Here is a 115,343-nt window from a genome sequence, read left to right on the forward strand (position 1 = left end):
CTGGATGCGTCCGGTCAGGCCCAGCCAGTCGTCCTGGCTTGGCACCAGGCTGAAGCCGGTGAAAGGGTCGAACAGCGCTTGTACGCGTTGCTGGATAAAGGCGTCGGGATGCTCGATCAATTGCTGGCGATCGTCCGCCGAGAGCATCGACAAACGGCCCTGCAACAGTTGCGTGCGCAGCGCCGGCAAATCGGCTTGCAGGTTCCACTGGACCTTCTCGAACAAACCACTGGCCTGCCATTGATCGCCGAGTTTTTGCGCCATGGCGATGGCCTGCTCACGATGTTCATGGCCGACCAGTACCAGCATTTCGCGATTCAGTGGTTCCTGCATGCGTTGTTCGGCGCGCAGTTCCAGAGCGTCGGGCGCAGTGCCCGGCACCAGTTCCATCAGGTTGGCCGACAACGGTGCACCGTTGCGCCATTGCCAACCGGCGAGCGCAACCACGGCCAGCAGCAGGATCACGAACAGCCACGGCAGCCTGCGTTCACTGGGCAAAGTCATGTTGCTCCGCGTCGCTCAAGGGTTGGGCACTGGTGCTGTCCTGCATGCGCAACAGGGTGCTGTCGCCCTGGGTTTCAAGCAATTCGATGCTGTGCACCAGTTCACCGCCGGCAATGTTGATCTGGTTGAACACCTGCTTGAGCAGCATCGAACGCGGTAGCAGGGTCAGTTTCCAGTTCTGCGCGTCGCCGCTCAAGGACAGTTCGAAATCCCGTTGCAGGCCGCTGCTGTCGCCTTGCAGCACAGCGAGGAACAAACGGTTCTGCTCGGCGCCCGCGCTTTTGCCAGGCAGCATCTGCCAGCTGTTGCCGTCGCGTCGGGCAATACCTTGGGTGGTGATGCGGTAATCCTGTTGTAACGGGGTTTTCAGTAGCCACAGCAGACCGTATTTTTTCGCCAGGACAAACGTGCCTTTGCTGGTCAGTGGCTGGGGCAGGGCACGCAGGTGCTTTTCCTGGATGAAGTTGCCGTGGATGACGTCGGGCTTGGCCAGTTGATCGCTGAGCTGTTGCAGATCGAATGCCTGAGCCAACCCCGGAATGCCCAACACCACGCACAACACTGCAGGAGCGAGCCTGCTCGCGAAAAAACCGAGAACGCCGCAGGGTTTGGCCCCGGCGTCATCGTTAACGACCATCGCTGGCAAGCCAGCTCCCACAGGGGACCGGGGGTGGCGGAACATCATGGCAAGGCCCTTTCGACGGCGTCGGTGAAGACTTTGGGGGAAGCCAACAACATCTCGCGGTTGCTCATGTCGACCGCGACTTGCACGGAAACCGCGCGGGTCAGGCGTTCGCCGGTTTGCGCATCGCTGATCAGGTAGTTGATCTTCAGACGGTTTTCCCATTCCACCAGATTGGCTCGCACGTTGAGCTTCTGGCCGAACACCGCACCGCGCACGTAGCGCAATTGCAGGTCGATCACCGGCCACGCGTAACCCGAGTCGGACATCGCGGTGTAGTTGTGGCCGATCTTGTCCAGCAACGCGCAACGGGCGATTTCCAGGTATTTGACGTAATGACCGTGCCAGACGACGTTCATGCTGTCGACGTCAAAGAACGGTACGAGGATTTCCGTATCGGTGTGCAGCACTCCCTTGCTACGCATGCAGCCTCCAGTGTTGTTCGGCGATCCGTTTCAGGCACAGGCGCAGTTCGCCTTCCAGCGCACGATCTTCGATGACCGGCGGGAAGTCTTTGCCCAACGCTTCGTGCATGGCCGCGAGCGCTGGCGGCAACGGTCGCGCGTCCTCGGCCTGACCACGCAGCCAGACGCCTTGGTTGGCGGCGAGCAATGTGGCGGCGGCGACCTGTTCGGTCAATTCCAGTACACGGATCGCATCGCGGGCGGCGATGGTGCCCATGCTCACCTTGTCCTGGTTGTGACACTCGGTAGAGCGCGAGAACACGCTGGCCGGCATGGTGTTTTTCAATGCTTCGGCGGTCCAGGCACTGGTGCCGATCTGCACGGCCTTGAAACCGTGGTTGAGCATCGCTCGGTCGGCTGTGGCACCGGAGAGATTGCTCGGCAAACCGTGGTTGTAGCGCTCATCCACCAGCAGGGCGAGTTGCCGGTCCAATAGGTCGGCGACGTTGGCGACCAGGTTTTTCAAACTGTCCATGGCGAACGCGATGTGGCCGCCATAGAAGTGCCCGCCATGCAAAACACGTTCGGCTTCGGCATCGATGATCGGGTTGTCGTTGGCGCTGTTGAGCTCGATTTCAATGAATGAACGCAACCAGTTCAGGCTGTCGGCCAGCACGCCAAGGACATGGGGCGCGCAACGCAGGGAATAGCGGTCTTGCAGGCGATGCAGCGGTGCGGTCGGGGCGTCGATCGCCAGATCCTTGCGCAGCCACGCGGCGACCTGCATCTGCCCCGGATGGGGTTTGGCGGCGAACAGGCGCTCGTCGAAATGCTCGGGATTACCTTGCAGCGCGACCACGTTCAGCGCGGTGATGCGCGTCGCCAGTTGCAGCAGGTAGTCGGCGCGGGCGAAGGCCAGGCAGGCGAGGCCAGTCATCACGGCGGTGCCGTTCATCAGCGCCAGGGCTTCTTTCGGACGCAGCACCAGCGGATTCCAGCCGAGCTCGCGATGCACCTCGGCGGACTGGCGGCGTTCGCCGCGGAACATCACTTCGCGTTCACCAGACAGCGTGGCGGCGACGTAGGACAGCGGCGTCAGATCGCCGCTGGCGCCGACCGAGCCCTCTTCCGGAATCAGCGGCAGAATGTCGTATTCAAGGAAGGCTTGCAGGCGTTCCAGCAGTTCCACCCGCACCCCCGACACGCCGTGGCACAGTGACTGCAACCGGGCCGCCAGCACCGCACGGGTGGCCTGGGCGTCGAGCAATTTGCCCAACCCGCAACCGTGGAAGGTGTACAGATGCTGCGGCAGCGCTTCGACGTGATGCAGCGGCACCGCCACCACACAGGAATCGCCGTAACCGGTGGTCACGCCGTAGATCACGCCTTCCTTGTCCAGCAGAGAGTCGAGGAAACGAGCGCCCTTGGCGATGCGCTCGCGGTAGGCAGCGTCGCTCTGCAATTGCGCCGGCGCCTGGCGGTTGGCCAGGGCCAGCACGTCTTCGATGCGCAAAGGGAGTTCGCCGAAGGTTACCGGCTCAAGCGTTGGCGTCGTCATCGGTCTTCCAGAAAGGGTAAAAGTTGAACCATTGTTGAGGCGCGTCGAGGCAATAGTGACTCAGGCGCTCGGCGTAGCGGGAGGCCCACTGATGAATGACCTGCTCGCGATCCGTACGTTTCCAGATGATCGAGTCCGCAAAAGGCTCAATGGTCAGGCGATAGTCACCGTCGGGTTTCTTCAGGCACAGCAACAGGTTGACCGGGCATTTCAACAAACCGGCCAACAGCCACGGCCCTTGCGGAAACCTGGCCGGATGGCCAAGGAAATCCACTGTCACGCTGCGCCCGCCATGCAGTGGCACGCGGTCGCCGGCAATCGCCAGCCACTCGCCGCGCTCCAGGCGCTCGTGCAGTTGCAGCATGATCACCGGGTCCAGTTCGCTGACCTGGATCAGGCGCAGATTGGTCGCGCCGGCTTCGCCGAGCAAGCGGTTGAATTGCTCGGCGTGTTTGGTGTGCACCAGCACATTCATGGTGACCTTTTCGCCGATTTCCGCCAGTGCGCGGCAGACTTCGAGATTGCCCAGGTGAGCGCCCACCAGCATCTGCCCGCGAGTACCGCGCAACTGATTGCGCAGTAGCGCCGGGTCGATGATTTCGATCTGCTCGATGCTCAACTTGCCGTTCCACACGTCGAGTTTGTCGAGCATGGAGTCGGCGAAGGCCATGAACTGGCCGAACACTCGCCAATGGCTCGGGCGCAATTCATTGCGACCGCTCCACTCGGCCAGGCGTTGCTGATATTGCCAGGCACTGTGGCGGGCGCTGCGGCCGAACAGGAAGAAATACAGGACGATGCCGTACAGCAGCGGGCTCAGCAGGCGACGGCCAAGCACTTTGGCGGCGACCGCGGTAAATTTCATCAGCCAGAAACTGCCGCGCTCTTCGCGGTCGGCCCAGTGTTGCTTTTGCGCGTTCATGCTCGCCACCGCCGCCAGAGGATCACCGGTGAACGCAGCAACATGCCGAAAAACAGCCGGGTGTGCATGCTCGATATCAGTACGTTGTCGTAGAACAGGCGGAAATGCGAAACACCGTCCAGCGGGTAATGCACTTTGGTTTGCAGCCATTGCATCGGTTGGTTGCGCCAGGCCAGGCGTACCAGGATGTCCGAGTCGAAATCCATGCGTTTGCCGATTTTTGCCGACTCGATCAGTGCCAGAACCGGCGGCAGCGGATACACACGGAAGCCGCACATCGAGTCGCGAATCTGCAGCGACAGCGTGTTGATCCAGACCATGACGTGGGTCAGGTAGCGGGCGTACAAGCGGCCTTTGGGCACGCTTTCATCGTACTTCGGGTAGCCGCAGATCACCGCTTGCGGATGCTTGCGCGACAGTTCGATAAAGCGTTGCACGTCTTGCAGGTCATGCTGGCCGTCGGCGTCCACTTGCAAGGCGTGGCTGAAACCCAGGCGCGACGCTTCACGCAGGCCGGTCATGACCGCGCCGCCCTTGCCCTGATTGGCTGCGAGGCGAATCAGGTAGACCATTTCGCGTTGCGCCAGTCGATCAAGCACCCTGGCGCACGCCGGGCTGCTGGCATCATCCACCAGAATGCACGGCAGATGGCGGGCAATCAGCGCATCGACCACGGTGGTGATTGCACTTTCGTGGTTGTACACCGGAATGACTGCGCAGGGGCTATGCATGCTGGTTTGCACCTGCAAGTGCGGGTTCCAGCAAAATCCGCCCGCTGGAGCAGGTCGCTGTTTCATTGCGATAGGCAAAGTACAGTTTGCTGCGGTCCGGGTCGAAACGCAGGTGCAATTGGACTTCATCCCCCGGACGCACCAGTTGCTGGAATTTCAGCACTTCCATGCCGGCGAACTTTTCCGGCAAGTTCATCAATTGCTGGCCGAGGTTCAGCGCCCACTCCACTTGCACCACGCCGGGCAATACCGGCGCCGTGGGGAAGTGACCACTGAAATAGGCAAGATCCGGCGGTACGGCCAGTTGCAGGCTCCACTCGCCTTCGGTTTCGAGCTGTTCCAGAATTTGCGGCGCCTTGGGGCGTGGCGCCAGCAGCAAGGCTTCGACGTCGGCCTGGGGCAGTTTGCCCTGGGTGTTCAGCGGTAGTTGTCGCAGCAAGCGCCAGCGCCGTGGCAGGGCCAGCGCTTCGCAATGCTGGCTCAGGTGTTGGCGCAATTGTTCAGTGAGCGTGCGTCGTCCTTGATTGCGCAAGGCATGAAGGCCCGCTTCTGTCAGGACCAGCAATGCACCCAGTGAAGCGCGATTTTCCTGGACGACGCCAAGGCGCGCTTCGGCCACCCATGCATGGGTCATCAACGCCTGTTCCAGCATCGGCAGCGAAATGCGCTTTTCTTCCAGTTTGACGATTCGGTCCAGCCGCCCCAGCAACTCGAAACGGCCGTCAGCGACAATTCGCGCGGCATCGGCGGTATGTTCGACATGGCCGGCGGGCAAGTAGGGTGAGGCGATGAGCAGTGCGCCGTCAGCGTCCTGGCTCAAGGCGACATCGGCGAAGGGTTGCCAGAGCGTTGGCCCCTGGCGCCAGGCGATGCCGCCGGTTTCCGAGCTGCCAAAAATTTCTGTCGGCCATTGATGGAGGCGTTGGTACAAGATCTTAGCCGCCTCGGCCGGCAACGCGCCGCCGGAAGAAAATACCCGGCGCACTGCGCTCATGGCGGGCCAGTCGAGGTTGTCGCCCATGCGCTTGAGCAGTGCCGGGCTGGCCACCCAGGCGAAAGCCGGATGCTGGCGACTGGCGCGTTGCAGGTCTTCCGGAAACGCCAGTTGCCTGCGCGTGAACGGGCGTCCGGCACACAGTGGCCAGAGCACGCGGAACAGCAGGCCGTAGATGTGTTGGGTGGCAACGCTGCCGATGATGCATGCCGGGCCGAGATCGGCGCCCCACAGCTGTTCCAGGGCCTCGACCTCATTGGCCAATTGCCGCAGGTTTTTTTCGATGCGCTTGGGCTCGCCACTGGATCCGGACGTGCACAGGCTCAGCCGGCATTGATCCAGATCCAGTGCGGCGGCGCTGAGCGGTGCATGTCGGTAAGCGCTCAGCTGAGCATCGTCGGGCTGATCGGTGAGCCACAGGTCCACTTCCTTCGACCAGCGCTGGCGGGTTTGCGCTTGCAAGTCTGCGGGCAGCAATACGCTGACCCCGGCACGCCAGGCACCCAGCAGGGCAATCGCCAGATCGGCGGCGTCTTCAAGGTGCACGGCAATGCGCTGCACACCCTGGGCTTGCAGGCCGGCGGCCAGGCTCAGGGCCTGGGCACACAGATGTGCGTGATCGAGCGGCGGCTCGGCCGTTACGGCTCGCTGCGGCTCGGCCTTGAGCAGCAGCTGCTCAAGTTTTATCCAATTCATGGGTGGCCTCGTACCCGTTGTCGTATCAGCCATTCAATGGCAAACATCAGGCCTATCAATCCGTAGGAAATAAGACCGGTGTACAACATCCACCAGTTCAGTGGCGCCCACAGCGTCAGGGCGGCGGCGCACAAACCGTTGCACAGAAAAAACACGCTCCAGGCGATGGTCACCTGGCGGGTATAGCGAATGGCCTTGGCGGGCAAGTGCGGTTCGCGCAGACGGGCCAGGCGTTCGACCATTGGCGGGCCGTACATCAGACTCGATCCGAACAGCGCCAGCATGAAACCGCTGATCAGCACCGGATACCAACGCAACAACGCCGGGCTGTCGAACAGCGCCAGCAGCAGGCAAAAGACGATGGCTGCCGCGGCCATCCACAGGCTGCCGGGCTTTTGTCGGCCGCTCAGTGCGCGGGCCAGCCACAGGCTGCCCAGCAGCAAACCGAATTGCCACGGCGCGAAATGCTCCATGCCGAAATACACCGCAAAGGGGTACAGCAGGCCTGCCAGCAGCAGGCCAAGGCCGATCAGTCGGCTCATGCGGCCGGTTGAACCAGACGGTAGACCGCCTCGACGACGTCGCTGACGGTACGCACCGATTTGAATTCTTCGGCGGCGATTTTCTTGCCGGTCTGACGTTTGATGTGGTCGATCAGGTCAACCGCGTCGATGCTGTCGATTTCCAGATCCTGATACAGGTTGGATTCGAGGCTGACGCGCTCGGGCTCCAGTTCAAACAGCTCGACCAAGGCATCGCGCAGGGTGTTGAAAATGTCGTCACGAGTTTGCATGGTCCGGTCTCAAGCTGCCTGTTTTGCGGTGACGAACGCCGCAAGGCTCGCCACGTTGCTGAAATGATTACGCGTGTCCTTGGCGTCGGCATCGATTTTGATGCCGTATTTTTTCTGGATGGCCAGGCCGAGTTCCAGAGCATCGACAGAGTCCAGGCCCAAGCCTTCGCCGAAGAGCGTCTGGTCATCGCCGATGTCGTCGGCACTGATGTCTTCGAGGCCAAGGGCGTCGATGATAAGCATTTTGATATCACGGTGCAGATCGCTCATCTTCGGCGAGCTCCTTAATAAAGTACGAATGTAGGTAATCATTGAGCTTGCGCGAGGCTTGAGGCGCTGGGCCCAGCGCAGCGAAGGCCTGTGGGTCTATATCGGCCCCGACGCGAAAACTGAAGTGCACACGACGCTTTGGGATCCGATACCAAGGCTCCGCCTTGGTCAACGTGGTCGGATTGACCCTGATCACCACGGGGGTGAGGATTTTCGCACCCCGCACGGCAATTGCCGCTCCTCCCCGATGAAAGGCCGGTGCCTGACCCGGCTGGGTGCGGGTGCCTTCGGGAAAGATGATCAGGGTTTGACCCTCTTTCAATGCATCGGCGGCGGCATCGAGCATGTCCATGCTGCCGTCGTTGCTGATGTATTCGGTACGGCGTAGCGGGCCGCGGGTGAAAGGGTTTTCCCAGAGGCTTTGCTTGACCACGCAGTTGGCGTGGCGCACCAGCCCGATCAGGAATACCACGTCGATCAGCGAGGGATGATTGGCGATGATCATCTGCCCCGGGCGTCCGAGTTTTTCCTCGCCCTGAATGTCATAGGTCAGCACGCCGGCGCGAGCCATGAACCGCACGAAAAACCAGAAGCAACGGCTGACCGTGTGCCGCGCGCGCAGGCGATGGGTCCGGGCATCGCCCGGCAAACAGCCGAGCAACGGAAAAACCACCACGCGCAGGCACAGCCCGCCCAGTCCGAACAGGGTAAAGCTTGCAGCAGTTGCCAGCAGGCGCCAGTAGTAGGCGTCGCGGTTTTTCTCGATCATGGATTGCGTTGCCAGGTCCATACACGATTTTTCCAGGCATGTTGGCAGGTGGTTTGCTGGCCCAGCAGCGTTTTCAACAGATTCAGTGCATGGGGCCAGCGAGACTTGGACAACGCATCCGAGGGGCTGTTCAGGGACAGCTGCCAGTCGTTGCCTGGCGTGATCAGCAGGCCGAGGGCGTACGGAAACGGCACGTCATCAATCCACGTCGAATAGGCTTCGGGGGGCTGTTCCTCGGTTACCACCAGCAACACGGCCGGCGCACCCTCATTCAGCAAGGCCGCGGCTTCCAGCATGCCGTGTTCCAGGCCATCGCCGGCTGCGGCAAGGGCGGTCATCTCGCTGGTTTCACCGCGCATGATCGACCACAGGCCAATGATCGCGTTGTGCACAGAAAGACTGAATTGAGTGGGCGACAGCGGCTGTTCAACGGCCAACTCACTGAGAATGTCGAAGGTGCGCGGGGTTTCACCATGACGGGAAACAAAGACCAGCGGCAAGTCCTGGCGACCTTCGGCCAGGGGCCAAGCGACACTGAATGCCATCCTCGCCAGCCGACTGAGGCGTCGGCGCTGCATGGCCGGCAGAAACGAGACATCCGGGGCCGCATCGCTGCCCGGGAGTACGACCGGTCGTCGACTCCAGGCTTGCCAATCGTCCACGCTTTCGAGCCCCGGGGCCCACGCGCGCCACTGGGCGATGTTGAAATTGATCACAGACATTCATCCCGCCCCTGCGGGCTTTCTTGACGCGATGAGTGCGCAAATGCACGGCACACCCTACGTGGCGCTTGGCGCCGAGTGGTGCGCATTATCCCGGTGCGACGAACGCGTAGCAAATGCTGGTTACATTTTGCTCAGCAAGATGTACCGCCTGGTTGGCGAAAAATGAACGTTTGGCAATTATTCACATTTTCATCATGCCGTTTGTCGGCCATTGTTGCGTATGGCTCTGATGTTTCCCGTTTTTTGGTGCGAGACGACGACTGACTGTGCAGTCCCCATTCCGGGAGGTAGCTAAGCAACGCCGTGCACCACTACACTCGGTCATTCTTTGATACACGGAGGTTTTGACATGCGGCGCGTGGTGTTCAATCAGAAAGGTGGCGTGGGCAAATCCAGCATTGCCTGCAATTTGGCGGCGGTCAGCGCCAACGAGGGTTTTCGCACCCTTTTGGTAGACCTCGATGCCCAGGCCAATTCCACTCAATACCTGACGGGGCTCACCGGCAATGACATTCCCATGGGGATTGCCGATTTTTTCAAGCAAACCCTGTCTTCCGGGCCGTTCTCCAGAAAAAACCAGGTCGATATCTACGAAACGCCGTTCGATAACCTCCATGTCGTCACCGCCACGGCTGAACTGGCGGACTTGCAGCCCAAGCTCGAGGCCAAGCACAAGATCAACAAACTGAGGAAGTTGCTGGAAGAGCTGAGCGAAGACTATGACCGGATCTACCTCGATACCCCTCCAGCGCTCAATTTTTACGCCGTTTCAGCGCTGATTGCCGCTGATCGCGTGCTGATTCCCTTCGATTGCGACAGTTTTTCGCGCCAGGCTCTTTACGGCCTGCTGGCGGAAATCGAAGAGCTGAAGGAGGACCACAACGAAGGTCTGGAAGTTGAAGGCATCGTCGTCAACCAGTTTCAGGCCCGAGCCAGCCTGCCGCAGCAAATTCTCGACGAACTGATCGCTGAGGGGCTGCCGGTGTTGCCGGTGTATCTGGCCTCTTCGGTGCGCATGCGCGAATCCCACCAGGCCAATACGCCGCTGATCCATCTCGATCCAAGACACAAGCTGACGCAGCAATTCGTCGAGCTGCACAACCTGCTGGAAAACGCCTGATATTGGTTCATACACACAACCTTCAGGAGTGAGCCCTGCTCGCGATGAGGTTTGACATCCACATCCTCGCCGACTGACTCGCTCACACAAGGGCTGCGCTGTTTCAGATCCCCTGACTGCGCAGCCAGCTCATCAACTGCGGCAATGGAAACGCCCCGCTCTGGCGTGCGACTTCCCGGCCGTTCTTGAGCAAGATCAGGCTCGGGATCGAGCGAATCCCCAGCTGGGCTGACAATTGCTGATTGGCCTCACTGTCCAGCTTGGCCAGCCGGCACTTGCCCGCCAGTTGCGCTGCCGCTTGTTCAAATACCGGCGCAAACGACTTGCACGGCCCGCACCAGTCCGCCCACACGTCCACCAGCAACGGCAAATCACCCTTGATCTGGCTGGCGTAGTCACCTTGTTTCAGTTCAAACGGCTTGTTCAACAAGACCTCGGATTTGCAGCGTCCGCATTTGGGATGATCGTTCAGGCGTTCGGCCGGGATGCGGTTGAGGCCATTGCAGTGGGGGCAGGGGATGAGGAGAGGATTGGTCATGGGCGATATCCAATAGAGAACTGATAACGGCTAGTTGGAGACGTTTGCTTATATTTTCAATCGTGCAGCAACTGAAGCTGAAACTAGGCTGAGACAAGGATCTGATTGAGACCGTTGGTCTGTTTAGATGTATCGCATGTTGCGATAAAAAATCCTTGTGATTAACTCCTCCATAGCAAAATGCGATAAGGATGTTGCATGCGAGTGTTTTCCGAAAAGCGTATCCGGGACGCCAAAGTAAAGTGGCCGCTGGCGGCCAGCGCGCTGGACCAGTGGTATCGATTGGCAAAGCGCGTCAAGCCAACTGATTTTGCGGCCATGAAATCTTCGTTTCCCGCAACCGACAAGGTCGGTGAGTTTCACGTTTTTGATATTGGCGGAAACAAATTACGGCTGATTGCCTATGTTCGATATCAGCATCAAAAAATCTACATCAAGCATGTGCTGGATCACCGCGAATATGACCCCGGTAAATGGAAGGAGGGAAGATCATGAGAGTTCTGATCAAAAACGCGGCCGAGCATTGGGAGTTCGTTGCGCCATTGCTGCGCAAGCCCAAGAACGAAGACGACTATGACACTCTGGTGCAGGCACTCGACGAGTTACTCGAGATGACCGGAGTTGACGAGTCACACCCCCTAATGAGTCTGGTGGACATCATCGGTGACTGGATTGAAGAGTGGGATCACAAACATCACCCTATGCCCGAAGCTACGGGTGCCGAAGTGCTTGGTTACATGATGCGCGAACACGGCCTGACACAGAGCGATCTACCCGGAGTCGGCCCCCAGTCAGTGGTATCCGAGATTCTGAGCGGGAAGCGTCAGCTCAACCTGCGGCAGATCCGCTGGTTGGCCGAACGCTTTGGTGTGTCGGTGGAAACCTTCATATGACCGGATTCAGGAAGAACAACTGATCTCCAGATGCTTGCCCCACTCCGGCGGTCGTTCGGCGTAGCTTTCCATTCCCGGCTGTTCCTCGAACGGCTTGCTCAGCACCGTGTGCAGGCGCCGAACCTCCGAGTAGTCGCCGCTCTCTGCCGCATCGATAGCCTTTTGCGCCAGATAATTGCGCAGGATGTACAGCGGATTCACCGCGTGCATCCGTTGCCGGCGCTGCGCTTGATCAAGCGCGCCTTCGCGGGCAACCCGGGCGATGTAGAGCTCGCCCCAGGCATCGAAGCCCTTGAGGTCGACGAAGTCATCACGCAAGCGGGCGACGGCCGCCTCCGGTGATTCGTCGCCCAGGCGGCGGAAGAACAGGCTGTAATCGACGCCGCTGTTTTGCATCAGTTGCAGCAGATGTTCCAGCAGCTTCTGGTCGTCGTCTTCAGCCGTGGTGAAGCCTAGACGACGGCGCATCAGGTCGAGGTAATGGGCCTGGAACAGTGGCAGGTACAGGCCGAGGGTTTCGCGCAGGGCCTCGACGCTGATGAACGGCGTCAAGGCCTGGGCCAGGGCGCTGAGGTTCCACTGTCCGATCGGCACCTGGTTGCTGAAGGAATAGCGGCCCTGGTCATCGGAGTGGTTGCAGATGAAGTTGGCGTCGAAGTCGTCGAGGAAGGCGAACGGGCCGAAATCGAAGGTAATGCCGAGGATCGACATGTTGTCGGTATTCATCACCCCGTGGCAGAAGCCGTAGGCTTGCCACTTGGCGATCAGCTCGGCGTTGCGTTCGACGATTTCGCGGAACATGGCCAGATACGGTTCCGGTTGTTCCAGGCATTGCGGGAAATGCATGGCCAGCACGTGATCGCCGAGCTCTTTCTGTTTTTCGGGGCGCTTGGTGTAGTAGAAATACTCGAAATGCCCGAAGCGCACATGGCTCGGTGCCAGGCGCAGGACCATGGCGGCGCGTTCCTGTTTTTCGCGCCAGACCGGGGTGTCGGAGCCGATCACGCACAATGCTCGTGTGGTCGGGATGTTCAGCGCGTGCAACGCTTCAGAAGCAAGGAATTCGCGGATCGAGGAGCGCAGCACCGCACGACCATCGCCCATGCGCGAAAACGGTGTCTGGCCGGCACCCTTGAGGTGCAGGTCCCAGTGTTCGCCGGCCTCGTTGTACACCTCACCCAGCAACAGGCCCCGACCGTCGCCCAGTTGCGGGTTGTACGAACCGAACTGATGCCCGGAATAGACCATTGCCCGAGGAACCGCATCGGCCCAGAGCTTATGGCCGCTGAACAGCTCGGCGAACTCCGGGGTTTCGGCCACGGCCGGGTCAAGGTCCAGCAGCGCCATGGCGGCAGGGCTAGCGACTACGAGGCGCGGGTTGTCGATGGGCTCGGGCAGCACGTGGGCGGAAAACGTATCGCCCAAGCGGTCGAAGCGATTATCGAAGGTCAGTTCGTCGAGGGCTTTCAAGGGCCGGCTCCAGCAGAATGTCCGAGCATTCTGCTGGGGAAAGTCCGGTTAGTCGAGTTTGGCGGCGGGCGGCATTTGTGGCGGTTGCTTGCCATCCTTTATCGGCACAATGGTTTTCGCTTCCGGCTCGATCGGCACCATCTTGTATTCCTGTCCGTGCAGGTTCTTCAGGTAAACCTCCATCTGCCGGAACGAGATGTTGATGTGCTGCTTCTTGAACTCGCGATTGATGAAGCGGTTGACCTCGTCGAGCACCGGGTTGCGGTCGCCGAGGTCGCGTACGTGCATGCGCAGTTCGTGGTCGAGAGTGCTTTCACCGAAGTTCAGGAAATACACGTGGGGTTCCGGATCTTTCAGCACGCGTGGGTTATCCCGCGCGGCCTTCAGCAGCAGCTCTTTGACCAGATCCAGGTCCGAACCGTAATCGACGCCGAGTTTGAGGGTCACCCGTGTGATGGTGTCGGTCAGCGACCAGTTGATCAGCTGCCCGGTAATGAACGTCTTGTTCGGGACAATGATGTCCTTGCGGTCGAAGTCGGTGATGGTCGTGGCGCGGATGCGGATCTTGCTCACCGTGCCCGACAGGTTGCCGATGGTGATGGTGTCGCCGATGCGCACCGGGCGTTCGAACAGGATCATGATCCCGGAAATAAAGTTGGCGAAGATCTCCTGCATGCCGAAACCGAGGCCAACCGACAGCGCGGCCACCAGCCATTGCAATTTGTCCCAGCTCACCCCGAGTGTCGACAGGGTGGAAACGAAACCGACGCCGGCGATCACGTAGGACAGCAACGTCGTCGTGGCGTAAGCACTGCCCTGGGCCAGGTTGAGTTTGGACAGCACGAACACTTCCAGCAGGCCCGGCAAGTTGCGCGCCAGGGCGAAGGTAATGCCGATGATGATCAGTGCGCCGAGCATGTCGCCGATACTGATCGGCACCATGCTCATGTTGGCGCCGGTGCCGCTGGTGTATTCGTAGAGGGTGATGTTGTCCAGGTACGAGAACACCGTGATCAGGTCGGCCCAGACCCAGTACAGCAAGGCCATGAACCCGCCGAGCAAGGCCAGGCGAATCAGGCGCAGGGACTGTTCGTTGACCTTTTCGATGTCCATGGTCGGCTCTTCGATCACCGCTTCGCCATCGCCGGCCTCCTTGGCTGCCTGCCGCTTGGCGAGGGCGCGCTGATAGGCCAGGCGACGGGCCGCTACGCTCAGGCCACGGACGAAGGTGGCTTCGATCACCAGCCAGAACATCAGCAGGTACAGGGTGTTGATCAGGCGGTCGCTGAGTTTGAGTGCGGTGTAGTAGTAGCCGAAGCACACGGCCACGAACAGCGCCACGGGCAGGATGGTGAACATGACGCCCACGGCTTTGCGGAACAGCGAGGCGTTTTCGTGGGTCGGGCTGCTGACCAGCAGGCGGCTGAGCAGCAATGTCATCAAGGCGTAGCAAGTGAGTACGACCGGCATGCCGATCACGTCATCGGCGAGCCCGGCCGGTTGCAGTTCGGCAACGGCTACCACTGCCACCAGGGCCATTACCACCATCCCGAGCCGACGGACCCAGCCCCGGAGGAATTCGACCTGAGGTTTTTCCCAGCGGAAATGCAGTTCAGCCACGCCGCCCGGTGCGAGGATGCGGTAGGCGGTGTAGAACACCAGCCATGCCTGGGCCATTTGCAGCAACGCCGCGCCCATATTGGCGTTTTGCCCTCGGGCGTCGATTTGCAGGGCCAGGCCGCACAGGGCCAGACCCAACGAGACCGGCATCGCCAACAGGATATTGATCAGAATCGCCTGAGGTGTGTGCCACTGACTGTCACGCTTGAAGTGGCCGATGTCCTGGTGAACCTTGTTCAGACGGGCATACAGTTGCTTGCGACGCCACAGCAGGGCGCCGATCAACAGCGCCAGCGGCAGGAACAGCAGCGGTCGTTGGGTCAGGCCATCAGTCAACTCGCTCAGACTCGAGGCCAGGGGCAGGGAGTCGACCTGGCGTTGCAAGCGATCCGGCACGCTGCGCAGCCATTCAAGATCCAGCGGTTTATTGCTGGGAATCCAGAACATCTGCTCGTCCAGCGTCGCACGCAGGCTTTGCGCGGTGCTGAGCAATTGCTTCTGGTTCAACTGCAGGGTGATGGACTCGTTGAGCACTGCGCTCAATTCGCGGTTCAGGCGCTCGAGCAGGTCGGCACGCGTGGTCGCCAGTTCCAAGAGGCTTTTGCGCAACTGCGGGGTGACTTGCTCGGGCGGTTGGGCGGCCAGCAGATTGTCGACATAAGTGGCCGGGTTGCTGAGCAATTCCCGTTGTTGGCTGACTTCGAATTGATACAGCCGAATGTCGGCGATCTGGTCGGCGAGGTCGCGATCGACCTTGAGGCGCGGTAGGGCCAGTTTCTGTTTGTAGAGAATCTTCGAGAGCAGCAGGCTGCCCTTGAGCACGCTGATCTGCTCGTCCAGCGCCGCATCGCTTTGGGTCACGCTGTCCAGCTGTTGCTTGGTCTGCAGATTCTGCTGGGTGACTTCGTTGAGACGGTCAGTGCTTTTGAGCAGGTAATCCGAGAGTTTCAGGTTGGCGGTGCTTTCAGTCGCCAACAGGCTGCTGCCGCCGGCCTTCTGTGCTTCGATCGACTGCTGCGTCACCGTCTCCTGGGATTGAGCCAGGCGCTTCTGATTGATCAGGCTTTGCAGGTCCTGGATTTCCCGGTCCAGGCGATCGGATTTTTCCGACAGCAAATCATGCTGGCTGTTGCCCAGGTCTTGCAGCTGGGTATTGCCGGCCAGTTCCTGGCGCCGCAGCGGGATCAAGGCGTTGAGGGCGGCGAGCTCGGCATTGAGCTGGTCGCGCTGCTCGGCGCTCAGGGTCTTGCCGGCGTCTTTGCCGGTCTTGAGCATATTGTTGATCTGCTGGATACGCGTCTGGCTGGCGGAAATTTCCGCCTGGGCACGCTCGGGACGGGTCTGTGCAGTAATGATCAGGCTGTTGGCGTCCGCCAGGGCTTTCTGCAGATCGCTTTGCTGGGTCGATCGCTCAGTGAGCATTTGCTCGAGTTGCTGGATCGACTCTTTTGCGAAGCGTTGCGATACGGGCGCGACGACGCTGGCCTTGAGGCGCGTCAGCTCACGCTGGTTTTCGATGGTTTGCTTGGGCGCGGTGGCCAGTTGCTGCTTGAGATCGCTGAGTTTCTGCTCGTAATCACGCTGATTGTTGAGCTGCGTCAGCGTGCCTTGCAGGACGGACTGCAGAGCCTTTTGATCGGCCTCCGGCAATTTGCGGTCGGCAATCTTGTCCAGACTCGTCTGCACAGATTCGCGGGAGGGCGGTTCGGCGGCTTGCAAAGGTCCGACGGAGAGGCTCAGGCCCAACAGGGCCAGGACGAAAAAGGTGCGCAGGCTTGACATAGAGACCGATCAAAATACGAGGCGAAGAGTGGAGTTTAGAGGAACAAGCCCGGACCCGGGCGACTTCCTTCGGGGAATCTGACGCCCACTTTGTCGATCTTGTTCCCGTCCATGACCGCGACAGTCCAGAGGGTGTTGTTCCACTCCACCTGGTCGCCGACCACCGGCGCTCCCCCGACTTTCTGGGCAATGAACTTGCCCAGAGTCATCTGCGGATCGATGTCTTCGACCTTCAGCCCGTACAGGGCAGCAACCGCGGCCAGCTGGGCGTCTCCTTCGAGAACGAAGTCGCCGAAAAAGCGCAAATCGAGGCCGCGTTGCGGTGCCTGGCTGAACAGTTTTCCGAGGGCCGCAAGGTTGTGTTCATGGCCGATTACGCACAGTAAATCATCGACTTCCAGCACCGTACTACCCGACGGATGGAGCAGTTGTTGACCACGAAACAGGGCAGCGATGCGGGTACCTTCGGGCATTTTCAGTTCGCGCAGGGGCGAACCGATGCACCATTTTTCGGCACCGAGGCGATAAACGAACAGTTCCCACTCACTGGTGACATGCACTTCGAGCGCAGACCGGGAAATCGGCGCGGGCTCCGGTGGCACCGTGACCTTTAGCAGCTTGGCGACCCACGGCAGGCTGGTGCCTTGTACCAGCAGCGAGACCAGAACGATGAAGAAGGCCAGGTTGAAGTACAGCTGAGCATTGGGCAGGCCGGCCATCAGCGGGAACACCGCCAGAATGATCGGTACCGCGCCACGCAGGCCCACCCAGGAAATGAACGCCTTTTCGCGGCCATGGAACGCCTTGAACGGCAACAAACCCACCACCACTGACAGCGGCCGCGCAAACAGAATCATCCATAGCGCCAAGGCCAGGGCCGGCAAGGCAATCGGCAGCAAATCGTGGGGCGTGACCAACAGCCCCAGCACCAGGAACATGCCGATCTGTGCCAGCCAGGCCATGCCGTCGAGCATGTGCAGGATGCCGTGGCGGCTGCGTACCGGCCGGTTGCCGATGACCAGACCGCACAGGTACACCGCGAGGAAGCCGCTGCCGTGCAAGGCGTTGGTCAGGGCAAACACCACCAGGCCACCGGCGATGACCAGGATCGGGTACAGACCGGTGGCCAGATTGATCCGGTTGACCAGTTGCAACATCAGCCAGCCGCCGCCGAGGCCAATCACACCACCGATACCGAACTCGCGCAGCAGGTGCGCCAGCAGGCTCCAGTGCAGCCCAGTCTGGCCGCTGGCGAGAATGTCGATCAGCGTGACGGTGAGGAACACCGCCATCGGGTCGTTGCTGCCGGATTCGATCTCCAGGCTGGCGGTCACCCGTTCGTTCAAGCCTTTGCCGCCCAGCAACGAAAACACCGCCGCCGCATCGGTGGAGCCGACGATGGCGCCAATGAGCAGGCCCTGGATCAGGTTCAGGTCGAACAGCCAGGCCGCGGCCATGCCGGTCAGCCCGGTGGTGATCAACACCCCGACCGTGGCCAGCGACAACGCCGGCCACAACGCCACGCGGAAACTCGAGACCCGCGTGCGCAAACCGCCGTCGAGCAGGATCACCGCCAGTGCGAGGTTGCCGACCAGATAAGCCGTGGGGTAGTTATCGAAAATAATGCCGCCGCCGTCGACGCCGGCCGCCATGCCAACGGCCAGGATGATCACCAGAATCGGGATGCCGAGGCGCGACGAAAGTGAGCTCACCAGAATGCTTGCACCTACCAGCAACGCGCCGATCAAGAACAGGCTGTTGATGGTGGTCGCATTCAAAGGCAGTACTCCAGAAAACTGAAAGGCGGGCACAAACTGACCATGCAGTCTGCGTGCCAGCGATTCTAACCTGTTGAAATGTGATGCTGTCAAAAAGCTTTTCTGGTTTATACCAGATCGTTCCCACGCTCTGCGTGGGAACGCCTCAATGGACGCTCTGCGTCCACTTCCGGGACGCGGAGCGCCCTGGGATGCATTCCCACGCGGAGCGTGGGAACGATCATGGAAAGCTTTTGAAAGCAGTCTTGCACACCCTCTTGAGCAGGGTGGGATCAGTGTGGCGACTTCAGATTAAAGGCTGAACCGCCCAACCATGGTGTTCAGGTCCACCGCCAGGCGCGACAACTCACTGCTCGCTGCGCTGGTCTGGTTGGCGCCGGTGGCCGATTGCACCGACAAATCGCGGATATTCACCAGGTTGCGGTCCACTTCACGGGCCACTTGCGCCTGTTCTTCAGCAGCGCTGGCGATTACCAGATTGCGTTCGTTGATTTCGACAATGGCGCTGTTGATGGTGTCCAGTGACATTCCCGCGCCGCGGGCGATGTTCAGGGTCGATTCGGCACGCTCTGTGCTGTTGCGCATCGAATCCACCGCATGTTCGGTGCCGCTCTGGATGCTGCCGATCATGCGCTCGATTTCGCTGGTCGACTGCTGGGTGCGATGAGCCAGTGCCCGCACTTCGTCGGCCACCACCGCAAAACCACGACCGGCTTCACCGGCACGTGCAGCTTCGATGGCCGCGTTCAGGGCCAGCAGGTTGGTCTGGTCGGCCAGGCCACGGATCACGTCCAGTACTTTGCCGATGTCGCGGGACTCGTTCGCCAGGTCGCCGATCAGGGTCGCGGTGCTCTGAACATCGGCGCTCATGCGTTCAATGGCGCTGACGGTTTCCTGCACCAGATCACGGCCGTCGCCGGCAGACGTAGTGGCGTTCTTCGAGGCTTCGGACGTACTTACGGCGTTGCGCGCGACTTCTTCCACTGCACTGGTCATTTCATTGACCGCGGTGGCGGCCTGTTCGATTTCGTTGTTCTGCTGGGTCAGGCCACGGGCACTTTCGTCGGTGACACTGTTGAGCTCTTCCGCGGCGGACGCCAATTGCGTGGCCGAGCCGGAAATCCGCTGCAGGGTGTCGCGCAGTTTTTCCTGCATCTTCGACATCGCCAAGAGCAGGCGGCCGGCCTCATCTTCGCCATCGACGGTGATCGGGCGCGTCAGGTTGCCTTCGGCAATCTGTTCGGCGGCGTTCAGTGCGTTGGCGATGGGGCGGGTGATGCTGTTGGTCAGCAACCAGGCGAACAGCATGGTCAGGGCGGTGGCGATCACAAGCAGGGCGATCACCAGATTGAAGGCCGAATCGTATTGGTCGGCGGCTTGCTGGTTGGTGTCGAGGGTCTGCTGAGTGTTGATCTCCAGCAGTTTGTTCAGCACCGCATTGACCGCTTCGGAGTTACTCAGCAGGTCGGCGTTGAGCAGGTTGCGCAATTCGTCGACCTGATTGTTGCGCGACAGGGTCTTCATCCGATCTTCGATCTGGCGGTATTGCCCAAGCAACTGCACGTATTGATCGTAGGCCGCACGTTCCTCGGGGCTGCTGATCAGTTTTTCGTAGACGTTCTGGGCGGTGCGGATTTGCTGGTTGCGCATTTCCAGCAGCTCCATGGTCTTGTGCTGCACATCTGGTTCACGGTTGACCAGCAAACGGTAGGACAACACGCGCAAACGCAGGGTCAGCTGGGTGAACTCGTCGAGGCTCTTGATGCTGGGCACGCTGCTGACGGTGATGTTCTCGGCGGCGTCGCGGATCTTGCTCATCTGGTTCAGGGCGAACACGCCCAACAGCATCATCAAACCGCCAATCAGGGCAAAACCGAGGAACGCTCGCGGCGCGATATTCATATTTCGAAGGGACATGGTGTTTACCGAAGAGAGCGCACCAGAGGGTGCCGAGGCTGACGTATGGATGACTTATCGGTCATGCGCCTGAAGTCTTGAGTCCCTGCGCGGTTTTGCCGCACAAACGTCATGGCGACGAAGTGCAGGAACCAGATCGGCCGATCACAGTCTCTACAGTTCGCGAGAAAGGTCGGTCGTCAGGAAAATCAGGGCCTTGGGCCCGTATAACCCTGGCTTCCACAGTGACTTTTCTTTATCGTACGCGCCCTTTGAAAATGCCTGGAAAATCAAAATGTTGGAAGCATCCCTAAGCCAATTGGAACAGCTGGTCAGCGACCTGGTGCAACAGAACCAGACCCTGCTAGGCACCAACCAAGCCCTGAGCGCCGAACTGGCCCAGGCCAAGGATGAAAACGAAAGCCTGCAACTGAGCCTGATGGAACAGGAAGAGAAACAAGGCGCCACCGCCGCGCGCATTCAAGCCCTGGTTGAGCGTGTGAGCGCTGGCCCAGTCAGCGCATGAGTTACGGCCCGGGTGTGAAAGTCGTCTCGATCCTGGGTGAGGACTATTCGATCAAGGCCCCGGCCGGGGAAGAGCAGACCCTGCTGGACGCTGCATTAATGTTGAAGGCTGCCCTGGCCGACACCAAAAAGAAGTACCCGACGCTGATCGGAGACCGATTGCTGGTACTGGCCGCGATGAATCTGTGCTCGCAACAGATCGAAATGCAGAAGCAACACAAGCTCGAACTCGACCGTTACCAAGAGCAAGTCAACGCCACGGTTGAAGTGATCTCCAAGACGATCAATCAGGCCTGATCGGCTTTGCGCACAACCAAAGAATAAATTGTCGTTTGCGTTGTATACAATCGGCACGGCTGTTGCAGTGTTTCAGCCTCTTATTCTTTGGGGGTGCTCCATGCAGTTCTGGCGACGCAGTATTCAATGGCAGTTGATCTTGAGCATGGGCACCGCCCTGCTCGTCAGTATTCTGATCGTGGTTGGCATTTATACCCTTGTGGTCAATCGCCTCGCCCAGCGTTATCTGGTCGAACAAGCGCTGCCGTCGAGCATCGAAGCGATGCGCAACGACATCGAGCGTATCCTCGTTCAGCCGCTCACCGCCGCCAAGGACATCGCCAGCAACAGCATGGTGCGCGATTGGCTGGCCGAGGGTGAAAACAGTGCCCAGGCCGCTACGTTCACCACTTACCTCGAAGGCATCCGCGCCGAACACAAGGCCTTTACCGCGCTGATTGTCGGCACCGCGTCCAACCACTACTTCAATGAAAAAGGCCTGGACCGGACCCTCAGCCGCACCAACCCCAAAGACGCGTGGTTCTATGCGTTTCTCGATAGCGACCAGCCGCGCACCCTCAACATCGACAATGACACCGCCAGCGGAGAATTGGCGCTTTTCATCGACCTTAAAGTCGAGAAAGCCGGCAAAGTCGTGGGCGTTGCCGGGCTGGGCCTGAGCATGAAGGAGCTCTCCGAGCTGATTCACAACTTCAGTTTCGGAGAGCGTGGCAAGGTCTATCTCGTCCGTTCCGACGGATTGATCCAGGTTCATCCCCAAGCGCAATTGAGTGGTAAACGTACCCTGGCAGAGCAAATTGGCGCGGCGGCGGCGGGCGCGTCTCTGGGTCAAAAAACTGCCACGAGTAATAGCTTCCAGCGGGACGGTGAAGACTTCCTCGCATTAAGCCTGCCTTTGCGCGATCTCGGCTGGACCCTGGTGGCCGAAGTGCCGCAGTCGCAGATTTACGCTGAAGCCCGTCGCGCCATGTGGATGAGCAGCGGCATCGGCCTGGCAGTGGCGGTGATATGCCTGTTGCTGGTGGTGTTGCTGGCCCGTGGATTGGTCCGACCGATCCGCCAGGTAACAGCGGCGTTGGTGGCCATCGGTAGCGGTGGTGGCGATTTGACCCATCGGCTGGATTCCAGCCGCGCCGATGAGCTGGGCGATCTGGCGCGAGGGTTCAATCGGTTTCTCGACAGCCAGCGCGACATGATCGGCGAAGTACTCACCACCAGCGAGCGCTTGCGTACGGCTGTCGGGCAAGTGGCGCGGGTGGTGGAAAACACCGCCGAACGCTCGGGCCGACAACAGGAAATGACCGACATGGTCGCTACTGCGGTCCATGAGATGGGCCTGACCGTGCAAGAGATCGCGCAGAACGCCGGTAACGCGGCAGTCGCTTCGCAAAACGCCCGGGATGAAGCAATGCAGGCACGGGAAGTGGTCGGCGGATCGATCCGGCACATTGAAAGCATGTCCGACGAAATCGGCGTTGCCGCCACGGCGGTCGGGGCGCTGGCTCATCAGGTGGCGTCAATCGATCAGGTGTTGGCAGTGATTCGCGGGATCTCCGAGCAAACCAACCTGCTGGCGCTCAACGCTGCCATCGAAGCCGCACGTGCAGGCGATATGGGGCGCGGGTTTGCGGTGGTCGCCGATGAAGTGCGCACACTGGCACGGCGTACACAATCGTCCACCGATGAGATTCAACAAATGATCGGCAGTCTCAAGCAGGGTGCGGAAAATGCGGTGTCGTCGATGCATTCCGGGCAAGCGGCGACTGGCACCGGTGTCGAATCCAGTCAGCGCACCGGGGCGTCGTTGACCGCGATTACCGGGCAGGTCGAGCGCATCAGCGACATGAATCATCAGGTGGCAACGGCGACTGAAGAGCAGTCGGCAGTGACCGAAGAGATCAACCGTAACGTGCAGGGCATTTCCGATCTGGCCCGGGCGACGGCGGGGGAGGTCAGGGCTTGTCGTGAGGATTGTCAGACATTGCAACGTCTGGCGGACGATCTGGCGCGGCAGATGGGTGGGTTCAAGTTGAGTTGATGGTTGGCGGTGCGGGCCTCATCGCGGGCAAGCCCGCTCCCACAGGGTTTTGTGTTGAGCACAAGATTTGTGATCAAGAGAGATACCTGTGGGAGCTGGCTTGCCAGCGATTGGATTGCAGCTACAACCCAAGACTTGCTTCAGAACCACTCATCCTGCATGCCCAGGCAGACATCATCCCGCGCTTCAAGAATCGCCAGTTCATGGTGACAACCCGGTACCTCCCACGTCAGGAAGTACCGCGCCGCCTGCAACTTGCCTTTATAGAAGCTCACATCCGCCGCATTGCCCTTGGCCAGGCCTTCTTCGGCGCGAATCGCCTGTTCCAGCCAGCGCCAGCCAATCACCGTGTGCCCGAACACCTTCAGGTACAGCGCCGAATTCGCCAGGCTGCTGTTGACCTTGCCTTGGGCCAGGTCGGTCAGCAGGCCGATGGTTACGGTTTGCAGGCGCGCCACCAGTTTCTCCAGTGGTTCACGCAACGCAGTCAGCGAATCAAACGCCTGTGCACGCTCGGCGGTGTCGGCGATCAAGCGGATCAGTTGCTTGAGCCCCGCGCCGCCATTCTGCGCCAGTTTACGGCCGAGCAAGTCCAGGGATTGAATGCCGTGGGTGCCTTCGTGAATCGGGTTCAGGCGGTTGTCGCGGTAATACTGCTCCACCGGGTATTCGCGGGTGTAGCCGTGGCCGCCGAGGATCTGGATCGCCAGTTCGTTGGCCTTCAGGCAAAACTCCGACGGCCAGGATTTGACGATGGGGGTCAGCAGATCCAACAGTTCATGGGCCTGCTTGCGCGCCTCTTCCGTCTCGAGAGTCGTGGTGTCATCGAACAGCCGTGCCGCGTACAGGCCAAGGTCGAACGAACCTTCGACGTAGGCTTTTTGCGTCAACAACATGCGCTTCACGTCGGCATGTTGAATGATCGCCACAGGGGCGGTATTGGGGTCTTTGCTATCCGGCACCCGTCCTTGCGGACGTTCGCGGGCGTATTCCAGCGAATACAGATAGCCGGCATAGCCAAGCATCACTGCGCCCATGCCGACACCGATGCGCGCTTCGTTCATCATCTGGAACATATAGCTCAAGCCATGGTGCGGCTTGCCCACCAGATAGCCGACGCACTCACCGTTGTCACCGAAGTTCAGTGCGGTAGAAGTAGTGCCGCGCCAGCCCATCTTGTGGAACAACCCGGCCAGCAGCACGTCATTACGCTTGCCCAGGCTGCCGTCATCGTTGACCAGGAATTTCGGCACGATAAACAGGGAGATCCCCTTCACCCCGGCCGGTGCGTCCGGCAGCTTGGCCAGTACCATGTGCACGATGTTTTCCGACAGCGGATGGTCGCCACCGGAAATGAAGATTTTATTGCCCTTGAGTCGATAGGTGCCGTCAGACGCAGGCTCGGCGCGCGTGCGAATATCCGACAACGATGAGCCTGCATGGGGTTCAGTCAGGGCCATGGTGCCGAAGAAACGGCCGTCGATCATCGGTTGCAGAAAACGGCGTTTCTGCTCTTCGGTGCCGAAGCTTTCGATCAGGTTCGCTGCGCCCATGGTCAGGAATGGATACGAAGTCGACGCTGCGTTCGCTGACTGAAAATGCGCGAAGCACGCCTGGGACAGCAGTGTAGGAAGTTGCATGCCGCCGGCGTCGAAACTGCGCGCGGCATTGAGGAAGCCTGCTTCAAGGAACGCATCCACCGCCGGTTTCACTTCCGGAATCAGAATCGCCTGACCGTCCTCGTAGCGCGGCTCGTTCTCGTCACCCTTTCGGTTGTGCGGGGCGAAGAACTTTTCGGCGATGCTTCTGGCAGTGCCGATGGCGGCATCGAAGGTTTCGCGATTGTGCTCGGCGAAACGCTCACGCTGGGTCAGGCCCTCGGCATCGAGGACTTCGTACAGCTCGAAAGCCAGATTGCGGGAACTGAGCAACGTCTCGGACATGGCGGCCTACCTTTTATTGGGATGGGCCGAGTCTAGGCGTGCGAATTGAGGCTGAACAGGATGATTGATAGCGGTGATGTTGGAGCCGAGCACCGACTTGATCGTTCCCACGCTCCGCGTGGGAATGCAGCCCAGGACGCTCCGCGTCCCCAAACGACGTGACGCAGAGCGTCACAGGAGGCATTCCCACGCAGAGCGTGGGAACGATCACACAATCTTGGTGCAGAGGTTTAACCGATGGTCATCAAGCTGGCATTACCACCTGCCGCCGCGGTGTTGACGCTCAGCGCCCGCTCGATCACCAGACGCTCCAGCGCAATGTTGGACTCGCCTTGCGACAGACCCTGCACGCCAACGATCGCACCGGCACGCTTGGCCACTTGCTGGCAGACCGCGCGCAACTGATCGGAATGACCGTGGTGCAGAACCGCGTCAAACACCACCTCGTCCTTGTTCCAGTCGGACACCACTTTGATGCGTGCCTGAATGTCCTTCGGCAGGCGTGCGAACAATGCCTTGGTCAACTCGGCTTCCGGCCATACCGCCGAACCGCCGACAGCCAATACCGCTGCCAGTTGAGTCAACAGGTCGCCTTCGACTTCCGCCAGGCACAGCACGTGCTCACGCGGCAGAATCGCATAGCTGTTGCGCTCGCCGGTCGGGCCTGCCAGTACGCGGGTGATACCGCTTTGCGATTGCGCGGCGAACTGCACGCACAGGGTGCTCAGGTCAGCGAATTTGTTGCTGTCGGCCCAGGCTTTCAGGGCGGTCAGCGGCTTGCTCATGGCTTCACGCAGTCGTACATCCGGTGCGGCGAGAGCGTCACCGCGAGCGAAGGATTGTTCGATCGCATCGGTAGGACGCGTCGACAGCAGACGGTACAGGTACAGCGGGCCGCCGGCTTTCGGGCCAGTCCCCGACAAACCTTCGCCACCAAACGGTTGTACACCGACCACGGCACCGACGATGTTGCGGTTTACGTAGACGTTACCGGCATTGACGTTATCGATCACCTTGGCGATGGTCTCGTCGATGCGGGTGTGTACACCCAAGGTCAGGCCATAGCCGGAAGCGTTGATCTGTCCGATCAGTTGGTCGATGTCCTTGCGCTTGTAGCGAACCACGTGCAGCACCGGGCCGAAGATCTCCCGTTGCAGTTCGTCGAAGCTTTCCAGTTCGATCAATGTCGGCATCACGAAGGTGCCGCGTTTGACTTCTTCGGCGTCGGCGATGGCCACCTGGTACACGCTGCGTCCTTTGTCGCGCATGGCCTGGATATGCTTCTCGATGCCAGCCTTGGCTTCGGCGTCGATCACCGGGCCGATGTCCACGGACAGGCGCTCGGGATTGCCGAGACGACTTTCAGCCATGGCACCCTTGAGCATTTCGATGACGCGGTCGGCGGAATCTTCCTGCAGGCACAGGACGCGCAGGGCCGAGCAACGCTGGCCGGCGCTGTCGAAGGCCGACGAAACCACGTCGATCACCACTTGTTCGGTGAGGGCCGAAGAGTCGACGATCATTGCGTTCTGGCCGCCGGTTTCGGCGATCAGCGGGATCGGACGGCCCTGGCTGTCCAGGCGACCGGCGATGTTGCGTTGCAACAGACGAGCGACTTCGGTCGAACCGGTGAACATCACGCCTTTGACGCGATCGTCACCCACCAGACCGGCACCGACGGTTTCGCCACGGCCCGGCAGCAGTTGCAGCACGCCTTCCGGGATGCCGGCTTCGAGCAGCAGGCGCACGGCCTGAGCCGCTACCAGCGGAGTCTGTTCGGCAGGCTTGGCCAGTACCGGGTTACCGGCAGCCAGGGCAGCAGCCACCTGACCGCTGAAAATCGCCAGCGGGAAGTTCCACGGACTGATGCATACCACCGGACCCAATGGGCGGTGGGCGTCATTGCTGAAATCGTTGCGCGCCTGCACCGCGTAGTAGCGCAGGAAGTCCACGGCTTCGCGCACTTCGGCGATGGCGTTGGCGAAAGTCTTGCCGGCTTCGCGAGCCAACAGGCCCATCAGCGGCTGGATCTCGGCTTCCATCAGGTCGGCGGCACGTTCCAGGATCGCGGCGCGTTCGGCGGGCGGGGTGGCCTGCCAGATCGGTGCGGCGTTGAGGGCGCACTGGATGGCGTTGTCGACGTCTTCGACAGTGGCTTCCTGAACATGGCCAACCACGTCACGCAAATCGGACGGGTTCAGCACCGGCGCCAGCGCTTCGTTGCTGGAAGCGCAACCGAGCATCGGCGCGGCTTTCCAGTGGTTGTGCGCGGTGGCGAGCAGGGCGCAGGACAGCGAGGCCAGGCGATGTTCGTTGGCCATGTCGATGCCGGCGGAGTTGGCGCGCTCGGCGCCATACAGGTCACGCGGCAATGGAATGCGCGGGTGCGGCAGGCCGAAACCACCTTCCACGGTCGCCATTTGCTCGATGCTGGCCACCGGATCGGCCACCAGTTCCTGAATGGAGATCGACTGATCGGCAATACGGTTGACGAACGAAGTGTTCGCGCCGTTTTCCAGCAGACGACGAACCAGGTACGCCAACAGGGTTTCGTGGGTGCCGACCGGAGCGTACACGCGGCAAGGACGGTTCAGCTTGCCTTCGGAAACTTTGCCTACAACTTGTTCGTACAGTGGTTCGCCCATGCCGTGCAGGCACTGGAATTCGTACTGGCCCGGGTAATAGTTCTGACCGGCGATGTGATAAATGGCCGACAAGGTGTGGGCGTTGTGCGTGGCGAACTGCGGGTAGATGACTTCTGGCACCGACAGCAGTTTGCGTGCACAAGCGATGTAGGAAACGTCGGTGTACACCTTGCGGGTGTAGACCGGATAGCCTTCCAGGCCTTCGACCTGGGCGCGCTTGATTTCGCTGTCCCAGTACGCGCCTTTCACCAGACGGATCATCAGGCGATGACGGCTGCGGCGAGCCAGGTCGATCACGTAGTCGATTACATAAGGGCAACGCTTCTGGTAAGCCTGGATCACGAAACCGATGCCGTTCCAGCCAGTCAGCTGCGGCTCGAAGCACAGGCGCTCGAGCAGATCCAGCGACAGCTCGAGGCGGTCGGCTTCTTCGGCGTCGATGTTCAGGCCGATGTCGTATTGCTTGGCCAGCAGGGTCAGCGACAGCAGGCGCGGGTACAGCTCATCCATCACGCGCTCGTACTGCGCACGGCTGTAGCGCGGGTGCAGTGCGGACAGTTTGATGGAAATGCCCGGGCCTTCATAAATCCCACGGCCGTGGGACGCTTTGCCGATCGAATGGATGGCTTGTTCGTACGAGGCCAGGTATTTCTGGGCGTCATGCTCGGTGAGTGCGGCTTCACCCAGCATGTCGTAGGAATAGCGGAAGCCCTTGGCTTCGAACTTGCTGGCGTTGGCCAGGGCTTCGGCGATGGTTTCACCGGTGACGAACTGCTCGCCCATCAGGCGCATGGCCATGTCGACGCCCTTGCGGATCATCGGCTCGCCGCTCTTGCCGATGATGCGGCTCAGGGACGAAGTCAAACCCGCTTCGTTGTGCGTGGACACCAGTTTGCCGGTCAGCAGCAGGCCCCAGGTAGCGGCGTTGACGAACAGCGACGGGCTGTTGCCCAGGTGCGGTTGCCAGTTGCCGGTGCTGATCTTGTCGCGGATCAGCGCGTCGCGAGTGCCTTTGTCCGGGATGCGCAGCAGCGCTTCGGCCAGGCACATCAGCGCCACGCCTTCCTGGGACGACAGGGAAAATTCCTGCAACAGGCCCTGCACGATGCCGGCACGGCCGCCAGCGCTCTTCTGGTTGCGCAGTTTTTCCGCAATGGAGGCGGCCAGTTTGTTGGTGGCTTCGGCCATCGGCGCCGGCAGGCGTGCCTGTTCGATCAGCATCGGCACCACTTCCGGCTCCGGGCGACGGTAAGCGGCGGTGATCGATGCGCGCAGTACCGATTGCGGCAGGATGCTTTCGGCGAATTCAAGGAAGCACTGGTGGGCGTGATCCAGAGGCGCATCGACGGCATCGTCGGAATCCTTGGTCGAACCGTTCAGCTCGGTCAGGGTTGCACCACCCTCGAGTTTCTCCAGGTAATTGAAAATTGCCTGCTTGATCAGCCAGTGTGGCGTGCGATCAATCGAGGTCGCGGCAGCCTTCAGGCGTTCGCGGGTTGGGTCGTCAAGTTTGACGCCAAGGGTGGTGGTAGCCATGTTTTTATCCTCATGTTTGCCACGACCGCGTGGCATCAGCTGGCGGCAAGATTAGCCGTGCGACTCCTGAGGTGCAACCGGGTGCAACCCTTTTTTTGTCGGATTAATACGCAGCTCGTCAGGAAATAAATTCTGGTACGACCGTGCTGCATTTCCTTGGGGCTTTTTTGATGGATCGCTGGCGATCTTTGCTCCGAAAAGGAGCAAAAACAGCGCATAACAAGATTTTTCCGACTAGGTGCAACTTATTCTCCAGAAATGGGTTGCACCTTATTTGCTTTGTTGAATAGCATTCGCGCCCCAAGGTGCAACCGTCGAAGAGGCCGGTGCACCGGCTGATGGCTTTCCTGGGGAAACATCAGTCATAAATGCGCGGGATCCCGAATCGTCTGTCAAACGTCACCGTTTGCGAGCGGTTCACCAGCCGCCGCTACATAAAAACAAAGCCAGGGCGTCACTTAAATGAGCGTAAGCAATCCAACCCTGATCACGTTCGTGATCTACATCGCAGCAATGGTGCTGATCGGCTTCATGGCCTATCGCTCCACCAATAACCTTTCTGACTACATTCTGGGCGGCCGTAGCCTGGGCAGCGTCGTGACGGCACTGTCCGCCGGTGCTTCCGACATGAGCGGCTGGTTGTTGATGGGCCTGCCGGGCGCCATCTACATGTCCGGTCTGTCCGAAAGCTGGATCGCCATCGGCCTGATCGTCGGTGCTTACTTGAACTGGCTGTTCGTTGCCGGTCGCCTGCGCGTGCAGACCGAGCACAACGGTGATGCCCTGACTCTGCCGGATTACTTCTCCAGCCGTTTTGAAGACAAAAGCGGCTTGCTGCGGATCATCTCCGCCGTCGTGATCCTGGTGTTCTTCACCATCTACTGCGCTTCCGGCATCGTGGCTGGCGCCCGTCTGTTCGAGAGCACCTTCGGCATGTCCTACGAGACAGCGCTGTGGGCCGGCGCTGCGGCGACGATTGCCTACACCTTCGTCGGCGGTTTCCTGGCGGTGAGCTGGACTGACACCGTACAAGCCACCCTGATGATCTTCGCCCTGTTGCTGACGCCGATCATCGTGCTGCTGGCCACCGGTGGCGTGGATACCACGTTCCTGGCTATCGAAGCGCAAGATCCAAGCAACTTCGACATGCTGAAAAACACCACCTTCATCGGCATCATCTCGCTGATGGGTTGGGGTCTGGGCTACTTCGGTCAGCCGCACATCCTGGCGCGTTTCATGGCAGCGGATTCGGTCAAGTCGATCGCCAACGCCCGTCGCATTTCCATGACCTGGATGATCCTGTGCCTGGGCGGCACCGTGGCCGTCGGCTTCTTCGGTATCGCGTACTTCTCGGCGCACCCTGAGGTGGCCGGTCCGGTGACTGAAAACCACGAGCGTGTGTTCATCGAACTGGCCAAGATCCTGTTCAACCCATGGATTGCCGGCGTGCTGCTGTCGGCCATTCTGGCCGCTGTCATGAGCACCCTGAGCTGCCAGCTGCTGGTGTGCTCGAGCGCCTTGACCGAAGACTTCTACAAAACCTTCCTGCGCAAGTCGGCTTCCCAGGTCGAACTGGTATGGGTCGGTCGCGCCATGGTGTTGCTGGTTGCCCTGGTTGCCATCGCATTGGCTGCCAACCCGGAAAACCGTGTATTGGGTCTGGTGAGCTACGCCTGGGCCGGTTTCGGTGCCGCTTTCGGTCCGGTCGTGCTGATTTCCGTGATCTGGAAAGACATGACCCGCAACGGCGCACTGGCCGGTATCCTGGTTGGCGCAATCACCGTGATCGTGTGGAAGCATTTCGAGTTGCTGGGCCTGTACGAAATCATCCCTGGTTTCATCTTCGCCAGCCTGGCGATTTACTTCGTCAGCAAAATGGGCGCGCCGACTGCCGGCATGCTGCAGCGTTTCGCTGCTGCCGAAAGTGATTTCCGCCTGAACAAGTAATCGGCACGAGCGAAAGCTCTGCGCCAATGGCTTGAACGAAAACGGCCCGCTTCCTTTGGAGGCGGGCCGTTTTTTTGCCTGCACTTTCTAGGTTTTCTGTAGGTGCTGAGCTTGCTCGCGCTGGCGTCAGCACGTTCAACACATATGTTGGCATCCAGACCGCCATCGCGAGCAAGCTCGGCTCCTGCAAGGGGCGCGGTGTTCTCGGGGTTGTCTGTAGTCGAATGAAGCGTTTTTTGAGGGGCGATGCTTCAGAAGCGGTAGGGCAAATCTGATTTTCCTGTTTCTTGATCAGGGAGGCTTGATGCTCATGCAGAATCGCCCGCTGTCATTCTGCCGAGACACATCGGATGTTCGCTTCTGCCAATCAACCGCGCTTCACGTTGACCGTCGACGGTGTCCAGAGTGAACTCAAGGTACTTGAGTTCACCGGTAAGGAGGCCATCAGCCAGCCATACCGTTTTGACGTGGAGCTGGTCAGCGAGCGGCCGGACATCGATCTCGAAAACCTTCTGCATCGTCAGGCGTTTCTGGGTTTCGATGCGCAAGGCGCCGGTGTTCATGGTCAGATTTATCGGGTGGGCCAGGGCGATTCCGGTAAACGTCTGACGCGCTACGAGATCAGCCTTGTACCGCGTCTGGCCTACCTCGATCATCGGATCAACCAGCGAATCTTTCAGCACCAAACTGTGCCGGCGATCATCACTCAAATCTTCAAGGACCACGGCATCCTCGGCGATGCCTTTGCTTTTCAGCTCAGTGGCGCCTATCCCGAGCGCGAGTACTGCGTGCAATACGCGGAAAGCGATCTGGCGTTCATCCAGCGGCTGTGTGCCGAACTGGGTATCCACTACCATTTCAAACACAGTTGCGACGGTCACCTGTTGGTGTTTGGCGATGACCAGACAGTTTTTCCACGCTTGCCTGCACCGATACCTTACCGGCCGGGCAGTGGCATGGCGGTGAATGAAGCTGTCATCAAGCGGTTCAATGTTCGTCTGGAAACCCGACCCACCGTGGTGACGCGCCGCGACTACGACTTCCATCAACCACGCCTGGAACTGCAAAGTCGTTCCGACAGTGAGCAGTTGCCGCTGCTTGAGGATTACCGTTTTCCGGGGCAGTTCAATGATCGGGAAATCGGCGGGCGGCTGGCTCAGCGGGCATTGCAGAGCCATCGCGCGGATTACCGTCAGGCGCAAGGCAAGAGTGATCAAGCTGCGTTGATCAGTGGGCATTTCCTGCAACTCGACGAGCACCCGCAGCAGGAGTGGAACAACCTGTGGCTGCTGACTGAAATCGAACACCATGGCTGTCAGCCACAAGTACTGGAAGAGTCGGCGGGCAGCACGGACAGTTTTCAAGGTTATCGCAATACCTTCCTGGCAACGCCGTGGGACGCTTTTTTCCGCCCGCGAATGCGCGCCAAGCCTCAGGTGGCCGGGTATCAAGCCGCTGTGGTGAGTGGGCCGAAAGACAGTGAAATTCATTGCGACGAATTCGGCAGGGTCAAGGTCCGGTTGATGTGGGACCGCTTCGGTCAGTTGGAAGAACATTCCAGTTGCTGGCTGCGGGTGGCCAGCGGTTGGGCGCACGACAGCTACGGCAGTGTGTTGATCCCGCGTGTCGGCATGGAAGTCCTGGTGGGGTTCGTAGATGGCGATGCGGACAAGCCGCTGGTGATGGGTTGCCTGCCCAATGCGATGAACCCGGTGCCGCTGGATCTGCCGGCAGACAAGACTCGCAGTATTTTCCGCTCGCGCAGCAGTCCCGGTGGCGGGGGCTACAACGAATTGCGCATCGAGGATCGCAAAGGGGCCGAGGAAATCCACTTGCGCGCCCAGCGAAACTGGAACCAGCAGGTGCTGCATGACATGCACGTGCAGGTCGGGCAAAACGAATACCTGCAGGTCACCGGTGACCGGCACATCCGCGTCGGCAGCCAGACCGTCACGGCGAGCGGGCAGTTTCAGCTCAATGCCGTTAGCCAGGTCGTGATTGATGGCGGCACCAACGCCACGATTCAGGCCGGTGGCCACTGGATCAATATCGGTCCTGCGGGAATTTTCAGCAGTGTGCCGATCGAAGTCGGTGGGGCGCCGATGTCGGCTCCCGGTGTATCAAGCGTGGCTGTGCAAGGTGTAGCGCTAAGCATGGCGCAGAGGCTGAGTATGCAAAGTGCTTCGCCATTTTGCGAAGAGTGCGAACGCTGCAAGGAAGGTGTGTGTGCCGCCTGATTTTCTATTGCCCCACGACTGGCTCGAACGCCAGCCGCTGCAAGTGTCGCAGCAGTTGTTCGCGATCTTCAGTAACGCCAGTGCCGCCAAACCACTCGAAGCCTGGCGACGATCGATGCCCATCAGCAAGGCGACCCCGATCTGGGCCGATACCGCTTATGCCGAGTGGGAAGCAGTGATGCCCTACGTCGCACATGTCGCGGTGGACAGTGAGTTTGTGCAGTGGGTGGCGACCACAAGGTCTCGCGATTGGGGGTGGCTGGCGGTTTCTTCTGCGAGCCAAGAGGTGCTCGCCGAACACCTGCGCAGTCTCACACAGGTTCTGTTGCCCAATGACAATGCGGTGTTTTTCCGCTTCTGGGATGGGCGTTTTCTGATACCGATCCTGCACAGTACAGAGGTCAATCCTTATGAACTCCTGCCGGTCATCGGCCGATGTTGGATTAACGGGCACGCTGTCGAGATAGATGGCAATGCGCAGAAAACATCGAAGGTCTTCCCCTGGTGGAAGGTGCCAGATGCGCTGTTGCAACAACTGGCTGCGGATGACGCTACCACCCGGATCAACAACTTGTTGCAATGGTTGAGTGAAGAGCAGCCGGGTATTTTCGAGGTGTTTTCGGAGCGCGTCTTGCGCAGCAAGGCTGCGCATTTCCTTGCGGAAACTGACGTGGCAGCTGCGTCGAAAGCTGATTGGGTGGAGTATTTGCTGGAGGCGTCGAGCTGACGCCAGTCTTCGATACAGCCGGCCACTCAGCCGTGAACCCTGACTTGCAGGCCGGTAAAAGGTAAACTTGCCGGCCTTCGCAGGAGCAACCATGAATTATCGTCACGCCTTCCATGCCGGCAATCACGCCGATGTGTTCAAACACCTGACCTTGACCCGCCTCATCGCCCTGATGTCGCGCAAGGAACAGCCGTTTGCCTATCTCGATACCCACGCCGGCATCGGTCTGTATGACCTTCAGGGTGATCAGGCCAGTCGTACCGGTGAGTACCTGGAGGGCATTGCGCGTTTGTGGGATCAGCCGGATCCGCCGATCCTGACCGCTGACTACATGCAGGTGCTGCATGAGATGAACCCGGATGGCCAGTTGCGCTATTACCCCGGTTCGCCGGAATTGGCGCGACGTCTGACGCGTAAGCAGGATCGCGTGTTGCTCAACGAAAAGCACCCGCAAGACGGCTTGTTGCTCAAGGACAACATGGCGGGCGATCGTCGCGTGAAGGTGCACTTGGGCGAAGGTTGGCATGTGTCGCGCGCCTTGCTGCCGGTGCCAGAGAAGCGTGCGGTGATGTTGATCGATCCGCCGTTCGAAAAGCTCGATGAAATGCAGCGTTGCGCGGCTTCGTTGAAAGAGGCGATTGGCCGTATGCGGCAAACCGTGGCGGCCATCTGGTATCCGGTGAAGGATCAGCGCGCACTGCGCCGTTTCTATCAGGACCTGGCCGGCACCGGCGCGCCGAAATTGTTGCGCGTGGAGTTGCTGGTGCATCCGCTGGACACGCCCAACAGCCTGAACGGTTCCGGTCTGGCAATCGCCAATCCGCCGTGGGGGCTGGAAGAGGAACTGCGTGAACTGCTGCCATGGTTGTCCCAGAAGCTGGGGCAGACCCAGGGTGGGTGGCAGATGGATTGGTTGATTGCCGAATGAGGCGATGATCGTTCCCACGCTCTGCGTGGGAATGCCTCATGTGACGCTCTGCGTCACGCTTTTGGGCCGCGGAGCGTTCCGGGCTGCATTCCCACGCAGAGCGTGGGAACGATCGGGTACAGAGGTTGTGCTGAATCAGATCGGGCAAGTCACGCCAGTACCGCCAATCCCGCAATAGCCTTCCGGATTCTTCGCCAGATACTGTTGGTGATACGCCTCGGCGTAATAGAACGTCGGGGCTTCGTCGATTTCAGTGGTGATGATGCCTTTGCCGGCCTTGGTCAGTTCGACCTGGAACACTTGCGCGCTTTTTTTCGCCGCTTCCAGTTGTTCCGGTTTGGTGGCGTAGATCACCGAACGGTACTGAGTGCCGATGTCGTTGCCCTGGCGCATGCCCTGAGTCGGGTTGTGCAATTCCCAGAACATCTTCAGCAGCTCTTCATAGCTGACTTTCTCGGGTTCGTACACCACCAGTACCACTTCGGTGTGGCCGGTCAGCCCCGAGCAGACTTCTTCATAGGTCGGGTTCGGCGTGTAGCCGCCGGCATACCCCACGGCTGTGCTGTACACGCCTTCACGCTGCCAGAAACGCCGCTCTGCGCCCCAGAAACAGCCGAGGCCGAAGATGGCGAATTCGACATTGCCGGGGAACGGACCCAGCAACGGGTTTTTGTTGACGAAGTGTTCGTCCGGAACCTTGATCGGGGTTTCGCGGCCAGGCAGAGCTTGTTCTTTGGTAGGGAGCACGTTTTTGTTCACCAGAATTTCCGAGCGCAGAACCATTATCAGTCCCCTCAGTCGTTGGAATATTTAGAAGTGCAGTTTGCCCGAGTGTTGGCCCGCTGTCAGGCGATTGGGCCGCGCGGGTAGCGTTTGAGCTTCTCGATCAGCTCGGCGCCGGGGATCGGCTGGTCGAACAGGTAGCCCTGGCCGACGTCACAGCGGTGGCGACGCAGGAAAGCCAGCTGCGCAGCCGTCTCGATACCTTCAGCCACGACCTTGAGCTTGAGGTTGTGCGCCATGGCGATCACCGCGGAAGTGATTTCCATGTCGTCCTGGTTGTCCGGGATTTCGTGGATGAAGCTTCGATCGATCTTGATGATGTCGATCGGGAATTTTTTCAAGTAACTGAGCGACGAGTAACCGGTGCCGAAGTCGTCCATTGCCAGCGTCAGGCCCAGGCGTTTGAGCTGGTCGAGCTGCAAGTGGGTGTCTTCGGTGGCTTCCAGCAGCAGGCCTTCGGTCAATTCCAGCTCCAGCAGGTGCGCCGGCAATGCTTCTTCCTTGAGAATGTTGGCGATGGAGGCCACCAGGTCCGGGTCGGAGAACTGTTTGGGTGACAGGTTGATCGCCACCTGCAGATTACCCAGCCCTGCAGCGGTCAGTGCCTTGCTCATGCGGCAGGCCTGGCGGGCGATCCATTTGCCGATCGGGATGATCAGGCCGGTTTCTTCGGCGACGCTGATGAACTGGTCCGGGCGGATCATGCCCTTTTCCGGATGGTCCCAGCGCAGCAGCGCTTCCATGCCCAGCAGTCGACCGCTGCGCAGGCAAAGCTTGGGCTGGTAGAACACGTCCAGCTCGTTCTGGGTCAGGGCGCGGCGCAGGTTGTTTTCGACGAACAACTTGTAACTGGCCTCGGCGTTCAAGGCTTCGGTGAACACTTGCACCTGATGTTTGCCGTTGGCCTTGGCCTTGTGCAGCGCCAACCCGGCGTTACGCATCAGGGTTTGCGGGTCGCGGCCATGCAGCGGCGCGCAGGCCAGGCCGACCGAGCCGGTCACGCTGATCAATTGGTTGTCGACGAACATTGGCTTGTCGAGGGTCGTCAGCAATTGGCTGGCGATCTGCTGGCCGGTTTCCAGATTGGTATTGTCCAGCAGCACCGCAAATTCGTTACTGGCAAACCGCGCCAGGCTGCCGCTCGGGCTGAGGCTGTTGCGCAGGCGTCGGGCCAGGCTGATGAGCAGTTTGTCGCCCGTCTGGTGGCCCAGGCTGTCGTTGATCCGCTTGAAGTTGTCGATGTCCACCAGCAACAGACTGATGGGTGTATCGCTGTCCCGGGCGAAGCGCTCGTCGAGGTTGCGGATGAATGCCGGACGGTTGCCGAGGTTGGTCAGGTTGTCGGTGTAGGCCAGGCGTTCGATGCGCTGCTGGGCGAGTTTGGTCTGGGTGATGTCTTCGTAAATGCCGATGTAGTGGGTCAACTCGCGGTTGTCGCCGTAAACCTTGGAGATCGACAACTGCCCCCAGTAGGGTTCCAGGTTTTTGCGCCGGCTTTTGAATTCACCTTGCCAACTGTTGCTCTTGGCCAGTGCCGATGGCGCGTCGAACAGCAGTTCGCTGAGGTTTTCCAGGGCCGGCAGTTCCGACAGGCGCTGGCCGTGGACTTCTTCGGTGCTGTACTGGGTGATCGCGGTGAAGCTCGGGTTGACGTATTCGACCACGCCGTCGCAGTTGACCAGCAAAAAGGCGTTGGCGCTTTGTTCCACCGCACGCTGGAACAAGTGCAGGGCACTGGTGGCGGTGCGTCGGTTGTGATTGTTGATGACCTGAGCAAATTGATCCGCCAGTTCGCCGGCGAAGGCGATTTCGTCCGACTGCCAGGCGCGGGTCACACCGGTTTGCTCCAGGCACAGTACGCCGACCACCTGACCGTCGACCCGGATGCTGGCGTCGAGCATCGCATTGACATCCCGCGGGCGCAGGCTCTCGGCCATTTCCCGGGTGCGCGGGTCGCGCATGGCATTGTGGGCGTCGATGGCGCGGCCGGTATGCAAGGCGTCGAGGTAGTCGGGGAATACGCTGACATCGATCGGTTCCGGCAGCAGGTATTCCTGGGTCGTGCGGTGATAGGCCGAAATCGGCACCAGCTGCGAGCCTTCGAGGTGCCACAGGCTGGCGCAGTCGATCTGGTAAATGTCGCAGGCGCTGCGGGTGATCAGTTCGGCAGCTTCCTGCAGGGAGTTGTTGCTGCTGTAGCGCTGGCGGGTCAATAGCAGGATCAAGTCCTGCTGGGCGCGGACCCGATCCAGATGCTGCAGTTGTTCCTGCTGGGCGCGCTGGTTGAGCTCAAGGGCGATCTGCAGGCGTGAGTTCTGGGTTTCCAGGTCGAGGGCCGGCAGCAACGGGTCGTCGTCGAACAAACCGTCGATCACCAACAGGTAGCCACGCAACAGGTGTCGGTTGTGTTGTTTGTAGGCTTCACCCAGTTCCAGCAGATTCAGCGAGCCGGAAGCCGTGTGCAGGGTGTAGCGGATCAGATAATGGGTGCTTTCGCTCAGTTGCTGTTGAACCGCGTCATGCAGCTGATAGCGCGCCTCTGGTTCCATGAGGCTGGCGTATGGCGAGCCGACCAGGGCGCACAGTTCCACAGCCGGCAGGCCGAACTGGCGTTCGCAATTGGGATCAAGAAACAGCAGCGCCCAGCTTGGTTCATTCAGCCGCTCGAAACGCAGCATGCCGAGCCGCGAGGGCACGGGCAACTGCGTCACTACCTCGGCCACCATACGGCTGGCGGCATCGGGTTGGCTTTTCATGGAGGGAACTCGCTTCGAATTTGCTGAACGCGCCGGGGCTCTCGCCCTCTTTACTGTTGCCTGCGGCAAGGTTGCATCATTGCGACACCGACTGACAAGAGAGATGAAGGCCAAGTGCTATAAGAATGTGTCGGCAGGCGCGAAGATTTCTGCAATTAAAGCCAAAAGTAATGTTCTCGGCGCAGAGATTGCAGCCTTCGTCGGCTCCTGCAGGGGGTATTCCATTCCCACGGGAGGGCTGTCGAAGGCTGCGATTTTTTACTTTTAACGCAACGCAATAGCCACCGACTCTAGAAAATGGCCATCCCGATCGTGATAACGCACATGAATCTGATCCGAATCGACGATCAGATGCGCGAAGTTATCCTGGCTGATCACGTCGCTGGTCAATTCGTGTCGATAGTCGCCGGCAGCGGTCCGGGCCAACGGTTGATCGAGAATGAAGGTCGAAGCCTTGGCATAAGGCAGCAGCTTGCTGTTGCACAGCGGTGACGAAACGATGGTGTTGACCTCGAAAGCCGGGTCTTCGCTGTGGGTCAGGCGGCTGGTGAGGGAGCCGTGGACGTCGCCGGAAATGAACACCACATTCTTTATGCCGTGGGTGCGAATCGTTTCGAGCAGCCGTAACCGTTGCTCGGGAAAGGCTTTCCAGGCGTCATCGCCCAAGCGTTTGCGGTCCGGGTAGAACATCACACTGGTGACCACGAATTTGACCCGGGCCGGGCTGTGAATCAGCCAGTCGCACAGCGCCTGTTCCTGTTCGCGATCAAGAATGCGCCGGTCGTTGGCCGTCAGATTGCGCCGCGTTCTGCTGTCGGTGACAAACCATTCGATATCACCATTGGCAAACTGGTACCAGTAGCGCCTTGGTGAATGACTTGGTTGATCTTGGGTATTGAATTCCCCGGCCGGGCTGTGACTGGCTTGATACAGTTCATAAGCTGCCATGGCGTTCTTGTATAAATACTCATCATTGCTGTTTTTGTTGGCTGGCCAGTTATCTTCAATTTCATGATCATCAAGAATCATGTAAGTGGGAATACCAGACATCAGTTTTGCAATATTAGGTTGGGAAAATGCAGAACGATACTTGGCAAGTATCTCGGTGTATTCCCGATCCGGCGCTATGAAGTTCAGATCGTCAACATACACTTGATCGCCCGTCATCAATACAGCATTGATAGGTGGTGACGCGCAGTGTGCAAGTTTGGCGATGGCGGCGAAGATCCGGTCGCCCAGGTGCGGAGCGGAAGGCTGCCCTGCCGTCATGCGCAAATAGCGGCAGGAGCCCACAATATAAGCTCGTGGCATGGCTGCCTTGCTGGCTTGCGTACGCAGGTGATAAACCTCCCGCGGCCACTGTAGAGGCAACTCCTGGACGGATTGCGGATTGTGCAACGGGCACATGGGGCTGAACCATCCAGCCTGGTATTCGTATTCAGTATCGGCAGTGAGATCCTGCAGAACGATGACATCTGACATGTGCGCGACGGGATCAGTTGGGTAAATAAGCCGTTATTCCAGCGCTCTTCCCCCGCCCGTCTATAACGAATGCCGGCAAATACCAAAGCATCTTTCTGCCATTCTCCGCGCAGGAATATTCGTGCGTCATTAGTTGTTGTGTGGCCAATAATAGGGCCGACAGTAGGCTTGAACATAGTCGAGTCCTTTCGATGTTTTTCCTGTTAATCAAAGCGGTAAAGTTATTGGCTGCTTTAACAGCCTTATAACCAAGGCTAGTGATTGAATCGCAAAAAATATCGGGCGGAAACGGACTTGAGTTGTGGGCGATGTCAGCCACAAATGTAGGAAGGATTCTTTTAGAGTAAAAAACGGCGGGCAAAAAAAGCCCCGCCAATTGGCGGGGTTGAGGTACGAGCGTGGCGCTCGGAAACGTGGAACGCGACTGGCCCTCCCGTGAGGGAGGGCCGGCCGGTCTTACAGCAGGATGGTGCGGATGTCCGCCAGCAAGTCGCTCAGACGCTTGGTGAAGCGTGCAGCAGCGGCGCCGTTGATCACACGGTGATCGTAGGACAGCGACAGTGGCAGCATCAGTTTCGGCTGGAAGGCTTTGCCGTCCCAGACTGGCTGGATGGTTGCCTTGGAAACACCGAGAATCGCCACTTCCGGCGCGTTGACGATCGGCGTGAAGCCGGTGCCGCCAATGTGGCCGAGGCTGGAAATGGTGAAGCAGGCGCCTTGCATCTCGTCCGACGAGAGCTTCTTGGTCCGGGCTTTTTCAGCCAGGGAAGCCGCCTCGGCCGCCAGTTGCAGCAGGCTCTTCTGGTCGACGTTCTTGATCACCGGTACCAGCAGGCCATCAGGGGTGTCGACGGCGAAGCCGATGTTCACGTATTTCTTGCGGATGATCGCTTTGCCGCTTGGCGCCAGCGAGCTGTTGAAGTCCGGCAGTTCCTTGAGCAGGTGCGCGCAGGACTTGAGCAGCAGCGGCAGGATGGTCAGCTTGACGCCGGCCTTCTCTGCTACGGCTTTCTGGGCGTTACGGAACGCTTCGAGTTCGGTGATATCGGCCGAGTCGAATTGCGTCACGTGCGGCACGTTCAGCCAGCTGCGGTGCAGGTTGGCAGCGCCGACCTGCATCAGGCGGGTCATCGGCACTTCTTCGATTTCGCCGAAGCGGCTGAAGTCCACGACCGGAATCGGCGGAATGCCAGCGCCACCGGTTGCGCCAGCAGCAGCGGCCGGAGCTTCCTTGGCCTTCTGCATCATGGCCTTGACGTAAACCTGTACGTCTTCCTTCAGGATGCGACCGTGCGGACCGCTGGCGCCGACAGCGCTCAGCTCGACACCGAATTCGCGAGCCAGTTGACGCACGGCAGGGCCGGCGTGAACTTTCGCGCCCGGCTTGGCAGGCGCAGCGGCCGGAGCGGCAGCAGCAGGGGCAGCGGCAGCGGCAGCCGGAGCAGCAGCGGCTGGAGCCGGAGCGCTCGGAGCAGCAGCGGCAGCTGGAGCCGGGGCAGCAGCTGGAGCTGCGCCTTTGACTTTCAACTTGAGAATCAGGTCGCCGGTACCGACTTCGTCATCGAGCTTGATGGAAACGCTTTCCACCACGCCAGCGGCAGGCGATGGGATTTCCATGCTGGCCTTGTCGGATTCCAGGGTGATCAGCGACTGGTCGGCTTCAACGGTGTCGCCGGCCTTGACCAGGACTTCGATGATCTTCGCCTTGCCTGCCGAACCGATGTCCGGAACGTGGATGTCCTGGACGCTGTCGGCTACCGGTGCAGCCGGAGCGGCAGCAGCTGGCGCAGGAGCAGCGGCGGCAGGTGCAGCAGCCTGAGCTGGCGCAGTGGCCGGCGCCGCAGCACCCGCCACTTCCAGGTCCAGAATCAGGTCGCCAGTGCCGACTTCGTCGTTGAGCTTGACGCTGATGGCCTTGACCACGCCAGCGGCAGGCGACGGGATTTCCATGCTGGCCTTGTCGGATTCCAGGGTGATCAGCGACTGATCAGCCTCGACGGTGTCGCCGACCTTGACCTGGATCTCGATGATCTGGGCCTTGCCCGACGAACCGATGTCCGGCACGTGCACTTGCTGAACCGAAGCGGCAGCAGGAGCAGCAGGGGCAGCGGCTGGTGCGGCAGCAGGCGCGGCGGCCGGTTTGGCTTCAGCTTTTGCAGCAGGCGCCGCGGCAGCCGCAGGAGCCGCTTGCGCGGCGCCTTCGACTTCCAGCTCCAGCAGCTCGTCGCCTTCTTTCAGGCGATCGCCCAGCTTCACTTTCAGGCTCTTGATGATACCGGCCTTCGGCGCAGGCACTTCCATGCTCGCCTTGTCCGATTCCAGGGTCAGGATGCTCTGGTCGGCTTCGATACGGTCGCCGACCTTCACAAACAGTTCAATTACTTCACCTTCACCGCTGCCGATGTCAGGTACGCGAATGAGTTCGCTCACAGAATCTCTCCTCAGCAGTCCAGTGGGTTGAGTTTTTCCGGGTTGATACCGAACTTGGCAATGGCTTCAGCCACGACTTTAGGTTCGATGTCACCACGGTCAGCCAGTGCTTCCAGGGCTGCCAACACCACGAAATGACGGTCGACTTCGAAGAAATGACGCAGTTTCTTGCGGCTGTCGCTGCGGCCGAAACCATCGGTGCCCAGGACTTTGAATTCCTTGGACGGTACCCACTGACGGATCTGCTCGGCGAACAGTTTCATGTAGTCGGTAGAGGCAATGACCGGACCTTTACGACCGTTCAGGCACTCTTCGACATAGCTCAGCTTAGGCTTCTGGCCCGGGTGCAGACGGTTGGTGCGCTCGACGGCCAGGCCGTCGCGACGCAGTTCGTTGAAGCTGGTAACGCTCCACACGTCGGCGCCGACGTTGAACTGTTCCCGCAGGATCTTCGCTGCTTCACGGACTTCACGCAGGATGGTGCCGGAGCCCATCAGCTGAACGTGGTGCGCCGCTTCGCGGGTGTCTTCCTCGAGCAGGTACATGCCTTTCTTGATGCCTTCTTCGGCACCGGCCGGCATGGCTGGCTGCTGGTACGACTCGTTCATCACGGTGATGTAGTAGAAGACGTCCTGTTGCTCTTCGGTCATCTTCTTCATGCCGTCCTGAATGATCACCGCCAGCTCGTAGCCGTAGGTTGGATCGTAGGTGCGGCAGTTCGGGATGGTCGCGGCCAGCAGGTGGCTGTGACCGTCTTCGTGTTGCAGGCCTTCACCGTTCAGGGTGGTACGGCCGGCGGTGCCGCCGATCAGGAAACCACGGGTACGGCTGTCGCCAGCGGCCCAGGCCAGGTCGCCGATACGCTGGAAGCCAAACATCGAATAGAAGATGTAGAACGGCAGCATCGGCTGGTTGTGGCTGGAGTACGAAGTACCGGCAGCGATGAAGGAGCTCATGGCGCCCGCTTCGTTGATGCCTTCTTCGAGGATCTGGCCCTTCTTGTCTTCCTTGTAGAACATCACCTGGTCTTTATCGACTGGCTCGTAGAGCTGGCCGACGGAGGAGTAGATGCCCAACTGACGGAACATGCCTTCCATACCGAAGGTACGGGCTTCGTCCGGGATGATAGGGACGATGCGCGGGCCGATTTCCTTGTCCTTGACCAGTTGCGCGAGGATCCGCACGAAGGCCATGGTGGTGGAAATTTCACGGTCGCCGGAACCGTCGAGGATAGCCTTGAGGGTATCCAGGTCCGGAGTCGGCACGCTGAAGCTCTGTGCGCGACGCTGTGGCACGAAGCCGCCCAGTGCAGTGCGGCGCTCGCTCAGGTAGCGGGCTTCGGCGCTGTTCGGCTCTGGCTTGAAGAACGGCAGGTTCTCCAGCTCTTCGTCCTTGACCGGAATGTCGAAGCGGTCGCGGAACAGCTTCAGGCTTTCGACATCGACCTTTTTGGTGTTGTGCGCGGTGTTTTTCGCTTCGCCGGCACCGGTGCCATAACCCTTGATGGTCTTGGCCAGGATGACGGTTGGTTGTTCTTTGTGGTTGACCGCTTCGTGGTACGCCGCGTAGACCTTGTACGGGTCGTGGCCGCCACGGTTGAGTTTCCAGATTTCGTCGTCGGACAGGTCCTCAACCATCGCCTTGAGTTCTGGCGTGTTGAAGAAGTGTTCACGCACGAACGCGCCGTCTTTGGCTTTGTAGTTCTGGTACTCGCCGTCGATGACTTCGTCCATGCGACGTTGCAGGATACCGTCGACGTCTTTGGCCAGCAGTGGGTCCCAGAAACGGCCCCAGATGACTTTGGTCACGTTCCACTGTGCACCGCGGAACACGCCTTCGAGTTCCTGGATGATCTTGCCGTTGCCGCGAACCGGGCCATCGAGGCGCTGCAGGTTGCAGTTGATGACGAAGATCAGATTGTCGAGCTTCTCGCGGCCAGCCAGCGAGATCGCGCCCAGGGATTCCGGCTCGTCGCACTCGCCGTCACCCAGGAAGCACCAGACTTTCTGCTTGCCGGCAGGAATGAAGCCGCGGGCTTCCAGGTACTTCATGAAGCGTGCCTGGTAGATCGCCTGGATCGGGCCCAGACCCATGGATACGGTCGGGAACTGCCAGAAGTCAGGCATCAGCCAAGGGTGCGGGTAGGACGACAGGCCCTGACCGTCGACTTCCTGGCGGAAGTTGTTCATCTGCTCTTCGGTGATGCGGCCTTCCATGAATGCACGGGCGTAAACGCCTGGCGAGGTGTGGCCCTGGAAGTAGATCAGGTCGCCGCCGTGTTCATCGGTCGGGGCCTGGAAGAAGTAGTTGAAGCCGATGTCATACAGGGTCGCACTGGAAGCGAAGCTGGAGATGTGACCGCCGAGGTCAGAATCTTTCAGGTTCGTACGCATTACCATGGCCATCGCGTTCCAGCGTACCAGCGAGCGAATGCGGCGTTCCATGAACAGGTCGCCAGGCATGCGTGCTTCGTGGGTAACCGGGATGGTGTTGCGGTAAGGCGTGGTGATGGCGTAAGGCAACTGCGAACCGCTGCGGGTCGCGAGTTCACCCATACGGGTCATCAGATAGTGAGCACGGTCTTCGCCTTCTTTGTCGAGAACCGATTCCAGGGCGTCCAGCCATTCCTGGGTTTCGACGGGATCGAGGTCTTGCATGGCTTGCTCCAGGGCGGAAAGGCTACCAGAATCGGTTGCCTGAGTTAGCGACTGGCCTTGTGGGCAGACGTTATGAATTCTTGGATTGCCGATAGGTTGTTCCGGCGGTGTGTAGTTTTACTACAAATCATCCGGCATTTCAGCCTTACTAATGTATATACGAGTAGTAAAACTACAGATGAGCGGCTTGTGGCCCCCGGCTGCGTTGTGAGAATAATCGTTAAGGTTGGTCATTTGCCAACCCGAAAAGGTGAAAGCTTGATGCTGGCTGCCAAAAATAAAGAAATTTCAGCTATTTCTAACTTTTGTTCGACAGTCCTTCAGGTAGTGCGTTATGAAAATTCACTACATGCAGCCCGATACACGCCGATCAAGGATAGACCATGAGCCTGCCTACGCTTGCCGAACTGCCCGCCATTCTGATGCCGCTTGTCACCCGCGCCGAGCAGTCGTTCCGTGCCGCAGTCGATGCCCTGGACGACGATCATGGGCTGTCCGCCTGGACCCCTGAGCGTTGGGCTCAATTTGCCCGAGTGACCGCTGCCAGCGACTTTGTCATTGAACAGAGCGTGCGTGACCCTTTGATGTTGCTGGAGCTGGTGCAGTCCGGTGAACTGGACCGCAGCTTCAGCCCGGGCGAGTTGTGCGCGCAGATTGCCGCCGCGGCGAACGCGGCCGAAACCGATGACCAGCTCGGCCGTGCCTTGCGTCGTCAGCGTACCCGTCACCAGGTGCGGATCATCTGGCGCGACCTGACCCGCCAGGCCGATCTGGTGCAGACCTGTCGCGATCTCTCCGACATGGCCGATGCCAGTATCGACCAGGCCTATCAATGGTTGTACGCACGCCATTGCCAGCAATTCGGCGTGCCCACCGGCCGCCGCAGCGGCGAACCCCAGCAAATGGTGGTGCTGGGCATGGGCAAGCTCGGTGCGGTGGAATTGAATCTGTCGTCCGACATCGACCTGATTTTCGCCTACCCCGAGGGTGGCGAGACGGTCGGCGTCAAACGCCCGTTGGATAACCAGGAATTTTTCATCCGGCTCGGCCAACGCCTGATCAAGGCGCTGGACCCGATGACCGTCGACGGTTTCGTGTTCCGGGTCGACATGCGTTTGCGTCCTTACGGTTCGTCCGGGGCATTGGTGCTGAGCTTCAATGCGCTGGAGCAGTATTACCAGGATCAGGGCCGCGACTGGGAACGCTACGCGATGATCAAATCGCGTGTGGTAGCGGGCGATCAGGTTGCCGGCGCGCAATTGCAGGAAATGCTGCGACCGTTCGTTTACCGGCGTTACCTGGACTTTTCCGCCATCGAAGCGCTGCGCACCATGAAGCAATTGATCCAGCAGGAAGTGCGGCGCAAGGGCATGGCCGACAACATCAAGCTGGGTTCCGGCGGCATCCGCGAAGTGGAGTTCATTGCCCAGGCGTTCCAGCTGATCCACGGTGGTCGCGACCTGAGCTTGCAGCAGCGCCCTTTATTAAAAGTACTGAGCACGCTGGAAGGTCAGGGCTATCTGCCGCCGACGGTGATCAGCGAACTGCGCGAAGGCTACGAATTCCTGCGTTACACCGAACACGCCATCCAGGCGATTGCCGACCGTCAGACACAGATGCTGCCCGATGGCGCCCAGGATCAGGCGCGTATTGCCTTTATGCTGGGGTTTGCCGACTGGGCGGCGTTCCATGAGCAATTGATGCACTGGCGCGGTCGTGTGGCGTGGCACTTCGGCCAGGTCATCGCTGATCCGGACGAGGAAGCCGGCACCGAAAGCGAAGTGGTGGTCGGTGGTGAATGGCTGCCGCTATGGGAGGAGGCGCAGAATGAAGAAGCCGCCTGCCGTCAGCTCGAAGAGGGCGGTTTCACTGATGCTCCCAAAGCGCTGAAAGCCTTGGCTGGCTTGCGCAGCAGCCCGCAATTACGAGCCATGCAGCGTTTGGGACGCGAACGGCTCGATGCCTTTATTCCGCGTCTGCTTGCACAGGCGGTGGAACATGCCAATCCGGATCTGGTGCTCGAGCGTGTGCTGCCATTGGTAGAAGCCGTGGCGCGTCGTTCGGCGTATCTGGTATTGCTGACCGAAAACCCTGGTGCATTGCGCCGTTTGCTGACCTTGTGTGCCGCGAGCCCGTGGATCGCCGAACAGATCACGCGCTTCCCGCTGTTGCTCGATGAATTGCTCAACGAAGGCCGACTGTTCAAGCCGCCGTTGGCTCCCGAGCTGGCCGCCGAATTGCGCGAGCGCCTGACGCGGATTCCCGAGGACGACCTGGAGCAGCAGATGGAAGCCCTGCGCCATTTCAAACTGGCGCACCGCTTGCGAGTCGCCGCTTCGGAAATCGCCGGTAGCCTGCCGCTGATGAAGGTCAGCGATTACCTGACCTGGCTCGCCGAGGCGATTCTGGAACAGGTCCTGGCCCTGGCCTGGCGGCAAACGGTGGCCAAGTACGGCACGCCGCTGCGCACCGACGGCTCTTTATGCGATCCCGGGTTCATCATTGTCGGTTACGGGAAAGTCGGCGGCCTGGAACTCGGGCATGGTTCGGACCTGGATCTGGTGTTCATCCACGACGGTGATCCGCAGGCCGAAACCGACGGGCCGAAGCCGATCGATGGTGCCCAGTTCTTCACCCGCCTGGGACAGCGGATCATCCACTTGCTCACGGCCCAGACCAACTCGGGCCAGCTGTACGAAGTGGATATGCGCCTGCGTCCGTCCGGTGCGTCGGGGCTGTTGGTCAGTTCTTTGGGGGCGTTTGCCCGTTATCAGGAAAATGAAGCCTGGACCTGGGAGCATCAGGCGTTGGTGCGGGCAAGGGTGTTGGTGGGCAGTCAGGACGTCGGCCAGGCTTTCGAAAAGGTCCGTGCGGCGATACTGGGCAAACCGCGTGACTTGCCGACCCTGCGCCAGGAGGTCAGCGAGATGCGCGCCAAGATGCGCGAGAACCTTGGCAGCAAGAGCACGGCGGCCGGCACCGGGGCAAATGCCTTCGACGCCACGGCGCCCTTCGACCTCAAGCAGGACGCCGGAGGTATCGTCGATATTGAATTTATGGTGCAATACGCGGCCCTGGCGTGGTCGCAAACGCACCCGCCATTGCTGCGCTGGACCGATAACATCCGCATTCTGGAAGAGCTGGAACACGAAGGGCTGATGCCCGTCGAAGATGCCAGTCTGCTGCGTGAAGCCTATAAAGCTTACCGCTCGGCCGCCCACCGGCAGGCCTTGCAGAAGGATCCCGGGGTGATTGCCGGTGACCAGTTCGCGGACGAGCGGCGACAGGTCATGCGGATCTGGCGCGAGCTGGGGCTAAGCTGAGCAGGCGACGAGATTCAAATGTGGGAGCGGGTTTTTGTGGCGAGGGAGCTTGCTCCCGCTCGGCTGCGAAGCAGTCGCCACTCAGCCGGCTCGGTCTGGCAGATGAAATACAGTCGCAGGTTTTGGGTCTGCTTCGCAGCCCAGCGGGAGCGAGCTCCCTCGCCACGACGTTGTATGCTGACTGATATAGATGTGTGAAATTGATCCGACGAGCCCCAGCCGGCTCGTCCAAATGACCTGATGGTTCATCCCGCAGGTGCTGGATTATCGAGGCGGGGAGGCATAAGCCTCCCCGGTTCGTTTTTGGAAGCCACATGAAAATTCTGATCGTTGGGCCCAGTTGGGTCGGTGACATGGTGATGGCGCAGACACTGTTCCAGTGTCTCAAGCAGCGCCACCCGCAGTGCGAAATCGACGTGCTGGCCCCCGAGTGGAGCCGGCCGATTCTTGAGCGCATGCCCGAAGTTCGCCAGGCCTTGAGCTTTCCGCTCGGTCACGGCGCGCTGGAGCTGGCGACCCGTCGGCGCATCGGTAAATCCCTGGCCGGGCAGTACGACCAGGCGATCCTGTTGCCCAACTCGTTGAAGTCGGCGCTGGTGCCATTCTTCGCCGGCATCCCCAAACGCACCGGCTGGCGCGGCGAGTTCCGCTACGGCCTGCTCAACGATGTGCGCACGCTGGACAAGGAACGTTATCCGCTGATGATCGAGCGCTTCATGGCGCTGGCCTTCGAGCCGGGTATCGAGTTGCCCAAACCCTATCCGCGGCCGAGCTTGCAGATCGACCCGGTCACCCGCGAGGCGGCATTGGCCAAGTTCGGCCTGACCCTCGATCGCCCGGTGTTGGCGTTGTGCCCAGGCGCGGAGTTCGGCGAATCCAAGCGCTGGCCGTCCGAGCATTACGCCAAGGTCGCCGAGGCGAAGATCCGTGACGGCTGGCAGGTATGGCTGTTCGGTTCGAAAAATGATCACGGGGTGGGTGAAGACATCCGTTCACGTTTGATTCCCGGCTTGCGCGAAGAGTCGGTGAACCTCAGTGGCGGCACTTCGCTGGCCGAAGCAATCGATCTGCTCTCTTGCGCTGATTCCGTGGTGTCCAATGATTCCGGCCTGATGCACGTCGCTGCCGCGCTGAACCGCCCGCTGGTGGCGGTCTACGGTTCGACATCGCCGGGTTTCACGCCACCGTTGGCCGAACATGTCGAGATCGTGCGCCTGGGCATCGAATGCAGCCCTTGCTTCGATCGCACCTGCCGTTTCGGCCATTACAACTGCTTGCGCCAGCTGATGCCGCAAGCCGTGAACGAAGCCTTGCAGCGTTTGCAGGGCACAGTGGTCGAGGTCAAATAGCTTGCGGGTACTGCTGATCAAGACGTCATCGCTGGGCGACGTGATTCATGCGTTGCCAGCGCTGACCGATGCTGCGCGGGCGATCCCCGGCATCAAGTTCGACTGGGTGGTGGAAGAAGGCTTCGCCGAAATCCCCACCTGGCATCCGGCGGTGGGCAAGGTGATCCCGGTGGCAATCCGGCGCTGGCGCAAAAACCTCTGGCAAACCATCAAGAGCGGCGAGTGGAAGCGTTTCAAGCAAAGCCTGCGCGCCACGAAATACGATTTGGTCATTGATGCCCAGGGCTTGCTGAAGAGCGCCTGGCTGACTCGCTATGTCAAAGCCCCGGTGGCCGGCCTGGACAAGTCGTCGGCCCGCGAGCCGATGGCCGCGCGTTTCTATGATCGACGTCTGGCGGTTGCCCGTGGCCAGCACGCGGTGGAGCGAGTGCGTCAATTGTTCGCCATCGCCCTGGGCTACGACCTGCCCAAGGGCTTGGGCGACTATGGCCTGAGCGTCGAACGCCTGGTGGAATTGCCGCGCAAGAATCCCTACGTACTGTTCCTGCATGGCACGACCTGGGACACCAAGCACTGGCCTGAAGCCTATTGGCGCGAGCTGACCGAGCGTGTCGGTTATCTCGGTGTCGGGGTGAAACTGCCTTGGGGCAACGCGGTGGAGAAGGCGCGCGCCGAACGCATCGCTGCCGGTTTCAAGCACGCCGAAGTGCTGCCCAAGCTGAACCTGGCCGGCGTCGGCAAGGTGTTGGCCGGGGCTCAGGCGTGTGTGGCGGTCGACACCGGTCTTGGTCATTTGGCCGCTGCACTGGATGTGCCGACCCTGTCGCTCTTCGGTCCGACCAACCCGGGCCTGACCGGCGCCTACGGCAAATCGCAGATCCACCTGGCCAGCGATTTCCCCTGCGCTCCCTGCCTGCAAAAGAAATGCACCTATCAACCGACGGCCGAAGATGCCCGTCAGTTCGACCTTGAGCGCGAGTGGCCCTTGTGCTTCACGCGCCTGAATCCCGAGCGGGTCGCCAGCCGACTGAGCACGTTGCTACTGGCTGAGGAGCTGCGCTGATGCAATTGGCATTTGTCCTGTACAAGTACTTTCCCTTTGGTGGCTTGCAGCGCGATTTCATGCGCATCGCCCTGGAGTGTCAAAAACGCGGGCACCAGATTCGCGTCTACACGCTGATTTGGGAAGGCGACGTGCCGCCGGGTTTTGAAGTGCTGGTGGCGCCAGTCAAGGCATTCTTCAACCATCGTCGCAACGAAAAGCTCAGTGAATGGATGGAAGCGGACCTGGCCAAACGCCCGGTTGATCGTCTGATCGGCTTCAACAAGATGCCGGGGCTGGATGTGTATTACGCCGCTGACGGCTGCTTCGAAGACAAAGCGCAGAACCTGCGTAACTCGCTGTATCGTCGCTGGGGCCGCTATCGCCACTTCGCCGAATATGAGCGCGCGGTGTTTGCCAAAGACGCGAAGACTGAAGTGTTGATGATCTCCGAAGTCCAGCAGCCGCTGTTCATCAAGCATTACGACACGCCGCTGGAGCGTTTTCATCTGCTGCCGCCAGGCATTGCCCAGGATCGTCGCCGCCCAGCCGATGCCGACGAAATTCGCGCCGGCTTCCGGGCCGAATTCAACCTCAAGGACGATGAACTGTTGCTGGTGCAGATTGGCTCCGGGTTCAAGACCAAGGGGGTTGATCGCAGCCTCAAGGCGCTCGCGGCATTGCCCGCTGATCTGAAGAAACGCACCCGGCTGTTTGTAATCGGCCAGGACGACCCCAAATTGTTCCAGATGCAGAGTGCGACGTTGGGGCTGGGTGACAACGTGACGTTCCTCAAGGGCCGCAGCGATATTCCGCGTTTCCTGTTGGGGGCCGATCTGTTGATCCATCCGGCCTATAACGAAAACACCGGTACCGTGCTGCTTGAAGCGCTGGTGGCCGGGTTGCCTGTGCTGGTCAGTGCGGTGTGCGGTTACGCCCATTACATTGCCGAAGCCGATGCTGGCCTGGTGCTGGACGAACCCTTCGAGCAAGCACAGCTGACGCAATACCTGACCGGCATGCTCAACGACGCCCAAGCACGGGCGGCCTGGAGCCGCAACGGTTTGGCGTTTGCCGAGACGGCTGATCTCTACAGCATGCCGCAGCACGCGGCCGATGTGATTCTGGCGGAGCACGCTAAATGAAGTTGATGCTGGCTGAACCGTTCAAAAGCCTCTGGGCCGGACGCGATCCGTTCGCCGAAGTCGAGGGATTGCAGGGCGAGGTATACCGCGAGCTTGAAGCGCGCCGGACCCTGCGCACTGAAGTGAACGGCAACGGGTTTTTCGTAAAGATCCACCGCGGCATTGGCTGGGGCGAGATCTTCAAGAACCTGCTCACCGCCAAACTGCCGGTACTCGGTGCAGGCCAGGAGTGGAAGGCGATCCAGCGCTTGCAGGAAGTCGGCGTGCCGACCATGACCGCCGTCGCTTATGGTGAGAAAGGCAGCAATCCGGCCGACCAGCACTCGTTCATCGTCACTGAAGAGCTGGCGCCGACGGTCAGTCTCGAAGACTTCAGCCTCAACTGGATCAAGCAGCCGCCCGAGCCGAAACTCAAGCGCGCGCTGATCGCCGAAGTGGCACGCATGACCGGGATGATGCACCGCGCCGGGGTCAACCACCGCGACTGCTACATCTGCCACTTCCTGCTGCACACCGACAAGCCGGTGACGGCCGATGACTTCAAACTGTCGGTAATCGACCTGCACCGCGCCCAGACGCGTCCGAGGATCACTGCCCGCTGGCGCAACAAGGATCTGGCGGCGCTGTATTTTTCCGCTCTGGATATCGGCCTGACCCGTCGCGACAAGCTGCGGTTCCTCAAGGGTTATTTCCAGCAACCGCTGCGGCAGATTCTCAGCGAAGAAGCCGGGCTGCTCAGTTGGCTCGAGGGCAAGGCCAACAAACTCTACGACCGCAAACAGCGATACGGGGATGCGCTCTGATGGCGGGTTGGACACTGGAGCCTGAGTACAGCGATCTGGCAGAGGACTTCGGCAGCCTCGAAGCGGTGTTTGCGCTTCAAGGCGAGCGATTGACCCGTGATCCGCTGTCGGAAGTCATCCGCGTCCAGCGCAAGGGCGTCAACTATTACGTCAAACGCTACGTGGGCGCAGGCAAGGGGTTGCGCCGTTATCTGGGCAAGCCTCGGGTGAAAATGGAGTGGCAGAACCTCAAGCGCTTCGCCAAGTGGGGCATTCCCACCGCCGAGGTGGTGGCCTGGGGGCTGGAGCGTCGCGGCATGGCTTACGATCGCGGGGCGATGATCACCCGCGAACTGCCGCATACCGAAGACCTCTCGGCTCTGGCCGAACGGCACGACCCCAAGCTCGCGGACCGCGCGTGGGTCGATACCATCAGCCGCCAGCTGGCCAGCTACACCCGGACCATGCACGAGCATTGTTTTACCCACAACGATCTGAAATGGCGCAACCTGCTGGTCGACGATCAGCCCCAGCTGTTTCTCATTGACTGTCCCAATGGTGATTTCTGGAGCGGTTTCTGGCTCAAGTACCGCATCACCAAGGACCTGGCGTGCCTGGACAAGGTCGCCAAATATCAGCTGTCGGCCACTCAGCGTCTGCGCTTTTACCTGCAATACCGGCAACGGGAACGGCTCAATGCCGCCGATAAAAAACGCATCCGGCACGTGGTGAGATTTTTCGAGGGACGCGAATGACTGATTTTCTGGCCGCTGAAGACCGTGCGCTGCTCGAACGCCATGGCCTCGGCACGTTCGATGCGCTGTGGTCCCGGCAACTCGAGGCGGTGGACGAACCCAACACCCTTCGCGGTGGCTGGAGCAGCGTGTTTCGACTGGACCTGGAAGGTCATGGCTTCTATCTCAAGCGCCAGAGCAACTATCAGATGCGCACTTTGCACGCGCCGTTCGGTGAGCCGAGTTTTGCCCGTGAATTTCGCAACATCAGCCGTTATGAAAAACTCGGCATTCCGGCGCTGAAAGCGGCGTTTTTCGGCGAGCGCAAAGTTGATGGCGAAGTCCGCGCTGTGCTGCTGACCCGGGCACTGGACGGCTGGGATGATCTGGATTCGCTGCTGCGCCGCTGGTCAGAGCTCGGCGAGGCGCAACACGTGGCCATTCTGCAAGCCTGCGGCCGTCTGGCGCAGCGCCTGCATGGCAGGCGTCAGGTGCACGGCTGCTTCTATCCCAAGCACATTTTCCTGCGCGCCAACGGCGACGGCTATCAAGCGCAGTTGATTGACCTGGAAAAGACTCGGCCACTGCTGTTCGGCCAACGGGACCGGGTCAAGGATCTGGAGCCATTACTGCGTCGAGCACCCGAGTGGAGCGAAGCGCAGTTGCGGGTGCTTCTGGCCGCCTATCTGGATCAGGCTCAGGACAGTTCGCTGATCGACAGCTGGCTGACACGTCTGACTGCCCGGCGCAGCCATAAGGGGAAAGCTTGATGCGTTTGTCCGAACTGAAAAGCGCTGGCCGCAGTCCGACGCTGCCGTTGACTCTTTCCCTGGCCGACGCGGCCGGTCCGGCCGATTTGCAGCTACTGAGCCTGCTGCGAGTGTTGCCGGGGCAGCGTTACGTGGGCGCCGGTGTCTGGCGTGGCCGGCCGGTGCTGGCCAAATTGCTGGTCGGCAGCAAGGCTGCACGGCATTTTCAACGGGAACTGGACGGCGTGCGTATGCTCGCTGCCCAAGGCTTGACCACGCCGCTGCTGTTGGCCGACGGCCTTAAGGAAGGCGAGGGCGGCTGGCTGTTGTTCGAGTTTCTGGAAGGCGCTGAAAGCCTCGGCGATGCGTGGCAGCGAGTTGAAAGCTTGCCCGTGTTGGCCGACGAGCAATCAGCGGTTTTGGCCGAAGCCTTGGGTGCCATTGGCCAAATGCATCGCAAAGGCCTGTGGCAGGAAGATCTGCATCTGGACAATCTGCTGCGCCAGGGCCGTCGGCTCTATCTGATCGACGGCGCCGGAATCTGCAGCGAAACGCCTGGCCAGCCGTTGTCGCGGCAAAAGGTCCTGGAAAATCTCGGGGTGTTCTTTGCCCAGTTGCCACAATCGTTGCAGCCGTTCACCGAAGAGTTGCTGGTCTACTACCTGCTGAGCAATGGCGAACATGCCTTGCCCATGGAAGCGCTACAGAAGCAGATCGACAAAGTCCGCAACTGGCGCCTCAAGGATTTTCTGAACAAAGTCGGCCGTGAATGCACACTGTTCAGCGTGCAGCGCGGGGCGTTCGGCTTGCGGGCGATTCGCCGCGAGGAAGAAGCGGCCATGCTGCCGGTGCTGGAGCGGGCCGATGAGTTGCTTGACCAAGGGCATCTGTACAAGACCGGCGGCGCGGCGAGTGTCGGCAAAGTCCAGGTCAATGGTCGCACGCTGGTGATCAAGCGCTACAACATCAAGGGCTTTGCGCACTGGCTCAAGCGTTTCTGGCGCCCGAGCCGGGCGTGGCACTCCTGGCGCGAAGGCAATCGCCTGGCGTTCCTCGGCATCGCCACGCCCAAGCCGCTGGCGCTATTGGAAAAGCGCTTCCTCGGGTTGCGTGGTCGCGCCTACCTCATCACCGAGCATCTGTCGGGGCCGGACATCATCGAGCGCTTTGCGCCCTATGTGGAAAGTGGTGATGCGCCGGAGTCCGAGCTGGCAGCGCTGGATCACTTGTTCGCCGAGCTGATTCGCGAGCGCATCAGCCATGGTGACTTCAAGGGCCACAACCTGTTCTGGCAGCAGGATCGCTGGGCACTGATCGATCTCGACTCGATGTGCCAGCATGGCTCCCTCGCCAGTTTCGCACCGGCGTATGCACGGGATCGCGCGCGGTTCATGCGCAATTGGCCGGACAGTAGCGCGCTTTATCAAGTCATCGATCGGCGTCTGCCCAAAGACATCGCCAGCGTTTCCTGAATCGGGCCTTCGGTCCTGTCGCGGGCTTGCCCGCGATGGGATCGGACCAGCCAAATAAGATCAGGGACAAGTTCTTGTGAACCGTCCTACGCGATCTTCGGAAGCCATGAACTGTGGCCCGGATCGGCCCGATGCTAGTTTGCCCTGACATTTGCGGAGGGCGGACTTTGACAATAAGAATGGCAGCTGCTTCAGGCGCGATTTCGCTGGCATTGGCGGGATGCGGGACCGCTGCGACGGTGCTTCAGGACGATGCCGACGCCGCGCAAGGGTTGCGAAAGCAAAAAACCTATTGCCAGTCGATACCGCGGGTCTACAGCGGTCTCGCCCATGATTTCTGCGTATTGAATGCGCCACCCGATCCCACGGGCTTCCTCGTGCCATTCATTCTGCTGGACCTGACGTTGTCCGGCGCTCTGGACACCGTTGTCTTGCCCTACACGATTTACCGGCAAAGCGTGGACGGCAATATCCAGATCTATTGGCGACCCGTGCGCGGTTAAACAGCGGCAAGTCGACTTCCGAAAAGGCTTGCCGGTTGCCGCTAGAGGTTTGCCGCAGCTTTTACGCTATAATCCCGCCCTTTAGCTGTCTCTCGCCCCTTGCGAGGGCACATAAATTTTTGAGGCGCATTGCGCCTGCACGCAGACTAAAGAGGCTAGACCCCTGTGGCATTGACGATTCTTGGCCTGTCCGGCGCCCTTAGCCATGATCCTTCCGCAGCCCTGTACATCGACGGCAAGCTGGTCGCGGCGGCTGAAGAAGAGCGCTTCGTGCGCGATAAACATGCAAAGAACCGCATGCCTTATGAATCGGCGAAATTCTGCCTGGAACAGGCCGGTATCAAACCTTCCGACGTTGATGTGGTGGCCATTCCGTTCGCCCCGATCAGCCTGTTCGGCAAGGCTCGCTGGCACTACGCCAAGCGTTACTGGTACGCGCCGGACCGCGCCCTCGATGCAATCCTGATGGGCAACCGTCGCTACAAGCGCTATCGCAACAAGATCGTCTGGTGCCTCGAGCAACTGGGTTTCGATCCGAAAAAAATCAAGATCGAGCCGGTCGAACACCATCTGGCTCACGCCTCCAGTGCCTACCACTGCTCCGGTTTCAAAGAGAAAACCGCGATTCTCGGGATCGACGGCAAGGGTGAGTACGCCACGACGTTCTTCGGTTACGGCGAAAACGGCAAGATCCACAAGATCAAGGAATTCTTCGATCCTGACTCCCTCGGCGGCCTGTACGGCGCAATCACCGAGTTCCTCGGTTTCGAGATGCTCGACGGCGAGTTCAAGGTCATGGGCATGGCGCCGTATGGCGACGCCAGCAAGTACGACTTTTCGCGCCTGGCCTCTTTCGAAAACGGCGAGCTGGTGATCAACACCGATTACGCCAACGTCATCGGCCTGCGTCGCTATAAAGAGAAGGGCAAGGGTTTCTACTTCTCGCCGAAGCTGATCGAGTGGCTGGGTCCGAAGCGCGAAGGCGACATCGCCGACGAGCCATACATCCACTACGCCGCCAGCATGCAAGCGCTGTTCGAGAAGCTGGCGTTGCAGATGATCGATCACTACCTGGGCGACGTACTCAAGGAAACCGGCAAGCTGGCGTTCGCTGGCGGCTGTGCCTTGAACGTCAAGCTGAACCAGAAAATCATCGCCCGCGACGACATCAAAGAGCTGTTCGTCCAGCCTGCGTCCGGCGATGCCGGTACTGCCGTCGGCGCTGCGGCTTATGTGTCCCACGCCCGCGGCGTTCCGGTCGAGAAGATGGAACACGTCTACCTCGGCCCGTCTTACAGCAATGAAGATGTGATCGCCGCCTGCGCCCGCCATCAGAACAAACCTGCGTGGCGCAAGCTCGACAACATGCCGGAGCAGATCGCCAAAATCATGGTCGACGGCAACCCGGTGGCCTGGTTCCAGGGCCGCATGGAGTTTGGTCCGCGTGCACTGGGCGGTCGTTCGATCATTGGTTGCCCGAGCGTGCCGGGCGTGGCCGATCGCATCAACCACCAGATCAAGTTCCGCGAGCGCTGGAGGCCTTTCTGCCCGTCGATGCTCGACACCGTCGCGCCACAGATGATCAAGATCGATCACCCGGCGCCGTTCATGACCTTCACCTTCGAAGTGGCTGAAGAGTGGAAAACCCGCGTGCCGGAAGTGGTCCACGAAGACGGCACTTCCCGTGCCCAAGTGCTCAAGCGCGAATACAACCCGCGCTACTACGACATGATGAAAGCGCTGGAAGTACTCACCGGCAACGGCGTGTCGCTCAACACCTCGCTCAACCGTCGCGGTGAGCCGATGATCTGCTCGCCGACGGACGCCTTGAACATGTTCTTCGGTTCCGATCTACAGTATCTGATCATGGAAGACATCCTGGTGGTCAAAGAGGGCGCGAACGCATATGACACGCTCGGCTGAACGCCATGTGTTGCAGTTCTGCCACGGCTATGACGGGCCGTTTCTGGACTGCGCCCGGCAGTACGCCAGCCTGTTCGCGGGGACCGGTTATCGCGTGACCACGGTGTTTCTCACCGGGGTCGCCGACGCCGAAGTCGCCGCGGGATGCGCCTCTGATGAAGTGTTGTTCATGGAATACAGCTCCAGAGCCATTCGTGGCCTGAAGCTGGGCGCCATTGGCGATCTGCGCAAGATCGCCGCATCGCGCAATTTCAGTTTCTGCATCGCCCACCGCTTCAAACCCATCTACATCGCCTTGCTGGGCACTTCGTTGCCGGTGATCGGCGTGCACCACGCGTTTGATGATTACAAGCGCGGCACGCGCAAGCTGTTCGCTCATGTTTTCCGCAAGCGCCTGAGCCTGCTCGGGGTTTCCGATGCCGTGCGCGATGACATGCGCCGCTGCCTGCCGAAGTGGCCGGCGACGCGCATCCAGACACTTTATAACCGCATCGATGTGCCGGCGTTGCAGGCCAGCCAGGTTTGCGCGCGTGAGGCACGGGAGATCCTGGGGTTGTCGGCGGATGCCTGGATCGTCGGCAACGTCGGTCGATTGCACCCGGATAAAGATCAGGCCACGTTGCTTGAGGGCTTTGCCGCAGCGCTGCCAGGGCTACCCGCCAACAGTCAGCTGGTGATTCTCGGCAGCGGGCGTCTGGAGCAGGATCTCAAGGCGCAGGCTCGTGAACTGGGGATTGGCGACCGCGTGTTGTTCCTCGGCCAGGTGCCTGAAGCCCGACGTTATTTTCGTGCCTTCGATGTTTTTGCCTTGAGTTCCGATCACGAACCTTTCGGCATGGTGCTGCTTGAGGCCATGGCCGCTGGTGTACCGTTGCTCGCCACCGCTTGTGGCGGGGCGAAGGAGGTGGTCGAAGGTGTCGGCATTCTGTTCCCGCTGGGCGATGCCGAACATCTGGCGCAAGGGTTGAAACACCTTGCCGCGATGGACGATCAACAACGTCTTCAGTGTGCCGAGCTGATGCTGGACCGCTTGCGCGAGCGCTTTTCCGACCGCGCGGTGCAGGATGCTTTCTGGCATTTGCCACACGTTATCGAACTGGCACCGAGGGGCTGATGCTCAACAGATTTCAAGGCTGGCGCGAACGTGGCTGGTCGGTAGCCGATGCCTCGATCTATGCCGAGGTCTGGCAACGTTATGGCGGCAGCGTCGCGACTCACCCTATGGTGGTTGAACGGTTGGCGCAGTTGGCTGGTATTCCGGTGCGTTATCTGGCCTGGGAGCATGAGGGCGAGGTGAAAGCGGCGATCCCGACCTGGGGGCGCGATCTTGCCTTGTCCAAGGATGTGCTCAAGCGCAGCGGTAAAAAAGGCCTGTTCGACCTTGGCAACGCCGAGATCATCCTGCCGGCTGCGGCCGATGCCCAAGCGCCTCTGCGCCATCGCGGGCGTTACCTTTCGGCACTGAACGAAAGCCGTTTCACCGGCATCAAGTTGCAGGCCGAACAATTGGCCATGGCCCGCGCTCCCGAAGAACTGTCGAAGAAATTTCGCTACAACCAGCGCCGGGAACTCCGGTTACTGGAAGAGGCGGGCGGTGTGGTACGCCCGGTTTCGGATTTTTCCAGTAGCGAGCTGGCGGCCATTTATTGCGACCTGTTCCAGCGCCGCTGGGGTTTTCCGGCGACCGGCGCCGAGCGCATGGCTGAAGTCATCGAGTTGTTGCGCGCGTTGCTGATCGGCTCGGTGATCTTCCTCAACGATGCACCGATTGCCATTCAGCTGGTGTACCGCGTCGAGACGCCGCAGTGGATCAGCGTCGAGTACATCAATGGTGGCGTCGACCCTGAAACCCGCGAGTTCAGCCCTGGCAGCGTGTTGAGCTTCCTCAATACCCAAAGCGCCTGGGAGCATGCACGGGCACTGGACAAGCCCTTGCGCTTTTCCTTCGGTCGCGCCGACCGGGAATACAAGGATCGCTGGTGCAACCCTGTTCCGGTCTTCACCGTATGAGCCAAGCCATGAGCCGCAAACAACAACTGCTCAAGCGCCATCGGCGCAACAAACGCATCGGCTTGTTGATCGCGCTGGGAATGTTGATTGTCATGGGCCTGCTGGTGGCCTGGTGGCTGCCGCTGGTGCTCGCAGTCCTGGGCTGGATTGCCCATGAAGCGTGGTTCGCCGACCACCTGTTCTATTCGCCCAACGACGATTACCAGTACAGCTTCCCGCCCTACACGCCGCAACCGAAAGTCCACCTCAATGGCGATCGCCTGCGGTTGGACGATGGCGTCATGTTGGTCGAAGACGCGACGCTGGTGCTGGCGTTGCGGGTCAAAAGCACCTGGCTGGGGCGTTTCCTTGATCCTGTGGTCGAACTGGCTGGTGGTGACAATCCGGATCGGCTGACCTTCGAGCGCGGTGTAAACGGCCTGCGTTATCTCAACCTCAGTGGCCAGGCACAGGTCCTGTCCCAAGGCGAGCTCCGCCTGCGCGGCCGTTTTTGCCGCCTGCTCGGCGAGCCGGTGCTGTGGGCGATCGAACATCCGGATTACCGTCGCCAACGGGTGATGGTCATTGCGCCTCATGCCGATGACGCGGAACTGGCAGCCTATGGCTTGTACAGCCAGGCGGATGAAGCCTGGATCGTCACGCTCACCGCCGGTGAAATCGAAGCCGAACACTACCAGCAGATGGGATTGGACAAAGTCCAGGCCTCGCGGCTCAAAGGCCGTTTGCGAACCTGGGACAGCATTGCAGTGCCGCGTTGGGCTGGCGTGGCCGAAAGCCGGTGCGTGCAATTGGGTTATTTCTGCCTGCAACTGGCGACCATGCAGGCTTCGCCTGCTCAGCCGGCGGGCTCGCGCGAAGCGGATTTGAGTGATACCCGGGTGTTTCGCCAGTTGAACCCGTTCGCCTTGCCGGGCGATGTCGATGGCGCGCCGACCTGGAACAACCTGCTGGCCGACTTGCGAGAGTTGCTGCTGCGCGCGCAACCGCAAGTCATCGTGCTGCCGCATCCGACACTTGATCCGCATCCGGATCATATTTGCGCTCATACCGCGGTTCTTGAAGCCTTGCAAGGGCTCGACTGGCAGCCGACATTGCTGGGTTACGCCAATCACTTGCATGACAACGATCGCTGGCCTATGGGCAATAGCGGTACCGGCGTGGCGCTGCCACCGGTGTTTGATGCTGCTTCGCTGCTGCATCCCTATTGTCTTTTACTCACGCCGGCGCAGCAGCGCGACAAGGCCATGGCGCTGGCAATGATGCATGACTTGCAGCCGCCAGCCCCGTTCAAGCGCCGGGTGCGCCGGGTATTGCAGCGGTTGCTGGCCGGGCGCCGCGGTTCGCCCTACGGTGAGAACGAATTTTTTCGCAAGGCTGTACGTCGCCATGAGCTGTTCTGGCATTTGTAGGATTGCGTGCGAGAAGCGCCCCAGCTGCGAGCAGGGGTATGTCAGAGGTTGCTCGGTTTGCCTGTTGCGGCAAGGAAGACGATGAAAGTTTTGTTTCTGGTGCAGAAAGATCAGCGGGCTATCCTGGACCGTCTGTACGAGGGCGTGGCCGCCCATTGCGAGTGCGACCTGCGGTGGCTGAGCAGCGATGAGCAGCGCAACCTGCGCCGCTATTTTCGACGCGAAGTCGATGTGGCGCAGTATGACCGGATCGTGTTTTTCCTGCGCTTCAAGCAGGAGATCCGCCAGGTCGGATTTATCCGCACGATCCCCAATCTGGTGATCCTCGAACACGACGCCTATCAGAACTACATTCCTTGCAAGTACACGGGAAAGTTCAGCGCACATTACCGCAAGCTGCCCTGGGCGCGAGTCATCAGCTCAGGTTTCGTCGTCACCGAAAGGTTGCGCAGCGAAGGGTTCGATGCGGTATTCGTGCCCAAAGGCTACGACCAGACCCAGCTTGAAGATCAAGGGCGTGAGCGCGATATCGAACTGGCCTTCGTCGGCAGCACCAACAGTGTCGCCTACAGCGGGCGCAAAGCCTTGCTCGATGAGTTGGCGGGCGTCGAACCCTTGGTGGTCACCCGCACGAAATCCGGCGAGGAATACCGCGACACCCTCAACCGCATCCGCTACTTCGTCAGTGCCGATGTCGGCATGGGCGAATTCATGATCAAGAACTTCGAGGCCATGGCTTGCGGTTGTGTATTGCTGGCGTATGACCAGGGCGAGGCGGAAAGCCAGGCACTGGGTCTGCTGGACATGCAAAACGTGGTGTTCTACCAGAACATCGCACAACTTCAGCAAAAGCTCGCGCTATTGCGCAGCGACCCGGAACTGGCTCAGCGCATTGCCCGTAACGGTCGCGAACTGGCGGTCAGCCAGTTCAGTTTTGCACGCATCGGTCAGCGAATCGTCGAGGAGCTCGAGCCGGCATTGCGTGTTCGCGCGCCCTTGAGCCTGCTGGAAAAAGTCCGTCTGAAGTTAGGCATTTGACGATGTGTTACCCGGCCATTGGCATTGCTGGCGACCTCCATTTCTTTAGGGATCAGGTGCAGTTATCCATGGAAAACGACATCGCATCGGTACACCGAGCGTGCGTTCCTGTTGGCGGTTGCTATGGTGAAGTTGTGGTCGGTTCATCCCCTGAGCGCCGTACGGCTTCTCTAAAGAACTCCCTGTCCCGGCTTTTCACCCTATGAGCATTGTTAACGTCATGTGGGCCAGCGGCGCTCCGTTTGCCTCGACTCACAAGGTGCACCAACAGATATTGTCCCAGGTCCCGGCCTCTGTACCGATCGAAACCTGGCTGCTTCAGGGGCATGCCTCGGAGTGTGGAGTGGCGGTCGGCAAGGTGCGGGAGTGGGGGCTGACCTCTGCGCGACTGAAAGGGCGACACATCTGGCGACTGGCCCGGCCCTGGATGCACTACAAATTGCAGAGTGCGCTCAAATCCAGCGATGCGCGCGTACTGTTGCTTGATGGCCTGGGCGTGGCCCGGGCACTGTTGCCCTGCATCGAGACCATGCCGCACTTGCGTGCGGTAGTGGTTTTCCATGGTTCGACGCGGCTTCACGCAGCGGATCGAACGCTCTTCCAGCGGTTCCCGGCGTCCCGGCTATCGGTGGTTGCTGTGTCGCAAACCCTCGCGACGTCATTGAGCCAGGACCTGCAACGGCCAGTCACGACACTGCGCAGCGCTTTTGATCCCACGGCCTGGCGTTCTGCCCTGCTCACCCGGGAACAGGCGCGTTCCCGGTTGGGCTTGCCTGTGGATAACACCTCGGTGCTGGGTGCCGTGGGACGGCTGGTTGGGGGAAAAGGTTTTGCCTGTCTGATCGATGCTTTCGCGGCAGCATTGCTTGAACGACCGGATCTGCGCTTGGTGATTGTGGGCGAAGGTGTTGCCCGTGCCGAACTGGAAGCGAAAATCCACGCGGCAGGGTTGCGCGGCAAAGTCTTTTTGCCGGGTCATGTGAGTGACGTGGGGCAGCTCTATCGAGCATTCGACTGGGTGGCGATGCCGTCGCTGAGCGAAGGCCTGGGGCTGATCCTGCAGGAGGCGGTCATGGCCGGGGTACCGGTAATCGCCAGTGAACTGGATGTGTTCCGTGAACAATTGGGCGATGCCGGCTGGTATGCCCCCGTCGAGGATGTGGCTGCCTGGCGCGACACGATTGCCCGGGCGTTCAGTGCCAACGCTCAAGCGATCGCCGCAGAGCAATATCGTGCACTTGCCCCGGACCAGGCCTGGCGGGATTTCAGCCAGGCTTCCCGGGCATTGCTCTCATGAAGCGAGCAGTGCCTGTTCGAGGGCTTTCATCGGAAAGCTGTCGTTCAGGTTTTCCCGTGCAATATAGCGAGCGAAGTGCTGCAGGTTGCGCTTGACTAGATGACGGGACAGCGGTGCGCGCAGAAAGCGCATGTCCGCCACATCAATCAGGCCCATGCGGTTATCGGGGGTGACCACGATATTGCCCAGGTGCAGTGAGCGGAAATAAATTCCCGATTCATGGAGACTTCTTATCAGGCCCACCAGGTCCGGCAAGGCCTGCGGCCAGGTGAATCCTTCCTTGTTGGCGATCTGGCGCAGGGTCTCGCCTGGCAATGGCTGGTAAAGCACCGCCGTCATGCCTGGCGCTTGCAGTCGGTAGTACTGCAGGACCTGCAAAGTCGGCACACCGAGTTTTTGCAGTTCTACGGCGTTGTCGATGAATCGCTTGGAATAGGGACGAAACAGCGCAGAAGAAAAAATACGCTTGCGGCGGAACAGTTTCAGAATATTCCCATTCTGCAACAGGTAGACTTTCGGCCCAAAGCTGTCGGCTTCCAGTACTCTGGCGCCTTCAATCATTTGATTTAGAGCAGCTTGTGAAAGCCGAGAACATTGCATCGTAGAAAGCCTTGTTGGAAGACGGGCGTTGTGACGGGCAATGATGCCGAAAAGTTTCAGCTTTAACCATGCCGGGCGGGGTGGGTGACGTTTCTCAGGGGTAATTTGATGCAAGAAAAACGCTGGGCGCAAGTATGGATGACGATAGGTCTGCTTTGGTTCCTGTTGGCCATCGCCGTCGCGCCTACCAACAAGATCTATCAACAAGGTTTGGTCGCATCGGTCTGGCTGCCGGCACTGTTTTTTTCATGGTTCGCGCGAGCCCGGCTCCGGGAGTTATTCCATCAGCAACGCTGGGTCTATCTGCCGATGCTCGGGCTTCTGGTGTGGTCTCTGATCAGTCTTGCCTGGACGAACGCTCCGGACCTCGCTCGCGAGGCCAAGCGTTTGCTCTACATCGTGGTGTTCCTGATGTTCTTCCCGATATTTGCCAATGGCCAGCCTGATCGCGTGATCCGCATCATGCAGTGGGGTGGGCTCGGGTTGGCGCTGACGGCGCTCATCGCCATCATCAAGTTCTATGGAGTGGATGGAAACAATTGGAGCGCACGCCTGGAGGGGTTGGGTGAATTGGCTCATCCGATCCTGGGCGGGTATGTCATTGGGCTGGCTGCGGTCTGGCTGGCTTTCTGGCCTCCGGCCAGCGGCAAGTTGCAGGTGCTCTGGGTGATTGCTCTGGCCCTGCTTTGTGCATTCGTGATGCTTAGCCAGAGCCGTGGCGCCGGGCTGGCGTTGTTTTTCACGATACTTGCCATGCCGGTTTGGAGCAGTGACCGACGTAGCCGCATCATCGCAGCGGCAGCATTGATCGTGGCGGTCATGGCGATCTGGTTTTTCGAATCGTTCGTCGTGGCGCGCGGAGTGTCTTATCGTCCGCAAATCCTGATAGCCAGTCTGCAGATGATCAGTGAGCACCCATGGCTTGGCCTCGGCCTTGGCGGTGACTACCGAGTGTTTGCTTCAGGTGAGTACTTCAATCATACGCATAACCTGTTTACCCACGTGGCTCTCGAATTGGGGCTGCCAGGGTTGCTGTTGTGGTGTTCGATCTGGCTTGCGGTGCTGTACGAGGCCTGGAAAGCCCGGGAGACGCTTTATGCCAAGGGAATCATTGGCATCTGGGTGTTCTCGACGCTGGCCATGCAATTTGACGCCGCCAGCCTGTCCGGGACCCCGAGGCCCGAATGGTTTATAAGCTGGTTGCCCGTGGGGCTGGCCAGTGTTCTGGTATGGGCACGGGCCAACTCCGGCGCCTGTGATAAAATTTCACGTTCCATTTAACCAGTGAGCCCTACGATGAGTGATGCACCGCCTGAAGCGGGACAGGATTCCAGCCTGAAAATCTACCTTCGGCTGTTGGGGTACGTGAAACCCTATATCGGTCTCTTCCTGCTGAGTATCGTAGGCTTCGTGATCTTTGCCTCCACGCAGCCGATGCTGGCCGGGATTCTCAAATATTTCGTCGATGGCCTGAGCAACCCTGAAGCGGTGCTGTTCCCTACAGTCCCTTACCTGAAGGATTTGCAGCTGCTGATGGCCGTGCCGTTGTTGATCATCCTGATCGCGGCGTGGCAAGGCCTCGGTTCGTTTCTCGGTAACTTCTACCTGGCGAGGGTATCGCTAGGGCTGGTGCATGACCTGCGCGTCGAGCTGTTCAACAAGCTGCTGGTGCTGCCCAACCGCTATTTCGACACCCACAACTCCGGGCATCTGATCTCGCGCATCACGTTCAACGTGACCATGGTGACCGGTGCCGCCACCGATGCGATCAAGGTCGTGATCCGTGAAGGCCTGACCGTGGTTTTCCTGTTTGCCTATTTGCTGTGGATGAACTGGAAGCTGACCCTGGTGATGCTGGCGATCCTGCCGTTGATTGCTTTGATGGTGGGTAGCGCCAGCAAAAAATTCCGCAAGCAGAGCAAGAAGATCCAGGTGGCCATGGGTGATGTGACCCACGTGGCTTCCGAAACCATTCAGGGTTATCGCGTGGTGCGCAGCTTCGGCGGCGAGACTTATGAAGAGCGTCGCTTCGCTGCCGCAAGCCAGGGCAACACCGAGAAGCAGTTGCGCATGACCAAGACCGGCGCGGTCTACACGCCGATGTTGCAACTGGTGATCTACACCGCCATGGCTGTGTTGATGTTCCTGGTGCTGTTCCTGCGCGGTGATGCCACCGCCGGTGATCTGGTGGCCTACATTACCGCCGCTGGCCTGCTGCCCAAGCCGATCCGCCAGTTGTCGGAGGTCAGTTCGACCATCCAGAAAGGCGTCGCCGGTGCCGAAAGCATTTTCGAGCAACTGGACGTCGAGCCCGAGGTCGACAGCGGCACGGTCGAGCGAGACCGCGTCAGCGGGCATCTGGAGGTGCGCAACCTCAGCTTCACCTACCCTGGAACCGACCGTGAAGTGCTGAAAAACATCAACTTCACGGCGGCGCCGGGGCAGATGATTGCACTGGTCGGCCGTTCAGGGAGCGGCAAGTCGACCCTGGCCAGCCTGATTCCGCGTTTCTATCATCACGACATTGGCGAAATCCTGCTCGATGACGTTGAGATCGAAGACTATCGCCTGCGCAACCTGCGCCGGCACGTGGCGCAGGTTACCCAACACGTGACGCTGTTCAACGACACCATTGCCAACAACATCGCTTATGGCGACCTGGCTGGCGCGCCGCGCGAAGACATTGAAAAGGCTGCCACGGATGCCTATGCGATGGACTTCATCTCGCAGATGCCTGAAGGCCTCGATACTCAGGTCGGAGAAAACGGCGTGCTGCTGTCCGGCGGGCAGCGTCAGCGTCTGGCGATTGCGCGGGCACTGTTGAAAAACGCGCCATTGCTGATCCTCGACGAGGCCACTTCGGCCCTCGACACCGAGTCCGAGCGCCACATTCAGGCGGCACTGGACCAGGTCATGAAAGGGCGCACCACGCTGGTCATCGCTCACCGTCTGTCGACCATCGAAAAAGCCGATTTGATTCTGGTGATGGAGCAGGGCCAGATCGTCGAACGCGGCACCCACGCTCAACTGCTGGCGCAAAACGGCTACTACTCGCGTTTGCATGCGATGGGGCTGGACGCGCCGGCTGAAGACATCGCCTGAAATAGTCTTTTGCAGGGCGTTGCCCTGGCTGCGATCTTTTGACTTTGTTTTTAAAGATCAAGAGGTCGCAGCCTCGTTGCTCTCTACAGTCCTGCCCTCGCGAATTTATCCCGATGCAGCCGTCGCACAAGCCTGCGGCAACCCTGTGTTAATATCGCGCCCCTGTTCATTTTGTATGTGGGTTGCTCCATGAAGTTGTCCATGCCGCGATTCGATCAAGCCCCTGTCTTGGTGGTCGGCGATGTCATGCTCGACCGTTACTGGCATGGTGGTACCTCACGGATTTCCCCTGAGGCGCCAGTACCTGTAGTCAAGGTCGAGCACATCGAGGACCGCCCCGGCGGTGCCGCCAACGTTGCGTTGAACATTGCCGCCCTTGGCGCGCCAGCCTCGCTGGTTGGCGTGACCGGCGACGATGAAGCCGCCGACAGTCTGGTCAATAGCCTCAAGGGTGCAGGTGTGCGGGCGTTGTTCCAGCGCATCGCGCATCAACCGACCATCGTCAAGTTGCGGGTCATGAGTCGGCACCAGCAATTGCTGCGTATCGACTTCGAAGAACCGTTCGCCACCGACTCGCTGGCGTTGTCGGTGCAAGTCGACGAATTGCTCGAAGGCATCAAGGTGCTGGTGCTCTCCGACTACGGCAAGGGTGCGTTGAAAAACCATCAAGTCTTGATTCAGGCAGCTCGTGCTCGTGGCATTCCGGTGCTGGCCGACCCCAAGGGCAAGGATTTTTCGATCTATCGCGGTGCGAGTCTGATCACACCGAACCTCAGCGAGTTCGAAACCATCGTTGGCGGTTGCGCCGATGAGCACGAGCTGGTGAGCAAGGGCGCGCAGTTGATGCACGACCTGGACCTTGGCGCCTTGCTGGTGACCCGTGGCGAACACGGCATGACCCTGTTGCGCCCGGATCATCCGGCCCTGCACCTGCCGGCTCGCGCCCGTGAAGTGTTCGACGTGACCGGCGCCGGCGACACGGTGATTTCCACCCTGGCGGCGGCGATTGCTGCCGGCGAGGAACTGCCGCATGCGGTGGGCCTGGCCAACCTGGCCGCGGGCATCGTGGTCGGCAAGCTCGGTACGGCGGCGATCAGTGCGCCGGAACTGCGTCGCGCCATCCAGCGTGAAGAAGGTTCGGAGCGCGGTGTGCTGGGGCTCGAGCAATTACTGCTGGCCGTCGACGACGCCCGTGCGCACAACGAGAAGATCGTGTTCACCAACGGTTGCTTCGACATTCTGCATGCCGGCCACGTGACTTACCTCGAACAGGCGCGCGCCCAAGGCGATCGCCTGATCGTAGCGGTCAACGACGATGCGTCGGTCAGTCGCTTGAAAGGGCCGGGTCGTCCGATCAACAGTGTCGACCGACGCATGGCCGTGCTGGCCGGGTTGGGTGCGGTGGACTGGGTGATCAGCTTCGCCGAAGGCACCCCGGAAAACCTCCTGCGCGAGGTCAAGCCGGACGTGTTGGTCAAGGGTGGGGATTACGGGATTGACCAGGTGGTGGGCGCGGACATCGTGACTGCCTACGGCGGCACCGTGAAAGTGCTGGGGCTGGTGGAAAACAGCTCCACTACCGCCATTGTCGAGAAAATCCGCAAGTCCGAATAACGCGTGATCACTGTGGCGAGGGAGCTTGCTCCCGTTCGACTGCGAAGCGGTCGTAAAACCATTGAATGCGATTTGCCTGGTGCAACTCGATTGCAGGTTTTAGGGTCGCTCCGCGACCCAACGGGAGCAAGCTCCCTCGCCACGGCAGCGTCCTGATCAGCCTATCGTGCAGCCTTGCGCGGTACGATCTTCTTCAGCAGTTGCTTGGCCTTCCCGCGCAGTCGCGCCAGGCCTGAATCCTTCGCCGGTGGCGTCAAGCCTTGCTGGCGGACCCAGTCCTTCCAGCGAATGCGCTCATCCCTCACCAACCAGCCTTCCTGCCGGGCAAAGCTCTCGGCCAGAAACAACCCGCGCGTGCTCGCCGGGTACAGTTGATCCTTCTTCAAGGTATAGAGCTCGGCCAACGGGTGGCCGTCCTGCAAAGGCATCAAGTACAGATCGGGCCGCTTGCGATCCAGTCGGGCCACCAGTTGATCGCCTTCCAGCCGTTCGTCGACGTGGAACAGACTCAGGGATTTGGCTTCCTTGGGCACGTCCAGGCGCAAATCATAGATCAACTGCAACGATGCCGTCGGCAGGTGCACATAGGCCCGGGGCCGCTCAATCAGCTGCAGGTTGGCGCAACGCACCGGCCGCGCCGAGCCGGACAGTGGCGACAGGCGAAACGGCAGGGCTTCGCGGTAATGCAGAGCAGACGAGTAGGGCGCGGGCAACCATGTGTCGTTGAAGCGCCCACCGAGCCAGCCTTCCGGGGTTTCCAGCAGGCATTCTTCGGCAATCTCCTGGATCGCCGTGTGCAGCGGCAGGTTCAGCTCGTGGGCCGGCACGTAGCCGGAAATCAGCTTGAGCACGACGTCCCCGCGATCCTGGCGACGCTGACGCACCAGTACCCAGTAATCGCGATTCTGCCAATGCAGCGTCAGGCGCACCGAAACGCCGAGGTTGGCCAGTTCCAGGGCAAAGCGCTCGCTGTCGGCGACGGTGACCGGGCGGCGACGTTGCAGGGTCTGGGAGAAGTTCAGCGGCCTGCCGACGCTCTGGTAACTCAGGCCTTCGGGAGTCGCTTCGACGAATAACGGCAGGGTCTTGAAGTTGCTCGGATTCTTTCTAATGAGCGTACGCGGCATGTCGGCTCCTGCTTTAGGCCGCGTGGGGCGGCATCAGTGGCTACGTAGGACCTGGGCAACGGTCGCGACGTTGTGGGCGAGGTGCAGCGGGTTGATCGTTCCGACAATAGCACTGGCCACCCCCGGATGTTCAAACAGCAACTCGAAACTGGCGCGCACCGGGTCCACCCCGGGACTCAGGCAAACGTGACCACTGGCGAGGGCTTTTTTGACCAGAATGGCTTTGCCGTGAGCAGCAGCATAGTCAATCACGGCTTTCTCGTTTTGCTCGTTCAGATTGTAGGTGACCATTGCGCAATCGCCTTGCTCCAGCGCCTTCAAGCCACCCTCGACGGTTTTGCCGGAAAAACCGAAGCCGCGAATCTTGCCCTCGGCCTTGAGCGCGGCGAGGGTTGCATAGACTTCGCAATCGTTGAGGATCGCCAGGTCGTTGCCATCGGAGTGCACCAGCACCAGGTCAATGAAATCTGTTTCCAGGCGTTGCAGGCTGCGTTCAACCGAGAGCCGGGTATGTGCAGCGCTGAAATCGTGGCGCGATTGGCCGTCGGCAAACTCTTCGCCAACCTTGCTGACGATCACCCAGTCCTGACGCTGGCCGCGCAAGAGCGGGCCGAGGCGTTCTTCACTGCGGCCATAGGCCGGGGCGGTGTCGATCAGGTTGATGCCCAGGTCCCGGGTCAACTTGAGCAGCATGCGCGCTTCGTCATCGTCCGGAATCTGGAAGCCGTTGGGGTACTTCACCCCTTGGTCCCGGCCGAGTTTCACGGTGCCCAGGCCCAGCGGAGAAACCATCAGGCCGGTGCTGCCCAGGGGGCGATGCAGGTCGTGCAGGGTAGGTTGGCTCATGGCAGTAGTTGCTCCCAGACCGGAATGCCCATCGGTGGCCTTGGCAGCGGCGGCAGCGTCGCTACCGGACCCGGTTGAATGCCGTCGCGTGCAAGGCTGGCGATCACCCGGTCGGCAAAGTCCGGCGCCAATGCCAGCTTGGTAGGCCAACCGACCAACAATCGACCTTCCTCGGCGAGGAAGGCGTTGTCGGGGCGGGTCAGGCCCGATTGCAACGGCTCGGCACGATCCACGCGCAAGGTTGCCCACTGCACCGTGCTCAGATCAATCCAGGGCAACAACTGGCCGAGTTCTTTCTGTGCGGTGGCGATCTGTTCGGCGGGCTCGCGAGCCACACCTTCGCTTTCGGCGATGTCTCCGCCCATGTACCAGACCCACTGACCATCGGCTGCCGGATGGGTGGTTATGGTAAGGCGCGGTTTGGTGCCACCACCCAGGCAGTGGGCATACAGCGGCTTGAGGCTCGGGCCTTTGGCGATGATCATGTGCAGCGGGCGACGTTGCATGGCGGGTTGGCTCAACCCCAAAGCTTCGAGTAGCGCTGCAGTCCCGCCACCGGCGCTCAAGACGATGCGTTGCGCACGAATTTCACGCTCATCGACTTTCAGGCCGACCAGAACACCAGCCTCCAGCAGCGGTTCGATCTTCTGACCGGCGAGCAGGCCATCACCCGCCAGATCGGCCAGGCGCTGGATCAGGCTCGGCACGTCGATCACCAATTCGGCCAGTCGATAGACCTTGCCCTTGAAACGCTTGTCTTGCAGGGCGGGCGGCAATTGCTCGCCCTTGACCTGATCGACACGGCCGCGCACGGCTTTGCTGGCGAAGAAACTGGTGAGGTTGCCGGCGATCGTGCCGGGGGACCACAGATAATGGGCTTGCGATAACAGGCGCACGCCGGACAGATCCAGCTCGCCGTCACCGGCCAGCGCTTCCCGCCAGCGACGGGGCATGTCGGCAATGGCCTCAGAGGCACCGGTGATTGCGCCATGCAATGCGTACTTGGCGCCGCCGTGAATGATGCCTTGGGATTTCATGCTTTGCCCGCCGCCGAGGCTGGCGCTTTCCACCAGCACGGTCGAAAAACCCTGGCGGCGCAGGCGCGCATTCAGCCAGAGGCCGGCGACACCAGCGCCGACAATCAGAACGTCGGTGGAAATAACGGATGGCATGCGACGACCTCAGTGTTCAAGACGAGGGCGCAGTATACAGACTCGAAGATTGGAGGTTTTGCTGGCGATCAACACGGCGAATCAAAATCCTGTGGGAGCGAGCAGGCTCACTCCCACAGTGCATTAGGTGCGAGCTTAATGCCCGGCAGTCTTGGAGAAGAGCTGGATGACAACAACCCCCAGCACAATCAACGCCATCCCCAGCATCGCCGGCACATCCAGTTTCTGCCCGTAGATAAACAGCGCCGCCACACTGACCATGACGATGCCCATGCCGGCCCACACCGCGTAGGCAACACCCACCGGCACGCTGCGCACCACCAGCGTCAGCATCCAGAAGGCAATCCCGTAACCGACGATGACCAGCAACAAGGGCAACGGTGTGCTGAAGCCTTTGACCGCTTTCATCGAAACAGTGGCAATCACTTCGGCGCAGATGGCGATGGCCAGATAGTAGTAGGCGGTCATGGTTCAATCCTCGTGTGAAGTGTTGCTCTCTGAGGTCGGCATTTTAGAGATTCCCCAGATGCGGTAAAGTCATTACCTATCTGCTTTGGAGATGGGTTGAGCCATGAACACACAATGGAATCTGGAGCAGTTGCGGCTGTTTGTCAGCGTGGCTGAGCAACGATCGTTTTCCGCCGTGGCGCGGGATCAGCGCAAGGCGCAATCGGCGGTCAGCAGTTCTATTGCATTGCTGGAGGAAGACCTGGGCGTGAGCCTGTTCGAGCGCAGTAGCGGCCGTCAGCCGAAACTCACCGAGGCCGGCACGACATTACTGGAGGAGGCCCGAGAAGTGCTGCGCCAGTGTGAACGCCTCAATGGCCGGGCGTTGGCGATGATGCGCGGGCAAGAGGCCCGTTTGCGTGTGGCGCAGGACGAGGCGATGCCTTACCAGCCGATCATCGAAAGCTTCGAAGCCCTGGCGGAAAAATTTCCCAGTGTCGAAGTGCAGTTGACCAGCGCCGCCCAAGGCGATGTCGCGCGCAAACTGGTGGAGCGGCGGGCCGATCTGGGGTTGTTGTTCTTTCATGATCAGATACCCGAAGCGCTGGAACGGCGGGTATTGGGCAGCGTCGAAATGGTCACCGTGTGCGGCAGGGATCATCCGCTGGCGGCCAAGGGCACAGTGGACTGCCAGCAACTGGCGCAACACCGGCAGTTGTTGATGTCGACGGAGTCCAGCATTTATCCGGGCAGCGAGCCAGCCAGTCCGCAAGTCTGGCGTGCCGACAGTTTCTACGTGATGGCCGAATGGCTGGTGCGCGGCCTGGGTTGGGCATGGTTGCCGCGCCACGTGGTGCAGTACCCGACGTATCAGAATCAGATGGTGGAACTGGTCAGCGAATGGACTCCGCCGGCGCTGGTGGTGGAGCTGGTCTGGCGCCGCGACGAACCGCTCGGTCCGGCGGCTCGCTGGCTTGCTGAACGTTTTGCCGTGCACTTGCAGGCGATCGGCGAAAAAAGCCGATAAACTCCGCCGCCATGAATAGAACTCTCTACACCGCGCTGTTTTATCTGGGGCTGCCATTGGTGGCGATTCGGCTTTGGCTGCGCGCACGCAAGGCGCCGGCGTATGCCAAACGCATTGGCGAGCGTTTCTCCTATGGCATGCCCGCGATGAAACCGGGCGGTATCTGGGTGCATGCGGTGTCGGTGGGCGAGAGCATTGCTGCCGCGCCGATGATCCGTGCCTTGCTGCAACGCTATCCACAATTGCCGATCACCGTGACGTGCATGACGCCAACTGGCTCGGAGCGCATCCAGGCGTTGTTTGCCACTGAGCCGCGCATCCAGCACTGTTATTTGCCCTATGACTTGCCGTGCGCCGCTAAACGCTTTCTTGATCGGGTCCGACCAAAACTGGCGGTGATCATGGAAACCGAGCTGTGGCCCAACCATATTCATCAATGCGCCAAGCGCGGGATTCCGGTGGCACTGGCCAATGCGCGGTTGTCGGAACGATCCGCCAAGGGTTATGGCCGCTTCGGCAAATTGACCGGACCAATGCTGGCCGAGATGAGCCTGTTCGCGGTGCAGACCGAAGCCGAGGCCCAGCGTTTCCGTGATCTGGGGGCGCGGGTAGAAACGGTTGAAGTGACCGGCTCGATCAAGTTTGACCTGACGATCGATCCGCAACTGTTGCAGCGCGCCAGCGAATTGCGTAGCCAATGGCAGGCCCAGGAGCGCCCGGTGTGGATCGCCGCGAGCACCCATGACGGCGAAGATGAAGTAGTGCTGGCGGCCCATCGCCGGTTGCTGGCCGATCATCCTGATGCGTTGCTGATCCTGGTGCCGCGTCATCCGGAGCGATTCGATTCGGTGTACGGCTTGTGCCAGCAACAAGGGTTTGCCACGGTCCGGCGTTCCAGCGGCGAGCCGGTTGGTGCCGGTACTTCGGTGCTGCTCGGCGACACCATGGGTGAATTGCTGTTTCTCTACGCGTTGGCCGACAGCGCTTTTGTCGGCGGCAGTCTGGTGCCCAACGGCGGGCATAACCTGCTGGAGCCGGCCGCGCTGGCAAAACCGGTATTGAGTGGCCCGCACCTGTTCAATTTCCTCGAAATCGCCGCGCAACTGCGCAGTGCCGGGGCCTTGCAGGAAGTGGAAGATGCCGAAGGTTTGGCCCTGGCAGTTCAGCGGCTGTTCGAATTGCCGCGGGATGCACAACGCATGGCCGAAGCAGGCTTGAAAGTGATGCGCAGCAATCAGGGCGCATTGCAGCGGTTGCTGGATGGGCTAGGCCGGTTGATCGCTGGCCACTGACCAATTGTGGCGAGGGAGCTTGCTCCCGCTGGGCTGCGAAGCAGCCCCATACCCCGACACCGCACTGCATACAGACATATCGCATTGCCAGGTTTTACGACTGCTTCGCAGCCGAGCGGGAGCAAGCTCCCTCGCCACAGAAAGCTTTTCACCCAAGTTGCCTTTTTACTGACCCGGCCGGGCCTTCAACTGTTCAGCCGCAGCCTTGGCCAGATCCGGTGGCAGGAAATCCTTGTCCGGGTTGTAGTCGGCCTTGAGCCAGCGCGCCAGGTCCTGCAAATCACCCGGGTTCAATGTCCCGGCCTGTTGCTTGAGGCGCAGGTTGTCGAGGATGTAGTCGTAGCGGGTGTTGTTGTAATCACGCACCGAGGTGTACAGCTGGCGCTGCGCATCCAGCACGTCGACGATGTTTCGCGTCCCCACCTGATAACCGATTTCGGTCGCTTCCACCGCGCTCTGGTTGGAGATGATCGATTGCTTGCGCGCCTGTACCTGTTCGACGTCAGTGTTCACCGCGCGATGCAGGTCGCGGGTGTTTTCGACGATTTGCCGGCGCAGGGATTCGCGCTGCTGCTCGGTCTGGTCCAGTTGAGCGTAAGACTGACGGACCTGGGAATTGATCAGCCCGCCACTGTAGATCGGGATGTTCAATTGCAGGCCAATCGACGATTGCTCGACATCACCCTTGTACGACTGCCCAAAGGCACTCGGGTTACTGAAGCCCAGTGCGTCGTTATCGCCTTTCTGGTATCTGGCCACGGCATCAACGGTCGGTGCATGGCCGGCCTTGCGCTGTTTGAGGGTTTGCTCGGCGGCGCTGACGGCATAGTTGCTGGCCAACAGATTGAGGTTCTGTCTGGCGGCTGTGTCGACCCACGCCTTGGCATCGTTCGGTGCCGGCGGCAGGATCGGCAAGTTATGGGAAATGCCCCAGATAGCCTTGTACTGACGGTTGGTCAGGGTGATCAGGGCTTCGAACGCGTCATCCACCTGACGCTGCGCGACGATCCGGTTGGCACGTGCAGTGTCGTAGCTGGCTTGTGAGTTCAAGACGTCGGTCTTGTCCGAAAGGCCGACATCGAAACGTTCGTTGGACTGATCCAGCTGCCGTTTGAACGCGGCTTCTTCGGCCTTGGTCGATGCCAGGTTGTCCTGACTGCGCAACACGTTGAAGTAACTGTCGGCGGTTTGCAGGATCAGGTTTTGCTGGGTCGCCGAGAGTTGCAGGGCGGCCTGTTCGTTGACGTCCTTGGCGGCCTGGAACTGGAACCAGCGATCGGCACGAAACAGCGGCTGTGCCAGGGTTGCCTGGTAAGAGTGGGCATTGCGGTTGGCAGTGGCCGACGGCTGATCGATAGACGTGCGGACACTGGTGACATCCGCGCCACCCGACAGATTGGGCAGCAGCCCGGCGCGGGCCTGGGGCACGACTTCTTTCTGGGCGCCATATTGAGCGATGGCGGCAGCGAGGTCGGCGTTGTTGTCCACCGCCTCCTGGTAGACGCTGACCAGATCGTTTTTTGTCGACAAGGGCGCTTCTGCTGCCCAGGCCATTCCATTGGACGCACATGACACGGCAACGGCCAGTGAGAGTTTGCGCAGCATAGGCGATCCCTAGTAGAAATATTACACAAGTAATTTAAGCGCCAAGGCTAAGGCGCTACAGGTGCAGCGTCAATGCGCAGCCTCGGCGTAGCGAGTGTAGTTGTGCATTCAATCGGCAACAATCCTGCCTTCCCCCGTAATTACGCCATTCATCAAGGTGTTTGCAGCGGTGTTGGCGTTCTTTGCCAGTTGTGTCTAGACTGGCCGGGTTCTTGTCGGGGTGCCTTGCTATGAGGCTGAGATCGAATAATTTCGGATCCCGTTGAACCTGATCAGGTTAACGCCTGCGTAGGGAACAAGATTTCTCGTCACCCGGCGAGTCCTCTTGTGCTTCGTCCGGGATGTTGTTCGACAATCGAACAGCCCTCGTGCACCGAGCACAGCACAGCTGGTTTCCCAGCGCCCGTGCGTCCATTCGTTTACAGGTTCGCTCCGACAAAAATCCACTGCCTGGATGATGTCTGGAGAACCCGTGATGACTACAAAAGCAAAAATCGCCACCAACCTGAGTGAATCGGCCAAGGTCGATCAGCAATCGGTTCAGCCGTTTACCCGCTCGCAAAAAATCTATGTCCAGGGCTCTCGTCCGGACATTCTCGTGCCGATGCGTGAAATCAGCCTCGACGTGACGCCGACCGACTTCGGCGGCGAGGTCAACGCACCGGTCGTGGTCTATGACACATCAGGCCCGTACACCGATCCCAACGTCATCATCGACGTGCGCAAAGGCTTGGCCGATGTGCGTTCGCCGTGGATCGAGGCCCGTGGCGACACCGAGCGACTGGCTGGCCTGAGTTCGAATTTCGGCCAGGAACGCCTTGCCGATCCCGAGTTGACCCAGCTGCGTTTCGCTCACGTCAACAATCCACGTCGCGCGAAACCGGGCGCCAACGTCAGCCAGATGCACTACGCGCGCAAAGGCATCATCACCGCCGAGATGGAATACGTCGCCATCCGCGAAAACATGAAGCTGGAAGTGGCCCGCGCCGCCGGCCTGCTGGACCAGCAGCACGCCGGCCACAGCTTCGGCGCCAGCGTGCCGAAAGTCATTACCCCCGAATTCGTCCGTGACGAAATCGCCCGGGGCCGCGCGATCATCCCGGCCAACATCAACCACACCGAACTGGAACCGATGATCATCGGCCGTAACTTCCTGGTGAAGATCAACGGCAACATCGGCAACAGCGCCCTGGGTTCGTCCATCGAAGAAGAAGTGGCGAAATTGACCTGGGGCATTCGCTGGGGTTCGGACACGGTCATGGACCTGTCCACCGGCAAGCACATCCATGAAACCCGTGAGTGGATCATCCGCAACTCGCCCGTGCCGATCGGTACTGTGCCGATCTATCAGGCCCTGGAAAAAGTCGGCGGCGTCGCCGAAGACCTGACCTGGGAGCTGTTCCGCGACACGCTGATCGAGCAAGCCGAGCAGGGCGTCGACTACTTCACCATCCACGCCGGCGTGCTGCTGCGCTACGTGCCGATGACCGCCAAACGCGTGACCGGCATCGTCTCCCGTGGCGGTTCGATCATGGCCAAGTGGTGCCTGGCGCATCACAAAGAGAACTTCCTCTACACTCATTTCGAAGACATCTGCGAAATCATGAAGGCCTACGACGTCAGCTTCTCGCTGGGCGATGGCCTGCGTCCTGGCTCGATTGCCGATGCCAATGACGAAGCACAGTTCGGCGAGCTGGAAACCCTCGGCGAGTTGACCAAGATCGCCTGGAAGCACGACGTGCAATGCATGATCGAAGGCCCGGGCCACGTGCCGATGCAGTTGATCAAAGAGAACATGGACAAGCAGCTCGAATGCTGCGACGAGGCGCCGTTCTACACCCTCGGCCCACTGACCACCGACATCGCGCCGGGCTACGACCACATCACCTCCGGCATCGGTGCGGCAATGATCGGCTGGTTCGGTTGCGCCATGCTTTGCTACGTAACGCCCAAGGAGCACTTGGGTTTGCCGAACAAGGATGACGTGAAGACCGGGATCATCACCTACAAGATCGCCGCCCACGCCGCCGACCTTGCCAAGGGACATCCGGGCGCGCAGATTCGCGACAACGCCTTGAGCAAGGCGCGCTTCGAATTCCGTTGGGAAGACCAGTTCAACCTGGGCCTTGATCCGGACACCGCTCGTTCGTATCACGATGAAACCCTGCCGAAGGATTCGGCCAAGGTCGCGCATTTCTGCTCGATGTGCGGGCCGAAGTTCTGCTCGATGAAAATCACCCAGGAAGTCCGCGAGTACGCGGCCAACCAACGCATCGAAGCGGTCGACGTGGACGTTGCCCAAGGCATGGCCGAACAGGCCGAGCGCTTCAAGCAGGAAGGCAGCCAGCTGTACAAGAAGGTTTGATCCCGTACTGATCGTTCCCACGCTCTGCGTGGGAATGCAGCCCGTGACGCTCCGCGTCACTGGACGCGGAGCGTCCCTAGAGGCATTCCCACGCAGAGCGTGGGAACGATCAATCACAGGTTCGGTGATCAATACAACAACAAATGTCCCTCTGAGATAACACCCTTGAGCATTCAACCCAGCACTTACTCACCTGATATCGCCGTGCCGATCGACAAACGTGTGTTCGGCGGCCGCGATCTGTTTTCTCTGTGGTTCTCCCTCGGCATCGGCCTGATGGTCCTGCAGACCGGCGCATTGCTTGCACCAGGCCTGGGCCTGTCGGGCTCGTTGCTGGCGATTTTCCTCGGCACGCTGGTCGGCGTTCTTCTACTGGCGGCGGTCGGGGTGATCGGTAGCGACACCGGCCTGTCATCGATGACTGCACTCAAACTCAGCCTCGGCGCCAAGGGCGCGAGCCTGCCGGCAGTGCTGAACCTGCTGCAACTGATCGGTTGGGGGGCGTTCGAAATCATCGTCATGCGCGATGCCGCCAGCCTGTTGGGCGCCAAGGCTTTCAGCGACGCCAGTCTGATGTCGAGCCCGGTGCTGTGGACGCTGTTTTTCGGCGCGCTGGCGACCTTGCTCGCTGTCAGCGGTCCGTTGACCTTCGTGCGCAAGATATTGCGCAAGTGGGGCATCTGGTTGCTGTTGGCGGCGTGCATCTGGTTGACCTGGAACCTGTTCGCCAAGGCCGATCTGGCCGCATTGTGGACGCAGGCCGGCGATGGCTCGATGCCGTTTGCCGTGGGCTTCGACATTGCCATCGCCATGCCGCTGTCGTGGTTGCCTTTGATTGCCGACTACTCGCGTTTCGGCAAGCGGGCGAAAAACGTCTTCGGTGGCACCGCCATCGGTTTCTTCATCGGTAATTTCTGGCTGATGAGCCTGGGCGTGGCCTACACCCTGGCGTTCGCGCCGAGCGGTGAAGTCAATGCCCTGTTGCTGGCACTGGCCGGCGCCGGCCTGGGCATTCCGTTGCTGTTGATTCTGTTGGACGAGTCGGAGAACGCCTTCGCCGACATTCACTCGGCAGCGGTGTCCAGCGGGATTCTGTTGCGCCTGAAAGTCGAGCACCTGGCATTGGCCATCGGCGTGATCTGCACGCTGATCGCCTTGCTGGCGCCATTGGCCCAGTACCAGAACTTCCTGCTGTTGATCGGCTCGGTGTTTGCGCCGCTGTTCGGCGTGGTGCTGGTGGATCACTTCATCCTGCGCAAGCGCAGTGGCCAGGTGGCGTCAGCCGCGCTGCGCTGGCCGGCGCTGCTCGCCTGGCTGGGCGGGATCAGCACCTATCATTTGCTGGCCAACCTGTATGCCGATATCGGTGCAACCCTGCCGGCACTGGTGGTGGCAGGGTTGCTGCAGCTGGTGCTGGGCCGGGCCTTCAGTTACGGCCGGGAAACAGCTCGGGCTTGAGGATGCCGTTCAGGCGAGGGTAGGGGATCTTCAGTTCGACATGGCCCAGTGCGTACGGCGCGATGCTGCTGGTTTCATATTTGAGGATCACCCCGCCATAGGTCAGCGCCACGTTCTGGGTTTTCTGGAACGGCCAGCTTTTGACGAACTCCGGTTCCTGATCGAGCTTGGTGCTGATCAACCAGCTGTTGTGCGCCACCTGCGCGGCTTTCCAGAACGCCTCTTCCTGCCCTGGCACCAGCATGTCCGCCAGCGTCAGCACTTTATGCTGCTGACGCGAGTAGTTGATGAAGCCGCGGCCCGGCGTGCCATGGGCGCCGCCAGTGTCCAGGTAGCTGGACAATTCGATGATCACCAAGCCGTCATGCTGCTCGCGTACTTTCGCTTGCAGGTAGCTGCTGTTGCGTGGCCCCGCAGTGCGCAAGAATTGCTCGCGATAGGCCGCCAGCGTCGGCGCGACCGGAGCATCGGGCGAGGTGCGGGTCATTGCCAGCAGGCGCTTTTCGATGATGCCATCCAGTGCGGGTTCCGCGGGGAAGTGCAGGGTGTCGATGTTCACCAGCGGGCAATCCTGATCCTTGCAACCCGGCTGAAGCTGTTCGGTGGCGTCGCGGGTGACTTCCAGCGGTGCGCGATAATTGGGCTGGAACAAACTCTGGCAGGCGCCCAGGGTCAGGGCGATAGCGGCCACGGAGGCGATTTTAAAAAGCGACATGTGCGTCCTTCATAAATCAGGGAAAGGCAAAAAGTTACCCGCTTCGACTACCAACGGAGCAGTCAGTTCGCCACTAAGCTAATTAGAGTGGGTTTCGTCCTCACCGTCTATCCCGCTGACGGGAAAGGGGCTGCATCAAACCTCACGGGCGCGTTAGGATGGCGCGAAGTCGAGGTTCCACGGGAAAAGGAATCTCGTATCGGATTGAAGTAATGAGGATTGTCATGACCGATTTTGCCAACGCCATTCCGACCGCCGTAGAGATCGTTCGGCGCGAAAAGTGCTTCGAGGGCTTCTACAAGCTCGAACGCGTGCACTTGCGCCATGAATTGTTCGCCGGTGGCATGAGCCGCGAAATCAACCGTGAACTGTTCGTCCGTCATGATGCAGTGTGCATGCTGCCGTACGATCCGCAGCGAGACGAAGTCGTGCTGATCGAGCAGTTTCGTGTCGGTGCCCTCGGCAAGACCGACAATCCGTGGCTGGTAGAACTGGTTGCCGGTCTGATCGACAAGGACGAACAGCCGGAAGAAGTTGCTCACCGCGAAGCGCAGGAGGAAGCTGGGCTTGAAATCGCAGCGCTCTGGCCGATGACCAAATATTTTCCATCGCCGGGCGGCAGCGACGAATTCGTGCATTTGTACCTGGGGCGTTGCGACACCACCGGCGCCGGTGGCCTGCATGGACTGGAGGAAGAGGCCGAAGATATCCGCGTTTCGGTGTGGGCCTTTGAAGATGCCCTGCAAGCCGTACGCGATGGACGAATTGCCAACGCGCCAAGCATCATTGCCTTGCAATGGCTGGCTTTGAATCGCGTTGAAGTGAGGGGGTTATGGTCGTAAACAAACTGCGCGATCGCTATCGAGTGGACCTCGTGGGGCTGCAAGCGTCCTGTGAGGCGAACTACGCGCGCCTGATGCGACTGTTGCCGGACATGCGCAGCGAGCCTGCGGCGAGGCGCATCGCCGTGACCCATGGCGACCAGATGCTCGGCGTGCTGGCGCTGGAGGTGTTGCAGGTCTGTCCGTACACCACCACCCTGCAAGTGCGTCAGGAGCACAGTCTGCCCTGGCTACCGGTGCCGCAACTGGAAGTACAGGTCTATCACGATGCCTGCATGGCCGAAGTGGTCAGTGCCGAACATGCGCGACGCTTTCGCGGCATCTATCCTTATCCAAATGCCTCGATGCACCAGCCCGACGAAAAAGCCCAGCTGAACATGTTCCTGGGCGAGTGGCTGAGTCATTGCCTGGCATTGGGGCATGAGTACGAAGTGGTACGTTAACTTCCGTCGCAGTTGTGAACTGCGTCAGGTTCACAGGTTTCTTCTTTCGATCGTCCCCCAGCATAATTGCGCCAATCATCCAATCCCGTGATCACGCCCTGGGAGAACACCTTGCCGAGCGTATCCACCTTGAGCACCGCTGAGCCGGCACTGCTGGTGCAAATTTCCGACAGCCATCTGTTCGCCGAGGCGCACGGCACGCTACTGGGCATGAACACCCGCGACAGCCTGCAAAAAGTCCTTGAAAGGGTGCGCGCCCAGCAGCCACGGATCGACCTGGTCCTGGCCACCGGTGACCTGTCTCAGGACGGCTCGCTGGAGTCTTACCAGGCGTTTCGCGACCTGACCCGACAGCTCGATGCGCCGGCGCGCTGGATTCCCGGCAATCACGACGAGCCGCAGATCATGGCCGAGGCCGCCGTTCAGAGTGCATTGCTGGAGCCGGTAGTGGATATCGGCAACTGGCGAGTCACGCTGCTCGATTCGGCAGTGCCGGGCTCAGTGCCGGGCTACCTGCAGGACGAACAATTGCAACTGTTGGCCCGCTCGTTGAGCGAGGCACCGCAGCGGCATCATCTGGTGTGCCTGCACCATCATCCGGTTTCGATTGGTTGTGCGTGGATGGAACCGATCGGTTTGCGCAATCCGGACGCCTTTTTTGAAGTGCTCGATCGTTTTCCGCAGGTGCGTGCCGTGCTGTGGGGGCATGTGCATCAGGAGATCGATCAATTGCGTGACAATGTGCGTCTGATCGCCTCGCCGTCGACCTGCATTCAGTTTGAACCGGGTAGCGAGGACTTCACGGTCGGAGAGCAGGCGCCGGGGTATCGCTGGTTGCGGTTGATGCCCGATGGACAGCTGCAAACCGGGGTGGAACGCGTTACCGGTTTCGATTTCCAGGTCGACTACGGCTCCAACGGCTACTGACACGTTTCCCGCGAACACTGATTTCCATTGTGGGAGCTGGCTTGCCAGCGATTACGGACTGCCTGACAACATCAATGTTGAATGTGACGGCCTCATCGCTGGCAAGCCAGCTCCCACAGGGGCTGTGTTCAATTCGGTGGCGATGGCACCCAACATCCCCCGAGTCCCTGTAAACTCCGCTTCTTTACCCGACGCGCAGGGAGTCCAAATGTCCGGTTCGATCCTTTATATCCACGGTTTCAACAGCGCGCCTGCATCGAAAAAGGCCACGCAGTTGAGCGCAGTGATGGAACGGCTGGGCTTGAGCGACCATTTGCGCGTGCCGGCCTTGCATCACCATCCCCGCGAGGCCATCGGTCAGCTTGAACAGGCGATTGCAGCGCTCGGGCGGCCATTACTGGTCGGCAGCTCACTCGGCGGCTACTATGCGACTCACCTGGCCGAGCGCCATGGCCTGAAAGCCCTGCTGATCAACCCTGCCGTCAGCCCGCACCGGATGTTCGACGGATTTCTGGGGACGCAGAAAAACCTGTATACCGATGAGACCTGGGAACTGACCCACGACCACGTAACGGCGCTGGCCGAGCTGGAAGTGCCGCCACCCCTGGACCCGCTGCGGTATCAGGTATGGTTGCAGACGGGGGATGAAACGCTGGACTATCGCCTGGCCCAGCAGTATTACCGGGCCTGTGCCTTGCGTATCCAGGCCGGCGGCGACCATAGTTTCCAGGGGTTTGCCGCACAGCTTCCAGCCATGCTGAGTTTTGCCGGCATTGGCGCCGATGTGTATCAGGCGATAGATTTCACCGCATTGTGAAACCTCGCCCCTATTTTCAATGAATGACTGACGACGAGACCCCATGGCCACTCCCAGCGCTAGCTCTTATAACGCCGACGCCATCGAAGTCCTCTCGGGCCTCGACCCGGTGCGCAAACGCCCCGGCATGTACACCGACACCAGTCGGCCGAACCACCTTGCCCAGGAAGTCATCGACAACAGTGTCGACGAAGCTCTGGCCGGGCACGCCAAATCGGTGCAGGTCATCCTGCACGCCGATCACTCGCTGGAAGTCAGCGACGACGGCCGTGGCATGCCGGTGGACATTCACCCCGAAGAGGGTGTTTCCGGGGTCGAACTGATCCTCACCAAGCTGCATGCCGGTGGCAAGTTTTCCAACAAGAACTACCAGTTCTCCGGCGGTCTGCACGGGGTGGGTATTTCGGTGGTCAACGCCTTGTCGACCGAAGTCCGGGTGCGTGTAAAGCGTGACGGCAACGAATACCAGATGACGTTCGCCGATGGTTACAAGGCCACCGAGCTGGAAGTGGTCGGCACGGTCGGCAAACGCAACACCGGTACCAGCGTGTTCTTTGCGCCGGACCCGAAATACTTCGACTCACCGAAGTTCTCCATCAGCCGCCTCAAGCATGTGCTCAAGGCCAAGGCCGTGCTGTGCCCGGGGCTGCTGGTCAGTTTTGAAGACAAAGCCACCGGCGAGAAAGTCGAATGGCATTACGAAGACGGCCTGCGTTCCTACCTGGTCGATGCGGTCAGCGAATTCGAGCGCCTGCCGGACGAGCCATTTTGTGGCGCGTTTGCCGGTAACAAGGAAGCGGTGGACTGGGCGCTGCTGTGGCTGCCGGAAGGCGGCGACGCGGTGCAGGAAAGCTACGTCAACCTGATCCCGACCGCCCAGGGCGGTACCCACGTCAACGGTTTGCGCCAGGGGCTGCTCGACGCCATGCGCGAGTTCTGCGAATTCCGCAGCCTGTTGCCGCGCGGCGTAAAGCTGGCCCCGGAAGACGTCTGGGAGCGCATCGCTTTCGTGCTGTCGATGAAAATGCAAGAACCGCAATTCTCCGGCCAGACCAAGGAACGCCTGTCGTCCCGGGAAGCCGCGGCGTTTGTTTCCGGCGTGGTCAAGGATGCGTTCAGCCTGTGGCTCAATGCCAACCCGGAAACCGGTCTGGCGTTGGCCGAACTGGCGATCAACAACGCTGGTCGTCGTCTGAAGGCCAGCAAAAAGGTTGAGCGCAAGCGCATCACCCAAGGTCCGGCGCTGCCGGGCAAACTCGCCGATTGCGCCGGGCAGGACCCGATGCGCTCCGAGCTGTTCCTGGTGGAAGGTGATTCCGCCGGCGGTTCGGCCAAGCAGGCGCGGGACAAAGAGTTCCAGGCGATCCTGCCGTTGCGCGGCAAGATCCTCAACACCTGGGAAGTCGACGGCAGCGAAGTGCTGGCCAGCCAGGAAGTGCACAACATTGCCGTGGCCATCGGCGTCGATCCGGGCGCGGCGGACATGAGCCAGCTGCGCTACGGCAAAATCTGCATCCTTGCCGACGCCGACTCCGACGGTCTGCACATCGCGACATTGCTCTGTGCCCTGTTCGTCCAGCACTTCCGTGCGCTGGTCGATGCCGGCCACGTGTATGTCGCCATGCCGCCGCTGTACCGCATCGACCTGGGCAAAGAGATCTACTACGCCCTCGACGAAGCCGAGCGCGACGGCATTCTTGATCGCCTGGTGGCGGAGAAGAAGCGCGGCAAGCCTCAGGTCACCCGATTCAAGGGTCTGGGTGAAATGAACCCGCCGCAGTTGCGCGAAACCACCATGGATCCGAACACCCGGCGCCTGGTGCAACTGACGCTGGATGATTTCGAGGCGACCTCGGAAATCATGGACATGCTGCTGGCGAAAAAACGCGCTGGCGATCGCAAGACCTGGCTGGAATCCAAGGGCAACCTGGCGGAGGTGCTGGGCTGATGCGCCTGGGCTTTGCCCTGGCGTGTGCGTTGCTGCTGACCTCGATGACGGTGTCCGGCGAACCGGCACCGCAACTGCGTCTGTTGTCCGAGCATGCCATCGATGGCATGCGCGGCGGCAACCTGTCCGGGCTGGCTCAGTGCGGCAAGGAACTGTGGACGATCTCCGACCGCGACGACGATCAGATCTACCGCCTCGATACCCAGGCCAGCGTCTGGCGTGCAGAGGCCTTGGGCATCGGCGTGCCGGAAGTGCCTGACAGCGGCTTGCCCTGGGGCCTGCGTTCGCGGGCCTGGGCGGCGTCATTCGTGCGTGGCGGCGGTCTGGACTTCGAAGGCATTACTTGCGACAACGCCGGCAACCGCTATGTCGTCAGTGAAGCCCATGCAGCGGTGTTGCAAATTCCGCCGACCGGGCCGACTTCCTGGTTGAAGATTTCCCCGCTGATGGTGCGTGAAGCTCGGGCCAGAGGCATGTTGTTGCGTTTCAACGCGTTGTTCGAGGGCTTGGCGATCAATCCTGAGGGTGACCAGTTGTGGTTGGCCGCTGAACGCCAGAACCGTGGATTGCTGCTGGTCAAGCGCAAGCAAACCGTCTGGGATTGCGACGGCGGCTGCGTGCTGCTCAGCGAAGACGGAAAAGAAATGCAGCCTGCACAGTTCCCCCATGCCAGGGCAATGCCCCGGGACTTTGCCGATCTGTCACTGTTCAACGGCAAGCTGTTCACCCTGGAACGCAATGCGTTCGAGATCTGTCGCCGCGACGCATTGACTGCCAAGCTCGAGCGTTGCTGGTCGTTTGCCGACGAGGCATTGCAGGAAAATCGGCGTTATCCCCAGGATTTCGGCCTCACGGAGGCATTGGTAGTCGACGCTGACGGAGCCTGGATCGGTATCGACAACAACACCGGAGCCCGTGCCGATGGTGAATTTCGTCCGATCGTCTGGCGCTTTGCCGCGCCTGACGGTGGCTGGAACGCGCCGTGAGCCAGCAAACCCCAGGTAAACGCGCCGGTCGAGTGTTGATGGTGCTGGCCTGGTGTGCGGCGCTGTTTCTGGCCACACGGTTTTTCGGGCAGTGGGAAGAGCGTCAGCAAAACCCGAATGTGATGGTGAGCTCGGAACAGGGCAATGGTTACATCGAGGTGAAACTGGCCAGCAATGCCCAGGGACACTTCGTCGCCAGTGGCCATATCAACGGGCAGCCGGTGGACTTCATGCTCGACACCGGGGCCACTGATGTGGCGGTCCCGGCGGAACTGGCCAAGCGCTTGCAGCTGGCAGAAGGTTTCGGTGTGACCCTGAGCACGGCCAATGGCCTGAGCCAGGGCTATCGCACCCGTATAGAACGCCTGCAACTGGGCGACATCGTGCTGCGGGATGTCCGCGCACTGGTGGCGCCCGGCCTGCATGGCGACCAGGTGTTGCTCGGCATGAGCGCACTGAACAAACTTGAATTTACCCAGCGCGGTGGCACCATGCTGCTGCGCCAGACAACGAACCGATGAGGCCCGCATGAGCGACATCCTTGCAGACAGCTTAGATGGCGTAGAACGCCGATCGCTGGCTGACTTCACCGAAAATGCCTACCTCAACTACTCCATGTACGTGATCATGGACCGTGCCTTGCCGCATATCGGCGACGGCCTGAAGCCGGTACAGCGGCGCATCATCTACGCCATGAGCGAGCTGGGGCTGGACGCTGATTCCAAGCACAAGAAATCGGCGCGTACCGTCGGTGACGTGCTCGGCAAGTTCCATCCGCACGGCGATTCGGCCTGCTACGAAGCCATGGTCCTGATGGCCCAGCCGTTCAGCTACCGCTACACGCTGGTGGACGGCCAAGGCAACTGGGGTGCGCCGGATGATCCCAAGTCTTTTGCGGCCATGCGATACACCGAAGCGCGACTGTCGCGCTACTCCGAGGTGCTGCTCAGCGAACTGGGCCAGGGCACCGCGGACTGGGGACCGAACTTTGACGGCACCCTCGACGAACCGCTGGTGTTGCCGGCACGTTTGCCGAACATCCTCCTCAATGGCACCACCGGTATCGCGGTGGGCATGGCCACTGACGTGCCGCCGCATAACCTGCGCGAAGTCGCCAGTGCCTGCGTGCGTTTGCTGGATGAGCCCAAAGCCACGGTCGAACAGCTCTGCGAGCATATCCAGGGCCCGGATTACCCGACCGAAGCGGAAATCATCACGCCCCGTGCCGATCTGCTGAAAATGTATGAAACCGGCAAAGGCTCGGTGCGCATGCGCGCCGTTTATCACATCGAAGACGGCGACATCATCGTCACCGCGCTGCCGCATCAGGTTTCCGGCGCCAAGGTGCTGGAACAGATCGCGGCCATGATGCAGGCCAAACCGTCCAAGGCCCCCCAGATCGCTGACTTGCGCGACGAATCCGACCACGAGAACCCGTGCCGGATCGTGATCATTCCGGGAGCGCGGAAAAACTTCGACCACGATGCGCTGATGCAGCATCTGTTCGCCAGCACCGAGCTGGAGTCGAGCTACCGGGTCAACGTCAACATCATTGGCCTGGATGGCAAGCCGCAGCTGAAAAATCTGCGCGCCTTGCTGGTCGAGTGGCTGGAGTTCCGGGTTCAGACCGTTCGTCGACGTCTGCAATTTCGCCTCGATAAAGTCGAGCGTCGCCTGCACCTGTTGGACGGTTTGCTGATTGCCTACCTCAACCTGGATGAAGTGATCCACATCATCCGCACCGAGGAACATCCGAAAGCCGCGCTGATCGAGCGTTTTGCCCTGAGCGAGATCCAGGCTGACTACATTCTCGACACCCGCTTGCGTCAGTTGGCGCGGTTGGAAGAAATGAAGCTGCGCGCCGAGCAGGATGAACTGCTCAAGGAACAAGCCAAGCTGCAAGCCTTGCTGAGCAGTGAAGCCAAGCTGAAGAAGCTGGTGCGCAGCGAGTTGATCAAGGACGCTGAAACCTATGGCGATGACCGCCGTTCGCCAATCGTCGAGCGTGCTGAAGCCAAGGCCCTGACCGAACACGATCTGCTGCCGAACGAGAAAGTAACAGTCGTTCTGTCGGAGAAAGGCTGGGTACGTTCGGCCAAAGGTCACGAAATCGACGCCACCGGGCTTTCCTACAAGGCTGGCGATGGCTTCAAGGCCCTGGCGGCGGGGCGTTCCAACCAATTTGCGGTGTTTATCGACTCCACCGGTCGCAGCTATTCGGTGGCTGCGCACACGCTGCCATCGGCCCGTGGCCAGGGCGAACCGCTGACCGGTCGTCTGACGCCACCGCCGGGGGCGAGTTTCGAGTGCGTGCTGATGCCCGAAGACGATGCGTTGTACGTGATCGCCTCCGATGCCGGTTACGGTTTCGTGGTCAAGGGTGAAGACCTGCAGGCCAAGAACAAGGCGGGCAAGGCGCTGTTGAGCCTGCCGAACAACGCCAAGGTCATCCTGCCGCGGCCTGTCGCCGATCGTGAACAGAACTGGTTGGCGTCGGTGACCACCGAAGGTCGCCTGCTCATCTTCAAGATCAGCGATCTGCCACAATTAGGTAAGGGCAAAGGCAACAAGATCATCGGGATTTCCGGTGAGCGAGTGGCCAGTCGCGAAGAATATGTCACGGACATCGCCGTTATCCCGGAGGGTGCAACCTTGGTGCTTCAGGCTGGAAAACGTACCTTGTCACTGAAAGCGGACGACCTCGAACACTACAAGGGTGAACGTGGGCGTCGTGGTAATAAACTGCCGCGTGGCTTCCAGCGGGTGGATGCGCTGCTCGTCGAAAACCTCAATTAAGCGTCCTAGAGCGCTCGATCTACGATTTAACGCGTAGATCGACGCTTTCGCGCTGGAGTCGGAACGCATATTCACGGATGATATGGCCTTTCAAGCGCCGGCGTGGCCGAGCGTTCTTCATATTTATTGAGTATTTTCACTGTGATTAGCCTTGTGGCAATCACCTGGATGGGACGATGACTGCTCTGCGCCTTCCTTTTATTCTGATGCTCGCCGGCGTTCTTGGCCTGGCGGGCTGCAGCGTTCACCAGCCGGTGTCGCTGTATCAACTGGACAGCGGTAGTCCGGTTCAGCCTGCGCAAAGCGCGGGCATGGCTGTATTGCTGGGCCCGGTGACCGTTGCCGACTATCTGCAACGCGAAACCCTGTTGCAGCGTCAGCCCGACGGCAGCCTGCAAGCTGCGACCGACGGTCGCTGGGCCGGCAGCCTGTCTTCCGACATCGACCAGTTGTTGCTGCGTCAGGTCGCCGGTCATCTGGACAGCCAGCGCGTGGTATTGGCGCCGGCCACCGTTGGCTTCACGCCGGACGTTCAAGTGTTGTTGACCATCACGCGCCTGGATTCTGGGACCAAGCAGCCGGCCATCCTCGATGCGCAATGGCGCCTCATCGACCGTCGTGGGCAGGTCCGCGACAATCGCATCATTCATTTGCAGGAGCAGCACGCCGGCAGCACGGCGGCGCAGGTTCAGGCTCAGGGTGTGCTGTTGCAGAAACTGGCCGAACAGCTGTCGACCGCGCTCAAGCCTCTGGCCAACCAGCCGCCAATCGCCGAAGCGCCAAAAAAACCGGCGGCCAAGCCTGTGGCACCGGCGGCGGAAGCGGAAAAGCAGCCGAAGATCCCGATGGCCTCGCCGATTCGCACGGACATGGAAGTGTTCCGCTTCTAAGCCTGGACCGAGTCAACCCAAAGCCCGCCTTGTGCGGGCTTTGTTTTTTCTGCTGGTTGGAGACTTCCAGTGCGGCTGATGACCTCATCGCCGGCAAGCCAGCTCCCACAGGGTATCTGTTGAGCGCAGATTGCGTGTACGACATCAATCACTGTGGGAGCTGGCTTGCCAGCGATGGCGTCAGTGAAGGCAACAAAAAAGCCCGCAGACGAGTGATCACCTGCGGGCTTCGTTATACCGGGGCTAAGGCTTACGCCCGGCGTTCATGCATCCGCGCCAATTGCCGCTCCAGCATCGACGGATAAGGCTCCATCAACCGCTCTACGCAACAAGCACCTTCAGGGCTGGCAATCGGGCGGATCCGCGCGCGTTGGCGGATCAATGCGTCGTCACTGATCTTGCGTTCCACCAGCAGCAGGTTGCGGCTGTGTTGCGACAGGGCCAGGGCGTCCTGGGCGGCATCGGTCAGCAGCAGATCGATCTGGCTCAGGCCGAATAAATCGTCGCCCAGGGTCAGGCCCAGCTGCAATTGCAGGGTGATGCCGCTGTCGGCGACTTCGATTTGTAACTGGTGGCCGAGCGCGCGGAGCAATTCGCCGCAGCAAATGGCATTGGTCAGGTAGTCGTCGCCGCTGTCTTCGGTGTGGAACAGCATCAGTGTGCTGCCGTCGTTCAGCGTGTGCAGTTCGCTCTCGTACAACGAAGCGGCCTGATCAAGGCAATCACGATAGCGTTTGAGCAATTCTTCCAGACGTGTGCGCGGCAAGCGACGCAGTTGCTCCTGGGAGCCCAGCTGCACGGCCAGAACGGCGCTGTGCTGCGGTACATTCGAAGGAGCAGGGCGGGCAAGCGGTTTCACTACGCTGTCTGCGTCATCGAGCAAATCGGCAAACGCATCGTCGTCATCGTCTTCAACGGTGCTGACAACGCGCCGTGGGGCCGCTTTCTTCGCCGCCATCGGCCGACTTTCGTCGAAGCTCGGATCGCGCAGGTTGCGCACTTCGAAGCCCGGTTCGGCATCGTCATCATCGCTGTCTTCGAGCTCGGGTTCCGGCTCCGGTTCAGGCTCGGCCGGTTCCGGTGCGAAGTTGGCGTGCAGTTGCCGGGCCAGATCACCGATCTCGTCCTGGCGTTCGGTGGCCGGGGTGTATTCGTCGATATTGCGCAGCCAGACGCGCAATTGCAGGAGCGGCGTAGAGATGTGCCGACCCAGGCGCAGGCTCAAGGCCAGGGAAAGTGCCAGCAGGATCGCGCTGAGGATGCCCATGCTTTGCAGGCTGATGGTCATCGGCTGCTGGAACTGATCCATGTCCAGGCTGATGCGCAGTTGCCCGGCCGTCACGTCCTGGAAGGTGATCTTGCTCTGGTACATGCCCTCGGCTTCGCCCAGCAAGCCGTGCTTGGGCCGCTGACCGGCTTCGGCGAGGATGCGGTTGTCGACGCTGTAGATGGCGGCGTGGGCCACCAGCTTGTTCTTGGTCAGGTTGTTGAGCAGCACGTTGAGGCTGAGGATGTCATTGGACACCAGCAGCTCGGTGGCCGAGGTGGCCGTCTGCGTGGTCAGGCTTTCGCCCAGCGCATCCGCCTGCTCATGCATGGCCTGCTTGAACTGCAAACCCATCACACAGGCGTAGATCACCAGGGCCAGAGCGACCAGGATCACGTTATGGCTGGCAATGCGCAATGCAATCGGTACACGGCGGTGACGCAGTGCCCGGAAGATCAGCAGGAAGAAGTTATCGGTTTTAACTGGCGTGGGCCGGTTCACTTGAGCTCGGCTCTTTTGTCCGTGAAGTTGACGCGCAGTATAGCGACAGGCCCTAGACCGTCAAAGCGCTCACGGTGCCCGATGGTCACTGAAAGTGGGTAGAATGCGGTTTTTTTCCACCTGCGGGGGTGCGCCTTGCGCGAAATCGTCCTGATAAACATCACGGGAGTCGACCGTCCGGGTCTGACTGCGGCCATTACCGGCGTTCTGGCCCAGGGTGGTGTGAACATTCTCGACATCGGTCAGGCGGTGATCCACGACACCTTGTCGTTCGGCATCCTGGTTGAAATTCCCGACACCGAGCAAGGTAAATCCGTGCTCAAGGACATCCTGTTCAAGGGCTATGAGCTTGATCAACAGGTGCGTTTCACGCCGGTGTCCGAAGAGGATTACCAGCAGTGGGTCGGCAACCAGGGCAAAAAGCGCCACATCGTCACGTTGTTGACCCGCAAGGTGACTGCCGGACAACTGCAGGCCGTGAGTTCGATCACCGCCAAGTACGGTTTGAACATTGATCACATCGATCGCCTGTCCGGGCGCATGCCGCTGGATACTCCGGCTGATAAAGGCAAGGGTTGCATCGAGTTTTCCGTACGCGGCGAGGCGGCCGATCCGCAGGCGTTGCGTGCCGAATTCCTCAGCGTCGCCCAGGAGCTGAACGTCGACATCGCGTTCCAGGAGGATTCGCTGTTCCGTCGCAACCGTCGTCTGGCGGTGTTCGACATGGACTCGACGCTGATCGAAGCCGAAGTGATCGACGAATTGGCGAAGGCCGCCGGTGTGGGTGACAAGGTTTCGGAAATTACCGAGCGGGCGATGGCCGGCGAACTGGATTTCCGTGCCAGCTTCAAGGAGCGTCTGGCCTTGCTCAAAGGCCTGGATGTCGGCGTACTGGATTCTATCGGCGCTTCGTTGCGCTTGACCGAAGGCGCTGAAACCCTGTTCGCCGAACTCAAGCGCCTGGGTTACAAGACTGCGATTCTGTCGGGCGGCTTCACCTACTTCGCCAAGCAATTGCAGGCCAAGCTCGGTATCGATTACGTGTTCGCCAACGAACTGGAAGTGGTCGACGGCAAGGTGACTGGCGTGGCGATCGAGCCGATTGTCGATGCGCAGCGCAAAGCGGATCTGCTCAAAGAACTGGCACACAAGGAAGGTTTGCGTCTGGAGCAGACCATTGCAGTCGGCGACGGCGCCAATGACTTGCCGATGCTGGCGATTGCCGGGTTGGGCGTGGCGTTCCGTGCCAAGCCGCTGGTCAAGCAATCGGCCAAGCAGGCGATTTCCACCCTGGGGCTGGATGGCGTGCTGTACTTGCTGGGCTTCCGCGATCGCGACGGACAGCTCTGATACGCTGGAAATCAATGTGGGAGCTGGCTTGCCAGCGATGACTGACCAACCATCAACATCACGGTTGACGGTCAGTCCGCAATCGCGGGCAACCCCGCTCCCACAAGGTACAGCGTGGTCTTTAAGCCTTCGGCAGGCCCATGCCCTGGCCCATCTGTACCGGGGCGCCGGCGACCATGTCTTCCGTCCACTTCACCTGATCCGGCCCGAACAGTACGACAGCGGTCGAACCCAGCTTGAAGCGGCCCAGTTCCGCACCTTTTTCCAGATGAATCGGCGCACGGGCGGCTTCGTCGTAACGGAAGGTTTTCAGTTCGCGCTTCGGCGGCGTGACCAGGCCGGCCCAAACGGTTTCGATCGACGCGACGATCATCGCCCCCACCAATACCACGGCCATCGGCCCGCGCTCGGTGTCGAAAATGCACGCGACTCGCTCGTTGCGGGCGAACAGTTCCGGTACGTTTTCAGCGGTAGACTGGTTCACCGAGAACAGCCGGCCCGGGATGTAGACCATTTCGCGCAGGGTGCCGGCCAGCGGCATGTGCACACGGTGGTAGTCTTTCGGCGACAGATAAATGGTCGCAAAATCACCGCCCATGAAAGGCGCAGCATTGGCAGCATCACCCCCCAGCAGTTCCAGCACGCTGAAACTGTGGCCCTTGGCCTGGAACACGCGACCGTGTTCGATCGGGCCGAGTTGGCTGATCGCACCGTCGGCCGGGCTGAGGATCGCGCCCGGTGTTTCGTCCAGCGGACGTGCGCCGTCTTTCAAGGCGCGGGTGAAGAAGTCGTTGAAGTGCTCATAGGCCGTCAGGTCTTCGACCAATGCCTGGGACATGTCCACCTGATAGCGCTTGGCAAACCAGGCGGTAAAGGCATTCTTGAACCAGCGCACCCGGCATTCGGCGACGCAGCCCGCCAGTCGCGAAAGCAAGTGGTGGGGCAGCAGGTACTGGCTGAGGATAAACAAACGTTCTTTCATTGGGTGTCCTTAAAAACCTTAAAGCTCGACAGGCGTGTCAGGGTGATTGCCCCACTCGCCCCAGGAACCGGCGTAGCCTTTGACCCGCGGATAACCGAGGGACTTGGCCACCAGATAAGTGAAGCCGGACCGGTGGTGGGTCTGGCAGTGGGTAATGATTTCCTTGTCCGGCGTGATGCCGAGTTTTTCAAGGATCTGCGGCATGTCGGTGCGAATGCGCAGTTGGCGCGCCTGATCCATGCCCGCCGTCCATTCGAAATTGATCGCGCCGGGAATATGACCGGCCTTCGCCGCGAGCACTTTCTCGCCGGAGTATTCCAGCGGTCCGCGGGCATCCCAGATCGCCAGGTCGGCGGCGCCGAGACGGCTTTGCAGGTACTCGCGGGTAGCGGTGGGTTCGTCATGCAAGGTCAATGAAACCGGACCACCCACGGCTGGCGGGATCTGGATCGACATCGGCAAGCCTTCTGCCAGCCAGGCTGTCAGGCCGCCGTCTATATAGTGGTACTTGCGGTGGCCGATGACATCCAGCAGCCAGATAAAGCGCCCGGCCCAACCGCCGCCTTCGTCGTCGTACACTACGTAGACTGCGTCGGGGTTGTGTCCCAGCTCACCAAACAACGTCTCGAGTGCAGCCTGCGGCGGCATCAGTCCCGGCGCAGGCGCCTGACCGAGTTGCGTGCGCTTGGGGTCGACAAAACGAGCACCGGGAATATGCCCTGCGGTGTAGCGGGCGCTGCTGGTCAGGTCCACCAGGATCAGTTCGCGGGCATCAAGGCGAGGGAGCAAGTCGCTCGGCTCGATCACCAGCGGCAAGCCAGAGAAGTCAGACATGTGAGGTCTCCAGGGCACAAAAAGGGAAGATTGTAACGCAGCCTTACTGGCCGCGGTGGCTAAAGCTGTGCAGGGCTTTCTCGATGCACTGCGCGGTTTTGCCAAAGGCTTGTACGGTGATTTCCGAAAAGGCGCCGCCACCCTGATCCGCCACGACAATCATGATCACGCGGCCGTTATTGACCAGTGAGCGCAGCAACAGATGCTCACCGCTGAATTGTGAGCGCAGGCTGTTGGGCAGCAGGGCGGAAAACTGTGCGTTGTTGGCTGGCGTCAAACGCACCTGCGCCTGTTGCGCGAGCAGCCGTTGCAGCACTGTGCTCTGGCTGACCGCGAAATTCATGCCGGCCACTTCTTTCGGTAAACCGGTGCTCTGGTGCACCCGCAGGTTGGCATGGGCTCGATCAGCCATCAGGATCATTACCCGGCGCATGCCGCACGCGACCAGGGCGTCGCGGGCCGAGGTGGTCAAGTGCATGGCGTTGGTGAAGCGGCTCGGCTCGATCAGCAATTCGGCACATTGACGACGCCACTTTGCCAGGTCTTCGGCGGTCGGCGCCGGGGCTGGCAACAGACCGGCATGCACTCGATTCGTGCCCCATGGCCAGAGCAATGCAACGGCAGGGTGCCAAAGGTCGGGCATGGCGTGATGGCGGGCGCTGTTGGCGGCCTGCTGGTGCAATTGTTGTTGCACCTCGTCCATGGGCATTTGCAGGTAAAGGCTGGTCAGGTACTGCCAGCGCTCGCTGTGCGGACTGTCCCAGGCCTGTTGCGCCGACAGCGCCAGCCCGTTGGCCAGCAGCACCGTGTTGGCGGGCTGGTTGAGCCAGCGGCGCAGCGTCGGATCGTCATCCAGGCGATTTTGCTGGCGCAACGGATGCTCGCTGTCGCGGGCAATGCGCAGGACTTTGACCAGTTCCCGCTGTTCGGTGAGCAACAGTTTATAGCCTTGCTGCACCCAGATCGGCAGGTGCCAGGCCTCCACCAGAGCCAGGCCGATTTCCAGCAGGCGCGCGCCAAACAACTGCTTTTCGACTTTACGCGCCGACTCGCCTTTATGGATGACCCGCAGCTCCCATTCTTCGAGCAACTGCGGATGCGTCAATGCCAGGGGCCACAGTGGTGACAGAAACAGCAGGCTGCCCCAATGAATGTCCTGCCACAGGCGCGCGAGGCGGCTGGCGAAAAAACCGTTGGCTTGTTGCGTCGCGTGCTGGCTGATCATTTGTAGCTGACGCAGTGGCTTGGGAATCTCGCCCATGGGCGCGGCAGGCAAGCGTTCCAGCAATTCTTCGGTGCGTTTCAAACCGAGGCGGTTGATCGCTACCTCAAGGTTTTCTGCCGGCTCGGTCATGCTGCCGTGGGTGTGGCGGTTGGCTTCGCGAATCACGCTCAAGGCCAAAGCCGGACTGTCCTGCATCAAATCGGCGATGTCGCGCAGCGAGCTGCGACTGTCGCGGATCGCCCGGCAGACGCGGTCGTGACTGGCCTGCGGAACCGGCAGGCGGACGCCATCCAGAAGCTTGACCCAGCCTTGGAGCGTGGTTGGTTTGGGAGTCGGGACGTTCGTTTCGTTAACCATGTCTGGAGGCGATCATCGTCTGCGTTACCTGCGCCCGGAATGGGTCAAATTGGCTTTTCGCCTGAACTGGCTATAGTCTGGCGCAGTTTTGCCGATAAGTAGAAGAAGAGATTTTTTAACTTCCGAATATGACCTTGAACCCGACTCAGTAAGTGCTCTCCTACCTATGGCTAAAATAATCGGCATCATCGTCGTATTCGCGAGCGTGCTCGGCGGATACGTGCTCTCCCACGGCAAAATTGCCGCCCTGATCCAGCCTTTCGAGGTGATGATCATCGGTGGTGCGGCCCTCGGCGCATTCTTGCAGGCCAACCCCGGCTACATGACCATGCACGTGCTCAAGAAGTCCCTGAGCATGTTCGGTTCGCGTTTCAGCCACGGTTTTTATCTTGAAGTGCTTGGCCTGATTTACGAGATCCTCAACAAGAGCCGTCGTGAAGGCATGATGGCCATTGAAGGCGATATCGAAGATGCCGCCGCGAGCCCGATCTTCGCCAAGTACCCGACGGTCCTGAAAGACGAGCGCATGACCGCGTTCATCTGCGATTACCTGCGCATCATGTCTTCCGGAAACATGGCTCCCCATGAGCTGGAAGGCCTGTTCGACATGGAACTCTACAGCCTCAAGGAAGACCTTGAACACCCGTCCCATGCGGTGAACGGCATCGCCGACGCCATGCCCGGTTTCGGTATCGTCGCGGCGGTATTGGGGATCGTGGTGACCATGGCGTCCCTGGGTGAGGGCGATCAGAAGTCCATCGGCCTGCACGTGGGTGCGGCGCTGGTCGGTACCTTCTTCGGTATTCTCGCTGCCTACGGTTTCTTCGGCCCGTTGGCCCATTCCCTGGCCCACGATGCCAAGGAAGAGCTGAACGTCTACGAAGCCATCAAGGCTTCCCTGGTGGCTTCGGCTTCCGGCATGCCGCCATCGCTGGCCGTCGAGTTCGGGCGCAAGGTTCTGTACCCGGCGCACCGCCCTAGCTTCGCCGAGCTGGAACAAGCGGTTCGCGGTCGTTAAGCCATGGAAAATAACCAGCCGATAATCATCAAGCGCGTCAAGCGCATCGCCGGCGGGCATCACGGCGGGGCGTGGAAGATCGCTTTCGCCGACTTCGCCACGGCGATGATGGCGTTCTTCCTGGTGCTGTGGCTGCTGTCGACGGCAACGCCGGAACAGAAGATCGCCATCGCCGGTTACTTCAAGGACCCGATCGGCTTTTCCGAAAGCGGCACGCCGTACATCATCGACCTTGGCGGTACGCCGACCCTGGCGCCGGAAAACACCCTCAACCCCGAGGTGAAGTCCCAGCCGCAACCGGACAAGGTGACCGTCGACGCCGAACAGGTCGAAGGCATGGCCGAAATGGTCGAGAAGGAACGTCTCGAGTTGTTGCTGCAAGAACTGCAAAACAAGGTTGAAGAGAACCCGCAGCTGCAGAAATTCAAAGACCAGATCATGTTCGAGATCACCCCGGACGGCTTGCGCATCCAGATCGTCGATGCCGAAAACCGGCCGATGTTCGACTCGGGTTCTGCGCGTCTGAAACCGTATTTCGAAGACATCCTGCTGGCCATGGCCGACACCATCAAAGCGGTGCCGAACAAGATCAGCATCAGCGGCCACACCGATGCCAAACCGTATAGCGGCCAGGGCGATTTCGGTAACTGGGAACTGTCGGCCAACCGTGCCAACGCCGCCCGCCGTGCGCTGGTGGCGGGCAGTTATCCGGACGGGCAGGTGGCGCGGGTGGTGGGTTATGCCTCGTCTGCCTTGTTCGACCGTGAACATCCGTTCAACCCGGTCAACCGTCGCATCGACATTGTGGTGCTGACCAAGAAAGCCCAGCGCGCCATTGAAGGTTCGCAAGGCGCGGAACCTGCTCCTGATGCACCGCAAGGTTCTGCAGCGCCAGGCGCCACCCCGGCTGCACCGGTCGACCCGAATGCGCTGCCGGCAGACAAGGAACCGCTGCCGGCCCACGAACTGCGCGAGCGTTTGAATCTGTTTGATGATCCGGCGCCGAAGCCGGCTGAGCCAGCGAAGCAGTGATCCCAAAAAAACCGACAGTGATGTCGGTTTTTTTTCGGCGTTTATCAGGCCGCTGCATTCTCCGTGTGGGCACGATTCCTGTGGGAGCTGGCTTGCCAGCGATGTCGGACTGACAGCCGACCTGATCCTTCAGAAACCGCGAATGATCCTGGATTTGAGATCCGTGTGAAATCGATCGGCGTTGGTTTTGTTGACGCTGCGCACCGCCTCGCTGCCGTTAACCGACTCCAGTGACATCGATCGCTTGATGGTCGATTCGTTTCGATAGGCATCAATGAAGAACTCGATGTCTCTGTCGCTGGTCAGTTTCGGCCATTTATCGAGGTACAGCGGCAGTTCCGTTGGGCCGGTCTTGAATGAGCAGATGCGTCGGTTGGTGATGGTCGCCTCGCCGATTTCGAACGGTACCCACCAGGACAGTGCGGTTTTTTCCGACACCACCGCCAGCAGGTGCGTGCATTCACTGATGTTGCGCGTGATCACACCGGTGATGTCGTCGGTGGTCTGGGATTCGGCGTCCAGCACATCGAGATAGGTCTTGATGTTGGCCTGCATCAGGCGGGTATTGATGTTGACCGCGTAGGCGCGATCCATGTGGCGGTAGCTGATAAACACTGGCATCAGAAATGTCCCTTGATTGCGAGTTCGCGGTAATAGGCACCGAGGGCGGTGAGGCGGCAGCCGGTGGAGTGAATGGCGGCGTAATACATATGTTCGGCATCAACCGGTTCGATCAGGCTGTGACGATTGCACTTTTGCAGTTGAGAGAAGACCTCGCCGTGTTCCGGATTGAACTCGGGTTCGCTGGGCTCGAAGCTGGGGGCGAGCGGGTAGACCGATTCCGCTTCGGCAAACCACTCGGGCAGTTTGCGCAGGATTTCCTTGGCGATCAGCGGAGAAACCTCGCGCAGGGAAATGAACTGCGACACGTTGGTCTTGAACACCGGCCGCTGTTCCCAGGCATCAAGGGCGTTGTCGACAAACGAATAGAGGCTGCCGGGAGTGATCTTGCCGAGGATGTTGGCGGCGCCGCCGTGCAGAGCCTGGAGCAATAGCCCGGTGAATACGCCGTGTTGGGCGCCTTCCATCGCCGGCTCTTCCTTTTTGCACGCAGTAAGAATGGTCATGCCTTCGCCCACTACGCTGCCTTCACTGCGCAAGGCGCGCAGTTCGCCTGCCGAGCCGCTCTGGCAGCAGTCGAGAATGATCACCTTGTTTTTGATCCGGGTGGCTTTGGTTGCCCAATTAAGAACATCGCTGAGGCGAATCCCGTCATTGGCGTTCCTGTAATCCTGCGGGATCAGCATGCCTTCGTCGGTATCGGTGTCGAAAGTGCCGTGACCGGCGAAGTACAGCAGTGCGACGTTGCAGTCCCCGGAAAACAACTCGCGGATCTGATCCTCGAGTTTCTTTCGACTCAGGTAATCCTCGGCACAGGTCAACACGATGTTCTTGAAGTTCGGGTCGCCATTGGCGTCGGTCTTCAGCACAGACGCCATGGCCATGGCGTCGTTGCAACAACCGCCCAGGCGCGAGACATGGGTGTAATCGTTGATGCCGATGAACAGTCCTTTGCGCATGGTTACACCGCCGTGCGCTGGCAAATGGCGACGCGGTGGGCAGGGGCGTACAGGTAGACCCACGGAGGGCTGATGAACAAATGATAGGTTTGCAATGGCTGTCCCTCGATGTCGCAGGAGTGCGAAGAGGGTTTGAACTTAGGTCATTGGCTGGCCGCCACAAGGTGCCGATCGCGAAAGAGAAATGCCCTACAGGGATGCGTGCAGACGCCTTACAGAAATGTCTGACGTTTAAGTTGGTGGGTGATTTAAACAGTAGAACCGGCAGCCCGCCGCCCCGTTGGATCAGGGCGGGGCAGGTGCCTGTTTAGTAGCCGTTTTCCGGCAAACTGGCGATGATCGAGCGGTAGCTGTTCATTCGTTGCTGTTGCACGCGGCCGTCTTCGAGAGCCTTGAGCAATGCGCAACCGGGTTCACGGTCGTGCTTGCAGTCGCGGAAGCGACAGGTGCCGAGCAAATCGTTGAACTCGATGAAGCCGGCCTCGACATCGGCACGGCTGACGTGTCCCAGGCCGAACTCGCGGATGCCTGGTGAGTCGATCAACTCGCCGCCGCCAGGGAAGTGGAACAACCGCGCGGTGGTGGTGGTGTGAGTGCCCTGGCCGGACAGCTCGGACAACGGACCGACGCGGGTCTCGACTTCCGGCAACAGGCTGTTGACCAGCGACGACTTGCCGACACCGGACTGGCCGACGAACACGCTGATGCGACCGTCCAGCTGTTTCTGCAACTGTTCCATGCCGTTGCCGTGGTGCGCCGAGACTTCCAGCACCGGGTAACCCAGCGTGCGGTAAACCGCGAGCAGGGCGTTCAGCGCCGGCGCGTTGTTTTCGTCGATCAGGTCGAACTTGTTCAGCAGTAACAGCGGCTTGATGCCCGCATGTTCGGCAGCGACAAGATAACGGTCGATCAGGTTGGCGTGGGGCTCGGGCAGTGGTGCAAAAACGATGACGATCATGTCGACGTTGGCGGCTACCGGCTTGAGCTGGCCACGGCTGTCCGGGCGGCACAGTTCGGTGTTGCGCGGCAGTTGCGCCACGATCACGCCGATGCCCTGGTTGCCAGCGCGCCAGACGACCTGGTCACCGGTCACCAAGGCAGGCAGGTTGGCCCGCAGGTGGCAGCGGAACACTTGGCCGGCCAATGCACCTTCGCAGGCCTCGACCTCGACCTGCACACCGAAGTGCGCGATCACCAGGCCGTGCTGTTCCGGACCCAGGTCGCCACCCTCGAGTGCCTCGACAGCCGAGGACTCGCGTTTGGCGGCGCGGGCAGCGCGCTCGCCCTGAATCTTTTCGATGCGCCAGTTTTGACGACGATTGAGTTGGCGTTTGGCCATGGGTGTTCCGTATAAAGAATGCAGCGATTAGGTAAAACGGCCGCGAGTTTAGCACGCCCGGCCACCGGCCTAGGCTAAACTGCGCAGCATTGCCTAGGAGCCGACACATGCAAAATTCGCAGAACCTGATCTGGATCGACCTGGAAATGACCGGTCTGGATCCGGAAAACGACGTCATCATCGAAATGGCCACCATCGTCACCGACAGTGATCTGAACACCTTGGCCGAAGGTCCGGTGATCGCCATCCACCACAGCGATGAAGTCCTCGCCCGCATGGACGAATGGAATACCCGCACCCACGGCAATTCCGGCCTGACCCAACGCGTGCGCGACAGCCGCATCAGCATGGCCGAAGCCGAAGCCGAGACCATTGCGTTCCTGGAGAAGTGGGTACCGAAGGGCAAGTCGCCGATCTGTGGCAACAGCATCTGCCAGGACCGTCGCTTCCTTTATACGCACATGAAATCCCTGGAAAGCTATTTCCATTACCGCAACCTCGACGTGTCCACGCTTAAAGAGTTGGCCGCACGCTGGGCGCCGGACGTTCGCGACAGCTTCAAGAAGGGCAGCACCCACCTGGCGCTGGACGACATCCGCGAATCGATCGCCGAGCTGCAGCACTATCGCAAGCATTTCATCAAGTTTTGATCCGTTGGCTGGCGCGGGGCTTTTGAGGGAGCTTGCTCCCGCTCGGCTGCGTAGCAGTCGTAAGGACTGCAAATGCGCTCTGACCGGAAGAAGGCAAGGGAGCGCTTGGCACTCCAGCGGGAGCAAGCTCCCTCGCCTCATTGCTTTCGTGCGCCCTCTTTTGATGCCTCGGCGAAGTGCGTAGACTGCGCGCCTTTTTGCAAGGACCGCCACCATGTTGCTGATGCTCTACCTGATCGCCATCACCGCCGAAGCCATGACTGGTGCATTGTCCGCGGGGCGTCGTGGCATGGATTGGTTTGGCGTGGTCCTGATCGCCTGCGTCACGGCGCTGGGTGGCGGTTCGGTACGTGACGTGCTGCTCGGCCACTACCCGCTGACCTGGGTCAAGCACCCGGAATACCTGGTGCTGACGTCCATCGCGGCGATGTTCACCGTGTTTGCCGCCCGCTGGATGCGCCACCTGCGCTCGCTGTTTCTGGTGCTCGATGCCGTGGGGCTGGTGGCGTTCACCCTGATCGGCTGCATGACCGCCCTGGAAATGGGCCACGGCATGCTGGTGGCCTCGGTCAGTGGCGTGATCACTGGGGTTTTCGGCGGCATCCTGCGGGACATTTTCTGCAACGACATCCCGCTGATCTTCCGTCGCGAACTGTACGCCAGCGTCTCTTTCGCGGCGGCGTGGTGCTACATGTTCTGTCTTTACCTGAACTTGCCGGGAGAGCAGGCGATTCTGATCACGTTGTTTGGCGGCTTTTTGCTGCGCTTGCTGGCGATACGTTTTCACTGGGAAATGCCCAAGTTCGTTTATAACGACGAACAGTAAGTTTCAGTGAAACGTGAGCACGCTGTGCAAGGGTGAGTGCGGTAACTATGTAGCCTTTTGTGAGTGGGCAGTTCAATAAGCTACGGTTTTACGTCGGCTTATAGGCTACCCGTATGTTTGAAACTTCCGTACAGCAACGTCCTTACAACCCTCACCAACAATTCATTGAAGAAAGAATTCCCGACTGGCTGACTCGCGCTTCGCCAGACAGGCGCCAGGCGTTGAAGCGCACCCCGGTGGCGATTCCTCAATGGTACAAGACCGCCTCGGCGGCTTCTCACGCGGCGCTGGCGCTAGCCATCAAGGCCAGTTGGGTATCGCAAAACAAGGTTGATCGGCTGTTCGAGTCGCTGGCAAATGTCCGTCAGTTTGCTGAACCCCTGCTTCGACAGGCACTGAAAGAACGCTTCGCCATTGAAGTGGATGTCACCCGCACCTACTTGAGGCTCTATCTGCCGACCGGCATTTTAGTGGGCTATCAAGTCAGGACCGTTTCCTTGCTGGATGCAGCGTTGCGCAACTTTGAGGCAAAGGAAGCAGGCATCCGCTACTTTGATTCAGCTTCCTGTTTTATCAGCGAGCCCAGCATGTCCGGGCAATTTGATGTGCTCGCCATTAATCAACGCATGAGTGTCAGCGCTTTTGTTTCGATGTGTCGTGAACTGGACATCGGCGGCCAGTACACCCAGCAACTGGAAACGTTGTTATTGCCCAAGGATGCTCTGGCCAGGGCAGTACTGGAACTCAATGTAAAGACCAGCCAGAAAGACGCGTTCAGGGCTGCGATACTCCTGGCCCGCATGAAAGGGGATATCGGCCTGCACTCTCACGCGTCCTTGTTGCATCTGCTCGATGGCGGCGCCAGGCCTGCCCTGGGTGCCCGGGTTTTGCAGTGCTACCAATTGCAGGTCATGGAGGCGAAGCTGACCGGGATCATGCTGCTGGCCGGTGATCTGGACCGTGCTACCAGAGTGGAACCGGTGCTCGTGTACATCCCCGACGATCCGCAGCATCCGCTCAAAGAGTACCCGTCGACGGCTGCTTTCAGGGCAGATTTGGCACAGCGGTTGCGTTCTGCGCACTACCAGCGTTTTTTTGCCCGGTTCGTCGCTCATGAACGGCGAGGCTATTTTTTTGCCGCGCTCAATGATCCTTCTACCGTAATGAAGTGGAGTTCGCGCCGGGTACAGGGTGATCCATGGACAGAGTTGTACCAGGACAAGCTCAACAAGATTCTCAATGATGCCCGCGCCATTGCCGTGCCTTGCGCAGACACCGACCGCAACTCTCGCTGGGAAACCTGGGACAGCCTGGAAAAGGTCGCCTCGATCGTATTGCAGGTCGCGGCCCTGGTGGCGGTCCCCTTTGTGCCGTTTCTGGGCGAATTGATGTTGGCGTACACCGCCTACCAACTGTTGGACGAGACCTGTACCGGCATTCTGGATTGGACCGAAGGTCAGGTGGTCGAGGCGGCTGATCACTTGATGGCCATCGCTGAAAATCTCGCGCAACTGGGCGCATTCGCGGTGGGCGGTGCGGTGGCCGGGAAAGTGCTGGCTATCAAGCCTTCGACCTTTGTCGACAGTCTCAAGCCCGTCGTGCTGGAAGATGGACGCACGCGCTTGTGGAACCCTGATCTGACGCCTTATGAGTTCGCTGCCTCGTTGCCTGCCGATTCGATGCCGGACGAACTGGGTTTGCATCACCACGGCGCAGCGATGTTCCTGCCGCTTGAGGGCAGCCTGTACGAGGTTCGCACCGAGCCGGGCGAAAGTGCCTGGCGCGTCCGTCACCCGCAGCGGGCGAACGCCTACCGGCCACGACTGACTCACAACGGCGCCGGGGCCTGGGCGCATGAAGTCGAGCGTCCGATGGAATGGCAAGGCGCACAGTTGTTTCGTCGTTTGGGTCATTCAGTCGCTGACTTCTCTGACGTCACCGCCCGGCGCATCCTGGACGTCAGCGGCGTCGATGAAGCCGTGCTGCGTGACATGCACGTCCACGTCCGGCGCCCACCGGCCTTGCTTGAAGAAAGCATTCGGCGCTTCGGGCTTGATGAGCAAATCAAAGTATTCCGTGCGCAACTGCAAAGCCCGGATCCGGCGGTGTACACCAAAGCTGATCCCCAGATGCAGGCACTACTGCTGCAAGCGCAAGGTGTCCGTGTACCTGAGAGCCTGCGCAACGCCAATGGAATTCAAGGGATCGTTGAGTCACTGGACGAGGCGACGCTGAAAAAACTGCTGGGTGAAAGTACGGCGTTTGGTGATTCATTACCGGCGATCGACGTGCGAAAAGCGCGGTTGCGTTCGAGGATGGCCGATTGGGCCGAGGAGCATCGTGGCGCCTTGTTCCAGGCGCGCGAAGACGCCTTCGAACAGCGCGCTGACGCAGACACGCAGCAACTACGGCGGATCTTCCCCGATCTGCCGAAAACGATCGCTCAAGAGCTGTCGCGTAATGCCAGTGCAACTGATCGCCTGCACATGCGCAATCATCCTGGAATAACTCAACGAATGGCGCACGAAGCGCTTTTCTATTTGCGAGAGGTGCGACTCAGCCGGGCTTGCGAAGGACTTTACCTGGATTCTGTCAGCAGCCTGGACAGCGACCGGCTGGCGCTGCACATGCTCGAAACATTGAACGGGTGGTCCGCCGATCTCCGCATCGAGATGCGTGATAAACGTTTTGATGGGGCGTTGCTGGACAGCATCGGTCGCCCTGAAGCTCCGCTGCGTAAAGTGCTGGTCAGGCAGGGCGGGCGCTACCAGGCACACGATAATGTCGGTGAGCAATTACATGGGTTCGACACGCTGTATGGCGCGGTGATGCACGCGCTTCCCGACACGCAACGTCTTTCGTTGGGGTTGCCCCATGTGGGGCAGTGGGCCGAACTGAAACAAATGCTCAGACGACAACCACTGCTGGATCGTGCTCTGGTGCGCGCATTGTTCAAGCAGCCAGCGCTGGGGCCTGCCGTCCGATCGCCCATGGGGCTTGCCGTGGGGCGTTCTGGTTACTTGTTGGGTGGCGGGGATCTCGATCCCGCGCAGACGCAATCCATCGAACAACGGCTTCGAGCCCTGTATCCAACGCTTTCTGAAGAGCAGATGGCGGCCTTGCGTAGTGAGCGATTGACCGGGGACCCACTGCTGGCTGTTGCCAGGCTGGAAAACGAACACATTACGCTGGTCAATGAGCTGGAGGTGTGGAGTGCTGATGTGCCGTCCATTCATCCTGGCACCGGAGCGCTACTGACAGATGCTGAAATTGCCATTCAACGTCAGCACAGACAGGGTTTCATGCAGGCATTGCTGGACACGGCGACCCGTTACATCACGACGCTTGAGTTTGAATTGGACTTTCTGGGTGTACTACCCGAATTGTCGGCCGATTTCAGTCATGTTCGAGAGTTGTCGCTGAGCAGTTCCTCCCGAACGGGAGGCCATGCATTTTTCGCCAGCTTCCCGGGAGTTCGGTACCTGACATTGTCTGGCTTGGCCCTTGAGGCTTTTCCCGTCGAGCTTTATCAGATGCGCGAGCTTGTTTCGTTGACGCTCGATGATTGTGATATCCGGCTCACCGAAGCCACTGTCGAAGGTTTGGCGCACATCGAAGGCTTGACGCTTCTGGATCTGGAAAACAACCCACTGGAATGGGCGCCCCATGTTGGCTACATGAAGCAATTGGACAGTCTCTACTTGAAGAATACGGGGTTGACCACGGTCCCTTACGGAATGTTCTCACTTGAGAGCCTGGCTTTCGTCGACCTGACGTTCAATGAAATAACAATGCTGCCTGATGAGTTGTTCGAAGTTTCTGATACGCGCGATGCAAACTACAACTTTCGAAATAATCCTTTGAGTGATTTGAGTAAGCAGCAGGTTGCCGACTATATGGAAAATGCCGGTGCCGACAGAAAATTACTGATTCAAGTGGATGATGAGTTTGGCGCTGAACAGGCTGAAGACACAGAGTCCGAAGCGGAGGACAGCGGAGTGGAGAGCGCTGGAGATGATTGAGTCGTTTTCGGTTGGGCAAATATGCGTGAGTGGTATGTCGAGAATTAAATTGTTTTGCGTTATACATATTTTGAATGTTTTTTTGAATGGGATGGGCTTCTGATTCTTGTTATTTGTTCAGTCAGGCAGGTCGCGCAACATTGGAGGCAATGTTCGAGGCTGTGACTGTAATCAATAGTAGAGTGAGTCGCATGAGTTCTGTAGCCGAAGTAACAGGTTTCACACGTTTCAATGTAAGTTTTGATGCGCCGTCATCGACGCAATCAAAGAGTCTGTACGCCAATGGAAATATGCAGGTCCGAATATTGGTTACGCTCAGGGGTAAAGACAAAGACGGAAAGTCGGTGCCCTTGACTCCCTTGATTTACCACACCGTTCGGCTCATCAATTACCGTACGGGCGAGGTGTTGCAGGGAAATTGGCAAGTCAGCGATCGACCTAATCAGTTTTGGTACGCGATGTCGGGTTCAGATGCAGCCCCAGCACCGCTGGAAAGTGTCGAACCTGACATTACGGTGCTTGAGTATTGGGTCTCTTCATCGGTGGTGGATACGGTGCACATAGGTGCGGCGGTTATTTTGAACGACAGAATAATTCGGACCAATAACACAACGGTGGGCGACAAACACGACAGCAGTGTCATGCTGGTCGCTGAGGCGCCTGTCACGTACGCCATTGAAGATTTCAAGTTGGAACGGGTGCGAAGCGAAGGCCGATGGAGCCACGAAATTTTTCATTGCTATCTGGGTTTGTATCCAGGAGGTCGTCAACTCAGGCTGGTGGACTGGTCGGCAGCTGACGATGGTCATCATCACAGGCTGACCAGGAGTGTGTTTGAGGCCTATGGCGGGTTTATTGACAATGACTATCGCTGGTATGTGAGTTGTAAACTGGCGGCGGTGAAAGATAAGGAAGTCTTCCTGGTGCTTCCACCCGAAAAGGGTGAACGAATCGACGAAGTTTACTATGTAAAGGTTAATGACAGAGACGGTGAACTGTCCATCGTTCGTGGCGTGGGCGAGTCTTTTTCTTCCGATACTTACGTGAGAAAGGAGACTTTCAATTTTACCGCTTATGACGTGTATGGGACGGCGCATAAGTTGCGAGTACGGCCGGATTTTGATAAGCGGCCGGCTGACTTCATTTTGGAGCGGGGTTAATTTAATGCAAGCTCAGCAAATGAATTCCTTGTACTCCAATGCATTTAATTTCAACAGTTTTCTCCAGGGGGGCGTTGACCCCAGAACCGGGATTTACACCTTTTCATTATCTTTGGGAGAAATAACCTCTGTAAGCGCAATGGGGCTGTCGTTGGATGTCGTACTTCAGTTTAATCCGTTGAATGTGGTTAATGTCGGTTTTGGAACAGGGTGGTCAATCGCGTTGTCTCGTTATGACACATTGAACAAAATCATGACGTTGTCAACAGGGGAACGCTATAAGGCAACAGAGCTCGAGTCGAGCTTGATATTCGCAGAGCAAAAACTTAATACTGTAAAAGTGACCAGGCCCGATGTCGATCACTTTCATTTATTCAATATAAACGGGACACGGGAAACCCTGAAAATTCATGAGGAAAGCGGCAGTGCCATACCCGTGCAGATCATGGCAGCCAACGGCGCAAGTATCTTCCTCCGATATGTCACTTATAACGAACAGCCAGTCCTGAGCGAGGTGAGAGACGAGCAACGTTTATTATTGAAAGTTGCCGCCAGTGACAATCAGGTCGCGCTCACTCAGTACCCGGGTACAGTAGCCGAAACACGCATTACCTTGTTTCTGACAGACGAACGCATTTCAACCATTCGCTTGCCGACAGGCGAAGAATGGACGCTGCAATACGAAATCATTGGTGGTCTCGGTTGTCTCACTCAAGTCGATTCACCGCGGGGTGCGCGGGAGGTCATCGGCTATACCGAGGATGGGCATTTGCTTCCACCCTTGGCGCCTATGCATTCGATGCCCTGCGTCAGCTCGCATAAGGTATACCCGCAGTACGGTCAGCCAGCCATCCTGACTGAGTATGCGTTCTCGGACGCCAACTTTTTGGGTTTTGGGGGCGAGTTCAGTTGGTCCGAGGAGGGTGACAATCTGGATGCCGCCGCCTCCGACTATGTTTATACATCGACTGAAAACCTGATGCTGGACGGTCAGATTCATCATTCGACATTACGGACCTACAACAGATTTCACCTACTGCAGTCCCAGACCACAACGTGCGCTGATGCAGTGACGTCAGATCTGATGGAATACCCTCTGGAGCCCGGAAAGAGCATCGCCGGGCAGCCACCGCAATTCCGCTTGCCGCGCGCGATGACGCGACGTTACAAGAACTCGAAGACTGGTCATTCTCGCGACGAAGTCACCCTTACGGAGTTCGACAGTTTCGGTAATTTGATCAAGCAGGTCGAGCCCAGCGGTGTGACCACTGTTTCCGAGTTTTATCCGGTCACAGGGGCGGATGGGTGCCCAGCCGACACTTCAGGTTTCATTCGTTATGTTAAACAGCGGACAGTTATTCCGGCATCGAGCGATGTTGCGGCCAGCACGACGGTCACGCGTTTTCGCTACGCGCTCCACAAGGGCCTCAATGGTTCGCAATGCTCCATGATCCTGCCTGTTGAGGAAAAGCTTTATGAGCTGGCCGATAAGAGTGAAACGTTGCGTTCAAGCTGCATTCTGACTTATTTCGACACGCCGCAAGACTCGACGCGTCATGGACTCTTGAGTCACCGCACGCTTGAAATGAACGGCCTCAAGACTTGTTCCGAACATCAGTACAGCATTGCTCAGGATATTTTGACGCTGGGTATCACCACCGTCGGATTTGATGGTGCCAGCACGACTTCATTGCAGACATTTTCCGCGCTGAACGGAATGAAACGCTCCGAACGAAGCGAAGACGATGGCGTTACCCGTTTCAAATACGACAGCATTGGACGGATCCTCAGCACGACCGTATCGGCAGGTACGCCAAATGCAGCGACGAGCCATACGGTTTACCAGGCAGCCAGCCACGAAGCGCCGGCGACGATGCATTCAACCGATCTGGCAGGCGTTTTACAAACGACTGCCTACGACGGACTCGGTCGCATCATCGGGATTGAAGAGCAGGATTGCGATAGCCCTGACAAAGCAGCCATAGCCCATGCGCGCGTTATCTTCGCCGCGCGCCACGACGGTCTCGGACGACTGATAGAGCAAACGCACACCGATTGGTGGGAGGAGGTCGCCCGGCCGATGACAACCACTTTTGAGTACGATGACTGGGGGCAGGTCAAAACCACGATCCATCCTGACGGGCGCAAAGAGCATCGCACTTACGATCCGGTTACACGTACCGAGACATATTGGTTCGAGGGCATGGGCAAATCCATCACCCGCTTCAATGATTTCGGAAAACCGGACACTGTCGAGGCTTTCGACCGCAAAGAGCAAAGCCTGGGCAAGATCGTTCATGGTTATGACGGATGGGGCCGAGCGGTCAGTCAGACGGATGCGGTTGGCAACAGAACGACGTTTGGTTACGACGTGTTCAATAGACTGTGCCGAAGCGAGTTGCCGGACGGACATGTCGTGGAAACCGAGTTCGCAATCCACAGCCCCGAGACGCTGCCCACCCGGATGAAAATGTCTGGTCAAAGCCTTGGGCAGCAAACGTTCGATGGGCTGGGCCGTTTGACTGCAAGCACCATCGGTGGGCGCACGTGCAGTGCCGGCTACGAGGGAGGCTCCGGGCAGCCGACGTGGCAGAAAAGCGCCAGTGGTGAGCGAGTCGAGTTTGATTACGCACGCGATTTCGGTGGGCGATTGCTGCAACGCAAGGCGACCGGTTCAGTCGCCAATTACACCTACAGCCCGTCGCACGGACAGCCTACGAGCTGCATAGAGCAGGGGCGTGAAACCCGTTTCGAGTATTACCCTTCCGGCCGACTCAAGAATGAGATCACTGTCGGCGCCCAACTCCAGACGGCCTCTTATACCTACTCATTCGGCGGGCGACCCCTGACCTATACCGATGTGCTGGGCAATCAACACAAAACCGGCTACGACGAATGGGGGAGAGCCGTATCATTTGAGCAGGGGGCGCTCAAAGCAGACTTGGTCTATGGCGCATTGGGCTTGCTGGAACGCATAGATTCACAGGACAGGCAAACCGGACGCTCCCTGGAGACTCGTTTGACTTACGACGATTTGGGGCGAGAAACATCGCGCACGTTTGTGATCGACGGGATCGCCGCGCAAACCCAGGCATTGAGTTACTCCCTGGATGGAAAGCTGGCGCAGAAGGTGCTCAGCAGCGGTGAAACGGTGTTGCGCGACGAGCACTTCACTTACGATCAGCGCGGCCGGCTCAGTGGCTACACCTGTGACGGATCGCAGCGACCACGCGATCCTTATGGCAAAGAGATCGTCAGTCAGCACTATGTGTTCGATGCGCTGGACAACATTGTCACTGTACGCACCGAGTTTCCCGGTGGCGACAACCTGGCGACGTTTACCTATAGCGCTGTTGATCCGAGCCAACTGATCGAGGTGCGCCATTCCCACACCGATTATCCCGCCCTCGTCACACTGGAATATGACGCCGACGGCCAAATGATCAAGGATGACCTGGCGCGTTCGCTCAGCTACGACCCGCTTGGCCGGTTAACGCGAATCGCCACCGCGACAGGCGCTGTGATCCGCGATTATCACTACGACGCGCGCGATCGCCTGGTTGAGCTATCTGGACCGGCGGGCACTCTTGCACAGCGCTTCTATCACGAAGGGCGCGTCATCAATGAGATCAATGGCAGCGACTTGCGTACCTGTTGGCGTCAGTCCGGCCTGCTGCTGGGTGAGCGGCGATCGGACGTTGGCGTTCAGCAGGTCGTTACAGACCTGCAACAAAGCGTATTGACCATCGTATCGGATACGCAGCGTAGCGAAATTGCCTACAGTCCCTACGGATTTCGTCCTGCGGAGGGCGGGGTGTTCAGCCTGGCAGGGTTCAATGGTGAGCAACTCGATCCGCTGACCGGCCTGTACCTGTTGGGCAACGGGTATCGAGCCTACAGCCCGACATTGATGCGCTTTCTCAGTCCGGACAACCTGAGCCCGTTTGGTGCCGGAGGACTGAATCCTTACGCCTACTGCCTCGGCGACCCGATCAATCGGGTTGATCCGACCGGACACGTTTCCTGGCAGTCTGGTTTGGGGATTGGTCTTTCGATAGTTAGCATCGCGGCAAGCATCCTGACCTTTGGCGCCACCACACCGCTGGCGATCGCCAGCCTGACATTAGCGTTGGCTTCGGGAATCACGGGCATCGCGAGTGCAGTTGCACACGAAGTAGCGCCGCAATCGGAGTTGGGTGACATCCTTGGCTATGTGAGTCTGGGGCTGGGTGTGGCATCTGCTGTAGCGGGTGCCGGGGCTACGCTTCAGGGGGCCAGCAAGGTCGCTGGAAAGCTCAGGGCACCGTTGAGTGGTGACCCCGCACGGGCCGCACGGGCGATGAAAAACGGGATGAGCGGCAGAGCGAAGGCAGGATCATCCGCCGGGATCGAGAGGGCTGGGTCAACCACCCAGGCCACAAAGGCGACTGCTACAGGGTGGACATATACGACGCCGCGCAATCTTCCTGGGTTTGAAAAGTTGAAGGGGTCGTCTCTCACTCGTTTCTTCCAGTTCAAAAACAATATAAGGGACCATGGTTGGTCGCCGGAAGACGCCGCTAAGGACCTCGGCATAAACACCAAGTACCGCGTGATGGACCCGTTCGATCCAAATAAAACTAAGAACGGAATCAACTTCACGGGGTATACCGAAATCAGACTCAATGACGGTCTGCGTCTGTTTTTCTATGCCAACAGGGACACACGAGTTGTGACGCTTCACAAGATCAGCCATACACAAAAGGGTGCTTAAAGCGTCGGATAGGGCAGGAGATTGATGTGCCACAGCCCCGGCAGGTTTCTGTTTACGCTAAGCGCTGCGAGAGAGGTGCTGACGCAACGCCCACTCCACATGCTCCCTGACCATTTCCGACGGATACTCCCGTCGCGCCTTCAACGCTTCCAGCACCGGAATCGTTGAAGGCGCATTCCCCAGCCCCACTGCCAGATTGCGCAGCCAACTTTCGTAACCGGCGCGCCGCAACGGCGAGCCTTCGGTGCTGCTGAGAAACTTGTCCTCGTCCCACATGAACAATTCGGCCAGTTCAGCGTTGTCCAGGTTGTGCCGTGGCTTGAAGTCGCTTTCCCCGGACGGACGGGCGAAGCGGTTCCACGGGCAAACGATCTGGCAGTCGTCGCAACCGAACACCCGGTTGCCGATCAACGGCCGCAGTTCTTCTGCAATCGCACCCTTGAGTTCAATGGTCAGGTAGGAAATACAGCGCCGGGCATCCAGCACATAGGGGCCGACGAAGGCATTGGTCGGGCAGATGTCGAGGCACGCGGTGCAGCGGCCGCAGTGTTCGGTGGCGTGGGGCGAGTCCACCGGCAGCGGCAAGTCGACGAACAGTTCCGCGAGGAAAAAATAGCTGCCGGCCTTGCGATTCAGGACCAGGGTGTTTTTGCCGATCCAGCCCAGGCCGGCTTGCTCCGCGATGGCTTTTTCCAGCACCGGGGCGCTGTCGACAAAGGCGCGGTAGCCGAAGGGGCCGATGACGGCTTGAATCTTTTCTGCCAGTTGTTGCACGCGCTTGCGAATTAATTTGTGGTAATCGCGGCCCAAGGCATAACGCGAGACATAAGCTTTTTCCGGTTGGGCCAGCACTTTCGCCATTTGCGTGTCGCCGGCCAGGTAGTCCATGCGCAGCGACACCACGCGCAAAGTGCCCGGCACCAGTTCTTCCGGGTGCGAACGTTTGCTGCCGTGGGCACCCATGTAGTCCATTTCGCCGTGATAGCCGGCTTCGAGCCAGCGCTGCAGATGTTGCTCATGCTCGGCCAGGTCGAGGCCACTGATGCCGACTTGCTGAAAGCCCAGCTCACGACCCCAATCCTTGATGGATTGGGCGAGGGCGGGCAGATCTGTAGTAATAGCGGGCATGAGGCGAGAGAAACCGGAGCTGAGGTGCGTATAATTCTGCCAGACATCGGAGCCCGAAGACGCATGCCGCACACTAAAGATGAATTACCCGACGCGCTGTACAGCGCCGCCCAGGTGCGAGCACTCGATGCGAGCCTGATCGCGGCCGGCACCAGGGGCTTCGAATTGATGCAGCGCGCGGCCCGGGCCACCTGGCGTGCAATGGTCCGCCAATGGCCGGCAGCAAGCGAGTTAAGCGTATTGGCTGGCCATGGCAATAATGCTGGCGACGGCTATCTGGTGGCGGTTCTGGCTCGACGTGCCGGATGGACCGTGCGGGTGCTGGCGGTGGGCGATCCGCAGCGTTTGCAGGGCGATGCGGCATTGGCATATGCCGAGGCTGTATCTGAAAAAGTCTTCATTGAGCACTGGGCAGCCGGGTCCGAGTTGCGCGGCATTGTACTGGATG

Annotated in this window: 89 protein-coding genes, 1 pseudogene and 1 riboswitch (2 of these 91 running past the window's edge); of the genes and pseudogenes, 51 read left to right on the top strand and 39 right to left on the bottom strand. The window is 59.8% G+C overall.

Annotated features, from left to right (window positions below; translation table 11 throughout):
- The 12 genes in view from D8U69_RS07275 to D8U69_RS07330 are tightly spaced (at most 9 nt apart) and all read right to left on the bottom strand, a layout consistent with a single transcriptional unit that may run on beyond the window.
- A protein-coding gene (locus D8U69_RS07275) for an MMPL family transporter (RefSeq protein WP_130907007.1) crosses the window boundary here: on the bottom strand, positions 1-504 show its beginning. It extends 1,836 nt beyond the left edge of the window; 504 of the gene's 2,340 nt are visible here — the first part of the coding sequence; the start codon lies at positions 502-504; its stop codon lies beyond the left edge, outside the window.
- Positions 488-1,189, bottom strand: a complete 702-nt coding sequence (locus D8U69_RS07280) for an outer membrane lipoprotein carrier protein LolA (protein ID WP_056852291.1) — start codon at positions 1,187-1,189, stop codon at positions 488-490. The genes D8U69_RS07275 and D8U69_RS07280 overlap by 17 nt, the downstream gene beginning before the upstream one ends.
- Complete coding sequence (locus D8U69_RS07285) at positions 1,186-1,611, bottom strand: acyl-CoA thioesterase (RefSeq protein ID WP_056852292.1); 426 nt, start codon at positions 1,609-1,611, stop codon at positions 1,186-1,188. Before D8U69_RS07285 ends, D8U69_RS07280 begins: the two co-directional genes overlap by 4 nt.
- Positions 1,604-3,148 (bottom strand): aromatic amino acid ammonia-lyase, encoded by a 1,545-nt coding sequence (locus D8U69_RS07290; protein WP_130907008.1) that lies wholly within the window; start codon positions 3,146-3,148, stop codon positions 1,604-1,606. Before D8U69_RS07290 ends, D8U69_RS07285 begins: the two co-directional genes overlap by 8 nt.
- The gene (locus D8U69_RS07295; protein WP_056852294.1) at positions 3,129-4,070 is read right to left on the bottom strand and encodes a glycosyl transferase; all 942 of its coding nucleotides are present in this window, start codon (positions 4,068-4,070) and stop codon (positions 3,129-3,131) included. Before D8U69_RS07295 ends, D8U69_RS07290 begins: the two co-directional genes overlap by 20 nt.
- On the bottom strand, positions 4,067-4,801 hold the full coding sequence (locus D8U69_RS07300; RefSeq protein WP_130903925.1) for a glycosyltransferase family 2 protein: 735 nt from the start codon (positions 4,799-4,801) through the stop codon (positions 4,067-4,069). The genes D8U69_RS07295 and D8U69_RS07300 overlap by 4 nt, the downstream gene beginning before the upstream one ends.
- The gene (locus tag D8U69_RS07305) at positions 4,794-6,491 is read right to left on the bottom strand and encodes an acyl-CoA synthetase family protein (RefSeq protein WP_130907009.1); all 1,698 of its coding nucleotides are present in this window, start codon (positions 6,489-6,491) and stop codon (positions 4,794-4,796) included. The genes D8U69_RS07300 and D8U69_RS07305 overlap by 8 nt, the downstream gene beginning before the upstream one ends.
- Complete coding sequence (locus D8U69_RS07310; RefSeq protein ID WP_130907010.1) at positions 6,488-7,033, bottom strand: hypothetical protein; 546 nt, start codon at positions 7,031-7,033, stop codon at positions 6,488-6,490. The genes D8U69_RS07305 and D8U69_RS07310 overlap by 4 nt, the downstream gene beginning before the upstream one ends.
- Positions 7,030-7,284 carry an acyl carrier protein gene (locus D8U69_RS07315; protein ID WP_028622164.1) on the bottom strand — a complete coding sequence of 85 codons (255 nt, stop codon included), beginning with the start codon at positions 7,282-7,284 and terminating at the stop codon, positions 7,030-7,032. Before D8U69_RS07315 ends, D8U69_RS07310 begins: the two co-directional genes overlap by 4 nt.
- A gap of 9 nt (positions 7,285-7,293) precedes the next feature.
- On the bottom strand, positions 7,294-7,554 hold the full coding sequence (locus D8U69_RS07320) for a phosphopantetheine-binding protein (protein ID WP_056852297.1): 261 nt from the start codon (positions 7,552-7,554) through the stop codon (positions 7,294-7,296).
- Positions 7,535-8,344, bottom strand: coding sequence for a lysophospholipid acyltransferase family protein (locus D8U69_RS07325; RefSeq protein WP_056852298.1), 810 nt, complete (start codon positions 8,342-8,344; stop codon positions 7,535-7,537). The genes D8U69_RS07320 and D8U69_RS07325 overlap by 20 nt, the downstream gene beginning before the upstream one ends.
- A complete protein-coding gene (locus D8U69_RS07330; RefSeq protein ID WP_056852299.1) occupies positions 8,320-9,045 on the bottom strand; it encodes a beta-ketoacyl synthase chain length factor in 726 nt (241 codons plus the stop codon). Before D8U69_RS07330 ends, D8U69_RS07325 begins: the two co-directional genes overlap by 25 nt.
- 352 nt (positions 9,046-9,397) lie before the next feature.
- On the opposite strand from D8U69_RS07330, the gene D8U69_RS07335 reads away from it, so the two are divergent.
- On the top strand, positions 9,398-10,168 hold the full coding sequence (locus tag D8U69_RS07335; protein WP_056852300.1) for a ParA family protein: 771 nt from the start codon (positions 9,398-9,400) through the stop codon (positions 10,166-10,168).
- A 103-nt stretch (positions 10,169-10,271) separates the two neighbouring features.
- Here D8U69_RS07335 and trxC read toward each other — a convergent pair whose 3' ends face one another.
- Complete coding sequence (gene trxC, locus D8U69_RS07340; RefSeq protein WP_130907011.1) at positions 10,272-10,706, bottom strand: thioredoxin TrxC; 435 nt, start codon at positions 10,704-10,706, stop codon at positions 10,272-10,274.
- A gap of 198 nt (positions 10,707-10,904) precedes the next feature.
- Here trxC and D8U69_RS07345 point away from each other — a divergent pair, with 198 nt between their 5' ends.
- Both D8U69_RS07345 and D8U69_RS07350 read left to right on the top strand, forming a co-directional pair.
- On the top strand, positions 10,905-11,201 hold the full coding sequence (locus D8U69_RS07345; RefSeq protein WP_130907012.1) for a type II toxin-antitoxin system HigB family toxin: 297 nt from the start codon (positions 10,905-10,907) through the stop codon (positions 11,199-11,201).
- Positions 11,198-11,599: a transcriptional regulator gene (locus tag D8U69_RS07350; protein ID WP_130907013.1), complete on the top strand. Its 402-nt coding sequence runs from the start codon at positions 11,198-11,200 to the stop codon at positions 11,597-11,599. The genes D8U69_RS07345 and D8U69_RS07350 overlap by 4 nt, the downstream gene beginning before the upstream one ends.
- Positions 11,600-11,605: 6 nt before the next feature.
- On the opposite strand, the gene selO is transcribed toward D8U69_RS07350, so the two are convergent.
- The 4 genes from selO to D8U69_RS07375 all read right to left on the bottom strand — a co-directional run bounded on the left by selO (position 11,606) and on the right by D8U69_RS07375 (position 20,166).
- Positions 11,606-13,069 carry a protein adenylyltransferase SelO gene (selO, locus tag D8U69_RS07355; protein WP_130907014.1) on the bottom strand — a complete coding sequence of 488 codons (1,464 nt, stop codon included), beginning with the start codon at positions 13,067-13,069 and terminating at the stop codon, positions 11,606-11,608.
- 48 nt (positions 13,070-13,117) lie between these two features.
- Positions 13,118-16,471 (bottom strand): mechanosensitive channel MscK, encoded by a 3,354-nt coding sequence (mscK, locus tag D8U69_RS07360; protein ID WP_056852305.1) that lies wholly within the window; start codon positions 16,469-16,471, stop codon positions 13,118-13,120.
- A 35-nt stretch (positions 16,472-16,506) separates the two neighbouring features.
- Positions 16,507-18,249, bottom strand: a complete 1,743-nt coding sequence (locus D8U69_RS07365) for a potassium/proton antiporter (protein ID WP_130907015.1) — start codon at positions 18,247-18,249, stop codon at positions 16,507-16,509.
- Positions 18,250-18,540: 291 nt separating this feature from the next.
- Entirely contained in the window at positions 18,541-20,166 is a 1,626-nt protein-coding gene (locus D8U69_RS07375) for a methyl-accepting chemotaxis protein (protein WP_130907017.1), read from the bottom strand.
- A gap of 274 nt (positions 20,167-20,440) precedes the next feature.
- Here D8U69_RS07375 and D8U69_RS07380 point away from each other — a divergent pair, with 274 nt between their 5' ends.
- From D8U69_RS07380 to D8U69_RS07390, 3 genes are all read left to right on the top strand, one after another.
- Positions 20,441-20,671, top strand: coding sequence for a hypothetical protein (locus tag D8U69_RS07380; protein ID WP_056852308.1), 231 nt, complete (start codon positions 20,441-20,443; stop codon positions 20,669-20,671).
- Complete coding sequence (locus D8U69_RS07385; protein ID WP_056852309.1) at positions 20,668-20,967, top strand: cell division protein ZapA; 300 nt, start codon at positions 20,668-20,670, stop codon at positions 20,965-20,967. Before D8U69_RS07380 ends, D8U69_RS07385 begins: the two co-directional genes overlap by 4 nt.
- Positions 20,968-21,067: 100 nt before the next feature.
- A complete protein-coding gene (locus tag D8U69_RS07390; RefSeq protein WP_130907018.1) occupies positions 21,068-23,005 on the top strand; it encodes a methyl-accepting chemotaxis protein in 1,938 nt (645 codons plus the stop codon).
- Between the two features lie 140 nt (positions 23,006-23,145).
- Here D8U69_RS07390 and D8U69_RS07395 read toward each other — a convergent pair whose 3' ends face one another.
- Both D8U69_RS07395 and putA read right to left on the bottom strand, forming a co-directional pair.
- Complete coding sequence (locus D8U69_RS07395) at positions 23,146-24,948, bottom strand: acyl-CoA dehydrogenase (RefSeq protein ID WP_130907019.1); 1,803 nt, start codon at positions 24,946-24,948, stop codon at positions 23,146-23,148.
- A gap of 230 nt (positions 24,949-25,178) precedes the next feature.
- On the bottom strand, positions 25,179-29,129 hold the full coding sequence (putA, locus tag D8U69_RS07400; protein WP_130907020.1) for a trifunctional transcriptional regulator/proline dehydrogenase/L-glutamate gamma-semialdehyde dehydrogenase: 3,951 nt from the start codon (positions 29,127-29,129) through the stop codon (positions 25,179-25,181).
- Positions 29,130-29,591: 462 nt separating this feature from the next.
- Between putA and putP the strand changes: the two genes are divergently transcribed.
- The 4 genes from putP (at position 29,592) to rlmJ (ending at position 34,968) form a co-directional block, all read left to right on the top strand.
- Positions 29,592-31,076, top strand: coding sequence for a sodium/proline symporter PutP (gene putP, locus D8U69_RS07405; protein ID WP_056852312.1), 1,485 nt, complete (start codon positions 29,592-29,594; stop codon positions 31,074-31,076).
- 350 nt (positions 31,077-31,426) lie between these two features.
- Positions 31,427-33,313: a type VI secretion system tip protein VgrG gene (locus D8U69_RS07410; RefSeq protein WP_130907021.1), complete on the top strand. Its 1,887-nt coding sequence runs from the start codon at positions 31,427-31,429 to the stop codon at positions 33,311-33,313.
- The gene (locus tag D8U69_RS07415; protein ID WP_130907022.1) at positions 33,303-34,040 is read left to right on the top strand and encodes a DUF4123 domain-containing protein; all 738 of its coding nucleotides are present in this window, start codon (positions 33,303-33,305) and stop codon (positions 34,038-34,040) included. Before D8U69_RS07410 ends, D8U69_RS07415 begins: the two co-directional genes overlap by 11 nt.
- A 91-nt stretch (positions 34,041-34,131) precedes the next feature.
- Complete coding sequence (rlmJ, locus tag D8U69_RS07420) at positions 34,132-34,968, top strand: 23S rRNA (adenine(2030)-N(6))-methyltransferase RlmJ (protein WP_130907023.1); 837 nt, start codon at positions 34,132-34,134, stop codon at positions 34,966-34,968.
- A gap of 135 nt (positions 34,969-35,103) precedes the next feature.
- Here the strand turns inward: rlmJ and msrA are convergent, their stop codons facing one another.
- Both msrA and D8U69_RS07430 read right to left on the bottom strand, forming a co-directional pair.
- Complete coding sequence (msrA, locus tag D8U69_RS07425; RefSeq protein ID WP_075947336.1) at positions 35,104-35,751, bottom strand: peptide-methionine (S)-S-oxide reductase MsrA; 648 nt, start codon at positions 35,749-35,751, stop codon at positions 35,104-35,106.
- A 62-nt stretch (positions 35,752-35,813) separates the two neighbouring features.
- Positions 35,814-38,507 carry a GGDEF and EAL domain-containing protein gene (locus D8U69_RS07430; protein WP_130903939.1) on the bottom strand — a complete coding sequence of 898 codons (2,694 nt, stop codon included), beginning with the start codon at positions 38,505-38,507 and terminating at the stop codon, positions 35,814-35,816.
- Between D8U69_RS07430 and D8U69_RS07435 the strand changes: the two genes are divergently transcribed.
- Positions 38,506-38,775, top strand: a complete 270-nt coding sequence (locus D8U69_RS07435) for a hypothetical protein (RefSeq protein ID WP_130907024.1) — start codon at positions 38,506-38,508, stop codon at positions 38,773-38,775. The genes D8U69_RS07430 and D8U69_RS07435 overlap by 2 nt on opposite strands.
- Here D8U69_RS07435 and D8U69_RS07440 read toward each other — a convergent pair.
- The 3 genes and pseudogenes from D8U69_RS07440 to aceE all read right to left on the bottom strand — a co-directional run bounded on the left by D8U69_RS07440 (position 38,772) and on the right by aceE (position 45,076).
- Positions 38,772-40,165, bottom strand: a pseudogene (locus D8U69_RS07440) (alkaline phosphatase D family protein). The gene D8U69_RS07435 and the pseudogene D8U69_RS07440 sit on opposite strands and share 4 nt — an antisense overlap.
- 280 nt (positions 40,166-40,445) lie before the next feature.
- A complete protein-coding gene (gene aceF, locus D8U69_RS07445; RefSeq protein WP_130907025.1) occupies positions 40,446-42,419 on the bottom strand; it encodes a dihydrolipoyllysine-residue acetyltransferase in 1,974 nt (657 codons plus the stop codon).
- An 11-nt stretch (positions 42,420-42,430) separates the two neighbouring features.
- Positions 42,431-45,076, bottom strand: coding sequence for a pyruvate dehydrogenase (acetyl-transferring), homodimeric type (aceE, locus tag D8U69_RS07450; protein ID WP_056852320.1), 2,646 nt, complete (start codon positions 45,074-45,076; stop codon positions 42,431-42,433).
- A 383-nt stretch (positions 45,077-45,459) separates the two neighbouring features.
- Between aceE and glnE the strand changes: the two genes are divergently transcribed.
- The 15 genes from glnE to D8U69_RS07525 all read left to right on the top strand — a co-directional run bounded on the left by glnE (position 45,460) and on the right by D8U69_RS07525 (position 63,852).
- Entirely contained in the window at positions 45,460-48,399 is a 2,940-nt protein-coding gene (gene glnE, locus D8U69_RS07455; protein WP_056852321.1) for a bifunctional [glutamate--ammonia ligase]-adenylyl-L-tyrosine phosphorylase/[glutamate--ammonia-ligase] adenylyltransferase, read from the top strand.
- A 314-nt stretch (positions 48,400-48,713) separates the two neighbouring features.
- The gene (gene waaF / locus D8U69_RS07460; RefSeq protein WP_056852322.1) at positions 48,714-49,748 is read left to right on the top strand and encodes a lipopolysaccharide heptosyltransferase II; all 1,035 of its coding nucleotides are present in this window, start codon (positions 48,714-48,716) and stop codon (positions 49,746-49,748) included.
- A gap of 1 nt (position 49,749) precedes the next feature.
- Entirely contained in the window at positions 49,750-50,811 is a 1,062-nt protein-coding gene (gene waaC / locus D8U69_RS07465) for a lipopolysaccharide heptosyltransferase I (RefSeq protein WP_056852323.1), read from the top strand.
- Positions 50,811-51,935 carry a glycosyltransferase family 4 protein gene (locus D8U69_RS07470; RefSeq protein ID WP_056852324.1) on the top strand — a complete coding sequence of 375 codons (1,125 nt, stop codon included), beginning with the start codon at positions 50,811-50,813 and terminating at the stop codon, positions 51,933-51,935. The genes waaC and D8U69_RS07470 overlap by 1 nt, the downstream gene beginning before the upstream one ends.
- Positions 51,932-52,738 carry a lipopolysaccharide core heptose(I) kinase RfaP gene (rfaP, locus tag D8U69_RS07475; RefSeq protein WP_130903944.1) on the top strand — a complete coding sequence of 269 codons (807 nt, stop codon included), beginning with the start codon at positions 51,932-51,934 and terminating at the stop codon, positions 52,736-52,738. The genes D8U69_RS07470 and rfaP overlap by 4 nt, the downstream gene beginning before the upstream one ends.
- Positions 52,738-53,472, top strand: a complete 735-nt coding sequence (locus D8U69_RS07480; protein WP_056852326.1) for a lipopolysaccharide kinase InaA family protein — start codon at positions 52,738-52,740, stop codon at positions 53,470-53,472. Before rfaP ends, D8U69_RS07480 begins: the two co-directional genes overlap by 1 nt.
- Complete coding sequence (locus D8U69_RS07485) at positions 53,469-54,221, top strand: lipopolysaccharide kinase InaA family protein (protein ID WP_130903945.1); 753 nt, start codon at positions 53,469-53,471, stop codon at positions 54,219-54,221. The genes D8U69_RS07480 and D8U69_RS07485 overlap by 4 nt, the downstream gene beginning before the upstream one ends.
- Complete coding sequence (locus D8U69_RS07490; protein ID WP_130907026.1) at positions 54,221-55,672, top strand: lipopolysaccharide kinase InaA family protein; 1,452 nt, start codon at positions 54,221-54,223, stop codon at positions 55,670-55,672. Before D8U69_RS07485 ends, D8U69_RS07490 begins: the two co-directional genes overlap by 1 nt.
- 167 nt (positions 55,673-55,839) lie before the next feature.
- Positions 55,840-56,175: a YceK/YidQ family lipoprotein gene (locus tag D8U69_RS07495; RefSeq protein ID WP_056852546.1), complete on the top strand. Its 336-nt coding sequence runs from the start codon at positions 55,840-55,842 to the stop codon at positions 56,173-56,175.
- Between the two features lie 165 nt (positions 56,176-56,340).
- Positions 56,341-58,098 (top strand): carbamoyltransferase, encoded by a 1,758-nt coding sequence (locus tag D8U69_RS07500; RefSeq protein WP_130903947.1) that lies wholly within the window; start codon positions 56,341-56,343, stop codon positions 58,096-58,098.
- Positions 58,082-59,212 carry a glycosyltransferase gene (locus D8U69_RS07505; protein WP_056852330.1) on the top strand — a complete coding sequence of 377 codons (1,131 nt, stop codon included), beginning with the start codon at positions 58,082-58,084 and terminating at the stop codon, positions 59,210-59,212. The genes D8U69_RS07500 and D8U69_RS07505 overlap by 17 nt, the downstream gene beginning before the upstream one ends.
- Positions 59,212-60,108, top strand: coding sequence for an antimicrobial resistance protein Mig-14 (locus tag D8U69_RS07510; RefSeq protein ID WP_130907027.1), 897 nt, complete (start codon positions 59,212-59,214; stop codon positions 60,106-60,108). Before D8U69_RS07505 ends, D8U69_RS07510 begins: the two co-directional genes overlap by 1 nt.
- Positions 60,109-60,116: 8 nt before the next feature.
- Positions 60,117-61,517, top strand: coding sequence for a PIG-L family deacetylase (locus D8U69_RS07515; RefSeq protein WP_130907028.1), 1,401 nt, complete (start codon positions 60,117-60,119; stop codon positions 61,515-61,517).
- A gap of 81 nt (positions 61,518-61,598) precedes the next feature.
- On the top strand, positions 61,599-62,555 hold the full coding sequence (locus D8U69_RS07520) for a glycosyltransferase (protein WP_056852332.1): 957 nt from the start codon (positions 61,599-61,601) through the stop codon (positions 62,553-62,555).
- Positions 62,556-62,757: 202 nt separating this feature from the next.
- Complete coding sequence (locus D8U69_RS07525) at positions 62,758-63,852, top strand: glycosyltransferase (protein ID WP_130907029.1); 1,095 nt, start codon at positions 62,758-62,760, stop codon at positions 63,850-63,852.
- On the opposite strand, the gene D8U69_RS07530 is transcribed toward D8U69_RS07525, so the two are convergent.
- Positions 63,847-64,452 carry a serine/threonine-protein kinase gene (locus D8U69_RS07530; protein WP_056852334.1) on the bottom strand — a complete coding sequence of 202 codons (606 nt, stop codon included), beginning with the start codon at positions 64,450-64,452 and terminating at the stop codon, positions 63,847-63,849. The two genes, D8U69_RS07525 and D8U69_RS07530, sit on opposite strands and share 6 nt — an antisense overlap.
- A gap of 108 nt (positions 64,453-64,560) precedes the next feature.
- Between D8U69_RS07530 and D8U69_RS07535 the strand changes: the two genes are divergently transcribed.
- The 3 genes from D8U69_RS07535 to hldE all read left to right on the top strand — a co-directional run bounded on the left by D8U69_RS07535 (position 64,561) and on the right by hldE (position 69,168).
- Positions 64,561-65,733: an O-antigen ligase family protein gene (locus D8U69_RS07535; RefSeq protein ID WP_130907030.1), complete on the top strand. Its 1,173-nt coding sequence runs from the start codon at positions 64,561-64,563 to the stop codon at positions 65,731-65,733.
- 15 nt (positions 65,734-65,748) lie between these two features.
- Positions 65,749-67,554: a lipid A export permease/ATP-binding protein MsbA gene (gene msbA, locus D8U69_RS07540; protein WP_056852336.1), complete on the top strand. Its 1,806-nt coding sequence runs from the start codon at positions 65,749-65,751 to the stop codon at positions 67,552-67,554.
- A 189-nt stretch (positions 67,555-67,743) separates the two neighbouring features.
- Positions 67,744-69,168, top strand: a complete 1,425-nt coding sequence (gene hldE / locus D8U69_RS07545) for a bifunctional D-glycero-beta-D-manno-heptose-7-phosphate kinase/D-glycero-beta-D-manno-heptose 1-phosphate adenylyltransferase HldE (protein ID WP_046819873.1) — start codon at positions 67,744-67,746, stop codon at positions 69,166-69,168.
- A gap of 161 nt (positions 69,169-69,329) precedes the next feature.
- Here the strand turns inward: hldE and D8U69_RS07550 are convergent, their stop codons facing one another.
- From D8U69_RS07550 to D8U69_RS07565, 4 genes are all read right to left on the bottom strand, one after another.
- On the bottom strand, positions 69,330-70,295 hold the full coding sequence (locus tag D8U69_RS07550; RefSeq protein WP_056852337.1) for a hypothetical protein: 966 nt from the start codon (positions 70,293-70,295) through the stop codon (positions 69,330-69,332).
- A 33-nt stretch (positions 70,296-70,328) separates the two neighbouring features.
- The gene (locus tag D8U69_RS07555; RefSeq protein WP_056852338.1) at positions 70,329-71,141 is read right to left on the bottom strand and encodes an aldo/keto reductase; all 813 of its coding nucleotides are present in this window, start codon (positions 71,139-71,141) and stop codon (positions 70,329-70,331) included.
- The gene (locus D8U69_RS07560; protein WP_130907031.1) at positions 71,138-72,313 is read right to left on the bottom strand and encodes an FAD-dependent oxidoreductase; all 1,176 of its coding nucleotides are present in this window, start codon (positions 72,311-72,313) and stop codon (positions 71,138-71,140) included. The genes D8U69_RS07555 and D8U69_RS07560 overlap by 4 nt, the downstream gene beginning before the upstream one ends.
- Positions 72,314-72,448: 135 nt before the next feature.
- On the bottom strand, positions 72,449-72,781 hold the full coding sequence (locus tag D8U69_RS07565; RefSeq protein ID WP_008004867.1) for a multidrug efflux SMR transporter: 333 nt from the start codon (positions 72,779-72,781) through the stop codon (positions 72,449-72,451).
- A gap of 103 nt (positions 72,782-72,884) precedes the next feature.
- Here D8U69_RS07565 and D8U69_RS07570 point away from each other — a divergent pair, with 103 nt between their 5' ends.
- Both D8U69_RS07570 and waaA read left to right on the top strand, forming a co-directional pair.
- On the top strand, positions 72,885-73,787 hold the full coding sequence (locus D8U69_RS07570) for a LysR family transcriptional regulator (protein WP_130903955.1): 903 nt from the start codon (positions 72,885-72,887) through the stop codon (positions 73,785-73,787).
- Positions 73,788-73,798: 11 nt separating this feature from the next.
- Positions 73,799-75,079, top strand: coding sequence for a lipid IV(A) 3-deoxy-D-manno-octulosonic acid transferase (waaA, locus tag D8U69_RS07575; protein WP_130907032.1), 1,281 nt, complete (start codon positions 73,799-73,801; stop codon positions 75,077-75,079).
- A 165-nt stretch (positions 75,080-75,244) separates the two neighbouring features.
- Here the strand turns inward: waaA and D8U69_RS07580 are convergent, their stop codons facing one another.
- Positions 75,245-76,684 (bottom strand): TolC family outer membrane protein, encoded by a 1,440-nt coding sequence (locus D8U69_RS07580; protein ID WP_056852342.1) that lies wholly within the window; start codon positions 76,682-76,684, stop codon positions 75,245-75,247.
- Between the two features lie 206 nt (positions 76,685-76,890).
- Positions 76,891-76,996: riboswitch (TPP riboswitch) on the top strand.
- Positions 76,997-77,159: 163 nt separating this feature from the next.
- On the opposite strand from D8U69_RS07580, the gene thiC reads away from it, so the two are divergent.
- Complete coding sequence (thiC, locus tag D8U69_RS07585) at positions 77,160-79,049, top strand: phosphomethylpyrimidine synthase ThiC (RefSeq protein ID WP_056852343.1); 1,890 nt, start codon at positions 77,160-77,162, stop codon at positions 79,047-79,049.
- A gap of 165 nt (positions 79,050-79,214) precedes the next feature.
- Complete coding sequence (cytX, locus tag D8U69_RS07590) at positions 79,215-80,507, top strand: putative hydroxymethylpyrimidine transporter CytX (protein ID WP_056852344.1); 1,293 nt, start codon at positions 79,215-79,217, stop codon at positions 80,505-80,507.
- Here cytX and D8U69_RS07595 read toward each other — a convergent pair.
- Positions 80,476-81,222 carry an RsiV family protein gene (locus D8U69_RS07595; RefSeq protein WP_056852345.1) on the bottom strand — a complete coding sequence of 249 codons (747 nt, stop codon included), beginning with the start codon at positions 81,220-81,222 and terminating at the stop codon, positions 80,476-80,478. The two genes, cytX and D8U69_RS07595, sit on opposite strands and share 32 nt — an antisense overlap.
- A gap of 224 nt (positions 81,223-81,446) precedes the next feature.
- Here D8U69_RS07595 and D8U69_RS07600 point away from each other — a divergent pair, with 224 nt between their 5' ends.
- From D8U69_RS07600 to D8U69_RS07640, 9 genes are all read left to right on the top strand, one after another.
- Entirely contained in the window at positions 81,447-82,064 is a 618-nt protein-coding gene (locus D8U69_RS07600; RefSeq protein WP_056852346.1) for an NUDIX domain-containing protein, read from the top strand.
- On the top strand, positions 82,055-82,507 hold the full coding sequence (locus D8U69_RS07605) for a DUF1249 domain-containing protein (RefSeq protein WP_008063540.1): 453 nt from the start codon (positions 82,055-82,057) through the stop codon (positions 82,505-82,507). Before D8U69_RS07600 ends, D8U69_RS07605 begins: the two co-directional genes overlap by 10 nt.
- A 111-nt stretch (positions 82,508-82,618) precedes the next feature.
- A complete protein-coding gene (gene cpdA, locus D8U69_RS07610; protein ID WP_130907033.1) occupies positions 82,619-83,434 on the top strand; it encodes a 3',5'-cyclic-AMP phosphodiesterase in 816 nt (271 codons plus the stop codon).
- A gap of 208 nt (positions 83,435-83,642) precedes the next feature.
- A complete protein-coding gene (locus tag D8U69_RS07615) occupies positions 83,643-84,251 on the top strand; it encodes a YqiA/YcfP family alpha/beta fold hydrolase (RefSeq protein WP_056852348.1) in 609 nt (202 codons plus the stop codon).
- A gap of 43 nt (positions 84,252-84,294) precedes the next feature.
- Positions 84,295-86,199, top strand: coding sequence for a DNA topoisomerase IV subunit B (gene parE, locus D8U69_RS07620; protein ID WP_056852349.1), 1,905 nt, complete (start codon positions 84,295-84,297; stop codon positions 86,197-86,199).
- Positions 86,199-87,185: an esterase-like activity of phytase family protein gene (locus D8U69_RS07625; RefSeq protein ID WP_130907034.1), complete on the top strand. Its 987-nt coding sequence runs from the start codon at positions 86,199-86,201 to the stop codon at positions 87,183-87,185. Before parE ends, D8U69_RS07625 begins: the two co-directional genes overlap by 1 nt.
- Positions 87,182-87,706, top strand: coding sequence for a TIGR02281 family clan AA aspartic protease (locus D8U69_RS07630; protein ID WP_056852351.1), 525 nt, complete (start codon positions 87,182-87,184; stop codon positions 87,704-87,706). Before D8U69_RS07625 ends, D8U69_RS07630 begins: the two co-directional genes overlap by 4 nt.
- 7 nt (positions 87,707-87,713) lie before the next feature.
- The gene (gene parC, locus D8U69_RS07635; RefSeq protein ID WP_056852352.1) at positions 87,714-89,981 is read left to right on the top strand and encodes a DNA topoisomerase IV subunit A; all 2,268 of its coding nucleotides are present in this window, start codon (positions 87,714-87,716) and stop codon (positions 89,979-89,981) included.
- Between the two features lie 176 nt (positions 89,982-90,157).
- Complete coding sequence (locus D8U69_RS07640; protein WP_056852353.1) at positions 90,158-90,871, top strand: ABC-type transport auxiliary lipoprotein family protein; 714 nt, start codon at positions 90,158-90,160, stop codon at positions 90,869-90,871.
- Positions 90,872-91,121: 250 nt separating this feature from the next.
- On the opposite strand, the gene D8U69_RS07645 is transcribed toward D8U69_RS07640, so the two are convergent.
- Positions 91,122-92,639, bottom strand: a complete 1,518-nt coding sequence (locus tag D8U69_RS07645; protein WP_130907035.1) for an AhpA/YtjB family protein — start codon at positions 92,637-92,639, stop codon at positions 91,122-91,124.
- A gap of 135 nt (positions 92,640-92,774) precedes the next feature.
- Between D8U69_RS07645 and serB the strand changes: the two genes are divergently transcribed.
- The gene (gene serB / locus D8U69_RS07650; protein WP_034148725.1) at positions 92,775-93,989 is read left to right on the top strand and encodes a phosphoserine phosphatase SerB; all 1,215 of its coding nucleotides are present in this window, start codon (positions 92,775-92,777) and stop codon (positions 93,987-93,989) included.
- A gap of 121 nt (positions 93,990-94,110) precedes the next feature.
- On the opposite strand, the gene asd is transcribed toward serB, so the two are convergent.
- The 3 genes from asd to D8U69_RS07665 are packed head-to-tail and all read right to left on the bottom strand — an operon-like array spanning position 94,111 to position 97,387.
- Entirely contained in the window at positions 94,111-94,971 is an 861-nt protein-coding gene (gene asd, locus D8U69_RS07655) for an archaetidylserine decarboxylase (RefSeq protein ID WP_056852355.1), read from the bottom strand.
- A gap of 18 nt (positions 94,972-94,989) precedes the next feature.
- Positions 94,990-95,805, bottom strand: coding sequence for a rhodanese-like domain-containing protein (locus D8U69_RS07660; RefSeq protein WP_056852356.1), 816 nt, complete (start codon positions 95,803-95,805; stop codon positions 94,990-94,992).
- 43 nt (positions 95,806-95,848) lie between these two features.
- The gene (locus D8U69_RS07665) at positions 95,849-97,387 is read right to left on the bottom strand and encodes an HDOD domain-containing protein (protein ID WP_130907036.1); all 1,539 of its coding nucleotides are present in this window, start codon (positions 97,385-97,387) and stop codon (positions 95,849-95,851) included.
- 166 nt (positions 97,388-97,553) lie between these two features.
- Between D8U69_RS07665 and motA the strand changes: the two genes are divergently transcribed.
- Together motA and motB are read left to right on the top strand one after the other, a co-directional pair.
- Complete coding sequence (motA, locus tag D8U69_RS07670; protein ID WP_056852358.1) at positions 97,554-98,405, top strand: flagellar motor stator protein MotA; 852 nt, start codon at positions 97,554-97,556, stop codon at positions 98,403-98,405.
- Between the two features lie 3 nt (positions 98,406-98,408).
- Positions 98,409-99,437, top strand: a complete 1,029-nt coding sequence (motB, locus tag D8U69_RS07675) for a flagellar motor protein MotB (RefSeq protein ID WP_056852359.1) — start codon at positions 98,409-98,411, stop codon at positions 99,435-99,437.
- 129 nt (positions 99,438-99,566) lie between these two features.
- Here the strand turns inward: motB and D8U69_RS07680 are convergent, their stop codons facing one another.
- The 3 genes from D8U69_RS07680 to rsgA all read right to left on the bottom strand — a co-directional run bounded on the left by D8U69_RS07680 (position 99,567) and on the right by rsgA (position 102,356).
- Positions 99,567-100,058, bottom strand: a complete 492-nt coding sequence (locus D8U69_RS07680; protein WP_056852360.1) for a toll/interleukin-1 receptor domain-containing protein — start codon at positions 100,056-100,058, stop codon at positions 99,567-99,569.
- Entirely contained in the window at positions 100,058-101,017 is a 960-nt protein-coding gene (locus D8U69_RS07685) for a caspase family protein (RefSeq protein WP_130907037.1), read from the bottom strand. Before D8U69_RS07685 ends, D8U69_RS07680 begins: the two co-directional genes overlap by 1 nt.
- A gap of 307 nt (positions 101,018-101,324) precedes the next feature.
- Complete coding sequence (gene rsgA / locus D8U69_RS07690) at positions 101,325-102,356, bottom strand: small ribosomal subunit biogenesis GTPase RsgA (RefSeq protein ID WP_056852363.1); 1,032 nt, start codon at positions 102,354-102,356, stop codon at positions 101,325-101,327.
- A 107-nt stretch (positions 102,357-102,463) separates the two neighbouring features.
- Between rsgA and orn the strand changes: the two genes are divergently transcribed.
- From orn to D8U69_RS07715, 5 genes are all read left to right on the top strand, one after another.
- The gene (gene orn / locus D8U69_RS07695; protein WP_056852364.1) at positions 102,464-103,006 is read left to right on the top strand and encodes an oligoribonuclease; all 543 of its coding nucleotides are present in this window, start codon (positions 102,464-102,466) and stop codon (positions 103,004-103,006) included.
- A gap of 214 nt (positions 103,007-103,220) precedes the next feature.
- Entirely contained in the window at positions 103,221-103,832 is a 612-nt protein-coding gene (locus tag D8U69_RS07700; RefSeq protein WP_056852365.1) for a trimeric intracellular cation channel family protein, read from the top strand.
- Positions 103,833-103,945: 113 nt separating this feature from the next.
- On the top strand, positions 103,946-107,854 hold the full coding sequence (locus D8U69_RS07705) for a DUF6543 domain-containing protein (RefSeq protein ID WP_130907038.1): 3,909 nt from the start codon (positions 103,946-103,948) through the stop codon (positions 107,852-107,854).
- Between the two features lie 191 nt (positions 107,855-108,045).
- Positions 108,046-109,014, top strand: a complete 969-nt coding sequence (locus tag D8U69_RS07710; RefSeq protein ID WP_130907039.1) for a hypothetical protein — start codon at positions 108,046-108,048, stop codon at positions 109,012-109,014.
- 4 nt (positions 109,015-109,018) lie between these two features.
- Entirely contained in the window at positions 109,019-113,767 is a 4,749-nt protein-coding gene (locus D8U69_RS07715; RefSeq protein ID WP_130907040.1) for an RHS repeat-associated core domain-containing protein, read from the top strand.
- Positions 113,768-113,824: 57 nt separating this feature from the next.
- On the opposite strand, the gene queG is transcribed toward D8U69_RS07715, so the two are convergent.
- A complete protein-coding gene (gene queG / locus D8U69_RS07720) occupies positions 113,825-114,895 on the bottom strand; it encodes a tRNA epoxyqueuosine(34) reductase QueG (protein ID WP_056852369.1) in 1,071 nt (356 codons plus the stop codon).
- Between the two features lie 63 nt (positions 114,896-114,958).
- Between queG and D8U69_RS07725 the strand changes: the two genes are divergently transcribed.
- Positions 114,959-115,343: the start of an NAD(P)H-hydrate dehydratase gene (locus D8U69_RS07725; protein WP_130907041.1), read on the top strand. It continues 1,115 nt past the right edge of the window; only the first 385 of its 1,500 coding nucleotides appear in the window; its start codon is at positions 114,959-114,961; its stop codon lies off the right edge, out of view.

Origin of the sequence: Pseudomonas sp. Sample_16 (assembly GCF_004307665.1) — a bacterium.
Taxonomy (GTDB): Bacteria; Pseudomonadota; Gammaproteobacteria; order Pseudomonadales; family Pseudomonadaceae; genus Aquipseudomonas.

Excerpts from the sequence above, each read along its gene's own strand:
- D8U69_RS07710 (WP_130907039.1), top strand. The coding sequence starts at position 108,046 with ATGAGTTCTGTAGCCGAAGTAACAGGTTTCACACGTTTCAATGTAAGT.
- D8U69_RS07395 (WP_130907019.1), bottom strand. The coding sequence starts at position 24,948 with ATGTCCGAGACGTTGCTCAGTTCCCGCAATCTGGCTTTCGAGCTGTAC.
- D8U69_RS07410 (WP_130907021.1), top strand. The coding sequence starts at position 31,427 with ATGTTCGCTTCTGCCAATCAACCGCGCTTCACGTTGACCGTCGACGGT.
- D8U69_RS07600 (WP_056852346.1), top strand. The coding sequence starts at position 81,447 with ATGACCGATTTTGCCAACGCCATTCCGACCGCCGTAGAGATCGTTCGG.
- D8U69_RS07535 (WP_130907030.1), top strand. The coding sequence starts at position 64,561 with ATGCAAGAAAAACGCTGGGCGCAAGTATGGATGACGATAGGTCTGCTT.
- motB (WP_056852359.1), top strand. The coding sequence starts at position 98,409 with ATGGAAAATAACCAGCCGATAATCATCAAGCGCGTCAAGCGCATCGCC.
- D8U69_RS07625 (WP_130907034.1), top strand. The coding sequence starts at position 86,199 with ATGCGCCTGGGCTTTGCCCTGGCGTGTGCGTTGCTGCTGACCTCGATG.
- D8U69_RS07305 (WP_130907009.1), bottom strand. The coding sequence starts at position 6,491 with ATGAATTGGATAAAACTTGAGCAGCTGCTGCTCAAGGCCGAGCCGCAG.
- D8U69_RS07490 (WP_130907026.1), top strand. The coding sequence starts at position 54,221 with ATGCGTTTGTCCGAACTGAAAAGCGCTGGCCGCAGTCCGACGCTGCCG.
- D8U69_RS07505 (WP_056852330.1), top strand. The coding sequence starts at position 58,082 with ATGACACGCTCGGCTGAACGCCATGTGTTGCAGTTCTGCCACGGCTAT.
- glnE (WP_056852321.1), top strand. The coding sequence starts at position 45,460 with ATGAGCCTGCCTACGCTTGCCGAACTGCCCGCCATTCTGATGCCGCTT.
- D8U69_RS07325 (WP_056852298.1), bottom strand. The coding sequence starts at position 8,344 with ATGGACCTGGCAACGCAATCCATGATCGAGAAAAACCGCGACGCCTAC.
- rsgA (WP_056852363.1), bottom strand. The coding sequence starts at position 102,356 with ATGGCCAAACGCCAACTCAATCGTCGTCAAAACTGGCGCATCGAAAAG.
- D8U69_RS07565 (WP_008004867.1), bottom strand. The coding sequence starts at position 72,781 with ATGACCGCCTACTACTATCTGGCCATCGCCATCTGCGCCGAAGTGATT.
- D8U69_RS07430 (WP_130903939.1), bottom strand. The coding sequence starts at position 38,507 with ATGAAAAGCCAACCCGATGCCGCCAGCCGTATGGTGGCCGAGGTAGTG.
- D8U69_RS07520 (WP_056852332.1), top strand. The coding sequence starts at position 61,599 with ATGAAAGTTTTGTTTCTGGTGCAGAAAGATCAGCGGGCTATCCTGGAC.
- D8U69_RS07390 (WP_130907018.1), top strand. The coding sequence starts at position 21,068 with ATGCAGTTCTGGCGACGCAGTATTCAATGGCAGTTGATCTTGAGCATG.
- D8U69_RS07515 (WP_130907028.1), top strand. The coding sequence starts at position 60,117 with ATGAGCCGCAAACAACAACTGCTCAAGCGCCATCGGCGCAACAAACGC.
- D8U69_RS07530 (WP_056852334.1), bottom strand. The coding sequence starts at position 64,452 with ATGCAATGTTCTCGGCTTTCACAAGCTGCTCTAAATCAAATGATTGAA.
- waaF (WP_056852322.1), top strand. The coding sequence starts at position 48,714 with ATGAAAATTCTGATCGTTGGGCCCAGTTGGGTCGGTGACATGGTGATG.
- D8U69_RS07700 (WP_056852365.1), top strand. The coding sequence starts at position 103,221 with ATGTTGCTGATGCTCTACCTGATCGCCATCACCGCCGAAGCCATGACT.
- D8U69_RS07715 (WP_130907040.1), top strand. The coding sequence starts at position 109,019 with ATGCAAGCTCAGCAAATGAATTCCTTGTACTCCAATGCATTTAATTTC.
- D8U69_RS07480 (WP_056852326.1), top strand. The coding sequence starts at position 52,738 with ATGGCGGGTTGGACACTGGAGCCTGAGTACAGCGATCTGGCAGAGGAC.
- D8U69_RS07290 (WP_130907008.1), bottom strand. The coding sequence starts at position 3,148 with ATGACGACGCCAACGCTTGAGCCGGTAACCTTCGGCGAACTCCCTTTG.
- D8U69_RS07345 (WP_130907012.1), top strand. The coding sequence starts at position 10,905 with ATGCGAGTGTTTTCCGAAAAGCGTATCCGGGACGCCAAAGTAAAGTGG.
- msrA (WP_075947336.1), bottom strand. The coding sequence starts at position 35,751 with ATGGTTCTGCGCTCGGAAATTCTGGTGAACAAAAACGTGCTCCCTACC.
- D8U69_RS07335 (WP_056852300.1), top strand. The coding sequence starts at position 9,398 with ATGCGGCGCGTGGTGTTCAATCAGAAAGGTGGCGTGGGCAAATCCAGC.
- parC (WP_056852352.1), top strand. The coding sequence starts at position 87,714 with ATGAGCGACATCCTTGCAGACAGCTTAGATGGCGTAGAACGCCGATCG.
- D8U69_RS07380 (WP_056852308.1), top strand. The coding sequence starts at position 20,441 with ATGTTGGAAGCATCCCTAAGCCAATTGGAACAGCTGGTCAGCGACCTG.
- D8U69_RS07605 (WP_008063540.1), top strand. The coding sequence starts at position 82,055 with ATGGTCGTAAACAAACTGCGCGATCGCTATCGAGTGGACCTCGTGGGG.
- asd (WP_056852355.1), bottom strand. The coding sequence starts at position 94,971 with ATGAAAGAACGTTTGTTTATCCTCAGCCAGTACCTGCTGCCCCACCAC.
- D8U69_RS07295 (WP_056852294.1), bottom strand. The coding sequence starts at position 4,070 with ATGAACGCGCAAAAGCAACACTGGGCCGACCGCGAAGAGCGCGGCAGT.
- rfaP (WP_130903944.1), top strand. The coding sequence starts at position 51,932 with ATGAAGTTGATGCTGGCTGAACCGTTCAAAAGCCTCTGGGCCGGACGC.
- D8U69_RS07285 (WP_056852292.1), bottom strand. The coding sequence starts at position 1,611 with ATGCGTAGCAAGGGAGTGCTGCACACCGATACGGAAATCCTCGTACCG.
- D8U69_RS07280 (WP_056852291.1), bottom strand. The coding sequence starts at position 1,189 with ATGATGTTCCGCCACCCCCGGTCCCCTGTGGGAGCTGGCTTGCCAGCG.
- hldE (WP_046819873.1), top strand. The coding sequence starts at position 67,744 with ATGAAGTTGTCCATGCCGCGATTCGATCAAGCCCCTGTCTTGGTGGTC.
- D8U69_RS07570 (WP_130903955.1), top strand. The coding sequence starts at position 72,885 with ATGAACACACAATGGAATCTGGAGCAGTTGCGGCTGTTTGTCAGCGTG.
- putA (WP_130907020.1), bottom strand. The coding sequence starts at position 29,129 with ATGGCTACCACCACCCTTGGCGTCAAACTTGACGACCCAACCCGCGAA.
- D8U69_RS07300 (WP_130903925.1), bottom strand. The coding sequence starts at position 4,801 with ATGCATAGCCCCTGCGCAGTCATTCCGGTGTACAACCACGAAAGTGCA.
- thiC (WP_056852343.1), top strand. The coding sequence starts at position 77,160 with ATGACTACAAAAGCAAAAATCGCCACCAACCTGAGTGAATCGGCCAAG.
- D8U69_RS07510 (WP_130907027.1), top strand. The coding sequence starts at position 59,212 with ATGCTCAACAGATTTCAAGGCTGGCGCGAACGTGGCTGGTCGGTAGCC.
- D8U69_RS07660 (WP_056852356.1), bottom strand. The coding sequence starts at position 95,805 with ATGTCTGACTTCTCTGGCTTGCCGCTGGTGATCGAGCCGAGCGACTTG.
- putP (WP_056852312.1), top strand. The coding sequence starts at position 29,592 with ATGAGCGTAAGCAATCCAACCCTGATCACGTTCGTGATCTACATCGCA.
- queG (WP_056852369.1), bottom strand. The coding sequence starts at position 114,895 with ATGCCCGCTATTACTACAGATCTGCCCGCCCTCGCCCAATCCATCAAG.
- D8U69_RS07350 (WP_130907013.1), top strand. The coding sequence starts at position 11,198 with ATGAGAGTTCTGATCAAAAACGCGGCCGAGCATTGGGAGTTCGTTGCG.
- rlmJ (WP_130907023.1), top strand. The coding sequence starts at position 34,132 with ATGAATTATCGTCACGCCTTCCATGCCGGCAATCACGCCGATGTGTTC.
- orn (WP_056852364.1), top strand. The coding sequence starts at position 102,464 with ATGCAAAATTCGCAGAACCTGATCTGGATCGACCTGGAAATGACCGGT.
- D8U69_RS07485 (WP_130903945.1), top strand. The coding sequence starts at position 53,469 with ATGACTGATTTTCTGGCCGCTGAAGACCGTGCGCTGCTCGAACGCCAT.
- D8U69_RS07615 (WP_056852348.1), top strand. The coding sequence starts at position 83,643 with ATGTCCGGTTCGATCCTTTATATCCACGGTTTCAACAGCGCGCCTGCA.
- D8U69_RS07310 (WP_130907010.1), bottom strand. The coding sequence starts at position 7,033 with ATGAGCCGACTGATCGGCCTTGGCCTGCTGCTGGCAGGCCTGCTGTAC.
- waaA (WP_130907032.1), top strand. The coding sequence starts at position 73,799 with ATGAATAGAACTCTCTACACCGCGCTGTTTTATCTGGGGCTGCCATTG.
- D8U69_RS07330 (WP_056852299.1), bottom strand. The coding sequence starts at position 9,045 with ATGTCTGTGATCAATTTCAACATCGCCCAGTGGCGCGCGTGGGCCCCG.
- D8U69_RS07560 (WP_130907031.1), bottom strand. The coding sequence starts at position 72,313 with ATGCCATCCGTTATTTCCACCGACGTTCTGATTGTCGGCGCTGGTGTC.
- aceE (WP_056852320.1), bottom strand. The coding sequence starts at position 45,076 with ATGCAAGACCTCGATCCCGTCGAAACCCAGGAATGGCTGGACGCCCTG.
- D8U69_RS07550 (WP_056852337.1), bottom strand. The coding sequence starts at position 70,295 with ATGCCGCGTACGCTCATTAGAAAGAATCCGAGCAACTTCAAGACCCTG.
- D8U69_RS07705 (WP_130907038.1), top strand. The coding sequence starts at position 103,946 with ATGTTTGAAACTTCCGTACAGCAACGTCCTTACAACCCTCACCAACAA.
- D8U69_RS07595 (WP_056852345.1), bottom strand. The coding sequence starts at position 81,222 with ATGTCGCTTTTTAAAATCGCCTCCGTGGCCGCTATCGCCCTGACCCTG.
- parE (WP_056852349.1), top strand. The coding sequence starts at position 84,295 with ATGGCCACTCCCAGCGCTAGCTCTTATAACGCCGACGCCATCGAAGTC.
- motA (WP_056852358.1), top strand. The coding sequence starts at position 97,554 with ATGGCTAAAATAATCGGCATCATCGTCGTATTCGCGAGCGTGCTCGGC.
- msbA (WP_056852336.1), top strand. The coding sequence starts at position 65,749 with ATGAGTGATGCACCGCCTGAAGCGGGACAGGATTCCAGCCTGAAAATC.
- D8U69_RS07385 (WP_056852309.1), top strand. The coding sequence starts at position 20,668 with ATGAGTTACGGCCCGGGTGTGAAAGTCGTCTCGATCCTGGGTGAGGAC.
- mscK (WP_056852305.1), bottom strand. The coding sequence starts at position 16,471 with ATGTCAAGCCTGCGCACCTTTTTCGTCCTGGCCCTGTTGGGCCTGAGC.
- D8U69_RS07315 (WP_028622164.1), bottom strand. The coding sequence starts at position 7,284 with ATGCAAACTCGTGACGACATTTTCAACACCCTGCGCGATGCCTTGGTC.
- D8U69_RS07580 (WP_056852342.1), bottom strand. The coding sequence starts at position 76,684 with ATGCTGCGCAAACTCTCACTGGCCGTTGCCGTGTCATGTGCGTCCAAT.
- trxC (WP_130907011.1), bottom strand. The coding sequence starts at position 10,706 with ATGACCAATCCTCTCCTCATCCCCTGCCCCCACTGCAATGGCCTCAAC.
- D8U69_RS07665 (WP_130907036.1), bottom strand. The coding sequence starts at position 97,387 with ATGGTTAACGAAACGAACGTCCCGACTCCCAAACCAACCACGCTCCAA.
- D8U69_RS07470 (WP_056852324.1), top strand. The coding sequence starts at position 50,811 with ATGCAATTGGCATTTGTCCTGTACAAGTACTTTCCCTTTGGTGGCTTG.
- D8U69_RS07525 (WP_130907029.1), top strand. The coding sequence starts at position 62,758 with ATGAGCATTGTTAACGTCATGTGGGCCAGCGGCGCTCCGTTTGCCTCG.
- D8U69_RS07640 (WP_056852353.1), top strand. The coding sequence starts at position 90,158 with ATGACTGCTCTGCGCCTTCCTTTTATTCTGATGCTCGCCGGCGTTCTT.
- D8U69_RS07685 (WP_130907037.1), bottom strand. The coding sequence starts at position 101,017 with ATGCGCAAAGGACTGTTCATCGGCATCAACGATTACACCCATGTCTCG.
- D8U69_RS07555 (WP_056852338.1), bottom strand. The coding sequence starts at position 71,141 with ATGAGCCAACCTACCCTGCACGACCTGCATCGCCCCCTGGGCAGCACC.
- D8U69_RS07320 (WP_056852297.1), bottom strand. The coding sequence starts at position 7,554 with ATGAGCGATCTGCACCGTGATATCAAAATGCTTATCATCGACGCCCTT.
- D8U69_RS07435 (WP_130907024.1), top strand. The coding sequence starts at position 38,506 with ATGGAGGGAACTCGCTTCGAATTTGCTGAACGCGCCGGGGCTCTCGCC.
- D8U69_RS07375 (WP_130907017.1), bottom strand. The coding sequence starts at position 20,166 with ATGTCCCTTCGAAATATGAATATCGCGCCGCGAGCGTTCCTCGGTTTT.
- D8U69_RS07680 (WP_056852360.1), bottom strand. The coding sequence starts at position 100,058 with ATGCCAGTGTTTATCAGCTACCGCCACATGGATCGCGCCTACGCGGTC.